The following is a 112,383-nucleotide window of genomic DNA, read 5'->3' on the forward strand; positions in this document are numbered from 1 at the left end:
CCCCACCGTCTCTCCCCCCCGGGGTTCCCACCCGGTGTTGTTTCGTCTACGGGCCGGGCCCGGGCGACCCCGGGCCCCGGCCCGTTCTCACCAGGTCCGGTAGGGGAGGAACTTCCCGTTCAGGGTGATCACGACGCGGTCGCCCTTCGGATCGGTCTCCCGGGCCAGGCCGAGCTCGAAGTCGATGGCGGACACGATCCCGTCGCCGAACTCCTCACGGACGAGTTCGGAGATCGTGCTGCCGTACACCTGCACGACCTCGGTCAACCGGTATACGAGCGGGTCGGTGGTGTCGGCCGCGGCGGCCCCCCGCTCGGGCGGCAGTGTCAGGGCATCGGTCGCGCCGGCGCCGAGCTCCAGCAGCGCGCCCGCCGCCACGGCCTGGTCCGCGGTCAGGGTCTGCTGGCCGAGCAGCGCGGATGTCGTCCACTCCGTGGAACGTCCGATCTCGTCGGCGATCGTTTCCCAGCGCAGTCCGAGGCGCTTCTTCGCGTCGAGGACGGCTCGGCGGCCGTCGAGGCGGGTGGTCACCGCCGTCACCCCTTCGCGCTGTAGGAGTGTGCCGGTACCGGCGAGCCGGCCGCCCTCGACGATCAGGTACTCGTCCCGGATCGGGCTGCCGGCGAAGAAGGACTCGAGGATCTCCCGTGTGCCGGCGGCGTACCGGGCCTGCGCCGAGAGGGTGGAGCCCGAGATGTGCGGGGTCATGCCGTGGTGCGGCATGGTCCGCCAGGGGTGGTCGGCCGGCGCCGGCTGGGGGTACCAGACGTCGCCGGCGTAACCGGCGAGCTGCCCGCTCTCCAGGGCGCGCACGATCGCGTCGCGGTCGACGATCAGCCCGCGCGCTGTGTTGATCAGGTAGGTGCCCCGCCGCATGGTGGCCAGCAGGTCGTCGTCGAACAGGTTGCGGGTCTCGTGGTGCAGCGGCGCGTTGATCGTGACGACGTCGCAGTGCGGGACCATCGCACGGGCGTCGGGGTGGTAGGTCAGGTTGAGTTCCTGCTCGACCTCGGCCGGGAGGCGGTGGCGGTCGGTGTAGTGCAGCCGCACGTCGAACGGGGCCAGGCGGCGGAGCACCGCGAGGCCGATCCGCCCGGCGGCGACGGTGCCGATGTCCATGCCCTCGACGTCGTAGGCGCGCTGGACGCAGTCGGCGATGTTCCAACCACCGTCGAGGACCCATTGGTGGGACGGCAGGTAGTTGCGAACCAGGGAGAGGATCATCATCACCACGTGTTCGGCGACGCTGATCGAGTTGCAGTAGGTGACCTCGGCGACGGTGACGCCGTGCTCGATCGCGGCATCGAGGTCGACGTGGTCGGAGCCGATGCCGGCGGTGAGTGCCAGCTTCAGGTTCGGTGCCTTGGCGAATCGGTCGGCGGTCAGGTAAGCGGGCCAGAACGGCTGGGAGACGACCACGTCGGCCTCGGGCAGGCGGCGCTCGAACTCCGAGTCCGGCCCTTCCTTGTCCGAGGTGACGATCAGGGTGTGGCCCTGGTCCTCCAGGAAGCGGCGGAGCCCGAGCTCGCCGGACACGCTGCCGAGGAGCTCCCCCGGGGTGAAATCGATCGCCGACGGTGTCGGCAGGGTCTGCCCGCCCGGGTAACCCTCCAGGTCGGGCAGCCCGTCACGGGCATAGGACTTCGGGTGGCCGCTGACCGGGTCGTCGTAGAGCACGCAGAGAATGGTGGCCATAGCTCCTCCTCGAGCTGGACTGTGATACCGCATTCACGGTTCTACGGTGCTCTCGTTTCCGCAATTGCGGAGACATGAGTCTCCTGGATCGGCTCATCGACGATGTCGATCGATACCGGGGGTTGCGCGCACCGGTGGCGGGTCGGAGTGTCGGATCGAGCCGGCGCCGTGGCAGGCTCGGAGAGCGCTCCGCATCTGCGGAGTCTGCGCTGACGCGGTGTGCGCAGATGCGGAGAGGAGTGAGAATGATTGCCCTCGAGCAGGCCAGGATCGACGCGCTGCGCGAGTCCGAGAGGAAAGCGGGGGTGTTGTTCGAGACCGCGGCCGGCCGTGGGCTGATCGCGGCCGGGGCCACCGAGCAGGAGGTCTCCGACGGGGTGCGTGACCTCGCGCGCGAGCTGTTCGGGATCGACCGGTTCTGGCACAAGCGCATCGTGCGGACGGGCCGCAACACGCTGTCGCCGTACCGGGAGAACCCGCCCGATCTGACGATCACCGACGACGACATCGTCTTCGTGGACTTCGGGCCGATCTTCGAGGAGTGGGAGGCTGATTTCGGACGCACCTACGTGGTCGGGGACGACCCGGCCAAACACCGACTCGCCGCGGACCTGTCGAGGCTGTGGGAGGACGGGCGCAGGCGGTTCCTCGAGCAGGAGGACGTCACCGGTGAGCAGTTGTACCGGTACGTGCTCGGCCGGATCGCGCAGGCGGGCTGGGAGCACCCGGAGACCCATGCCGGGCACCTCGTCGGTGAGTTCCCCCACGAGCGGATCGAGGGCGACCGACGGGGCAGCTACATCACCGATGGCAACACCGCGCCGTTGCGCCGCACGGCGTCGTCCGGCCGGGTCTGCCGCTGGATCCTGGAGATCCACATCGTGGACCGGGCCGGTGGGTTCGGTGGCTTCGTCGAGCAGCTGCTGGACATCTGAGTCGCCCACCTGGGACGCAGGGGCCGCCGCTCGGCCGACCGACGTGGCAGGGATCACCCGAAGGGCGCAACGGTCGGTGAATGCGGAGCGGGCGACTCGCCGGCCGGCCGGTGAGGTCGGGACCGTCGAGCTGCGCGCCCACCTCACCCGGACCCGGGAGGTCAGGCTCGCCGAGCTGGCCCGCGAGTGATCCTCGGGCGGACGACGGCGGGGCCCGGTCCGACGGACCGGGCCCCGCGTTCGACTGTCGCTACTCAATGATCCAGATGTTCGGGGGCTGCTCTGATGGATCACCCTCCGTTCGTCTCGATCCGGTCGCCGTCCCTGTGGCGTCTACGACTGCCGTCTCTCGATGAATCAGAGATACCGCGCGTCGACCGGTGTGTCAAGCGTCTCGTTATGAGCGCGGGAGAGCGCGCTCCGCGAGCTGTGCGACTGACCATGGTGACCGGCGTCACGCTCGCGGGTCGTCGGTGCTGCCGGCCAGGAACGGGGCGGCCGGCGGATCCGGGGAACGCGCAGCTCGGACACCGGTTCGCCGGGTGTGCCCACCGGGTCGGCGGGCCCGTCCCGCGCTTCGTGCGACATCGTGTCGGATCGCCGGTGCCGGCTGTCGCAGTTGGCGCGGGCCGGATGGGTGTGTAGCGTCGGTGCCGGTCACCGTAGTTCTGAGATTCGTTCTTCTCGAAGCACGCTCGCAGGATGATGATGCGGGCGAATCGCTGTCTTCGGTCGTGCCGGAGTCGGCTGTCGTCTGGGATTCACTTTGACCCGGGCAGCCGCAGGACGTGGTTGTTCCGTCCGACGCACCATCGAAGGAGTACCCCCATGGCACGTGGCACCGTGAAGTGGTTCAACGCCGAGAAGGGCTTCGGCTTCATCGCCCCCGAGGACGGTGGCGCCGACGTGTTCGTGCACTACTCGGCGATCGAGTCCTCCGGCTTCCGTGAGCTGACCGAGAACCAGAAGGTCTCGTACGAGGTCACCCAGGGCGCCAAGGGCCCGCAGGCCTCCAGCGTGGTCATCTGACCCGTTCCCCGTCCGGGGAATCCGATCCGGCGGTGACGCGGGCGAGGCAGCACCTCGCCCATGTCACCGCCGGACTCGTTTCCGGACCTGCCGGCCCCGGTCAGCGCTGGAGCACCTGGCGCACCGTCTCGGACGGCAGGTGGCCGAACCGCGCCCGGTACTGCTGGGCAAAGCGGCTCAGATGGAAGAAGCCCCAGCGCATGGCGATCTCGGTGACCGGCACCTCACCGGCCGACTCGAGCAGTTCGGCGTGCACCCGGTCGAGGCGGACGGCGCGGACGTAGGCCATCGGCGACATGCCGACCGTCTCCTTGAACCCCCGCTGCAGCTGCCGTCCGGTGACCCCGGCCGCGGCGGCGAGATCGGCGAGCGAGAGCTCGGCCGCAGGGTTGCCCTCGATCAGGTCGATCGCGCGGCGGATCCGGCTGCGCTGCGCCGGTCGGCCGGGGGAGTGCAGCAGGCCGGTGAAGGCGTTCGGGACGGCCAGCAGCAGCTGGGTGAGCACGAGCGACTCGAGCTGGTCACGGGCCAGCGGCATCTCGGAGATGCCGCCGGGGCGGGCGAGCTCGACGCGGAGGTAGTTGACCGCCGAGAGCAGCGACTGGCCCACCGGTGAGGTCAGGTCGAAGCCGAGGTCGAAGGCGATCGGGCGCTCGACCGGCCGGTTGATGAGCTTCGAGAGGTGTGCCTCGAGTGCCCGCCGGGGGAGCTTGACCGCGTACTGCACCGCCTCCGGGCTCCACCGGACGGTGAACGGGTCGTCCGGCAGGAACAGCACCCCGCTGCGATGGGCCCGGGTGGAGGCCTGACGCCCCTTCTGCGACACCATCGTCCGGCCGACGAGGGTCAGGTTGAGGTGGTAGCAGTCGCGCATCGGCGGGACGAGCAGCTCCGCGTCGGCGCCGTAGACGAGGTGCCCGACGGTGAAGCGCTCGGAGGCCAGGTAGCGCAGCTTGAAGTCCAGCCGCCTGCCGTCGCGGGTCTGCAGGTCGTGCGGGATGTAGACATCGGTGATGTAGTGCTGCGCCTGCTCGAGATCGTCCGTCACGAGCAGGGGTCGAGGAAGCTCCTCGGCACCGGGGTGCCCACGCATCATCTCCAGCCTCCGCGGGTTTCGACCGCCGTGGTCGGCTCTGCCCGGCCGGTCGGCGTCACCACCGGCGGTCGTCGTCAACCGCCGGTCGTTGTCAACGGTAAGTGACTGTTGTGCAGTGTCACCATCCGTGTCGCGACGCGACTATCCGGAATGCGACGTCCCCGGGTCGTCGGACGCGGTGCAGAGCCGCTCGCTGACCGGACGTGACGACTACTCGTGGTGACCGGGGGGTGGAGCGCTCGACCGACGGCGTCGCGCGGACGAGGGTGTGGCGCTTCGCGGATATCGGCAGCGCGAATGGGCTCCTAGCCTCGACGCCATGAGTGCGCAGACGCCCCAGGCGATGTCCGAGCCGGTCGCGATCGAGGCCGCGCGTATGCGCAGCGTCCTCGGCCACTTCCCCTCCGGTGTAGTCGTCGTGACCGCGGTCGGCCCGGCCGGTCCGGTCGGGTTCACCTGCCAGTCGTTCAGCTCGTTGTCGCTGGACCCGCCGCTGGTCTCGTTCAGCCCGGCCGTCACGTCGTCGTCATGGCCGCGGATCCGCGAGATCGGGACGTTCTGTGTCAACGTTCTCGCCGCCGGTCACGAGGAGCTCAGCGCGGCGTTCGCCCGCTCCGGGACGGACAAGTTCGCCGGGGTGTCCTGGAGCCCGGCCCCGTCCGGTGCGCCGGTGCTCGACGGGGTGGTGGCGTGGATCGACTGCACGATCGAGCACGAGTACCCGGGCGGTGACCACACGATCGTCGTCGGCCGGGTGCATGACCTGGGCGCCGACGAGAGCCGGACGCCGCTGCTCTACCACCGGGGAGCCTACGGCGTTCGTGAGGTGAACCCGGACCTCACCGGCTGAGCCCCGGCCCGGTCGCTCGGACCGGACCGGGGCCGCCGCCGGGGTGCGGTCAGCCGGAGCTCTCCTCGATCGCGATCAGGTGCCCCATCCGCTCCTGCTTGGCGCGCAGGTAGCGCACGTTGTGCGGGCCGGTCGCGCTGGGCAGCCCGACCCGGCCGAGGATCTCCAGCCCGTAACCGTCCAGGCCGCCGTACTTGGCGGGGTTGTTGGTGATCAGCCGCAGCCGGGTGATGCCGAGGTCGGCGAGGATCTGCGCACCGACCCCGTAGGAACGGGAGTCCACCGGCAGCCCCTGGACGGTGTTCGCGTCGACGGTGTCCAGACCGGTCTCCTGCAGCGCGTAGGCCCGGATCTTGTGTGCGAGACCGATCCCGCGTCCCTCGTGGCCGCGCAGGTAGACCACCGCGCCGGCACCTTCGGTGGTGATCGCCCGCATGGCCTGCTCGAGCTGGGCGCCGCAGTCACACCGCAGCGACCCGATGATGTCGCCGGTCAGGCACTCGCTGTGCACCCGCACCAGCGCACCCCTGGCCGAGCGGCTCGCCGCGGCGGCGTCACCGTGCAGCAGTGCGAGGTGCTCGACGCCGTCGACCAGGGAGCGGTAGGCGACCGCCCGGAACTCGCCGAACTCGGTCGGCATGGTCGAGGTGGCCACGTGCTCGACGAACCGCTCGGTGGCCCTCCGGTAGCGGACCAGGTCGGCGATGGCCAGCATCGGCAGGTCGTGCTCGGCGGCGAAGGCACGCAGCACCGCACCCCGGGCCATCGACCCGTCGGGGGCCACGATCTCCCCGATCACGCCCACCGGCTCCGCGCCGGCCATCCGTAGCAGGTCCACCGCGGCCTCGGTGTGTCCGGCCCGCACGACCACGCCGCCGTCGCGGGCGCGCAACGGGAAGACGTGCCCCGGACGGCGCAGGTCCGTGGGCCGGGTCGCCGGATCGGCCAGTGCCCGCAGGGTCCGGGCACGGTCGTCCGCCGAGACGCCGGTGCCGGCGTCGACGTGGTCCACCGTCACGGTGAACGCCGTGCCGTGTGCATCGCCGTTGTCGGTGACCATCTGGGGGAGACCGAGCGCGTCGACCCGCTCGCCCGGCATCGGTGCACAGATGATCCCCGTGCTGTGCCGGACCATGAAGGCGATCTGCTCGGTGGTCGCCGTCGCGGCGGGCAGCACGAGATCACCCTCGTCCTCCCGGTCGGCGTCGTCGGTCACGATCACCATGCGACCGGCCGCCAGCGCGGCCACCGCCTGCTGGACCGCGAGCGTGCCGGGCAGGGAGACCGCGGCCGGCAGGGGCGGGCCGGAGTGCGTCATCGTCAGCTCCAGTGGTTGTCGGGGCGCGCCGGGAGCGTCAGCCGAGGGTGAACGGGTCACGGGTGCCACCGGTGAGCTCCACCCAGACGGACTTGTTCTCGGTGTAGGCGGTGACGGCGTCGACGCCGTTCTCCCGGCCGATCCCGGACAGCCCGTAGCCACCGAAGGGGACGCTGGGCGCCACGACGCGGTAGGCGTTGATCCACACCGTGCCGGCCCGCACCTTGGCCGCGACCCGGTGTGCGCGGTGCACGTCCTTGGTCCACACCGCGCCGGCGAGCCCGAACGGGGTGTCGTTGGCGAGCGCGATCGCCTCGTCCTCGTCGGCGAAGGTGTACGCGGCCGCGACCGGGCCGAAGACCTCCTCGCGGACGATCGTGGAGTCCGGGCCCACCCCGGTGAGCAGCGTGGGCTTGACGAACAGACCGCCGAGATCGGAGTCGGCGGCGCCGCCGTAGGCGACGGTGGCACCCTCGTCCTGCGCGGTCTTCAGGTAGTGCAGCACCTTGTCGTACTGGGGGGCGTTCGCGACCGGCCCCATCTCGGTGGCCGGGTCCAGCGGGTCGCCGAGCTTGATGGTGGCCGCCCGTTCGGCCACCAGCCGCACGAGCTCGTCGTGCACGGACTCGTGCACGATCACCCGGGAGCCGGCCATGCAGGTCTGACCGGTGGCGGCGAAGACACCGGAGATCACGCCGTTGGCCGCCGCGGCGAGATCGGCGTCACCGAACACGATCTGCGGGGACTTCCCGCCGAGTTCGAGGGTCACCGGGTTGAGGTTCTCGGCCGCGGCGTGCGCGACGTGCCGGCCGGTCGAGGTGGCACCGGTGAAGGCGACCTTGTCCACTCCGGGATGCCCGGCCAGCGCGGCACCGACCTCGGGGGACCGGCTGGTGACGACGTTGATCACACCGGGCGGGAAGCCCGCCTCGGCGAACAGCTCGGCCAGCACGGTGGTCGAGGCCGGGGCGTGCTCGGAGGGCTTGACCACCATGGTGCAGCCCGCGGCCAGCGCGGGGGCGAGCTTCCAGGTCAACAGCAGCAGGGGCGAGTTCCACGGGGTGATCGCCGCGACCACCCCGATCGGCTCCCTGCGGGTGTAGACGAGGTAGTTCGGGTTGGGGGACGGGATCTGGCGGCCCTCGAGCTTGTCGGCGATCCCGGCGTAGTAGTGGTACCAGGAGCCCAGGCCGTTGGCCTGGCCGATCATCTCGCGGTAGAGCTTGCCGGAGTCGTTGACCTCCAGGCGGGCCAGCCGCTCGGCGTTCTCCGTGATCAGGTCGCCGAGCCGGCGCAGGAGCTGGGCGCGGACGAAACCGGTCATGGCGCCCCATTCACCGTCGAGCGCCGCGCGGGCCGCGGTGACGGCGGTGTCGACGTCCTCGGGGCTGCCGTCGGCCAGTACCGCCCAGGGGCGGCCGGTGTACGGGTTCTGCGACTCGAAGGTCGCCCCCGAGGCCGCGTCGACGGACCGTCCGCCGATCACCAGCTTGAACCGTTCGAGATCAGCCATCGATCGTCCTCCTCGACGTACGTGTGGAGCCGCACCCGACGCTATGAGCGGGCCCGGGGCCCGGCTATCCGCTGACGGCCGGACGATGTCCGTTGCGCGACCCCGACCGGCCTCGACCACCACGGGAACCCAGGGTGGTGTCCGGGCCGCGTCCGTACCGGGTTCGGTACTCGTCGCGGAAGCGCCGGGTGCTGCCGAACCCCCACCGGCCGGCCACCGCGTCCACCGAGTCGTCCGGCCCGGCCCGCACCAGATCGGCGTGCGCCCTGGCGAGCCGCACCCCGCGCACGTACTGCTCGGCGGTCATGCCCAGCTCGTGCTCGAAGGCGGCCTGCAACGCGGCGGCGGACGTGTCGGCGACGACCGCGAGCTCGGCGATGCCCAGCGCCCGCTCCGGGTAGGACTCGATGTAGTCCAGGACGCCTGCCACGGCGCACCGGCCCGCGGTGGCGCCGCCGCGCAACCGGGCCGTGTCCGCGTGGTCGGTGGCCACCAGCACCTGGGTCAGCAGGTACGACTCGAGCTGGTCGCGGACGAGCTCGGCGACGTCTCCGGCACCGAACTGGACGGCCAGGAACGACGCCGCCCCCAACATCCCTCGGCCGACGTCGGAGGTGAGGCTCACGCCCAGGCCGAACTCCGGTGGCGCGACCGGTTCGTTCAACAGGCTCGACAGATGGGCCTGCAGGGACGCGACCGGGATCTTCACCGCGAACTGCCCGGCGTCCGCCGACCACTCCAGGTTCGCCTCGTGCCGCGGGCCCAACAGCACCCCGCTCACCGCGGCCGCGGTGACCACCAGGGAACCCGCCTGACGGACCCGGGTGCGGCCCCGGACGGTCAGGTTCAGGTGGTAGCACTCGACCATCGGTGGGACGACGAGCTCGACGTCACCGCCGTAGGCCAGATACCCGAAGGTGAGGCGGGGCGAGCTGGTCAGGTTGAGCCGGGCGTCGAGCCGGCCGCTCGCGCGCAACCGGTGCGGCACGTAGGCACGGGACACGGTCTGCTCGGCGGCGTCGGGATCCTCGGTCCGCAGCACCGGCAGACCCGCCAGCGGTTCGGTCGCCCTCGACTCCATACCCACCTCCGGTGGCAGTTCCGCTCGGAGCCGCCTCACGGTAGGAGCCGGTGGACGGCGCCCGCTATCCGCGGAACGACCCGCGCCTCCGTGAACCGCCCCGCCGCCGGCCGGTCCCCGGCCGGTCGCTTTCCGGACAGCGACGGTCGGTGCGCGGATAGTCCGGGTTCCGCGGCGCTACCTACGTTCCTCAGCACAGCGATCGGCCGGCGCCCCAGCACGCCCGGCCTGCGATCCCTGCTCATCGACGACGGAGGACTGCTGTGACCTACACCATGCACGAGGCGGACGGCTTGCTCGGCCACTACAAGTCGGTCAACGACAACCCGGTCTTCAACGACCAGAAGCTGAAGCTCGGCATCTTCGCCGCCAACTGCAGCGGCGGCGTGGTCATGAGCCACGAGCCGACCGGTTTCCGGGTCACCTGGGACCAGCAGCTCGAGATCGCCCGCACCGCGGACCAGCTCGGGATGGAGGCGTTCGTCCCGGTCGGACGCTGGACCGGGTTCGGTGGAGAGACCAACTTCAACGGTGTCTGCTTCGAGACCTACACCTGGGCGGCCGGTCTCGCACAGGCCACCGAGAACATCGGCATCTTCACCACCACGCACGTACCGACCGTCCACCCGATCGTCGCGGCGAAGATGGCCACCACCATCGACCACATCTCGAACGGGCGCTTCGGGATGAACCTGGTGATGGGCTGGTTCACCCCCGAGATGGAGTTGTTCGGTCGCAAGCAGCTCGAACACGACGAGCGCTACGAGTACGGCCAGGAATGGCTCGAGTTCGCGATGAAGCTGTGGAACGAGAAGGGCTCGTTCGACCACGAGGGCAGGTTCTTCCAGTCGAAGGGCGCGCACGCCTACCCCAAGCCGATCCAGGCGCCGCGTCCTGCGCTGCTCAACGCCGGTGCCTCGCCGCGCGGCCAGGAGTTCTCCGCCCGCAACGTCGACATCAACCTGATCGCGCTGCCGACCGAGGAAGCACCGGAGTACATCCGTGGCATCAAGCGTCTGGCGAACGACACCTACCAGCGCGACATCGACGTCTGGACCTACTGCCTGGTGATCTGCCGGGAGACCGAGAAGGAGGCCAAGGCCGCCCAGCAGGCGATCATCGACAACGGCGACTGGGCCGGGGCGAAGAACGTGATGGACGTGCTGGGCATCCAGTCGGGATCGTTCGGCACCCAGATCGAGAAGTACCAGGAGCGGTTCATCGCCGGATGGGGCGGCCCGAACCTGGTCGGCACCCCGGAGCAGGTCGCGGAGCAGTTCGCGGAGCTGTCCGAGGCCGGCATGGGTGGTGCGATCTTCGGGTTCCACGACTACGCACCGGAGCTCAAGGCGTTCGGTGAGGAGGTCATGCCGCTGTTGCGCAAGAACGGTCTGCGGCACTGACGACCGACCGCGCTCGTCGAGGCGGCCTCCGACCGGGGGCCGCCTCGACGGCGTCGGCGGGTCGGGCGCGCCCCGGCCCGAACCAGTACCTTCGCCTGCGAACCGTGCTCGCCACGCCGCCGCGGCGCGACACGGACGGAGCCGCACCCGAAGGAGACCACGATGCCCGACGCCGCGAGTGCGGCCGATCTCGAGTCGCTGCTGCTGTCCCGATCGTTGGACGACCCGGAGCTGGCGGCGGCCACGGAACGGACCCCCGACACCCCTGTGCTGCCTGACGTGTCGGTGATCAAGGTGGGTGGGCAGAGCTTCGTCGATCGCGGTCGGGCAGCGGTGTTCCCGCTGGTGGAGGAGCTGCTGGAGGCCCGGCGGACACACCGGTTGCTGATCGGGACCGGGGGCGGGACGCGGGCCCGGCACGCGTACGCGCTGGCTGCGGAGCTGGGTCTGCCGACCGGTGTGCTCAGCTCGGTGGGTAACGCCGTGGCCGGTCAGAACGCCACGATGCTGGGTTACCTGTTGGCCCGCCACGGCGTGCCGGTGGTCTCCGGTGGCGGGTTCGAGGCGTTGCCGTTGTACCTGTCGGAGTCGCGGGCAGCGGTCTTCGCGGGGATGCCGCCGTACGCGATGTGGCAGCCGTTGCCCGAGGAGGGGGTCATCCCGCCGTACCGCACGGATGCGGGCTGTTACCTGGTCGCCGAGACCTACGGCTGCCGCAACATGATCTTCGTGAAGGACGAGGACGGTCTGTACACGGCGAACCCGAAGACCGACCGGTCGGCAAGGTTGATCCCGGAGATCACGGTCGAGGAGCTGGTGGAGCTGGATCTGCCGGACCTGATCGTCGAGCGTCCGGTGCTGGAGCTGATGCGCCGGGCCCGCCACGTCCGCAGTGTGCAGGTCGTCAACGGGCTCAAGCCGGGCAACCTGACCCGCGCGTTGGCCGGCGAGCACGTCGGCACGATCATCACCGCCGGAGGTGCGCGATGAGCGGTACGTACCCGAAGGACGTCGAGTCGGCCCTGGCCCGTCAGACCCTGCTCGACCGCGACCGGGTCCGTCCGGTCGACCAGCGCCGGCCGGTGGTGCGGATGCTGCCGAGGTTGCGGGTCGTCGTGCTCGGCGGGCGTTCGGTGATCGACCGTGGCCGGGACGTGCTGTTGCCGTTGGTGGCGGAGATCCGCGCGGCCCTCGACGGTGATCCGCTGCTGATCTGCACCGGGGCCGGGGTGCGGGCGCGGCACGTGCTCGGGGTCGGGTTGGACCTGGGCCTGCCGACCGGGGCGTTGGCGGAGCTGGCCGGGCGGGAGGCGGAGCAGAACGGGCATCTGGTGGCGGCGCTGCTGGCCGACCGGGGGGTGGCCTACCTGGGGCACGACACGGTCGCGCACCAGCTGCCGGTGCACCTGGCGGCGTCGAACGCGGTGGTCACCAACGGGTGGCCGCCGTTCGGGGTGCACGAGTTCCCGGCCGGTACCGGGAAGCTCCCGCCGCACCGCACTGACACCGGGGCGCTGTTGCTGGCCGACGCGTGGGGTGCGGCGTCACTGACCTACGTGCGTGCCGGCGAGCGGTCCGGCCCGGGTGGTGCGGTCGGGGCGGCCGAGCTGCTCGGGGGAGCGGCGGCGGAGCTGCCGATCGACCGGGAGGCGTTGGCGACGCTGCAGCGGACCAAGCACGTGCGGTCCGTCCAGGTGATCGACGGCACGGCATCGGGCAATCTCACCGCCGCCCTCGCGGGCCGGCACGTCGGGACCGTCATCTCGGGCTGACGGTGAACGGCCGTCGTGGCGGCGCGCCGTCGGACCCCGCCCGAGGCGCGAGGTGCGCGCGGCCGCCCGGCCCGTCGGTGCGCCGGAGCGGGGGAACCGACCGATCGGCCGACCGATTCGGCCGGGGCCGGGTGCGGCGACACTCGAGGCGTGAGTACCTCCCCGCCCGCCACCGCTGCTCCGAGCGCGACGCCCGACTTCACCGGGCTGCGCGCGATGTACATCAACTGCACCCTCAACCGTTCGCCGGACCGCAGCCACACCCAGGGCGTGACCGACCGCAGCGTGGCGATCATGGAGGCGAACGGCGTCTCGGTGGACCAGATCCGTGCCGTCGACCACGACATCGCCACCGGCGTCCGCCCGGACATGACCGAGTTCGGCTGGGACCGCGACGAGTGGCCCGCGCTGCTGGTCCGCGTCCTCGCCGCCGACATCCTGGTGATCGGCGGGCCGATCTGGCTCGGTGACAACAGCTCGGTGACCCGCCGGGTGATCGAGCGGCTCTACGGCTACTCGGGCGTTCTCAACGAGCACGGCCAGTACGCCTACTACGGGCGCGTAGGCGGATGCCTGCTCACCGGCAACGAGGACGGCCTCAAGCACTGCTCGATGAGCATCCTCTACAGCCTGCAGCACATCGGGTTCACCATCCCGCCGCAGGCCGACGCGGGATGGCTGGGCGAGGTGGGCCCCGGCCCGTCCTACCTCGACGAGGGGTCCGGCGGGCCGGAGAACGACTTCACCAACCGCAACCTCGCGTTCATGACGTACAACCTGCTGCACACCGCGTCGATGATCCGGGCCGCCGGGGGTTTCCCCGCATACGGCCACCAGCGCACCGCGTGGGACGCCGGGACCCATCCGGACGCCGCCAACCCCGAGTACCGCTGACCCGGCGGACGACCCAGAGAGGAGGTCACATGATCGTCGTGACCGACAACCGTTCCGCAAGTCGATTCGAGGCCCACGAGGGCGAGACGCTGGCCGGCTTCGCCCAGTACACACGTACATCGGAGTTGGTGGCCTTCGTGCACACCGAGGTCGATCCCGCCTTCGAGGGGAAGGGGGTGGGCTCGGCGCTCGCCCGCGAAGGGATCGCATCGGTCGAGGCCGACGGGCTCCGGGTGCTCGCCGTCTGCCCGTTCATCGCCGGCTGGCTGGCCCGCCACCCGGAGTTCGCCGGGCTGGAGTACCGGGCGGCGAGCAGGGTCACCGACTGACCACGGCCGGGTTCCCGGTCGCGGTGGCGGGCCACCGGTGCCACCGTGTGTCCGGCGTGCGACGGCCGAGGAGGAGATCGAGTTGAGCGGGTCCGACCTGCGGATGGGGACCTCGCGCGGGCGCTGGGTGCTGTTCACCACCGTGCTCGGGTCCGGTCTGGCGATGCTCGACGCCACCGTGGTGAACGTCGCGCTGGGCCGGATCGGCGCCGAGTTCGACACCGGCTTCTCCGGTCTGCAGTGGACGGTCAACGCCTACACGCTCACGCTGGCGTCGCTGATCCTGCTCGGCGGTTCGCTGGGGGACCGGTTCGGGCGGCGCCGGGTGTTCGTGGTCGGGGTCGTCTGGTTCGCGGTGGCGTCGCTGCTGTGCGGGGTCGCGCAGAACATCGAGATGCTGATCGCGGCGCGGGCGCTGCAGGGTGTCGGCGGGGCGCTGCTGACCCCCGGCAGCCTCGCGATCATCTCGGCCTCGTTCCGCGGAACGGACCGGGCCGCGGCGGTCGGCGCGTGGTCCGGCCTCGGCGGCATCGCGGGCGCGGTGGGCCCGTTCCTCGGTGGCTGGCTCGTCGAGTGGAGCTGGCGGGCGGTGTTCCTGGTGAACCTGCCGGTCGCCGTGGTCATCGTCGTCGTGGCCGCACGGCACGTGCCGGAGTCCCGCGACCCGCAGGCCGCGCCGCGCCTCGACGTCGCCGGCACGGTGCTGGCCGTGACCGGACTGGCCGGGCTGACCTGGGCGCTGACCTCGGCCGGTGAACAGGGCGTGGACGCGGTGGTGACCACGGTCGGCGTGGCCGGTGTGCTGGCCCTGGCCGGGTTCGTGCTGGTCGAGCGACGTTCGACCCATCCGCTCGTCCCGATGGCCCTGTTCCGGAACCCGCAGTTCAGCGCGGCGAACGCGGTGACCCTGATGGTCTACGCCGCGCTCGGAGGACTGTTCGTGCTCCTGGTGCTGCATCTCCAGGTGGTCGTCGGGTTCTCCCCGTTGCAGGCCGGCGCGGCGCTGCTACCGGTGACCCTGCTGATGCTCGTCTTCTCGGCCGGTGCCGGGCGGCTCGGCCAGCGCATCGGGCCGCGGATCCCGATCGCGGGGGAACCCTGCTCGCCGCCGTCGGTCTGCTGCTGATGGCCCGGATCGGGCCGGGCGCGTCCTTCGGCGTGGACGTGGCGGTGCCGGTGGTCGTGTTCGGCTGCGGGTTGACCCTGGTGGTGGCGCCGCTGACGTCGACGGTGCTGGACTCGGCGTCGGACCGGCACGCGGGCGTCGCGTCCGGGGTCAACAACGCGGTCGCGCGGGCGGCCGGTCTGCTGGCGGTCGCCGTGATCCCGGTCGCCGCCGGGATCACCGGGGAGGACTACACCGATCCGGTCGCGTTCGGTGCCGGCTTCCGGACGGCGATGCTGATCAGCGCCGCCCTGATGGTGCTCGCGGCCGTCCTGGCGGTGGTGTTCGTCCGACGTCCCACCGCGGGGCCGGGCCGGACGGAAACGGACACCCGCATCCGGCCCGACTCCTACGCGCAGTGTGCGATCACCGGCCCGCAGATCCACCCCGCCCCGCCGGTCGCCGCGCTGCGCCCCGACCAGGGCGACCGCGGCGGGCCTGCCGGCTGACCGGGCCGGAGCCCCCCGGCGGACTCCGTCCGACGGTGCGCACCGGGTCCGACTTCGGTCGGAGGACGTGGGCCGCCCGGCCGATCCGGAGCACTGGTCGTCGCTCCTACCGTGACGCCCATGTCACCATCCCGCGGCGGGGCCGCGCCGACACCGAACTCGGAACGACTGCTCGCCCCGGACCTCGCGCGGGGGCTGATGCTGCTGCTGATCGCGCTGGCCCACTCCCGGATGCTGCACCCCGGGGGGAACCTGCTGCACAGCCCGGCCGGTGGCAGCGGCCTCGACGTCGCGGTGCAATGGCTGCTGACGTCGTTCGTGGACGGGCGGGCCGCACCGCTGTTCGGGCTGCTGTTCGGTTACGGGCTGGTGCAGATGACCCGTCGTCTCACCGGCCCGGGCACCGACCCGGTGCACGCCCGGCGGTTGATCCGACGGCGTGGCGCCTGGCTGGTCGTGTTCGGCGTCGCGCACCTCGTGCTGCTCTACAGCGGGGACGTCATCGGTGCCTACGGTGCGTTCGCCGTGATGTTCGCCGGGGCGGTGACCTGGCCCGGCCGTCGGCTGTGGATGGTCACCGCGGTCGGCCTCGTGGTCGGTGTGGCCGCCGTCGCCCTCCTCCAGGTGGGGGTCGGTCCCGACGCACCGCTGCCGGTCGGACCCACGCTGCTCGACAGCGCGGCGTTGCGTGCCATGGCGCTGCCGACGCTGCCGATCGCCGCGCTCGCGGTCGCACCGTCGGTGCTGCTCGGGGTGTGGGCAGGCCGGAGGCGACTGCTGGAGGACCCGGACCGGGCACCGCTGCTGCGCCGCGTCGCGCTGATCGGGTTCCCGGTCGCCGTGCTGGGGGCACAGCCGGTCGCGCTCCAGGCGGTCGGTCTGTGGAGCCCGGGCAGCACCGCGACGGGTGTCGCCGCGACCGCGGTGTTCGCCGCGACCGGCATCGCGGGCGGCCTCGCGTACATGGCGGCCTTCACCCTCGTCGCCGCCCGGATCGGGAGCCGGCGCGGTCGGGTGACGACCGCGCTGGTGGCGTGCGGCCGCCGGTCGATGACCTTCTACATCGCCCAGTCGCCGGTGTGGCTGGTCATGACCGAGCCGTCACTGCTCGGCCTCGGCGGCAGGCTCGGGGCTGCCGAGGCCGCCGCGATCGCCGTCGCGACCTGGGTGGTCACCGTCGTCGTCGCCGACCTCCTGGGGCGGGCCGGTCGGCGCGGGCCGGCCGAGGCACTCCTGCGGTACCTCACCTACCGGCCTGCGCTCTCCCCCCGCACCCCCCTGGCATCGGGTTCATGATCCGCGTCCTGGGAGTTCAGATGCACGGAGCAGGCACGCACACTCCCAGGACGTGGACCATGAACGTAGCGCGGCGCGTGCCTAGGCTCGGCGTCATGCAACCGGACCCGGACGGGCGGCGCGCAGCCTGGCGGCGGCGGGCCACCGACCTCGCGCTGATCGCGCTCTCGGCCGCGGGCGGGCTGTACTCCGTGGGCAACCGGCTGGCGGGCCCGGGAGCGGTGCCACCGGCGCTGCTCTACGCGGACGTCGCGATCGGGGTGCTCGGCTGTCTCGGTCTGTGGTGGCGGCGGCGGTACCCGCTGCACGTCGCCGCCGGGTTGATCGTGTCCTGCATGTTCTCCGAGGTGGCGTCGGTCGCGGTCCTGGTCGCGGTGTTCACCGTGGCGAGCCGCTGCTCGGCCCGGACGGCGGCGGCGACGGCCGTGGCGAGCCTGCTGGCGATGGGCGTGTACTTCGTGCTGCGCCCGGAGCCGACGGTGTCGCCGTGGGTGCTGGCCCTGCTGCTGGCCACCGCGCACGCCGCGGTGGTGGGCTGGGGCCTGCTGGTCCGCAGCAGGCGCGAGCTCATCGACTCGCTGCGGGAGCGGGCCGCCGCCGCGGAGGTCGAGGCCGCGCTGCGTTCCGAGCGCGCCCAGCACGCGGCCCGCGAGACGCTCGCCCGGGAGATGCACGACGTCCTGGGGCACCGCCTGTCGCTGCTCAGCGTGCACGCGGGCGCGCTCGCGTTCCACCGGGACGCCTCACCGGAGGAGACGGCCCGGGCGGCGGACGTGATCCGGGAGAACGCCCACCGCGCACTGCAGGACCTACGTGAGGTCATCGGTGTGCTGCGGGCCCCGGTCGGTGAGGTCCCGCTGCCGGACGCGGGTGACATCGGCGAGCTGATCGGGGAGACGGTCCGCGCCGGGACGCCGGTCGAGCTGCACGACGGGCACGGGGTGACGAGCGGAGGGCGACCGGTCCCGGCGACCGCGGGCCGCACCCTCTACCGGTTCGTCCAGGAGGGCCTGACCAACGCCCGCAAGCACGCCCCCGGTGCCGCGGTCGTCGTGCGCATCACGGGTGAACCCGGGGTCCGGCTCGAGGCCGAGGTGGAGAACGCCGCACCGCCGGGGGCTGCACGGCCGGTGCCGGCCGGGGCGGGGGAAGGTCTGCGCGGCCTCGCCGAACGGGCGACGCTCGTCGGCGGCGAGCTCGACCACGGCCCGACCGCGTCGGGCGGCTGGCGGGTCCGGATGCGGCTACCGTGGCCGGCGTGACCGACACGCCCGGCCCGACCGTCGACGTACTCGTCGTCGACGACGACCCGGTGGTCCGCTTCGGACTCACCATGATGCTTCGCGGTGCGCCCGACCTGCGGGTGGTCGCCGAGGCGGGGGACGGTGCCGAGGCGATCGAGCTCGCCGGGCGGCACGCGCCGCACGTGGTGCTGATGGACATCCGGATGCCGGGCACCGACGGGCTCACCGCGACCGAGGCGTTGCGCCGCAGGCCGGGGGCGCCGCAGGTCGTCGTGCTCACCACCTTCGACGCCGACGAGCACGTGCTGCGCGCGCTGCGGGCCGGTGCCGCCGGGTTCCTGCTCAAGGACACCCCGCCGGACGAGCTGGTGCTCGCCGTCCGGCACGCCGCACAGGGCCGCCCCGTGCTCTCCCCCGAGGTGACCCGGCGGCTCATCGACCACGTCGCCGGGTCCACACAGGACAGCACGCGGAACGCCGCCCGGCACCGGCTCGGGCTGCTCGCGGACCGGGAGCGCGCCGTCGCGCTGGAGCTGGGCGCCGGGCGGTCCAACGCCGAGATTGCCGCGCGGCACCACATCAGCGTCGCCACGGTCAAGACGCACGTCTCCGCGATCCTGACCAAGCTGGATCTCAACAACCGGGTGCAGGTGGCGCTGCTCGTGCACGACGCGGGGATCTCCCCACCCGCCTGAACCGCGGGTTCACGCCGGGTCCAGCAACCGCTGGACCCGGTCGGCGACGTCGTCGTGGCCCGCACGGAGCTCCCGCAGCGCGGTGCTCTCGTCGGCGAACCGTCGGCCGCGCGGGCCCAGCACCCGGGAGATGGTGCCGACCACCGAGCGGTCCGCCTCGGACAGCTCGGCGTCCGCCGGCCCGGCCGGCGCACCGCGCTGCAGGAGCAGGCTCAGCTCCGTCCGGACCCGCTGCAGCTGCTCCACGGTGGCGGCGAGCTCGGAGTCGAGGTGCCGCAGCGCCTGCTGCGGATGGTGGTCGTCGTCACCCAGCTCGGCGATCCGGGCCAGCGAGAAGCCGCGGTCGACCATCCGCCTGATCCGCAGCAACCGGATCAGATGGGGGATGCCGTACTGCTTGTAGCCGTTGGGGCCACGCTCGGGCTCGGCGAGCAACCCGACGTGGTGGTAGTGCCGCACCGTCCGCAGGGTGATGCCCGCCAGCTCGGCGACCTCACGAGTGCTCCAGGACATGGGCACCACCCGACACCGTGCCGTAACGGCAGGGTCAAGAGGTTCCGCCCGGGAGGGTCAGCCGGCGAGCCGGCGCACCGGTCCCGTGGTGGCGGGGAGCCCGGGCCGCGACCGCAGGTCGGCGAGGATCCACTCGGCGACGATCGGGAGCCGGCCGTCGCGGCCGGTGACCGCCGGGTCGGACTGCAGCCCGCAGGCCCGCACGCCGCCCACCGGGCGCAGGTAGGTGACGATCCCGCGGCCCTCGGCGGCGAACCGGGCCATCGCCGCGGTGAGCGAGTGACCGCACTCGCAGGAACTCGCCCGCAGCACGTCGCCGCTGAGGCACTCGACGTGCACGTGCACGGGGGTGTCCGCGGTGACGTCCTCGAGCTCCCCGGCCACCAGCGCGACGTGCTCGGCGCCGTCGGTGCCCCGGTAGCCGACGGCCCGGAAGTAACCGTGCTCGGTCGGCAGCGCGGTGGTGACGACCCGCTCGACCTGGGCCTCGGTGCGCAGCCGGTACCGGATGATGTCGTCCACCGACACCAGCACCAGGCCGTGCTCGGCGGCGAAGCGGCCGAGCTCCGCGCCGCGGGCCATCGTGCCGGGGCGTTCGGTCGAGACGATCTCGCAGAGCGCTCCGGCGGGCGGCAGCCCGGCGAGCCGGGCCAGGTCGACGGCGGACTCGGTGTGCCCCGGCCTGGTCAGCACACCCCCGGGGCGGGCCCGCAGCGGCACGACGTGCCCGGGACGGACGAAGTCACGCGGGACCGACGACGGCGCGGCGAGGGCGGCGATCGTCGCGGCCCGCGAGACCGCGGAGATCCCGGTCCCGGTGCCTGCCAGGTCGACGGTGACCCGGTAGGCGGTGCTGAACCGGTCGCCGTCGCGATGGTGCATCGGGGGGAGGTCGAGCCGGTCGCACTCGCCGTCGGGAAGGGCGACGCAGACGAACCCGGAGGTGTGCCGCACCGTGAAGGCGACCAGCGGCGGGGTGGCGAGGGCGGCCGCGAAGATCAGGTCGCCCTCGTCCTCCCGGTCGGCGTCGTCGACCACCACGACCGGCTCACCTGCGGCGATCGCCGCCAGGGCGGCACGCATGCGGGCCCCGGCCGGATCGGCGTCCTGCGGGGCGGCAGGGGAGGGGACGCTGTCGAGCGGCTTCACGGTGGGCTCCGGTGTCAGATCGCGGCCAGGCGCCGGTACCGGCTGCCGTGGAAGACCAGGGGAGGGGTCGCCGGATCGGCCCGGATGCCGTGCACGTTCAGCAGGACGATGTCGTGGTCGCCGCTGGGGACCTCGGCGTGGACGGTGCAGTCCAGCCAGAGCGTCGCGCCGTCGATGAACAGCGCCCCGTCGGGAGCGACCGTGACGCCGGTGCCGGCGAACCGGTCACCGGTCTTGCTGGCCAGCCGTGCACAGGCGTCGTCCTGCCCCTCGGCGAGAACGCTCAGCCCGAGGCGCGGGAGCCCGCGCAGCTTCGGCCAGGTCGTCGAGCTGTGCTGCATGCACACCGACACCAGCGGTGGCTCCATGGACACCGAGGTGAAGGAGCTCGCGGCCAGCCCGACCGGGACGCCGTCGACCTCGGCGCACACCGCCGTCACACCCGACGGGAAACAACCGAAGGCCTGGCGGAGCTGATTGCCGGCGGTCACCGGCTCGATCACGGACATCGCTGCCTCTCCCTCCGACGCAAGCGGCATTGCCTACGCCCCATAACCGAACGCTAGTCCGGAGACCAGCGCTGCAACTGTTCTGAAAACGTACGGTCCGGGACCATTCAACGCCTGGTGACCTGCTCCTACGAAGCGTCTCCGCTGTGACGAGTCTCCCGGAAGCACTGTGACAGGAGGCTTGACTCCCGGGGTCGGGAATGATCGGGAGCCGGGGCCGTGGCCGGCGACGGCCGTCGTCAACCGGCGGCCGTGGCGGCCTTCATCGCGGCGTTGTCCCGGCCCACCCGCGACGCCGCCAGGAACAGGCCGACCGCGGTGACCGCCATCGAGATCGGGACGATGACGGCGAGCGCCTGGCGCAACCCGGTCGCGGCGGCCTCGGCCTCCCCGGCCCCGGCGGCGAGCGCGGCCGCGGCGAACGAGTCCGACAGTGCGCCCGCGATGACCGGGCCGACCGCGCCGCCCAGCAGGTAGAAGGCGGCGAAGAAGACGGCCGTCGCGGTGGATCGCAGCCGAGGAGCGACGACGTCGGCGACCGCCGGGTAGGCCGAGGTGTAGTAGAGGTACTGCAGCAGCCAGCCGAGGCCGAACAGCAGCACGAACGCCCCGGTCGCGTCCGGGCCGAGGGTCAGGGCGGCCCAGGTGAGCGGCACCGACAGCAGGGTCGCCACGGCGCCGACCATGACCCGGGCGCCGGTGGACCGCCCGGCCGCCCGGTCGGACACCCAGCCGCCGGCCAGCAGTCCGACCAGCCCGGTGATCCCGACGACCACCCCGGTCAGCATGGCGGCGGTGGTCAGCGACACGCCGAAGTAGCGTTGGAACAGCGGCACCGTGAAGGTGTTGACGGAGTAGGACGCCAGGTTGGCACCGATCCCGGCGATGATCAGGCACCACATCGTCGGTACGGCGAGGATCCGCCGGAACGGCCGGTCGACCTTCTCCGCGGTGGCCGGCGGGGCGACGGTCTCCGATGCGCCCCGGCGCGGCTCGCGGACCAGGAAGAAGCCGACCGCGATCAGCAGGCCGGGGATCGCCGCCAGTACGAACGGGGCCCGCCACGAGCCGAACGCCTCGGTGATCGCACCGACCGAGAAGTAGGCGAGGATCAGCCCCACCGGCAGGCCCAGCTGGAACAGCCCGAAGGCGCGGGCGCGTCTGCCGGCCGGGTAGAGGTCCGCGATCGTCGAGTTGGCGGCAGGGGCGTAGCTCGCCTCGCCGATGCCCACCCCGACCCGCATCAGCAGCAGCGACACGTAGTTCCAGGCGGCGCCGCTGGCCGCGGTGAGCAGGCTCCAGGCGACGATGCCCCAGCCCATGATCCGTGCCCGGGACCGGTTGTCGGCCAGCCTGCCCAGCGGCAGCCCGAACAGCGCGTAGACGACGGTGAACGCCGCCGCCAGCAGGCCGATCTGCAGGTCGGACAGGCCGAATTCGAGCCGGATCGGTTCGGCGACGATCGCCGGAATGGCCCGGTCGTAGAAGTTGAAGGTGTTCGCGGCGAACAGCAGCAGCAGGAACCGGCCGGCGTTGGACGCCTGCACCCCCTGCCGGTCGTGGTCGGTCGGCAGAAAGTCGTCGCGCGGGCGTCCGCTCGTCATCGAGCCCTCCGGTACCGGTGGCCACATCGTCGTGGTCCTGGCACAGCCTGCCGGACCGGGACGAATCCGTCACCGGTTCCGGACCGGTGATCGGAACGTGACGTAGCCACCGAGCACCGTCAGCAGAGCGATCAGCTCCGCCCGGAACAGGAGCGCCGGCACCCGCACGGCCGTCGCCACCAGGCCGTCGCCGGGACTCGCGGCCCGACTCGTCGAGGTAGCCCATCCACAGCTTCGCCACCGCACCGAGCTGCCCGGTCACCGGACCCTCGGCCTGAACAACTGCTCACGTGGTGAGCGGTTCACGAACCCGGGGCACCCGGGCAGCCGGCGCCGGGATGGGCGGTGATGTCGGCAGGTCGCGCGCGGTGAGGTGGACGCGGGCGGGCGACTCGCTCACCGGGTGAGCGATTCTGAGCCGCACACACCTGCCGCCCGAGCCGGGCCGGCCTGGTCGAACCGGGGGGCGGGCCCCGGTTGTCCGCGGCGGAGCGGTGATCGCCGCGGCGGTACGCGGGACCGCGGACTCCGCGGCCCGGTGCACCACGACGGCGATCATCCGGCAGGGTCCGGGGGGTGGACGAGAAGGAGACGTTGCGCGGCTACCTGCAGACCGGGCGCGAGGTGATGTTGTGGAAGCTCGGCGGGCTCGGCGAGTACGACGTGCGGCGCCCGCTCGTCCCGACCGGGACCAACCTGCTGGGGCTGGTGAAGCATCTGGCGCTGGTCGAGACCGGGTACCTGGGGAGCACGTTCGGCCGTCCGTTCCCGGATGCACCGGCCTGGATGGAGCAGGTCTGGTCGGAGCCGGTGACCGACCTCTTCGCGACAGCCGACGAGTCGCGCGCCGAGGTGGTCGACCTCTACCGCAGAGCGTGGGCGCACTCCGACGCAACCGTCGCCGCGCTCGGGCTGGACGCGGAGGGGACCGTCCCGCACTGGCCCGCCGAGCGGGCCACGGTCACCCTGCACCGGGTGCTGGTGCACCTGGTGGCCGAGACGCACCGGCACGCCGGGCACGCCGACGTCCTGCGCGAGACCCTCGACGGCGCGGTCGGGCACCGGATGGAGAACGACAACCTCGCCCCCGGGGCGAGGTCGGCCGAGCTGTACCAGCGGGCCGAGGCGGCCGCTCGGGCGCACAGGGGGTGAGAACCTCCGGCCGCCCGGACACCGGGCCCGGCGGCTCAGTCAGGGAGCGGATCGCGCAACTCGTCCGCCACCCGCAGGCCGGACGCGATCGCCCCTTCGAGATAGCCGGGATGCTCGGTGGAGGTCTCGCTGCCCGCCCAGTGCACGTTCCCCACCGGTGCGGACGGGACGGGTGGGTATCCGTCGGTGGTGCCGGGCAACGGGTGCGCGAGATACCCGCCGCCCGCGTGCTCGTCGAGGTGCCAGGACTTCTCGTGCCAGTCCGCGGGCTCGCGCACCTGCGGACCGAGCTGCGGGGCGAGCGGTCCGAGCAACCGCTCGCGACGCTCGGCCGGGTCCAGCCCGTCGATCGTCCGCGCCTCGGGACCGGCGACGAGCAGGCACAGGTGCCCCGGCCCGTCCGGCGGTCCGCTGTCGAACACCGCCCGGCCCGGCGGATCCAGGACCAGGAGCTCGGCTCTCGTGTGGTCCCGCCAGAACGGGCGCTCGTAGATCGCGATCGCCTTGTGCACCGTGCCCATGTACATGTCCGTCCCCAGCGCGGCCCGCTGCGGCGGGAGCGGCGGGTCGAGGGCGATCCGGGCGGCCGTCGGCGGTGGGGCGGTGACGACGACCTGCCCGGCCCGTACCTCGCCGCCGGCGGCGGTCCGCACGATGACATCCGACCCGTCGTCGGCGACCGACACGACCTGCTCGCCCAGCCGTACCCGCGGCCCGAGCTCGCCGGCCAGGCCGTCGACCAGCGTGCCGATCCCCTCGACGAGCAGTGAGTCCTGGGCGCCGCCGCGGGTACCCAGGGCGGTCCGCAGCCCGCCCTGGCTGCGGACCATCCGGGCCATCGCGCCGACCGAGAACCGGTCCGGGTCGGCGGTCCACGCGGTGCACAGCGCGACCTCCAGCAGCCGGCGCGCGGTACGACCAGGCACCCGCTCCAGCATCGACCGCACGGTGTGATGGTGGACGCGCCGCGGGACACCGGCACGGCTCAGCAGCTCGATCCCGGCGAGCGCGATCCCGGCGACCAGCATCGGTGGCGCGGTCACCGGGAGCGTTCGGCCGTGGTCGACCACCGCGGGCAGGCCTCCGGTCCGCATCCGGAACGCGGTCGCGCCGAACTCGGCAGCCAGCGCGGTGACGCGGTGGTGGTCGTGTCCGATCCACTGGCCGCCGAGGTCCACCCGGGATCCGAGCTCGGTCGTCACGGACAGCGCACGCCCACCGGCCCGGTCGGCCGCCTCCAGGACGAGCACGTCGGCTCCCCGCCGGTGCAGTTCCCGCGCGGCCACCAGACCGGCCAGCCCGGCACCGATCACCACCACGTCCACGTGCTGCATGAGTCCCCCGGGGTTGAGTCGGTCAACCGACCGAGTCAACCCTACGGTAGCGACCGGGACCCGGCAACCGGGTTCAGGAGGGGGCGGACCCGCCGACCGCACGCGGATCGGCGTACCCGATCAGCATGGTCATCGCGCGGTCGAGGTCCCGGCGGGCCCGCTCGGGGTCGGGCTCGGCCACGTACTGGACGATCAGTCCGTCGAGCACGGCGAGCACGAGTCGGCCCAGGGTGTCGGCGTCGACCGCGCAGCGCTCACCGGCCTCGCGGGCGGCCCGCTCGCACAGCTCACCGAGCAGTGCGGTGTACCGCTGGAACTGGGAGCGGGCCAGGCCGTCCCCGCCCGCGGTGCCGGCCCGTCGCGCCGAGTACATCGCCAGCTCGAACTGCATGATCTGCAGGCCTGTGCGGCCCTCGACCAGTCTGTCCCAGAAGACGCTCACGCCGTGGCGCAGCGCGTGGGCCACCCCGCGGCCCGGTTCCATCCCGACCCGTACGGTCTCCAGCACCTCGTCGGTGGCCGCGGCGACGACGGCCTCCAGCATCCGGTCCTTGGACGGGAACACGTAGTGCAGCGTGCCCAGCGGGATGCCTGCCTCGGCCGCGACGGCACGGGTGGTCGCCCCGGCGACCCCGGCCCGGCTCAGCACCCGGATCGCCGCTGCGACGATCTGCTTCTCCCGCTCCACCGCGGCGACGTGTGCCACCGGCACCTCCAGCGAACTCGGACGCCCGACCGGACTGCAGCGTACGCCGGGACGTCGAGTGGTACGCGTCACATGCGACTTGAGTGTGCCGTGGCGGCCGGGTGTCTCGTCGGCGTGACCCCATGACGACGGAACACAGCGAGGAGGACATCCATGACCCGGCTCACCGAGTCCGACTACGCGCGTGCCGAGCAGATGCTGCTGCCCTACCGGTCGCGGAAGGTGCCGGCGGTGCGGCCGCAGTGGCAGCGCGGCGGGGCCCGCTTCCGCTACCAGATCTCCGACCGGCACGTGCTCGTCGACCCGGCCGAGGGCACCCGTCGCCCCGCGTTCGACCACGAGCGGCTCGCTGCGGCGCTGTCCACCGCGTCCGGTCACCCGGTGGAAGCGGCCGCTCTGCCGCTGCAGCAGGTCGAGTTCGACCTCCCCGGCCGGGACGACGACGTCGTCCGGTTCACCGCGTTCGGCGAACGCTGGGAGTGGTCCGACGGCGCCGGTGCGTGCACCCGGGTCGACGACGACGCCCCGGCCCCCGGTGAGACCGTCTCCCCGGACGGGAGGTGGGTCGCCTTCACCCGGGACGGGAACGTGTACGTACGACCCCGGGACGGCGGCGACGAGATCGCCCTCACCGACGACGCCGAGCCGGGCCACGACTACGGGAGCCTGCCCGACCCGCTGAGCTCGCGGGCGCTGCTGCGGTCGTTCGGGCTGGGGCCGGTCGGGCTGCTGACCTGGTCCCCGGACTCCACCCGGCTGCTCGTGCACCGACTCGACCAGCGTGACCTTCCCGAGCAGGTGCTGGTCGAGTCGTCCCCGCCGGGCGGCGGGCGCCCCGTCGAGCATCGCTACCGCTACCCGATGCCCGGTGACGAGGCCCAGGCGACGATGACCTGGAACGTGATCGACGTGGCTCAGCGCACGATCGTCCGGCAGCAGAGCGAGCCTGCCGTCGTCGTGCACCCGACGGCGCTCGTCTACGCCTGGTGGTCCGGCGAGAAGGGCGATGCCGTGCATTTCCTGCGCCAGCCGCGCGACGCACGCGCGCTGGAGCTGCACCGGCTCGATCCCGCGACCGGTGAGACCGCCGTCCTGGTCCGGGAGACCGGTGCGACCCGGGTCGACCCGACCCCGCAGCTCGGCGAGACGCCGATGGCGCGGGTGCTGGACTCGGGGGAGGTCCTCTGGTGGTCCCAGCGCGACGGCTGGGGGCACCTCTACCTGTACTCGGCCGACGGCACGCAGGTCTCGCAGGTGACCACCGGCCAGTGGCCGGTCCGTTCGGTGCTGTGGGTGGACGAGGAACGCAGGCAGGTGTGGTTCGTCGCCGCCGGGCTCGTCGACGACGACCCCTACGTCCGGCAGATCTGCCGGATCGGCCTGGACGGCACCGGGTTCACCCGGCTCACCGACGACGACCTCGACCACGACGCGGTCAGTCCGCGGGAGGGCGGGTACCTGGTGGACCGGGCGTCGTCGGTGGACCGGGCGCCGCGCGCTCGGGTGCTCGGCGGCGACGGGCAGGTCCTGGTCGAGCTGGAGGAACCCGGCACCGACGGTCTGACCGCGCTCGGCTGGTCGCCGCCGGAGCGGTTCCGGGCGACCGCCGCGGACGGGCGGACCCCGGTGTACGGCCTGCTGTGGCGTCCGCACGGATTCGACCCGGAGCGCCGCTACCCGGTCGTCGAACACATCTACGGTGCGCCGCAGGTGTACCGGGCCGGGCCGGGGTTCGACTCGCCGCACTCCGGGGAGCCGGAGGCGCTCGCCGCGCTCGGGTTCGCCGTCGTCGCCCTGGACGGGCGCGGCACCGCGGGGCGCAGCAAGGCGTTCCACGACCACTCCTACGGCGACCTCGGCGACGGCGCGCTGGACGACCACATCGCCGCGATCCGCGAGCTCGGGCACCGGTACCCATGGCTGGACACCGGCCGGGTCGGGATCACCGGGCACTCCGGCGGCGGGTACGCCACCGCCCGGGCGCTGCTCGCGCACCCGGAGTTCTTCTCGGTCGGGGTGTCCGTGGCCGGCAACCACGATCCGGGCTTCTACCTGCCGATGTGGGCCGAGCAGTACCACGGCGAGATGGACGACGAGGCCCGGCGGGCGATCTCCACCCCGGCGATCGCGGCGGGGTTGACCGGCAAGCTGCTGCTGATCCACGGCGAGCTCGACGACAACGTGCACCCCTACCAGACGCTGCGGCTGGTGAACGCGCTGATCGAGGCGGACCGCGACGTCGACATGCTGATCGTCCCCGGCGGCGAGCACTCGCTGTTGCTGAAGATGCACCACGTCCAGCGCCGGATCTGGGACTACCTGGTGCGGCACCTGCACGGGACCGAGCCGCCCGCGTACCGGCTGGCGCCGATGCCGCTGCCGCCCGGCAGCTCGCTGGGGCCGGCTGCACCGTGAACGGCGGACGGCTGCGGCCGATGCGGCGCCACGAGGTCCTGCACCGGTTCCTCTAGGAGATCGAACATCCCGGACCGGACGGCCGTCCGGCGACCTGGACCGTCGAGTTCGACACCGCCGCCGGCTGGGACGCCCGGCTCTACCTGGACGGACGGCGGGTGGCGACCACGGACCTGCCGGGGTGCCTCCCGGTCCCGGGCGGACGGATCGACGTCGACGCCGGCCTGTACGGGACGACCCGGATACACCTGGTCCCCGACTCCGGGCCCGAGCGCCGGCTCGGCCCGGTGCCCGGGACCCTGGAGCACCGGCGCGCCCGGCTGGCCGGACGCCGGCCCGGGGTGAGCCGGGCGATCGCGGTGACGGCGGTGCTGGTGCTCGCCGTCAACCTGGTACTGGCGGCGCCGCACGCGCTGGAGCTCGTGACGTCGCAGCCGCGGGTCGCCGAGCTCGTCGGCACCTTCACCTCGCCGGTGTCGCTGCCGGGCTGGCTGAACACCGCCCTGCTCGTCGCCGGGGCACTGGCCGCGGTGGAACGAGTGCTCACCCTGCGGCGCAACCGGGTGCTCGACGCCGAGACGATGTGGACGAGCCTCTGACCACCCCGATCGGGGTGCGCGGGTTGACCGTGCCGCTGCGGCATGGTGTCGACTGGGTTCCTGGCCGCATCGGGCGGCCCCAGGAGGCGGAGGACATGCGGGACGACACGCTGATCGTCGAGGACACGCTGCTGCTGATGCTCGACGACGAGTCGGGCACCCCGGCCGGGGCGGGCACCCTGCCCTACGTGCTGGGCGGCGGCATGCTGGTCGAGCTCGCGCTGCTGGGCCGGGTCGAGGCCGACGAGAGCCGCGCCGGGCTCGGCGGACCGATGATCGTCGCGGTCGGCGAGGACCCCCTCCCGGACCCCCTGTTGCAGAACGCCCATGATGTCGTCGCCCGGCGGCCGCGCCGCGTGCAGAGCCTCCTGGGGGAGCTCGGCGACCTGTGGAAGCCGCTGATCGAGCGGCTCCTGGAACGGGGCTTCATCCGACGCGAGCGCAAGCGCGTGCTCGGGTTGATCCCGACGACCCGGCTGCCCTCGACCGCATCACAGCACGAGACCGCGCTGCGGCAGCGGGTCGTCGACGTGCTGGAGGGCGGTGCCGAGCCCGACCCGCACACCGCCGCCGTCATCGCGCTGGTCTCGGCGAGCGGGACGTTGCCGTCGCTGCACCCCCGTCCGAAGTGGTCGGGCGCGGTGATCCAGCGCGCCAAGGAGCTGGAGGAGGGCAACTGGGGTGCCGGTGCGGTGGGTGACGCGGTGACCCGCACGGCGGTCGCCATCGCCGCGGCGAGCGCAGCCGTGGTGGTCACCACGGCCACCCACTGACGAGGGTCTCGGGGCGGCCGGACGGCCCCCGGCTTGCCACCGTCTCCGCCGCGGCGCCATGCTGGTGGGGTGAGCGAGAAGTCTGTCGCACTGGACCTCGACGACGCCGGACTGGCACGGGCCCTGCCCCGCCCGCCACACGGCCACGACGAGATCCAGGACGTGCCTTTCCGCCCGGTGGGATTCCGGGACGACGATCTGCCCACGGCCCTGGAGCGCTCGGCGCACTGGCTGCGGGAGGTCCAGGAGTGGTTGGGGGAGCCGGTCGACGTGATCGGCGTCCATCTCGACTACGACGACAGTCCGGACGGCATCTACTACGAGGTCAAGCTGCTCTGCAACGACGAGGACCTGGCCGGGGTCCCGATCGCGCTGCGCAACCGCAACCGCAACGGTGCCGCAGGGCAGGCCGATCCCGCCTCCTGACACTCCGTCCTCACCCGCCCGCCGGGTCGCGTTCGGCCGATCGCGATCCGGCGGGCGGCCGCATTCGGCGGGGGACGCCGTCGCGGCGCCCTCAGCGGTCGTAGGTGCACCGATGCCCGTCGCGGGCCCGGATCAGCTCGGCCTCTGTCGAGGGCAGGACCTCGGTGAGCTGGCAGACTGTTCCGATGACCGAACCCGTCCCGACCGTCGTCACCGCCGAGCGCGTCGTCGCCGCACCCGCGGCGCAGCTGTTCGAGCTGATCGCCGACCCGGCCCGCCAGCCGGAGTGGGACGGCAACGACAACCTCGCCGAGGCCGCACCCGGACAGCGGGTCCGCGGCGTGGGGGAGGTGTTCTCGACGTTGCTCACTCAGGGCGGCGTCCGGGAGAACCACGTCGTCGAGTTCACCGAGGGCCGCCGGATCGCCTGGCGGCCCTCGGAGCCCGGCACGCCGCCGCCCGGGCATCTCTGGCGCTGGGAGCTCGACCCGGTCGACGACTCGCACACCCTGGTCCGGCACACCTACGACTGGACGGACCTGACCGACGAGAAGCGGCTCGTCCGCGCCCGCGCCACCACGGAGGCGAAGCTCCGCGCGTCGGTCGACCGCCTGGCTGCACTCGCCGAGGGTTGATCCCCGCCGAGAGGCACACGAGCGTCGTCCCGCGGCCCGTCGACGACGCTCTCGTCCTTCTCTGCGCGATCAGACCGCGTGGCCCCGGAAGCGGCGCAGACGCAGGCTGTTGGCCACCACACAGGCCGAGCTGAACGCCATCGCCGCACCGGCGATCATCGGGTTCAGCAGGCCCATCGCGGCCAGCGGGATCGCCGCGGTGTTGTAGGCGAACGCCCAGAACAGGTTGCCCTTGATCGTCCCAAGGGTCCGCCGGGACAGCCGTACCGCGTCCGCGGCGGCCCGCAGGTCCCCGCGGACCAGGGTGATGTCGGACGCCTCGATCGCCACGTCGGTGCCGGTGCCCATGGCCAGGCCGAGGTCGGCGCGGGCGAGCGCGGCGGCGTCGTTGACGCCGTCGCCGACCATCGCGACGACCTTGCCGCCGGCCTGCAGCCGCTCGACGACGGCCAGCTTCTCCTCCGGCAGCACGTCGGCGACCACCACCTCCGGGTCGATCCCCACCTGCGCCGCGACGGACGCGGCGACGGCGTGGTTGTCACCGGTCAGCAGCACCGGCACCAGGCCGAGCCTGCGGAACTCGGCGATCGCCTCGGCGGAGGTCGGCTTGATCGTGTCGGAGACGACGAGAACCGCGCGGACCTGTCCGTCCCAGGCGACGGCGACCGCCGTCCGGCCCTGGGCCGTCTCGGTCTCGACGGCCTCGGCCAGCGCACCGGTCAGCGGCATCGACCACTGCTCCAGCAGCCGCGGCCTGCCGACGAGCACCGCGTGCCCGTCGACGGTGCCCTGCACGCCGAGACCCTCGTGGTTGGTGAAATCGGTGACCTCGGGCAGCTCACCGGCGCGCTGCGCGGCGGCCGTCGCGATCGCGGCGGCGATCGGGTGCTCGGATGCCCGCTCCAGCGCGCCCGCCAACCGCAGTGCGCTCTGCTCGTCGACGTCGGCGACGGTGTGCACCCCCGCCAGCGACATCCGGCCGGTGGTGACGGTGCCGGTCTTGTCGAGCACGACGGTGTCGACCCGGCGGGTCGACTCCAGCACCTCCGGGCCCTTGATCAGGATGCCCAGCTGGGCACCGCGGCCGGTGCCGACCAGCAGCGCGGTCGGCGTGGCGAGCCCGAGCGCGCAGGGACAGGCGATGATCAGCACGGCGACGGCGGCGGTGAACGCCGCCGCCGTGCCCGCCCCGGCACCCAGCCAGAACCCCAGGGTGACCGCGGCCACCACGATCACGATCGGGACGAACACCCCGGAGATCCGGTCGGCCAGTCGCTGCACGGCGGCCTTGCCGTTCTGCGCGTCCTCGACCAGCCTCGCCATCTGGGCGAGCTGGGTGTCCGATCCGACCCGGGTGGCCTCGACCACGAGCCGGCCGCCCGCGTTCACGGTCGCACCGACCACGGCGTCGCCGACGGTCGCCTCGACCGGCACCGACTCGCCGGTCAGCATCGAGGCGTCCACCGCGGAGCGGCCCTCGACGACCCGGCCGTCGGTGGCGATCTTCTCGCCGGGCTTGACCACGAACCGCTCGCCGACGGTGAGCTGCGAGACCGGGATCTGCACCTCGGCACCGTCCCGCAACACCAGCACGTCCTTCGCGCCGAGCTGCAGCAGCGCCCGCAGCGCAGCGCCGGCACGGCGCTTGGACCGCATCTCGAACCAGCGCCCGGCCAGCAGGAACGTGGTGACCCCGGCGACCACCTCCAGGTAGATGTTCCCGGCGCCGTCGGTGCGCGAGATCGACAGCTCGAACGGGTGCACCATGCCCGGGGTCCCGGCCGTCCCGAAGAACAACGCGTAGACCGACCAGGCCATGGCGGCGGTCGTGCCCAGCGAGACCAGGGTGTCCATCGTGGCGGCGCCGTGCCGCAGGTTCGTCCACGCGGCCCGGTGGAACGGCGCCCCCGCCCACGCCCACACCGGTGCGGCGAGCACCAGCGACAGCCACTGCCAGTTCACGAACTGCAACGGCGGCGCCATCGCGAGCACGACCACCGGCAGCGAGAGCAGCGCGGACACGACGAACCGGTGCCGCAGCTCGCGCAGCGCGGTGGTCTCCTCCTCGCTGCCCGGGTCCTCAGCCGGGGCGCCGGCTGCGGTGTGGTCCTGCGGCGCACGGACCGGTGTCGCGCTGTACCCGGCGGACTCGACGGTCGCGACCAGACGCCCGGTGTCGACCCCGTCGGGCGCGGTGACCTTGGCCCGCTCGGTGGCGTAGTTGACGGTGGCGCTGACGCCGTCGAGCTTGTTGAGCTTGCGCTCCACCCGATTGGCGCAGGACGCGCAGGTCATGCCGCCGATGGCGAGCTCGATCTCCTGGACCGGCGTACCGGTGGGGGGCAGCGTCGCGGTCATCGGGGGCCCCCCTGCGGCTGCTCTCCACCGTGCGGATGTCCGCCGTGGTCCGGCGTGACCCCGGCGGTCGGGAGCTGTGGAGGCGGCGCGCCGGGCGACACGTCGACCGTTCGGTCGGGCGCCGGGGAGTGCTCGGCGGGCAGCCGCGGGTGCTCGGTGGGCGCACCGGCGGAGCTGCCGGCGGCGTACCCGGCGAGGGTGAGCAGGGCGACGGCCGCTCCGTAGACGGCAAGCCGAACTGCTGTGTTCATGGGTCGGTCCCTCGGTGGACCCGATGCGGGTGGTCGGCTCCTGCCGTGACCCGCACCGGGTGGTGGTGGGCCCGGTCAGGCCCCTGTGGTGACCTCGTAACCCGCTTCGCGGACGGCCTCGCGGACGGCGTCGGCCGGGATCTCGCCGTCGGCGGTGACGGTGACGGCGCCGGTCGGGAGGTCCACGGCCACGCCGGTCACACCGGCGATCTCCTCGATCTCCTCGGTGACCGAGCTGACGCAGTGCTGGCAGGTCATGCCGGTGACGGTGTAGGTGGCGGTGCTCATGGGGCTCTCCTCTCGTGCGTGCCCGCGGGGAGCGGGGTGTTCAGGAGCGGACCAGGCGCGCGATGGCGGCGCTGGCCTCCTCGATCTTCTCGTCGGCGAGCTCTCCACCGCCGGCGACGGCGTCGGCGACGCAGTGCTTGAGATGCTCGTCGAGCAGGCCGAGCGCGACGGCCTCCAGCGCCTTGTTGACGGCTGCGACCTGGGTCAGGACGTCGATGCAGTACTTGTCCGACTCGATCATCTTGCCGATCCCCCGGACCTGGCCCTCGATCCGGCGCATACGCTTGATGTGCGCGTCCTTGTTGTCGGCATAACCGTGCATCGGGTACCTCCTCCGTCCGCACAGCCGACCATACCCCCCGGGGGTACTAGCGTCGAACCGGGGTGGTTCGTTGTGTGTGGGAACCGGCAGGGCGGGTATCCGGACAGCACGCCGGTCGACGGGCCCGGGCACGCCGACCGGTTCAGGTCCTGCCGGTTCAGACGGTGAAGCTGGCGGGGCCGCTCCACACCCCGTGGGCGCTCGGCCGTCCGGTCGAGAGCACGCCGCGGGTGTGGACACCGACCGCGGGGACCGCCCCGACCACGATCCCGCCCCACGTGGCGGCGTCCCCGCGCACGACCGATCGGCGCGCCGTCGGCGACATCACTCGAACGGAGTGCCCAAGTTGGTGGCCTGGTGCGAGCAGCACCACCAGCGGCCCTCGGTGTCGCGCCGCCAGGTGCCGGTGAACCGGCTGTCCTGCACGGCTCGGAAGCCGTTGGTCATCGTCCCGACCGAGGTGTAGCGGCCGTGCGCCACGGCGACGTCGGAGGTGACGTGGTGGGCGTCGAACGCGACCAGCTCGGTGCTGTGACCCGTACCGACCAGCTCGCCGATGATCCGCAGGTAGTCCGTCCGGTCGTGGAGGTGGCCGGTGAAGTCCACGTAGACCCACGACGGGTCGAGCAGTCCGGCGATGAGCGCTGTGTCGCGGGACGCGATGGCCGCCAGCCACGCCTCGAAGAGTTCACGCAGCTCGGCGGCGGTGGTGGAGCCGGGGTGCTCGTCCTGTCCCATCGCCCGACCCTACGGCCGTGCTGCGGCCGATCTCATCGGCCACGGTGCCGCCCCGCGGTCGGTCGGCATTGTGCACCGTGCCTCAGGGGTGCGACGGGGCCGAGCTCGCCTTCGCGGCGGCGACGAAGGCGGTGACGCGGGCGTGGTCCTTCACCCCACGGGCGGACTCGACACCGCTGGACACGTCGACCCCCCACGGGCGTACCCGACGGACCGCGGCGCCGACGTTGTCCGGATCGAGCCCGCCGGCCAGCAACCAGTGGCCGGCCGGTCGGGACTCCAGGGCCTCGACGTCCCAGGTCTCACCGGACCCGGCCCGCGGGGAGTCGAGCAGCAGGGCCTCCTCGCCGAACGCGCCGACGCGTAGATCGGGATCGTCGGCGAGCGAGGTGGCCCGCCACAGCCGGACCTGCTCCGCCCGCGCGACCGCGAAGTCGTCGGCGGTGTAGCGCCCGTGCAGCTGGAGGACGTCCGCGCCGATCTCCCGGGTCATCCGGGCGGCGTCGGCGGCGTCGTGCACGGCGACGACCACCACCGTGAGCACCGGATCCGGCACCGCGGCGGCCAGCGTCCTGGCCGACTCGACCGTCACATGACGGGGGCTGGCCGGGTGCAGGACGAGACCGACGGCGTCGGCGCCCGCCGCGCAGGCCACCCGTACGTCCTCGACGGTACGCAGGCCGCAGACCTTCACGAACACGCCGCCGAGCCTACGTGCACCGCTGTTCCGGATCGGAACACCGCCGACGGTGCGACGCCGGTCACAGTCTGGGTGCAGACCGAGACGAAGGAGTACCGGATGAGCGACTCGCCGTCCTCCGGGGCCGAGATCCTGCGGAGCCTGTACGCGGACTGGTCCGCCGTCATGGCAGACCGCCCGGACCTCGACGTCCGGTTGCTGCGCAGCCTGTTCGACGAGTGGCACCAGGCGACCGCCGAACCCACCGAGGTGACCTACGCCGACGACGTCGTCGGCGGGGTGCCCGGGATCTGGGCCCTTCCGGTGGGGGCGGACCGCGGACGGGTCGTGCTGTACACCCATGGCGGCGGGTTCGCCGTCGGCTCCGCCGCGAGCCACCGCAAACTCGCCGGGCACCTCGCGAAGGCGCTCGGCGCGACCGCGTTCGTGCTCGACTACCGCCGGGCACCCGAGCAGTGCCATCCGGCACAGGTCGAGGACGGGGTGGCCGCCTTCGACGGCCTGATGCAGCGGGGGATCGCCGCCGCGGACGTCGTCACGGCGGGTGACTCCGCGGGCGGGAACCTCGCGATCGCGGTCCCGCTCGCACTGCGGGAGCGCGGCGGGCCGTTGCCCGGGGCGGTGATCGCGTTCTCACCGTGGCTGGACATGCAGAACACCGGGGCGACCCTGGAGTCGAACGCCGCCACCGATGCGCTGGTCAGCGTGCCGCTGCTGGCCGGGATGATCGCCGGGGTGCTGGGCGACACGGGGGAGGGTCCGGCGGTGGACCCGGCCAACCCGCTCGCGAACCCGCTGCACGCCGACCTGGGTGGCTTCCCGCCGGTGTTCGTGAACGCCGGCGGCGCCGAGGCGCTCCTCGACGACGCCGTCCGTTTCACCGAGCGTGCCCGCCTCGCCGGGGTGGACGTGACGCTCTCGGTCGTCGAGGGGATGCAGCACGTGTTCCCGTTCGCCGCCGGTCGCGGCGGCGAGGCCGACGCCGAGCTCGCGGCCGTCGCGCAGTGGTACCGGTCGCGCCGCGCCGGGGTGGCGGCATGACCGCCGCGGGGCGTCCCGACCTGGATGCCGTCGTGATCGGCGCCGGGTTCGGCGGGCTCTACATGCTCAAGAAGCTGCGCGACGACCTCGGGTTGTCGGTGCTGTGCGTGGACCGCGCCGGTGGGATCGGCGGAACCTGGTACTGGAACAGGTATCCCGGCGCGATGTCGGACACCGAGAGCTACGTCTACCGCTACTCGTTCGACGAGCAGCTGCTGCAGGAGTGGGACTTCTCCAGCCGCTACCTCGACCAGCCCGACATCCTGCGCTACCTGCGGGCGGTCGTGGACAAGCACGACCTGGCGCGCGACATCCGGCTGGACACCGGGATCGAGGCGATGCACTTCGACGACGCGACCGGTCTGTGGACACTGCGAACCGACGGTGGCGCGTCGATCGTGGCCCGCTACGTGGTCACCGCACTCGGGCTGCTGTCCCGGGTCAACGTTCCGGACCTGCCCGGCCTCGACTCGTTCGAGGGGGTCGTGGCACACACCGGTGCCTGGCCGGAGGACCTCCGGATCGACGGTCGCCGGGTCGGCGTGATCGGCACCGGTTCGACCGGCACCCAGTTCATCTGCGCTGCCGCGCCACGGGCCGAACACCTGACCGTGTTCCAGCGCACGCCGCAGTACAGCGTGCCCTCCGGCAACGGCCCGGTCGACGAGCAGTACCTGGCCGACGTACGAGCCCGCTACGACGAGATCTGGGAGCAGGTCCGCGGCTCGGTCGTGGCGTTCGGGTTCGAGGAGAGCACGGTGCCGGCGATGAGCGTGTCCGCGGCCGAGCGCGAGCGGGTGTTCCAGGAGAACTGGGACATCGGCAACGGCTTCCGGTTCATGTTCGGCACGTTCTGCGACATCGCCACCGACGCGCAGGCGAACGAGGAGGCGGCCCGGTTCATCCGGCGCAAGATCGCCGAGATCGTCCGGGACCCGGAGACGGCCCGGTTGTTGACCCCGACCGACCTGTACGCCAAACGGCCGCTGTGCAACAGCGGCTACTACGAGACGTTCAACCGGGACGACGTGACGCTGGTCAGCGTCGCGGAGAATCCGATCGTGGCGGTGGAGCCGACCGGCGTGCGGCTGGCCGACGGCTCGTTGCAGAAGTTGGAGGTACTCGTGCTGGCGACCGGGTTCGACGCCGTCGACGGCAACTACGTCCGGATGGACATCCGGGGCCGCGGCGGGCGCACCATCTCCGAGCACTGGGCCGAGGCGCCGGGCAGCTACCTCGGTGTGACCACCACCGGGTTCCCGAACATGTTCATGATCCTCGGTCCGAACGGCCCGTTCACCAACCTGCCGCCGAGCATCGAGTCCCAGGTGGAGTGGATCGCCGCGCTCGTCGCGGAGTCCCGCGAGCGCGGCGCACCGATCATCGAGGCGACCGCCGAGGCGGAGCAGCGCTGGAACCGGACCTGCCGGGAGATCGCCGACGCGACGCTGTTCCCGAAGGCCGACTCGTGGATCTTCGGTGCGAACATCCCGGGTAAACGGCAGGCGGTGATGTTCTACATGGCGGGGATCGGTGCCTACCGCGGCGAGCTGGCGAACGAGCGGGCCCAGGGGTACCCGGGCTTCACGCTGACCGAGGGGTGACCGGCCGGCGGCGGGTGCCGGGTCCCCGCCGCCGGACCTTCTCATGACGGGTGCCGGTGCGGCACCGTGGGACGACGACCCCACATCATGGCCGGAGCGCCCGAACCGGGCACGGACGACGGAGCGACGATGCTTCGACAGGACACCTGCCGGGAACCGTCGATGACCACGGCGGACCGCGAGCGCACCCGGCGTACCCGGGACACGATCGTCGACGGCGGACTCCTCCAGGTGCCGCCCGGGGGTGCCGGCGTGCCCCAGCTGATCGAGCGGAGCTGGCGCCGGTGCGTGGGCGACGCGGTCCCGGTCGCACCGGACATCACGCGCTACGAGGACCCGGCCGACCTCGCGCCGGTCCTGTGCCGGGCCGCCGAGCCGGTACTCGCGCGCCTGCGGGACAGCCTGGCCGACGTGCCGGTGGCGATCGTGCTCGCCGACCCGGCCGGGCGGATCGTGGTGCGCCATGCCGATGTCCGCCGCCAGCGGTCGCTGATGGACCGGGCGAACGCCGCCGAGGGGTTCGACTTCTCCGAACGGTCGATCGGTACGAACGGTCTCGGCACGGTCCTCGTCGAGCGCCGCGCGATGCTGGTCCGCGGTCCCGAGCACTACAACCCGCTGCTGGAGAACCTGACGTGCGCCGGCACACCGATCGTCGAACCCGGGACCGGCCGGATTCTGGGCTCCTTCGCGCTCGCCTGCTCGGCGCACGACGTGCACCCGCTGATGGCGGTCCTGGCCGGTGACATCGGACGGCAGATCGAGGCGCGGATCGCCGAGGAGGGCGGCGAGCGGCGCCGCCTGCTCGTCGACGCGTACCTGAGGGTGGACCGGACCGGCGCCGGGGCCCTGGTGGTCGACCAGGACACGGTGCTGGCGAACAGCGCCGGACTGGCCCACACCGGCCCGGAGTTGCACGCCGTGCTCTGGCAGTTCCTGGTCGAGCACGGTGGGGCCGGGACCCGGCGGATGCGGGTGCCGCTGGTGGACGGCCCGCACGACGCCGTCGTCGAGCAGGTCGGTCACGGCGCCCGCACCGCCTACAGCGTCCGGCTGCTCCCCGGCAAGCGCCACCGCTCCGCCCCGATCATGGCCGAACCGGCCGCAGCGACCCCGCCGCTGCACGTCGACCCGGACGTCGACCGTGCGCTCTCCACCGCGCTCGGGTTCGGCGAGCGGGTGGCGATCGCCGGGGGCCCGGGCAGCGGGAAGGCGCACACCGCCCGGCGGGTGCTCGCCCGGCTCGGCGCGGTCGACCCGCTGGTGATCGACGCCGTCGACGACCCTCCCTGGGACGACTGCCGTGCGGCGCTGCGGAGCGGGCGGGGGGTGCTGCTCCGGCGGGTGCAGCAGCTGCCGGCCCCTTCGTCGTGGCAGGTACGTCGGCTCGCCGAGACGGGCGGACCGCTGGTGGTCACTCTCGACCCGGGTGCCGCTCCCACGTCGATCACAGGGTTGGTCGGACAGGTCGCGACGACCGTTGCGCTGCCGGGGCTGGCCCGTAGCCGCGAGCACGTCCCGGCGCTGGTCCGGGAGGTGCTCGCCGGGCTCGGTGGACCCGAGGCGGCGACCACGTTCTCACCGTCCACCTGGGAGGCACTGGTCGCCTGGCACTGGCCCGGCGACGTCGCGGAGCTCCGCACCACGGTCGTCGCCCTCGCCCACCGGGCCCGTGGCGGCACGGTTACACCTGGTGACCTTCCCGCGGAGCTGCGCCGGTCCCGCTCGCCGGCCGGGCTGCTGGCCAGCGCCGAGCGGGATGCGGTCGCCGACGCCTTGCGCTCCGCGGGCGGCAACCGCAGCCGTGCCGCGCAGGCACTCGGGATCGGCCGGACCACCCTCTACCGCAAGATCCGCGAGTTCGGCCTGGACTGACCTTGCTCAGCGGTCCAGCACCAGACCCCCGTCCTCCAGCACCTCGAGCACCGACCGGGCCGGCGGCGTCGAGGATCCTGGCCGGATCGAGCAGGCCGGTCTCGTCCTGGGTCGGGAACCGGAGTGGATCACCGCAGATGGTGCGGGAGAACAGCTTGCGACCGATCTCGGCGGCGTAGGCGGTGACGTGCCACTGGTCACGGGGACGGTGCTCACGACGACGTCTGTCGTGTGCCGGTTCGGCACGACCGAGGATGCGGCGGGTGCCGACCCGGGCGAAACGCACTTCCGCCGAATGGAAGGTTCGTCAGTCGGTCAGCGCCCGGCCGATCCCGCGGGCGGTGGTCCGCACCAGCGGAGCGAGCGCCCGCGGGGCGGCGCCGCCGTGTCGGACGACCAGCGAGACGGCGGCGACCACCCGGCCGTGGGCGTCCTGGACGGGGGCGCCGACGGACAGCGCGTCCTCGGTGACCTGGCGGTCGCTGACCGAGAAGCCGTCCCGGCGGACGTCGGCGAGCATCCGCCGCAACCGGGCCGGGTCGGTCACGGTGAACGGGGTGTAGCGCTCCATGTGCCCGGCCAGCACCTCCTCCTGGAGTTCGGGCGGTGCGTGCGCGAGAAGCACCAGCCCGACCCCGGTCGCGGTGAGCCCGAACCGGCCACCCACCCGGGTGTGCACGGGTACCGCCCCGGGCCCGGCGAGCCGTTCGACGAACACCAGCTCGGTGCCCTCCCGGACGGCGAGCTGCACGTTCTCCCGGGTGACGTGCGAGAGGTCCTCCAGGAACGGCAGCGCGGCCTCGCGCAGCGCCTGGCCCCTCGGGGCGAGCGCGCCGAGCTCCCACATCCGCAGACCGATCCGGTAGCGGCCGGTCTCGTCGCGCTCCAGGGCTCCCCAGTCGCTGAGGTCCCCGACCAGGCGGTGTGCGGTGGACAGCGGGATGCCGGCGTACCGGGCCAGCTCGCTCAGGGTGAGTGCCGGCCGGTCGGGGCCGAACGCGTCGAGCACGCCGAGCGCCCGCGCGACGACCGAGCCGGTCGCCCCGGCCGGGCGGCCGCGGCCCGTCCCGGTGGCCCGGCCCGTCCCGGCAGCCCGTCCCGGTGAGGTCACCGGGGCGGGTCCGGCCCCTCCGGGGTGACCGGGTCCGGCGTCACGGGGCCCGGTGTCGTGAGGTCCGGGGCCGCCGGCCCGGACCCGGGGTCGGGGCCCTCGTCGAGCAACGCCGCGATCTCGTCGTCGAGCGCACGGGTGGTCCGCCCACCGGCCCGGTTCGCCCGGGCCTGCCACACCGCCGCCCGCCGCCGCTCCGTCACAGCTCGAACCCTGTCCCACCGGGGCGGCCGGTGGCAACCCCGTGTCGAGCGTGGCGAGTGGGCTGCCGGCCGTCATCGCGCCTGCCTGGTGCGGTGCGAAGCGGTCGCGCCGGAGGCCGGTGCGCCCGCCGAACGCGGCTGCCGGGACGCCTGGTGTCCCGGCGCTGCGCTCGCCGACCGGTCGATCGCAGAGATGCCAGAGGTGCTGGGCGCCGCTGCTCGCCGAGCGGCGCCGGGTCACGCCCGGTCGGCCGGAGCCGGGACGATCCCGGTGAAGGCGGCGTTCACGACGTCCTCGGGCAGGGTCGCGCTGCCGGCCCGGTCCGGGCGGTACCACTCGACGATCGAGTTGACCAGGCCGGACAGCAGCCGCGCGGCCAGCGCCGGATCGACGTCGGCGCGGACCTCACCCGCTTCGACCGCCTCCCGGACCAATCGGGTCATCGTGGCGTCGAAGGCGCGTCGCCGATCCAGGGCCCACCGCTCGGTCTCGGTGTTTCCCCGCACGCGCAGCAGCAGCGTCACGTAGGGCAGTTCACGCATCAGTAACCGCACCTGCTCGGCGACGATCGCGCGCAACCGCTCGGCGGGGCCGCCGGTCTGCGTGACGGGCAGCGACAACACCCCGAACAGGCCGTCCACCGCGCGCTCCAGCGCGGCCCGCAGCAGTGCCTCCTTGCCGGTGAAGTGGTGGTAGAACGACGACTTCGTGATCCCGGCGGCCCGCGACAGGTCCTCCATCGAGGTCGCGTCGTAACCGCGGGCGATGAACTCGCCGACCGCGGTCTCGAGCAGCTGGTCGCGCCCGCCGCTGGGCCGGCGGGCCCGCCGGACCGCCGAGCTCATCGCCCCTCGAAGGTGGGGGTCTTCTTCGCCAGGAAGTCCGCGACCGCGCGCTGGTGGTCGGTGGTGGCGGCGAGCCGGACCTGTGCGTCGGCCTCGTGCTCCAGCACCGCGGGCAGCTCGTTGACGGCGCCGAACCGGATCGCGGCCTTCACCTCGGCGTAGGCCCGGGTCGGCCCGGCGGCCAGCCGCCGCGCCAGCCCGAGCGCGGCGGGCAGCACGTCCTCGGCGGGCACCACGTCGCGCACCAGGCCCCAGTTGCGCGCGTCCTCGGCGGTGAACTTCTCGCCGAGCAGCAGCAGCTCGGTGGCCCGGGAGACGCCGACGGCGTGTGCGAGGCCGGCCGAGAGCCCGGAGTCCGCGGTCAGCCCGATCCCGGTGAAGGCGGTGGCGAAGCTCAGGCCCTCGGCGGCGATCCGTAGGTCGGCGGCCAGCGCCAGGCCGAGACCGGCGCCGACGCAGGCACCGTTGATCGCGGCGATCACCGGTTTCGCGGTCCCGGTGACGGCCAGGATCAGCGGGTTGTAGTGCTCCCGCACGGTGTCGAACGCGGTGGACGGGTCGGTCTCCAGGGCCGTCGCGTGCTCGCCCAGGTCCTGCCCGACGCAGAACGCCTTCCCGGAACCGGTGATCACGACGGCACGCACCGACTCGTCGCCGGCGACCTCGGCGACGGCGGTGAGCAGCGCCTCCTTCAGCTCGACGGTGAGCGCGTTGTACTTCGCCGGCCGGTTCAGGGTGACCACCGCGACGGCGGGATCGGTGTCGTCACGGGCGAGCAGGACGGCGGGCTGCGCGGGGTCGGCCATGGGAGCACCCTAGCCGCCGACCGAACGATCGGTCCCGGTCCGTGACCCGTCGAACGGCTCCCCAAGCGGCCCGAGGAGTGCTAGCGTCCCGTGCCGAACGAACGGTCGGTTCAGCGCCGGCCGAACGACGGACAGTTCCGGAGGCGTCGCCGATGACCTTGCTCCGCAGCCACCTCGCGGGCTCCTGGCAGACCGGGACCGGTGACGGCCGACCGCTGCACGACGCGGTGACCGGCGAGGAGGTCGCCCGGATCTCCGCCGACGGCCTCGATCTCGCCGCCGCGCTGGAGTACGGCCGCCGGACCGGTGGCCCGGCTCTGCGTGAGCTCACCTTCCACCAGCGTGCGGGGCTGCTCAAGGCACTGGCCGGGCACCTGCGCGAGCACCGCGAGGAGCTGTACGCGGTCTCCGCCCGCACCGGCGCGACGCCCGGGGACTCGAGGTTCGACGTCGACGGCGGCATCGGCGTGCTGCTCGCCTACGCCTCGAAGGCCAAGCGGGAGCTGCCCAACGACACCGTCGTCGTCGAGGGGGCCGTCGAGCCGCTGGGCCGCGGCGGTACCTTCCTCGGCCAGCACGTGCTCACCCCGCGCCACGGGGTCGCGGTGCAGGTCAACGCGTTCAACTTCCCGGTCTGGGGGCCGCTGGAGAAGCTCGCACCGGCCTTCCTGGCCGGCGTCCCGACGCTGATCAAGCCGGCCTCGCCGACCGCGTTCCTGACCGCGGAGCTGGTCGAGCTGATCGTCGGCTCGGGCCTGCTGCCCGACGGTGCCGTGCAGTTCGTCGCCGGGTCGCTCGGCGACTGCTTCGACCATCTCACCGGTCAGGACCTGGTGTCGTTCACCGGCTCGGCCTCGACCGCGCAGATCCTGCGCAGCCACCCGGTGATCGTGCGCAACGCGGTCCGGTTCTCGGCCGAGGCCGACTCGCTGAACCTGGCCGCGCTCGGCCCGGACGCCGGTCCCGGCAGCACCGAGTTCGACCTGTTCGTGACGGCACTGACCACCGAGATGACGGTCAAGGCCGGCCAGAAGTGCACCGCGATCCGGCGCGCCTTCGTGCCCCGTGAGCACGTCGACGCCGTCGTCGAGGCGGTGTCGGCGCGGCTGGCCTCGGTGGTGGTCGGGGCACCCGGGAGCGACGGTGTTGGGATGGGGGCGCTGGCGAGCCTGGACCAGCGCGAGGAGGTCCGGCGCAGCGTGAAGGCGCTGCGCGACGCCGGCCGGCTGGTGTTCGGCGATCCCGATCGCGTCGAGGTGGTCGGGGCCGACGCCGACCGGGGCGCGTTCGTCTCCCCGATGCTGCTCCTCGGTGACCCGGACCGGGCCGAGCCGCACGAGATCGAGGCGTTCGGCCCGGTCGCGACGGTGTTGCCCTACGACTCGGCCGACCGGCTCGTCGAGTACGCCGCCCGCGGCCAGGGCTCGCTGGCCGGCTCGGTGGTGAGCGCCGACCCGGGGTTCGTCCGCGAGGTGGTGCTCGGTATCGCCCCGTTCCACGGCCGGGTGCACGTGCTCAACGCCCGGGACGCGACGGAGTCCACCGGGCACGGCTCACCGCTGCCGCAGCTGGTGCACGGCGGGCCCGGCCGGGCCGGTGGCGGGGAGGAGCTGGGCGGCATCCGCGGGGTGCTGCACCACATGCAGCGCACCGCCGTCCAGGCCGATCCCGACTCGCTCGTCGCGGTCACCGGCCGCTGGGTCACCGGTGCACAGCGCCACGACGACGGCGTGCACCCGTTCCGCAAGCACCTCGAGGAACTCCGCCCCGGTGACTGCCTGGTCGCCGGGCCGCGCCGGGTCACCCAGGCCGATGTCGAGCACTTCGCCGAGTTCACCGGGGACACCTTCTACGCGCACATGGACGAGGCCGCCGCGGCCGCGAACCCGCTGTTCGGGCAACGGGTGGCCCACGGCTACCTGGTCGTCTCGCTCGCCGCGGGCCTGTTCGTCGATCCCGACCCGGGCCCGGTACTGGCGAACTTCGGTGTCGACGGGCTGCGGTTCCTCACCCCGGTCCGGTTCGACGACGAGCTGACCGTGACGCTGACCTGCAAGCAGGTCACCCCGCGCGACTCCGCGGGTTACGGCGAGGTCCGCTGGGACGCCGACGTGACCCGCCAGGACGGCGAGTCCGTCGCCCGTTACGACGTGCTCACCCTCGTCGCGAAGAAGGAGGGGGCGTGACCGCCACCGCCCGTCGCCTCGGTGACGCCCCGCCACCGGAGCTGCTCGATCCCGAGGAGCGGATCTCGGTCGACGAGCTGCGCGCGCTGCAGCTGCGGCGGCTGCAGTGGTCGCTGCGGCACGCCTACGACAACGTGCCGCACTACCGGGCGACGTTCGACGCACACGGTGTGCACCCCGACGACTGCCGCGAGCTGTCCGACATCGCGCGGTTCCCGATGACCACCAAGGCCGATCTGCGCGAGACCTACCCGTTCGGGATGTTCGCGGTGCCGCGTGAGCGGATCGCGCGGATCCACGCGTCGTCGGGTACGACGGGCCGGCCGACCGTGGTCGGCTACACCGCGACCGACATCGACAACTGGGCGACGCTGATGGCCCGCTCGATCCGGGCCGCGGGCGGGCGGCCCGGCCACCGGGTGCACAACGCCTACGGCTACGGCCTGTTCACCGGCGGGCTCGGCGCGCACTACGGCATCGAGAAGCTCGGCGCGACGGCGATCCCGGTGTCCGGCGGGATGACGCCGCGCCAGGTGCAGCTGATCGGGGACTTCCGGCCCGAGGTCATCATGCTGACGCCGTCCTACATGCTGACCCTGCTCGACGAGTTCGAGCGCCAGGGTGTCGACCCCAGGTCGACGAGCCTGCAGGTCGGGATCTTCGGCGCCGAGCCGTGGACCGAGCGGATGCGGGTCGAGATCGAGGACCGGACGGACATGCACGCCGTCGACATCTACGGCCTGTCCGAGGTGATGGGGCCGGGCGTGTCGCAGGAGTGCGTGGAGACCAAGGACGGCCTGCACATCTGGGAGGACCACTTCCTGCCCGAGGTCGTCGACCCGCTGGACGGGACACCGCTGCCCGACGGCGAGGAGGGCGAGCTGTTGTTCACCTCGCTGACCAAGGAGGGCCTGCCGATCATCCGGTACCGCACCCGGGATCTCACGACGCTGCTGCCGGGTACCGCGCGGCCGGCGATGCGGCGGATGGCCAAGATCACCGGCCGGTCCGACGACATGATCATCCTGCGTGGGGTGAACGTCTTCCCGACCCAGATCGAGGAGGTCGTGCTGCGCACCCCCGGGCTGGCGCCGCACTTCCAGCTGGTGCTCACCACCGAGGGCCGGATGGACGCGCTCGCCGTGCGGGTCGAGGCCCGCCACGACGCCCCGGCCGACCGGCGCGAACCCGCCGCGGCCGAGCTGGTCCGGGCGGTCAAGGAGACCGTCGGGGTGACGGTCGCCTGCGAGGTCGTCGACCCGGACACCCTGGAGCGGTCGGTCGGGAAGCTGCAGCGGCTGCAGGACAAGCGCACGCGGTGATTCCCGGCCGGGAATCACCTGTCCCGGTCGCGGCGTTCACCCGGACGTGAAGGTGGAGATCTGGTCGGACGTCGTGTGCCCGTGGTGCGCGATCGGCAAGCGGCGCTTCGAGACCGCACTGGCGGGTTTCGCGCACCGGGACGATGTCGAGGTGCGCTGGCGCAGCTTCCAGCTCGACCCGCAGGCGCCCCGGGAGAGCGCGGGTGGCCCCGGGCCGCTGGCCGCCAAGCTCGGCGTGAGCATCGAGCGGGCCCGTGAGATGCAGGAGGCGGTGACCGCGACCGCCGCGCAGGACGGGCTGGAGTTCCGGTTCGACCTCGCCCGCCACGGCAACACCCTGGACGCGCACCGGCTGCTGCACCTGGCCCGGGAACTGGGCGGTGCGGCGCTGCAGGGCGCGTTGAAGGACCGGTTGCTGCGCGCGTCGTTCACCGAGGGCGAGCCGATCGGCGACCCGGACACCCTGGTCCGGCTGGCCGCCTCGGCCGGCGTGCCCGAGGATGAGGCCCGCGCGGTACTCGACTCCGACCGGTACCTCGACGCCGTCCGCGGCGACCAGGATCTGGCCCGCCGCTACGGGATCTCCGGCGTCCCCTTCTTCGTGATCGACGACAGGTTCGGCATCTCCGGCGCGCAACCGGTGGAGGCGTTCGGGCAGGCCCTCGACCGGGCCTGGGCGCAGGCGCACCCGCTCACCCCGGTCGGTGGCGACGGCGACGCCTGCGACGACGGCAGCTGCCCGGTCTGACCGGCTGCTACCCTCGTCGACGTGCGTGGGCGGATCATTATCCGGCGCGCCGGCTGAACCCAGGTCGCCGGCGCGCGTGCCGTCGTGCCGCCACCGGACCTGGCCGGATCCTCCGTACCGCCGAACCGGGAGATCCGTGATGACCGCAATGCCCACCGCCGGCTCCGTCGAGACCGCGCCCGGCGCCGCGCCGCCCGCCGGCCGGACCGGCCGCGACGCCCATCCGTTCAGCCTGCTCGTCGCCGATGGCGGCGACGGGCTGACCAAGGTGCTGGTGACCCTGCGCTCGCGCCGCTACGTGCTCCGCGAGCTGCACGTCGACCTGAGCGGTGAGTTCGGCCGGGTCGAGGGCAGTGTCGAGCCGGACGGGCGGGACCCGGAACTGCTGCTGGAGCAGCTGCGCCGGGTGGTCGCGGTCGTGCGGGCCGAGCACGGCTGACGTACCCGCCCCCGCCGCGGCCCTGGGCACTGCCGCGTCCGGCGGCCCTGGGCACTGCCGCGTCCGGCGGCCCTGGGTACTGCCGCGTCCGGCGGCCCTGGGTACTGCCGCGGCTGTGCAGGTCAGCGGCGCAACCCGGCCAGCGCCGCGGTGACGATCGCGTCGTAGCTCCGGTAGGTGCCCTCGGGCAGCGCGGCCAGGCGTGCCCGCAGGCTCGCCGGTGCTCCCCAGGCGGTGGCGTGGGTGAGGATCTGCCAGCGCTGTGCGGGCAGGGGCAGCCCGGCGAGCACGTGGCGCAGCGCGTACCGGAGGTGGTCGGCGTCGTCGGAACCGGGGGAGCGCGGAGCGGCCGTCATCGGAACCTCCGGCAGTGGGGGCGGGAGCGGAGCGAGGCACCGGCATCGTCGACGGTGGGATCATCGATGTGATCTGCACCACGATGACAGATGCAGGCTTGGGCCGTCAAAGTGTTCGGTGATCGAAACATCGTTGAGGAAGGCTCCCGCCATGCCGGACGAGTCCGAACAGGCCCGCGCCGTGCTCGCCGGAGTGCACGCGTTCGCCCACGGCATCGATCGCTACCGGCTCGCCGTCGGCGCCCGGCTCGGGCTCGGGGTCCCGGAGGTCGTCACGCTCGCGCACCTCGCCGTGGCCGGTCCGGTCCGGGCGGGTGCGGTGGCCGAGCGCACCGGCCTGAGCCAGGGCAGCGTGACGGCGCTGGTCGACCGGATGGAGCGGCGCGGGCTGGTCGTGCGGGTACGACCGCCGGAGAACCGGCGGGTCGTGCTCGTCGAGCTGACCGATGCCGGGCGCGGGGTCACCGACGAGCTGCTCGCGACGATGTTGCCGAGCATGGCGGCGACGGCGGCCGAACCGGACCTGCCGGCGCCGGCGGACCTCGCGCACGGCCTGCACCGGGTCGCCGACATGCTCGTCGCGCTGGCGGAGCGGGAACCGGCCCGGGTCACTCCCGCGGGGTGAGCCGGGCGTTCGGCAGCTCGGGCGCCGGCAGCGTCGAGTCCCACGCCTGCGGGAAGGCGCCGAACCGGCCCGTCGCGGATCCGCCTGCGGCGCGTTCGCGCTGCCACTGCTCGCGGAAGGCGGCGATCTCGTCGTGCGAGGAGCCGACGAAGTTCCACCACATCACGATCTGCTCGCCGAGCGGCTCCCCGCCGAGCAGCAGCACGCGGGTCTCGCCGTCGCTGACGGCCCGGATCTCGATCTCGGACGCGCCCGGCGGCAGGTAGACCAGCTCGCCGGACTCGGCCGCGGTGTCGCGCACGTCCACCGAACCGGTGTCGACGAGCACCCCGTGCTCGAACGACGACGTCACCGGGACCGAGAACCGGCCGCCCGCCGGGAGAACGACCTCCGCACCCAGCAGCGGCGAGAACGTCTCCACCGGTGAGGTCTGCCCGGCCAGCGAGCCGAGGAACACCCGCAGCGTCGCGTCATCGTGCCGGACCGGTGACGGCGCGTGGTGCCGGAACGCCGGAGCGGTCTCCCGGTGCGCCACCGGCAGCGCCAGCCACAGCTGCACCCCGTGCAGGGTGCGGGTGCCGGGGGTGGAGAACTCCGAGTGCGCGATGCCCGATCCGGCCGTCATCAGGTTGAGCTCGCCCGGGCGCACGAGCGCGTGCGCCCCGGTGGTGTCACGGTGCTCGATCTCGCCCTCGAACAGCCACGACACCGTCTGCAGCCCGGTGTGCGGGTGGCCGGGCACCGCCATCCCGCCGGTCGCGGACACCTGGTCGGGCCCGTAGTGGTCGATGAAGCACCAGGCTCCGATCAGCGAACGGGCCCGGCGGGGGAGGGTCCGGCGGACCGTCATCGCCCGGGGTCCGCCGAGCGGGACCGCGCGCGGCGTGACCAGTTCCGCCCGGGCGGAGTCGCCGCCGCAGACGACCTCCTGGGGGGCGGCCTCGACGTTGCTCATCGCTGCGCTCCCGCCGCCGTGGTCCTGCCCTGCGCGTCCCGCTCGGGCACCGTGTGACGGGAGAGTATCGAGACCCGGTTGAACGCGTTGATCGTGATCGACGCCCAGACGAGCACCGCGGTCTCGTCGTCGTCGAGACCGGCCCGGGCCTTGGCGTACGCCTCGTCGTCGAGGTGCGCTCCCGCGGTGCGGGTGACCGCCTCGGCGATCTCCAGCGCGGCGCGCTCGCGGTCGTCGTAGAGCCGGCTGTCCCGCCACGCGGGCAGCAGTGCGAGCCGCTGCGGGGTGACCCCGGCCGCGACCGCGGCCCGCCAGTGCACGTCCAGGCAGAACTCGCAGCCGTTGATCTGGGAGACCCGCACGTTGAGCAGCTCCAGCAGCGCCCGGTCGATCCCGGCCGCCTCGGCGGCGTCGCGCACGGTGCGCACGACCTGCTTCATGGCCGCGAACACCTCGGGGGACTGCTTGTCGATCAGGACCCGGCCGGTCACCGCAGGGCCTGCTCGACGGTCCGGATCGCGGCCGGTGTGACCGGGTCGAGCACGTCGGCGAAGCCCTCGTGCGACCCCACCCAGCGCCGCACGTACGGGCACATCGGGACGATCCGTTTCCCGGCGGCGCGGGTGTCGGTGAGCGCCTTGCGGACCAGCGTCCCGGCCAGGCCGCGGCCGCCGTAGGCGTCGTCGACCTCGGTGTGGTGGAAGATCCGCCGGTCGCCGTCCTCCACGTAGGCCGTGAGGCCCACCCGGACGCCGTCGAGGGTGATCACGTAGCGGTGCTCGGCCGGTTCGTTCGTGACGACCGGGTCCTGGTTCTCCGACATGCCCTCGTCAACCCCGCGGGACGCCCCGGTGTTCCGCCGGGGACCTCAGGCGGCCGTCCGGCGCTGTGCCAGCGTGCCCTGGACCCGGTACCCGACGTAGGCCAGCGCCACCAGCACGACGACCGCCGCGATGCTCTCCAGCGGGGTCGCGGGTGCCTGCAACCCGGCCAGGAACGCCGGCCCGGCCGAGATCGCACCGCGCACGATCAGTGCGGCGCCGCCGAGTGCCGTGGCGATCCGCAGCACGACGTCCCGGGCCCGCACCATCGCGAGCCCGGCGACCAGCACCGCCGCCGCGACCACGACGAGGGTGAGCACCCGGGACAGCCCTCCGCCCGAGGGCAGCGCCGCCAGTAGCCCCAGCACGGCGGCCCCACCGGCGAGCCCGCCGACGACGAACACCGCCGCCCCGGCCGCGAACCGCACCAGCGCGATCGCCCCGGCCGCGCCCGCGACGCCGACGAACACCGTGACCAGGACCGATCCACCGAGCGCCGAGGCCAGACCACCGGCCAGACCGAACCCGGCGGCACCCGCGGCGAGCAGGATCGAGCGGGCGCCGCCGAAGCACAGCACGAGCCCGGCGAGGAGCAGCAGCAGACCGCCCCCGGAGCCGCCGGGTGCGAGATCGGCGGGCGGGACGGTGAGCGCGGGCAGCGATGCGTTCACGGTGCTCACCCGCCCAGCAGCCGGGACTTCTGGGCGGTGAACTCCTCGTCGGTCAGCAGACCGGCGGTGCGCAGCTCGCCGAGCTTGAGCAGCTGGGCGTGCAGCTCGTCGACCGACGGAGCGGCCGCGGTCACCGGCGCGGGCGGTGCCTGCTGCCGAACGGCGGCCTGCGGAGGAGCTGCCTGCTGGACGGCCGCCTGCTGGGCTGCGGCCTGCTGGACGGCGGCTTGCTGGAGGGCGGCTTGCTGGACCGCCTGCGTGGTGGCTTCCTGCTGGGCCACCCGGCGGTCGTGCTGGGCCTCGGCGACCCGGCCGGACACCGCGGACGCCGTACCGGCGACGACCGCGGTCCGGGCCACCGTGCCGAGCAGCCCCGGGCCGCGGCGGCCCCGTCCCCGTGCGAACCTCATCGTGGCGCTCCTGCCGTGTCCAGCGCGGCCAGCGCCCGCGCCACCCGCTCGGCCGGGATCCGGTCGTGGGCGATCAGCCGTCCGGACGCGGTGCGCACGGCGCCGGCGAACCGGGCCGCCCACAGGCTCTCCCAGACCAGCACCAGCGTGGTGCTGCCCGGCGTGAGCTCTGCGGCGACGCCGTCCAGGTCGTCGTCGGAGAGCAGCTCCAGGACGTCGCCGTCGACCTGGTCGAAGTCGAGGCCCTCCTCGGTCAGCTCCGCAGAGCGGACCAGGCCTGCCGCGTCCTTGTGCACGACGGCGGCGTCCAGCAGCCGCACGGTCCCGGCGTCGACGAGCTCCGCCAGCGGCGCCACGACGCCGGGGGCCAGCCGGTCGCCGTCGAACTCGACGGCGACCCACTCGACGGGCCCCGACGGGACCGTCGGCGGATCGCCGGGGACCGGTGTCGTCATGAGACGTGCTCCTCCTCCTGCACGCAGTGATCCACTGCGGCGCTCGCCGCGACGCTAGTGCGGGCGGGGAGCGGGCGGACAGAGCTGAACGGCCCTAACGCAAGGAGGGCCGGGCGGCGCGCAGTACCCTCCGCCGATGACGGTCCGGGACCGGGCACCACGCCTGCTGCGGCGCGACGGGGACTCCGAGGTCGCACCCATCGAGCTGTTCTTCGACCTCGTCTACGTGTTCGCGATCATCCAGGTCTCGCACACGCTGCTCTACCACCTCACCCCGCGCGGGGTGGTCGAGACGGCCCTGCTGTTCGCCGCGGTGTGGTGGCTGTGGAACTACTCGGCCTGGGCGATGAACTACCTCGATCCGGCGCGGACGTCGGTGCGGCTGCTGAACGCGCTGCTGATGCTGGCCGCGCTGGGGATGGCGCTGGCCCTGCCGACCGCGTTCGGTGACGGCGGCCTGCTCTTCGCCGTCTGTTATGCGACGGCCCAGATCGGGCGTCCGCTGTTCATGTGGATCGCGATGCGCGGCCACGTGCTCTCCCGCAACTACCGCAACCTGCTGGTGTGGAGCTCGGTGGCGGGCGCGTTGTTCCTGCTCGGTGCGTTGCTGCCGCCGACCGCCCGGCTGGTCGTCTGGGGGCTGGCGGTAGCGGTCGACCTCGCCGGACCGCGTCTGGAGTTCCGGGTGCCCGGGCTCGGCGCGGCCCCGATGCGGAGCTGGCCGGTCGACATCGAGCACCTCGCGGAGCGCAACCGGCTCGTCTTCATCATCGCTCTCGGCGAGTCCATCCTGATCATGGGCTTCACGCTGTCGGAGCTGGAACCGATCACCCCGTTCGCGGTGCTGGTCGCCGGGCTCGGGTTCACCGGCCTGGTCGCGCTGTGGTGGTCGTACTTCGCGCTGGCCGGTCACGACTCACCGGCCGGCCACGGCGACGGCAGCACCCGCGCGGCCCGGTCGGCGTTCGCCTACGCGCACGGCCTGATGGTCGGCGGTGCGGTGCTCTTCGCGGTGGCGATCGACCTGCACCTCACGCACCCGGAGAACGGGCCTGCGCTGGTGCTCGCCTCGGTCGGCGGACCACTGCTCTACCTGGTGGGAAACACGATCTACCTGCGCAGCCGGACGGGCACGGCGGGGCGCAGCCGCTACCTCGCGGCCGGGGTCCTGGTCGTTGCGGCGGCGTTGGCGCTGCTGCTCGGGGCAGCACTCCCGGCGATCGTGATCGGGCTCGTGGTGCTGGCCGTGCTGGTCGGGCTGGCCGCGGTCACCCAGCTCTCGTCGCGACCGGCGCCGGCCTACTGAACGTCCCGCAGGGCGTTCTCCACGACCTCGGACAGCGCCGGGTGGATCCAGTACTGCACGTCGGCGAGCCGCTGCGCGGTGACGCCCAGCGCCATCGCCTGGACCAGCTGCTGGACCAGCACGGACGCCTGCGGGCCGAGTACGTGCGCCCCGAGCAGCCTCCCGTCCGGCGCAGTGATCACCTTGCAGAAGCCGCGCCGCTCCTCCATCGCCCAGCCGTAGGCGACCTCGCTGTACTCGTGGAACCCGGTCCGGTGGGCCAGGCCGTCGGCGCGGCACTGCTGGGCGGTCAGCCCGACGGTGCCGACCTGCGGGTTCGCGAACACGGCCGCGGGCACCCGCTCGTGGTCGACGGCGCGCAGGTCGTCCGGGTGCGCGAGATTGTGCGCGACGACCCGTGCCTCGTGGTTCGCGACGTGCTTGAGCGGGTGCGCGGTGCTGATGTCGCCGAGCGCCCAGACCCCCTCGGCGGTGGTGCGGCCGTACCGGTCGACGCGGACCCGGCCGTCGTCGTGGGTGGCGACGTCGCCCGCGGGAAGATCCATCCGGTCGCCGTTGGGGGTGCGTCCCGCCGCGACCAGGAGCCGGTCGGCGCGGACCTGCGTGCCGTCGTCGAGGAGCAACCGGATCTCTCCGGCGCCGCCGGTCACGCGCTGCACCGCGACCCCGGTGCGGACGTCGAACCGCTCCCGGACGGCCCCGGTGAACCGCTGCGCCACGGTCTCGTCCATCCCGGCCAGCAGGGTGTCCGCGACCTCGACGATCGTGACCTCGCAGCCGAGACCGCCGAACACGTGGGCGAGCTCGGCCGCGATGTAACCGCCGCCGAGTACCGCGAGCCGCCGGGGCAGCTCCTCGATCCGCATGATCGTGTCGGAGGTGTCGAACGGGACCCCCGAGTCGGCGACCACCGGCGGCACCGTGGGCCGGCCACCGGTCGCGAGCACGACGCGGTCGGCGGTGAACGCCGTCGTGCCGCCGTCGGCGAGGTCGACGGTCAGCGCGCGCGGCCCGGTGAACCGGGCGTGCCCGATGTGCACCGTGCCGTGCGCGGCGCGCTTCTCGCGGCCCCGGTCACCGATCGGGTCGAGCCTGCCGTACACGCGATCGACGATGTCGCGCCAGCGGACCCGGTCGATCGTGGCGTCCACCCCGAAGCGGGCGGCCGTGCGCGCCGACCGGGCGAGGTCCGCGGTGTGGGCGAGCATCTTCGTCGGGATGCAGCCGACGTTGAGACAGGTGCCGCCGAACCGGGTGGCCTCGACGTGCACCACGTCGAGCCCGGTGAACCGCTCGTCGACGATCGTGTTCCCGGAACCGGTGCCGACGACGGCGAGATCGTGATGGGTCACGGACGGAGCGTAGGAACCGGTGCCGGATCCCGCCCGCCGATCGCGGCCACGACCGCGACCGGAGGGCGCACAGGCTGATCTCCGATCTGCGTCGATCTCGCAGTAGCAATGTCGCTGATGCGTACCTATCATCCTCGCGATACCGCAGCTCCGGATACGGAACCTACCGCTGCGGACATGTCGTCGAGCACCGGGAGAGCCCACGTGAAGAGCAGATCCGTTCCCCGCGGCGTCGGTGCCGCACTGGCCGCGTCCGTGCTGGCCGTGCTGGCCGGGTGCGGTGGCGGTGACACCGGGGGCGACCAGGCTCAGCCGGGCGAGCAGCCCCAGGGCGGCACGCTGACCGTGTTCGCGGCGGCGTCGCTCACCGGCACCTTCGAGGAACTGGAGCAGGGCTTCGAGGCGGCGAACCCCGGCACCGACGTCGTCTTCAACTTCGCCGGGTCGTCCGCTCTGGCGCAGCAGATCAACCAGGGTGCCCCGGCCGACGTCTTCGCCTCGGCCGACCAGAACAACATGACCAAGGTGACCGACGCGGGCAACGCCGCGGGCGAGCCCGTGGTCTTCGCGACGAACACGCTGCAGATCGCGGTCGCACCGGACAACCCGAGGTCGGTCTCCTCGCTGGAGGACCTGGTGAACCCGGACCTGCGCACGGTGGTCTGCGCACCGCAGGTGCCGTGCGGTTCGGCCACCGAGCGGGTCGAGCAGGCCGCCGGCGTCGACATCCCCGCGGTCTCCGAGGAGCAGGACGTCAAGTCGGTGCTGCAGAAGGTCACCACCGGCAACGCCGACGCCGGACTGGTCTACCGGACCGACGTCGCCGCGTCGAACGGGCAGGCCGAGGGCGTCGACTTCGACCAGGCGGCGCAGGCGGTGAACGAGTACCCGATCACGGTGCTGCGGAACACGCAGAACCAGGAGCTCGCCCAGCAGTGGGTGGACTACGTGACCGGTGACGAGGGCAGGCAGGTGCTGGAGGCGGCCGGGTTCGGCGCGCCCTGAGCCCTGCTCAGGGCCGCCAGCGGCGGACCAGGTCGGTCGCGGTGACGATCCCGCGGATCCGACCGCCGGTCTCGACGAGCACGGCGTCCCGGCCGCGGTCCGTCATCAGCCGGGCGGCCTCGGAGAGCCGGGCCGTGCCGGGCAGCAACAGCGCCGGTCCGTGCACATCGGCCACCCGCAGCACGGTCCAGCCGAGCGGGCTGCGCTGCGCGGCGATGCCGCGCAGCAGGTCCGCCTCGGTGGCCATGCCGCGGCAGTGGTGCCCGTCGAGCACCGGAAGGTGGTGGACGTCCTGGGCGAGCATCGCCTCCAGCGCCGTCCGCACCGGGGTTGCGGGGGTGACCGCCAGCAGCCGGTCCGACATGACCTGGCGCAGCAGCGGGTCGGGCCGGTCGTCGAGGGTCTCCGGTGGGGCGGCGAACCGCACCGGCTTCTCCGCGCCGGTCACGACACACCCCCGGTGACCTCGGCGGGGACGCCGTAGTCCTGCCGGGTCAATCGCCTGCGGAACACCCAGAACGTCCACGCCTGGTAGCCGAGCACCACCGGTGTGACGATCCCCGCCACCCAGGTCATGATCGTGAGCGTGTACGGCGTGGACGCGGCGTTGTCCACGGTCAGCGAGAACGCCGGATCGGTGGTCGAGGGAAGGACGTCGGGGTACAGCGAGCCGAACAGGGTCACCGCGACGGCCACGATCGCGACCGTCGTCGCGGTGAACGACCAACCCTCCCGGCCACGGGCCACCAGCACGGTCGCCAGCAGCAGGCCGAGTGCGGCGACCATGACCGGGGCCAGCGCCCACGGCTGGGCGCCGTCGATCAGCGTCCACACCAGGAAGGCCCCACCGACCGGGACGGCGAGCATTCCGGCCGACACCGCGACGGCGGCGGACCGTTCACGAACCGGCCCGTCGGTCTTCAGCGCCAGGAACACAGCGCCGTGCAGCGCGAACACCGCCACCAGCGTCACCCCGCCGAGCAGTGCGTAGGGGTTGAGCAGGGTGAGCAGGGTGCCGGTGAACTCGTGGTCGGCGTCCAGCGGGACGCCGCGCACGATGTTCGACAGTGCGACGCCGACCAGCAGCGCCGCCGCCAGCGACGAGCCGGTGAGAACCCGGTCGAGCACCGGCGCCCAGCGGGGTTCCTTGGGCCGGTACTCCAGCGCGATCCCGCGCAGGATCAACGCCACGAGCAGGAGCAGGAACGCCAGGTAGAACCCGGAGAACAGGCTCGCGTACCACTCGGGGAACGCCGCGAACGTCGCACCGCCCGCGACCAGCAGCCACACCTCGTTGCCGTCCCAGACCGGCCCGATCGTGCCGAGCGCGACCTGCCGGTCGTGCTCGTCGCGGGCCACCGCGGGCAGCAGCATCCCGACGCCGAAGTCGAATCCCTCCAGGCACAGGTAGCCGGTCCACAGGACCGCGATCAGGATGAACCACACGTCGACGAGTTCCACGCCGTCCTCCTCAGTAGCTAGTAGCTCGGTGCCGGATCGGCGACCGGCGCCGGCCCGCCGCTGGTCAGTGCCTCACCCGGGGCCGGGCCGGCCTTCACCGCCCGGATCAGCAGCACCACCTCGGCCACCGCGAGCACGCCGTAGAGCAGGGTGAACACGATCAGCGAGGTCAGCACCGACGCCCAGCCGACCGACGGCGACACCCCGTCCGCGGTCTGCAGCACGCCGTAGACCACCCACGGTTGGCGGCCCATCTCGGTGAAGATCCAGCCCGCCGAGTTCGCGGCGAACGGGGTGACGAGCCCGAGCAGTGCCACGGTGCCGAACCAGGCCGGGAAGCGGCCCGCCCGGCGCCGGGTCAGCCACAGGCCGATCACCGCGACGAGCGCGGCCAGCAGCCCGAAACCGATCATCAACCGGAACATCCAGTACGTCGTCGCGACATCCGGCACGTAGAGCCCCGGACCGAAGGCCGCGACCGCCTGCGCCTGCAGCTGGTTGATGCCCTCGACCTCCCCGTCCCAGGTGCCGGTCGCCAGGAACGAGAGCAACCGCGGGACCCGCAGGCTCCACAGCTCCTGGGTCCCGTCCGCGCTGCCGATCGTGACGATCGAGAACGACGCCGGCGCCACGGTGTCCCAGAGCGCCTCGGCCGCGGCCATCTTCATCGGCTGCTGCTGGGTCATCAGGCGGGCCTGGATGTCACCGGTAAGCACCACGCCGAGGCTCGCCACCAGCACCGTCCACAGACCCAGCCGGATCGAGGGCCGGAAGACCTCCGGGAAGCGGCTCCTGGCCAGGTTCCAGGCGCTGATCGCCACCAGGAACATGCCCGCGGTGACGAAGCAGGCGGTGATCGTGTGACCGAACGCGGCGACCGCCGTCGAGTTGGTGAGCAGAGCGGCGAAGTCGTTCAGCTCCGCCCGGCCGGTGGCCTCGTTGACCGTGAATCCGACCGGATGCTGCATCCAGGAGTTCGCGGCGAGGATGAAGTACGCCGAGAGGATCGTGCCGATCGCGGCCAGCCAGATGCAGGCCAGGTGCACCGGCCGGGACAGCCGGTCCCAGCCGAAGATCCACAGACCGAGGAAGGTCGACTCGAGGAAGAACGCCAGCAGGCCCTCGATCGCCAGCGGCGCCCCGAACACGTCGCCGACGAACCGGCTGTAGTCGCTCCAGTTCATCCCGAACTGGAACTCCTGCACGATCCCGGTGACCACACCCATCGCGAAGTTGATCAGGAACAGCTTGCCCCAGAACTTCGTCATCCGCAGCCAGCGCTGGTCACCGGTCGCGAACCACACCGTCTGCATGCTCGCGACGAGCACCGACAGCCCGATCGTGAGCGGGACGAACAGGAAGTGGTACACGGTGGTGACGGCGAACTGCCACCGGGCCAGGTCGAGGTTCATCCGATCTCAGCGCTCCTCCGGACCGACGGGTGGCCCGGTCGTCCGGGCCGTCGGAGCAGAGCCTCGCCGCTACGCCGCCGGGGCGGACCGGGCAGAGGACCGGTGGCGGGACGCCGGTGGTCCGGCGGCCGCCGGGCCGTTCGGCCCGCCCGGTCCGGGACCCGTCGCAGGTCCGGTCCGGGCCCACCCCACACGGCCCGGACCGGGGATCAGGCGGGGTCGACGACCTTCTCGGGCGCCCGCCGGGGAGTCGCCGGGACCGGTACCCCGCTCCCGATCCGTAGCACGACCTGCGGTGGACGGGTCCCGCCGAGCAGCCGCCTGGCCTGCTCGCGGATCTCGGGGACCTCGACGAGCTGGGACAGGAACGACGCGGACAACCCGGCCACGGTCGCCGTCAGCAGCACCCGCTGCATCGCCTCACCGGCCCGCAGCTCCTCGCGCGGCCCGTCGGTGTGCACGCTCAGCACCGCGATCAGCGGGTCGGACTCGAAGGCCGCCGGGGCCGGGCGCGGGTAGGCGTCGCCGCCGAACTCGCGCACCACCCACGGCTGGTTCGGCGGCGGGCACGGGCCGCCCGCCGAGGCGGGGACGCCGTCGTCGCGGGAACCGGACCGCCCGGTCCACGCGGCCAGCTCGGCGGTGAACCGGGCGTCCGCCTGCTGCACCAGGTGCGCCTCGCGGGCCAGCCTGCCCAGCTCGGCCAGTTGCGTCGGGTCGGTGACCAGATGCAGCCAGGTGCCCTCCTCGAACGCGGCGCGGCGCAGCGCGGAGCGGGCCGGATCGGGCACGGTGATGTCCCGGAACGGCCGCCGGTTGGTACGCCGGCGCGGCACCGCCTCCAGCAGCCTGCGCTGCTCGGGGGTGGCGCGCACGATGCCGCCGTGCCGCACCACCGCGACCAGGTCCGGGTCCCCGGGCTGCGGATACCGGCTGACCAGTGGGCGGACCCCGGCATCGATCAACGCCAGCCGCAGCGTGAACAGTGCGGCGCCGCAGCCGATCCGCAGCTCGCGGCCGGTCGGGTCGGCGACCGGTAGCTGCCGCTGCGGGTCGGCGCGCAGCTCGATCCGGTCGGGCAGCAACCGGAACCGCCACGGCTGGCTGTTGTGCAGCGACGGCGCCCGGGTGGCGAACCGGAGCACGGTGGCGGTGGTCTCCTCGTCCAGCCCGAGCGCGCCGGTGACCGTCCCGGGGTGAAAGGTCGCGTCCATGCGGTCCCCCTTGTGCGGACGGTGCCTCGGCCCGCCCGTTCGACTGGTCGATCCTGGCGCGGCCCGCCCCGCGCGGGTCAGGTGCGAAGGTCCCGCCGCCGCCGGGACCACGGGCCCGTCGCGGTGGTGGGTAACCACCGGGAACGCTTGTGCGAGAGCACCTGGGGGTGTCAGGTTCACTGAGAACCGTGGAGAGGATGAGTGGCATGGGGGAGCCGGCGACGGGTGAGCTCGCCCGGATGCTGTCCGGGTTGCGGCTCGATCAGCTCATCGGTGAGGTGCAGGACCGGCTCGGTCAGATCGCGACCGCCCGCTGGCGGATGCAGAAGCTGCTGGACGCGGTGCTGGGTGTCGCGGCCGGGCTGGAGCTGGACGCGACCCTGGAGCGGATCGTGCAGTCCGCCGTCGACCTGGTCGACGCCCGCTACGGTGCGCTCGGTGTACTCGCCCCGGACGGCTCGATCGCCCGCTTCATCGATGTCGGCCTGGACGCGGAGACCCGCGCCGCGCTGGGCAGGCCGCCGGAGGGCAAGGGCCTGCTCGGCCAGCTGATCGAGGACCCGCGCCCGCTGCGCCTCGCCGATCTGTCGACGCACCCGGCCTCGGTCGGCTTCCCACCGAACCACCCGCCGATGCGCAGCTTCCTCGGTGTCCCGATCCGGGTCCGGGACGCCGTCTACGGCAACATCTACCTCACCGAGAAGGTCGGTGCCGCCGAGTTCACCGCGGACGACGAGCTGATCCTGCAGGCGCTCGCCGCGGCAGCCGGCATCGCGGTGCAGAACGCCGACCTGTTCGAGCAGGGACTACTGCGTCAGCAGTGGCTCGAGGCATCGGCGGAGATCCGGGGCGAGGTGCTCGCCGGGACCGGTGACGCGGACTCGCTCGCCCTGGTCGCCCGCCGCTGCCTGGAACTGTCCCGGGCCAGCGGGACGCTGATCGCGCTCGGGCCCGACGAAGCCGGGGGCTTCCGGGAGGGCGCCACCGCGGGCCGGCCGTGGCCCTCGGGCGGCCTCGGCGGGACGTTGCTGCGTGATGTCGTCGAGGGCCTGCAACCGGTGCTGGCGCAGAGCCCACGTGCCATCCTCAATGCTCCCGAGGACGACGGACAGGTGGGCGGCGGGCCGACCGTCGCCGTCCCGATGCGGGCGGTCGAGCGGGTGATCGGCGTCCTGATCGCCCAGCGGGAACCGGGTGATCCGCCGTTCCGGCCGTCCGAGGTGCCGCTGCTGGTGTCGTTCGCCGACCAGGCCGCGCTGGCCCTGGAGCTGGGGGAGAAGAACCGCGCCCATCAGCAGCTGGCGGTGCTCGCCGATCGGGACCGGATCGCCCGCGACCTGCACGACCACGTGATCCAGCGGCTCTTCGCGGTCGGGCTGAAGCTGCAGGGGACGCTGCGCCGCACCGCGGACGCCGAGGTGCGCGACCGTGTCGAGCAGGCCGTGGACGAGCTGGACCGGACCGTCCGCGAGATCCGGACGACGATCTTCGACCTGCACACCGCCGACCACGGCGGAGGCGGGTTGCGCCGGGAGCTGCTCGACACCGTCGCCGAGGTCACCGCGGAGTCCGGGATCGCGACCTCGGTGCACACCACCGGACCGGTGGACACGCTCGTCCCACCTGCGGTCGCGGCCCATCTGCTGGCGGTCGTCCGGGAGGCCGCGACGAACGCGGTGCGGCACTCCGGGGCGAGCACGCTGTCGGTCACCGTCGCGGCGGATCGGGACCTGACCGCGGAGATCGCCGACGACGGCTGCGGGATCGGCGACACGCAGCGGCGCAGCGGCCTGCGCAACCTCGCCGACCGTGCCGCCCAGCTGGGCGGGGAGTGCACGCTGGACTCCCCGGCCGTCGGGACCCGGGTGCTCTGGACCGTCCCGCTGCGGTGACGCCCGGGTCTCAGCGCCGCGCGCGGCGTCGTTCGACGGCGTAGACCGCGGCCTCGGTGCGCCGCGAGTAGCCGAGCTTGTGCAGTACCGAGGACACGTAGTTCTTGACGGTCTTCTCCGCCAGGTGCAGCTCGTCGCCGATCCGGCGGTTGGTCAGGCCGTCCGCGATCAGCTCGAGGATGCGCTGTTCCTGCGGGCTCAGCGCGTCGTAACGGGGGTCGGCGTCGGCGTCGGCCCCGCGGCGCAACCGGTCCAGCACCGCGGCGGTCGCCTTCGGGTCGAGCAGCGAACCGCCCGCGGCGACCGTGCGGACCGCTCCGACCAGGTCCACCCCGGCGACCTGCTTGAGCAGGTAACCCGAGGCACCGGCCATGATCGCGCCGAACAGCGCCTCGTCGTCGGCGTGGGAGGTCAGCATCAGGCACGCCGGAGGCGGGGTGACCGCGGAGCGGACGTCCCGGCACACGCTGACACCGTCACCGTCGGGCAGCCGGACGTCGAGGATCGCGACGTCCGGCCGGAGCGCCGGCAGCCGGGCCGTGGCCTGTGCCGCGGTCGCCGCCTCGCCGACGATCTCGATGTCGTCCTCCAGTTCGAGCAGCTGGGCGAGCCCCCGCCGGACGATCTCGTGGTCGTCGAGCAGGAACACCGAGATGGTCACGAGTGCCTCCGGGTCGGGGTGGGTACCGCCGACGGTAGCGCCACTCGATCGCCGGGTGCAGCAGCCGATGGCCCCGGGCGGGTGGGCCGATGGTCCCGGCGCGCCCTAGTCGCCGCGCAGCAGCACGTCCCGGAGCCGGCGCCGTGGGGTGGCGGGCAGCTCCCGGTCGTCGGGGGCCCGGCCGACCCGCACGAGCAGCTGCGGGTGCTCGGCCGTGCGCAGTACCCGGGCGGCCAGCGCCGACCGGGTGCGGACGGTCTCCAGGATCCGCGACAGCGGGCAGGTGGCGAGCCCGGCCCTGGTCGCGGTGAGCAGCACGACCCCGAGGGCCTCCCCGGCGGCGAGCCGGGCCGGGTCGTCGTCGGCCGGGGTGCTCAGCGCGAGGATCGTCGCCAGGTCCGTCGTCGATGCCGGTACCGGCAGGGAACCTGCCGGGAAACGGACCCCGAGGCCGGCCTCGCGCGGCCCGGGGGTGCCCACCGGGACCGATCCGGTGCGCACGCCGTCGCGGGAGTCCGCGTAGCGGTGGGTCCACACCAGCAGTTCGGCGGCGTGCCCGGGCCGCGCCCGCAGCTCGCGGGCGGCGTCCAGCTCCAGCTCGACGAGGTGGTGGCGGGCGACCGGGTCGGTGACCGCGTGCAGGGTGACGCCGTACCGCGCGGCCCGTGCCGTCAGGGCGGCGCGGGTGTGGTCGGCGATGCCACCGTCGCGGTAGGGCCTGCGGTCGGTCCGGCGGCGCCGGATCGCCGGGGCGAGCAGCGCGTCGGTGCGGTCCGCGGCGGTCGGCGGCCGCCCGGTGAACCGGACGGTCGCCAGATGGTCCCGGTCACCGCCGGGGTACCGCTCGACCCGGTGCCCGATCCCGGAGGCGGCCAGTGCCACGTGCAGGGTGGCCAGCGCCGCGCCGCAGCTGACGAGATGGTCGCGCCGGTCCGGGTCGGTGAAGGGCAGCCGCCGGTCCGGGTCGGCGTGCAGTTCGACGCGGTCCGGCCCGATCCGCCAGCGCCACGGTTGCGCGTTGTGCACCGAGGGCGCTTCCAGCGCGGTCGCGACGGCGTGCCGGACGGTGTCCGGGTGCGGCAGCGCCGCCCTCCCGGTGCTCACCGCGCCACCGTCGGCCGGGCCGGCGGACGGTGACCACCGGGCGAGGGTCCGTGCCGCACCCCGGTGACGGACCGCGGGGTGCGGTGAGAGTCGTCGGTGGGCGCCGACAGCGCGTCCGGCGCAGCCGCCGCGTCCGGCGCAGGCAGCGCAGCTGGCACGGACAGCACAGCCGGCACAGACAGCACGGACAGCACGGCCGGCACAGACAGCACGGACAGCACGGTGTCGTGCTGCGGGATCCGGTCGGGCATGGGGGCCTCCCGTCGATGGACCCTTCGAGCGTGCGCCCTCCCGGGCGGGACCGGCAGGGTCCTCGGTCACCCGGTGGGCCGGACGGAGGGCCCGGTGGTGCGCCCGGCCCGGCCCGGCGGACGGGCCGGTCGTAGGCTTCCGCGGTGGCCCACGAGGACGAACGCATCGCACTGCTGCTCGACTACGAGAACCTCGCGATCGGTGCGCGCGACGGTCTCGGCGTGGTTCCGTTCGATTTCGGGCCGGTCGCCGACGCCCTCGCCGAACGCGGCCGGGTGGTGGTGCGCCGCGCCTACGCCGACTGGTCGGCGTTCGACGAGGACCGGCGGCTGATGGCCCGTGCCCAGGTCGAGCTGATCGAGATCCCGCAGCGGATCGGTGGTTCCCGCAAGAACGCCGCCGACATCAAGCTCGCGGTCGACGCCATCGAGCTCGCCTACGAGCGGGAGTTCGTGACGACCTTCGCCATCGCGACCGGCGACTCCGATTTCACGCCGCTGATGCACAAGCTGCGCGAGCTGGACAAGCGGGTGATCGGGATCGGCGTGCAGTCGTCCACCTCGGCGCTGCTTCCCCCGGCGTGCGACGAGTTCCTGTTCTACGACCGGCTGCCGGGCCTCGAGCCGACCCGCGAGCCCGTCCCGCCGCGCCGCCGCCGCGGATCCCGCCCGCCGGTGCCGAGCACGCCGACCACACCGGCCACGACGCCCGTGCCTGCTCTGCCCGCGGAGCCGGCGCCGGAGCCGACCCCGTTCGACCTGACGTTCCGGGCGGCGCCCGACGCGCCCGACGCGGAGGAGACCGCGACCAGCGGTGCCGAGGAGCGCGACGTCGCCGGGCTCGTGGTGAGCACGCTGGCCGGTCTGTCCCGGCAGGCCGACGGCCCGGTGCTGGCGTCCCGGCTGAAGCGGGCGGTGCTGCGCAAGGACCCCACGTTCGACGAGGCCGATCACGGCTTCCGCGGGTTCGGTGAGCTCCTGCGGCACCTGGAGGGCCAGGGCGCCGTCGCTCTGGCCCCCGGTTCCGCACAGGGTGACCCGGAGGTCACCGTCCCGGACGACCCGGACGCCGACCAGGACGCGTTCGCCCTGCTCGTGGACGTGGTGCGCGACCTGACGGCGGCCGGCGGCCCCCCGCAGCTGTCCGGTCTGAAGGACCAGCTCCGCAAGCGGGTTCCGGAGTTCTCCGAGAAGCGTTACGGCTTCGGCAGCTTCCTGTCGTTCGCGAAGGCCGCCCGGGCCAGGGACCTGGTCGGGATGTCGTGGCAGGACGAGACGGGTGACTACGTGCTGAGCCCGCGGCCCTGATCCACGACGAGGGCCCCGCCGTGGCGGGGCCCTCGTGGCTTCGGCGAGCGGTCGCTCAGCGGCCGGTGGCCTTGCGGGTGCCGCGCTGGAACAGCGTCCCGGCCCGGGAGACCACGACGCCGGACACGCCGAACGCGGTCGCGACCGCTCCGGCGGCGACCCGGCTGCCGAACCGGATCGGGTTGAGCGGCCGGTAGACCCGGGCGGCGAGCTCGTCGAGCCGGGTCGCCACCCGCTCGCCACCCTCGTAGAGCCGGTGGGCCAGCTTCGCGCCGGTGTCGTCGAGATCGTCGGAGACCGTCTTGCCGACCCGGGCGGCCCGGTCCGCGGTGCGCACCGCGGAGTCGGCGCCGCGGTCGGCGGCGGCCTGCACGGTCGCGGCGGAGCGCTCCGCGGACGCCCCGACCTCGCCGGCGACCTGACGGCCGGTGCGCGAGGCGTTGTCGGCCAGCTGCTTGCCGGTGCTGCGTGCGGCGTCGGCGGCGGCCTTGCCGGCGTCGGCGGGGGACGTGCCGTTGTCGGAGACCTTGCGGGCCTCCTGCGCGACCTCCTCGGCCCCCGACCGTGCGGTGTCGGCCGCCTTCGAGGCGGCACTGCGGGTGTGACCGGCGACCTTCTTCCCGGTCGTGCGGGTGTCGGAGGCGACGTCGTCCGCGGTCCGCGCGGTGGCGGCCGCCGCCTTCGACGCGGTGTCGCGCGCTGCGGTGGCCGTGGCGCCCGCGGTGGCCCTGGCGGCGGTGCCGCTGGTGTTGCCGCTGGTGTTGCCGCGGGCGGTGCCGCTGGTGTTGCTGCCGCCGCTGGTGTCGCCGGTGCCGGCCGCGACCGACCGGCGCTCACGGACCGACCCGTCGGTGCCGTACACGACGAGTTCGCCACCGCCGTCGTTCGCGATGATCTCCACCGCGCGGGTGATCGCCTCGGCCTGGGTGCCGGTCCTGGCGCTGGGACGCTGGGCGCCCTGCTTCTCGACGGTCCAGCCGTCGTCGGCCGGCTTCACATGGCGGTCGGCCATGGCGGTGTCCTCCCTGTACGTGATGCACGTGGATCTCGGTGGCGCCGGACGTGCGGCGCTGGTGCTACCACGAGGATTCCCGGGCCGTCGGGGAGGTAAACGGTGGTCAGCGCACGGTGCGCAAGGTCGGCGAGCACGAAGAAGAGGCCGAGCAGGATCTGCAGCACCCACGGCGTCCGGTGGGCGCCGGGGAATACACCACCGGGAACCGGGATCGCGACCGCGGTCGCGATGCCCGGTGTCCCGATGGTGCCCGGCACCGACAGGGGCTCCCGGTTCTGCAGGTGCCGGTCGCCCGGTTCAACGCACGAGGACGCCGGGAGTTGTGGTGGGAGTGGCGTCGGTCTCGGATCCGACCGCGAGCGGCGTCGTCCCCGCGACGGGCGGTGAATCGGTTCCGTTCACGCCGTTGCGCGACGCACGGTCACGGCCGTCGGTATCAGACAGGCGACGGGCGGGGTGACCTACGCCATAATGGACTCCATGCGCGATGAACGCTGGCGGGTCGAGGTCGGTCCGGAGCACGCGACCTGGCTGTCGACCGAGTGCCGCACCGCCCTGCTGGCCCGGGAGTACCGCCCGGTCGACGTCGGTGGCGGTGTCGTCGAGTTCAACCGGCTCGCGATGGGGGCGATCCGGGAGCTGGGGGAGGAGGAGGACGGCTACGTCACCGACGACGGCGAGGGGCTCCGGCTCTGGATCGGTGACGAGGCCTTCGAGCTGGAACGGGTGGAGTGACGGACGGGGCCCGGCCGTGCGGCCGGGCCCCGTCCGTGCTGTGCGGCGGATCAGGCGATCTGACGGTCGGTCGGGTTGATCGGGCGGGGGAGCACGGTCCGCCCGGTCAGGTAGGCGTCCACCCCGGCGGCCGCTGCGCGACCCTCGGCGATCGCCCACACGATCAGCGACTGCCCGCGGCCGATGTCACCGGCCACGAACACCCCGTCCACCGACGACATGTAGCTGTCGTCGCGGGCGACGTTGCCGCGCTCGTCGAGCTCGACCTCCAGGTCGTTGAGCAGCCGGCCCTTCTCCGGGCCGACGAAGCCCATGGCCAGCAGCACCAGCTGGGCGGGCAGCTCCCGTTCGGTGCCCTCGACGGTCTCGAACCCGTCCGGGCCCCGCTTGACCTCGCAGATCCGGATACCGGCGAGCTTGCCGTCCTCGTCGGCCACGAAGGCGGTGGTGTTGACCGAGAACAGCCGCTCGCCACCCTCCTCGTGCGCCGAGGAGACGCGGTAGACCGTCGGGTAGGTCGGCCACGGCATGTTCTCGGTGCGGTGCTCCGGCGGGGTCGGCATGATCTCCAGCTGGGTCACCGAACGCGCGCCCTGGCGGTGCGAGGTGCCCAGGCAGTCAGCGCCGGTGTCACCTCCGCCGATGATCACGACGTCCTTGCCCTCGGCCGAGATCGGCGGGGCGTCGATGTCGCCCTGCTGCACGTGGTTGGCCCACGGCAGGAACTCCATGGCCTGGTAGACGCCCTCGATGTCGCGGCCTTCGACCGGGAGGTCGCGCCAGGCCGTCGCACCGCCGGCGAGCACGACCGCGTCGTAGTCGGCGCGCAACTGCTCGACGGTGATGTCGGTCCCGACGTCGACCGAGGCCCGGAAGTGGGTGCCCTCGGCGACCATCTGCTCCAGACGACGGTCGAGGCGGGACTTCTCCATCTTGAACTCGGGGATGCCGTAGCGCAGCAGCCCGCCGATCCGGTCGGCCCGCTCGAACACGACGACGTCGTGCCCGACCCGGGTGAGCTGCTGGGCCGCGGCCAGCCCGGCCGGCCCGGAGCCGACCACGGCGACCTTCTTGCCGGTCTTCGTCACGGGAGCCTGCGGGCTGACCCAGCCCTCGTCCCAGGCGCGGTCGATGATCTCGACCTCGACCTGCTTGATGGTGACGGCGTCGTCGTTGATCGCCAGCACGCAGGCCGCCTCGCAGGGCGCGGGGCACAGCGTCCCGGTGAACTCCGGGAAGTTGTTCGTGGCGTGCAGCCGCTCGATCGCCTCCCGCCAGTCCTTGCGGTAGACCAGGTCGTTCCACTCGGGGATCAGGTTGCCGAGCGGACAGCCCTGGTGACAGAACGGGATGCCGCAGTTCATGCAGCGGCCCGCCTGCGACTCCAGGGTCTTGCGCGGGAAGTCCTCGTAGACCTCGCGCCAGTCCATCAGCCGCAGGTCCACCGGGCGCCGCGCGGGCGTCCGGCGGGGGGTGGTCATGAAGCCCTTCGGGTCACCCATGAGCAGCCTCCATGATCGCTTCGTTCACGTCGCGCCCCTCGCGCTCGGCGTTCTCCGTCGCGAGCAGCACGCGCTTGTAGTCCTTGGGCATGACCTTGCCGAACCGCTCGACCGCGGTGTCCCAGTCGGCGAGCAGGGCCCGCGCGACCTCGGAGCCGGTCTCGGCGTGGTGGCGTTCGACGCGGTCCCGCAGGATCGCGCGGTCGTCGTCGCCCAGCGGGTCCAGGTCGACCATCTCCGGGTTGACCCGGTTGCGGTCGATGTCGAGCACGTAGGCGACGCCACCGGACATGCCGGCGGCGAAGTTCCGGCCGGTCCGTCCCAGCACGACCACCTGACCACCGGTCATGTACTCGCAGCCGTGGTCACCGACACCCTCGACGACGGCCACCGCCCCCGAGTTGCGGACGCAGAACCGCTCGCCGACGACTCCCCGGACGTACATCTCACCCGAGGTGGCGCCGTAGCCGATCACGTTGCCGGCGATCACGTTCTCCTCGGCGGTGAACGGCGCCGACGGGTCCGGCCGCAGGGTGAGCCGGCCGCCGGAGAGACCCTTGCCGAAGTAGTCGTTGGTGTCGCCGACCAGCCGCAACGTGATCCCCTTCGGCACGAACGCACCGAAGCTCTGCCCGGCCGAGCCGGTGAACGTGATGTCGATCGTGTCGTCGGGCAGGCCCTTGCCGCCGTGGATCCGGGTCAGCTCGGAGCCGAGCATGGTCCCGACGGTGCGGTTCACGTTGCGCACCGGCAGGTCCAGCCGGACCTGGTCGCCGTTGCGCAGGGCACCCTCGGCGAGCTGGATCAGGGTGTTGTCCAGCGCCTTGTCCAGGCCGTGGTCCTGCTCGCGGGTCCGCTTGCGCGGGACGTCGTCGCCGTACTCGCCGACCTGGAAGATCGGCGACAGGTCGAGATGGCGGGTCTTCCAGTGCTGCGCGGCGGCGTCGACGTCGAGCACGTCGGCCCGGCCGATCGCCTCGTCGATCGAGCGGAAGCCCAGCTGTGCCAGGTACTCCCGCACCTCCTCGGCCACGAAGCGCATGAAGTTGACGACGTACTCGGCCTTGCCGTCGAACTTCTTGCGCAGCTCCGGGTTCTGGGTCGCGACGCCGACCGGACAGGTGTCGAGGTGACACACGCGCATCATGACGCAGCCCGAGACGACCAGCGGAGCGGTCGCGAAACCGAACTCCTCGGCGCCCAGCAGCGCGGCGATCACCACGTCGCGACCGGTCTTGAGCTGGCCGTCGGCCTGCACGACGATCCGGTCGCGCAGGTTGTTCGCGACCAGCGTCTGCTGGGTCTCGGCCAGGCCGAGCTCCCAGGGGCCGCCCGCATGCTTGATCGACGACAGCGGCGACGCACCGGTACCGCCGTCGTGCCCGGAGATCAGCACGACGTCGGAGTGCGCCTTGGACACGCCCGCCGCCACGGTCCCGACCCCGACCTGGGAGACCAACTTGACGTGGATGCGGGCCCGCGGGTTGGCGTTCTTCAGGTCGTGGATGAGCTGCTTGATGTCCTCGATCGAGTAGATGTCGTGGTGCGGCGGCGGCGAGATGAGGCCGACGCCCGGCGTGGAGTAGCGGGTGGTCGCGATCCACGGGTAGACCTTGCCGCCGGGCAGCTGACCGCCTTCACCGGGCTTGGCGCCCTGAGCGATCTTGATCTGGATGTCGTCGGCGTTGACCAGGTACTCCGAGGTGACGCCGAACCGGCCGGACGCCACCTGCTTGACCGCGCTGCGCCGGGAGTCGCCGCCGGGGTCCGGGGTGAACCGGTCCGGGTCCTCGCCGCCCTCGCCGGTGTTCGAGCGCCCACCGATCCGGTTCATCGCGATCGCCAGCGTCTCGTGCATCTCCTGGGAGATGGAGCCGTAGGAGATCGCCCCGGTGGCGAACCGGGTCAGGATGGACTCCACCGGCTCCACCTCGGAGAGCGGCACCGGCGGCCGCAGGCCCTCCTTGAAGCGGAACAGCCCGCGCAGCGTCATCAGCCGCTTGGCCTGGTCGTCGACGGCCCGGGTGTACTCCTTGAACACCTCGTAGCGCCCGGAGCGGGTGGAGTGCTGCAGCTTGAAGACGGTCTGCGGGTTGAACAGGTGCAGTTCGCCCTCGCGGCGCCACTGGTACTCGCCGCCGACGGCGAGAGCCCGGTGCGAGGCGCGCACGTCGTCGGCGGGGTAGGCGCGGCGGTGGTGGGCCAGCACCTCCTCGGCGAGGACGTCGAAGCCGACACCGCCGAGCCGGGACGTAGTGCCGGTGAAAGCGGAGTCGATGACCTCCTGCCCCAGCCCGACGGCCTCGAAGATCTGCGCGCCGGTGTAGGAGGCGACCGTGGAGACACCCATCTTCGACATGGTCTTGCGGACACCCTTGCCGAGTGCCTTGACCAGGTTCTTCGCTGCGGTGCGCCCGTCGACGCCGGGGACGTCGCAGCGCTCGGCGAGGTCCTCGACGGTGGCCATCGCCAGGTACGGGTTCACCGCGGAGGCGCCGTAGCCGAGCAGCAGCGCGATGTGGTGCACCTCGCGGGCGTCGGCCGACTCGACGATCAGCCCGACCCTGGTCCGGGACCGCTCCCGGACCAGGTGGTGGTGCACCGCGCCGGTGAGCAGCAGCGACGGGATCGCAGCGTGCCCGGCGTCGACGCCGCGCTGGGACAGCACGATCAGCCGGGCCCCGCCCTCGATCGCGCGCGACACCTCCTGCTTGATCTCCGCGAGCCGCGACAGCATGCCCTTTCCGCCGTCGCGGGCCTGGAAGATCCCGGAGACGACGTGCGAGGCGAACCCGGGGAACTCCTTGTCGTCGTTGATGTGGACGATCTTCGCCAGGTCGTCGTTGGTGAGCACCGGGAACGGCACGACGATCGTCCGGCAGTGCGCCGGGGTGGCGGCGAGCAGGTTCTGCTCGGGGCCCAGCTGGCTGAACAGCGAGGTGACGAGCTCCTCGCGGATCGCGTCCAGCGGCGGGTTGGTCACCTGCGCGAACAGCTGGGTGAAGTAGTCGTAGAGCTGGCGGGGCCGCTCGGAGATCACCGCGAGCGGCGCGTCGTTGCCCATCGAACCGATCGGCTCGGCGCCGGTGACGGCCATCGGGCGGAGCAGGAGATTCAGCTCCTCCTCGGTGTAGCCGGCGGCCTGCTGGCGCAGGGTCAGCGCCTCGTGCGAGGGGACCTCGCGCTTGCGGGCGGGCAGCTCGTCGAGCCGGATCAGGCCGGCGTGCAGCCACTCCGCGTACGGGTGCTCGGCCGCCAGCTCGCCCTTGATCTCGTCGTCGTCGACGATCTTGCCCCGCTCGGTGTCGATGAGGAACATGCGACCCGGCTCGAGGCGGCCCTTGCGGACCACCTTGTCCGGCTCGACGTCGAGCACGCCGACCTCGGAGGCCAGCACGACCAGCCCGTCCTCGGTGACCCAGTAGCGGGCCGGGCGCAGGCCGTTGCGGTCCAGGACGGCGCCGATCCGGGTGCCGTCGGTGAAGGCGACCAGCGCAGGCCCGTCCCACGGCTCCATCAGGGTGGAGTGGTACTCGTAGAACGCCCGCCGCTCGGGCGACATCTCGGTGTTGTGCTCCCAGGCCTCCGGGATCATCATCAGCACCGCGTGCGGGAGGCTGCGCCCACCCAGGTGGAGCAGCTCGAGCACCTCGTCGAAGGTGGCCGAGTCCGACGCGTCCGGGGTGACGATCGGGGTCAGCCGGGACAGGTCGCCGGGCAGGTTCGCGGACTCCAGCAGCGCCTCGCGGGCCGCCATCCAGTTCCGGTTCCCGCGCAGTGTGTTGATCTCACCGTTGTGTGCGACGTAGCGGAACGGGTGCGCCAGCGGCCAGGCCGGGAACGTGTTCGTCGAGAACCGCGAGTGCACGATCGCCAGCGCGGAGGTGACGCGTTCGTCGGTCAGGTCGGGGTAGAACGCCGCGACCTGGGGCTCAGTGAGCATGCCCTTGTAGATGATGGTGCGCGGCGACAGCGACGCGAAGTACGTGTCGTGACCGTGCTCGACCCGCTTGCGCAGGCAGAAGGCCCGCCGCTCCAGGTCGATGCCGGTGGGCGCCGTCGCGGCGGTCTCGTCGGAGGTCAGCTCCGCGCCACCGACGAACAGCTGCTTGAACGTGGGCATCGCGGCGAGCGCGGTCGGGCCCAGGTCGGCGGCCTCGGGGTCGGTGGGCAGCTCGCGCCAGCCCAGGACCGTCAGGTTCTCCTCCGCCGCCAGCGCGTCGATCGCCCGCACGGCCTCCTCGGCGCGCTCGGGGTCCTGGGGGAGCATCGCGATACCGACGGCGTAGGCCCCGTCGGGAGGCAGGTCGAAGTCGGTGACCTCGCGGTAGAACGCGTCGGGGACCTGGATCAGGATCCCCGCGCCGTCGCCGGTGTTGTGTTCGGAACCGCGCGCTCCACGGTGTTCCAGGCGCAGGAGTGCCTCGATGGCCTTCTGCACGATGGCGTGGTCGCGCTTGCCGGTGACGTCGGCCAACATGGCCACACCGCAGGCGTCGTGCTCGTGATCGGCGGCATACAGACCACCGGGCGAGGGGCGACGCGTCTGGTCACTGATCGCGGCCAACTGCTCCTCCTGTCGTCTCGGTGCACCTCTGCCACCCGCATCGGACGACCCGGGAACCGGCAGCTCGCTGCGGTCCGAAAAGGGTTTCCAGAGTACAGCGGGCACCCGGGAGGGGGGCGTACGATGCAGGCCGTTCGGGTGCGCCGTGCGGTCGGGCACGTGACCTCGGAGGTTCCTCCTTCGGGCACGCCTAGCGGCCGGGCGCTGACTTCCAGTACCCGGCCAACTCCCTGCGGCACGGTTAGACCGCACACCCCGGCGAGTGCGGTCTGGCGAGTGCACAGAGTCGCACGCCGCTACCCGGGTGCGCTACTGATGATCGGGCGTCGGGCCCGTGATGTGGATCGCTGGCCATTCGAGCAGGCAGATGTTGCCGTCCCGTATCCGGACGGTGAGCGAGGCGTGACCATCGGCCGGGAGCTGCCTCTCGCCCGGTGATATCGCCGAGGGTGGCCGAGTCGTTACAGGGCCGCCGCGAGCCGGTCGCGGTGGCGGAGGACTCCGGCGACACTGGTGCCGATGCAGCCGTCCCACCCGACAGAGGCCCGGCCCGTCCCGCCGGACGCGACCGCCGACGTCCTCGCCGACGTCGCGCGGATCGGTCCGTGGTTCGCCCTCGCGGCCCCGGCGGCCCCGGGCCGGCGAGGCTGGGACGAGCTCTACGCCCCGCCCGGTTCCGGCGCCGATCCGCTGACGGCCCGGATCGAGGAGGTGGCGACGGCGCTGGGCACCGGGCGGCGGGTTGCCGCCTCGATCGCGGTGCAGGGACTGGCGGCCCGGCTGGTGTCGGCGCCGTTCGCCGCCGTCGCGCTGCACGCGACCCTGCCCCGGCTCGCCGGCCTGCGCCGGGATCCCGACGGCCCGGACCCCTGGGCCCCCGTGCTGCCGGAGCTCGCCGCGGTCCGGACGCCGGATCCGCGCCGTGATCCCGCCGGTGCCGCCGACCTGCTGGCCCGGGAGCTCGCCGGGGCGCACCTGGAGCCGCTCTACGAGGCCGTGACCGCCCGGGTGGCGGTGTCCGGGCGGGTGCTGCGGGGCAACGTCGTGTCCGCCGTCGCGGGGGCGGCCCGGTTGACGGACCAGGCCCGGCCGGACGGAAGGTCCGCGTTCCTCGCCCTGCTGGAGGCGCTCGTCGACCACCCGGCGCTGCGGGGGCCGCTGCCCCCCGGTGCCACCGGGGTGGTGCGGCGCGATCCCGCGGCCGGGACGGGCCTGCCCGGCGGGTGGGCCTTCCGTCGCCGCTCCTGCTGTCTCTACGTGCACGTCCCCGGTGGCGGGGCCTGCGGGGACTGCGTGCTCCGCTAGTCGGGGAGGGCGATCTCGGCGATCGTGACGCGCACCCGCGGGACCAGCCCGGTCGTCGCAGTGATCTCCTCGGCCACCTCGGCACGGACCCGGGCGGCCAGGGAGGCGCACTCGGCCCCGAACCGGACCGCCACCGTCACCCGGACCTCGGCCCGCGTGCCGTGCACCGTCGCCACGACGCCACGGGTGCGCAGCTCCGCCGGCACCGGCTCGCGAGGGAGCCAGTCGGCAGCCAGCCCGAGCAGCGTCTGGGCCACGTCGCCGACCAGCATCACCACCCCGGGCACCGCACGGGCCCGGTGCGCGGCGACCCGCGCGAGTGCGAGGTCGGAGACCCGCAGCCTGGTCGTCATCGCCCGGCTCCCAACGCGTCGTCCCACAGGTCCTCCACATGGATGTCGACCCCGGCGATCGGGATGCCGATCGTCCGCTCCCCGGCCGAGACGACCATCTGCCGGACACGGGCGGTGACCGAGGCCAGGTCGACCCCGAACCGGGCCGTCACCGTCATCCGGACCCAGACCGGTGCCGGGCCGTCCTCGGAGTGCCTGCGCTGCTCGATCCGGCAGTGCCGCGCGCGCAACCCGCCCATCGAGTCGACGACATGGCGCAGCGCGGCCTCCGCGGTCGGCCTGCCCAGCCAGGCGTCCGGACCGAGGACCAGCAGCTCGTGCGGGCGCAGGTCGGCGACGACCGCGCCGATCACCTGCTCCAGCACCGACGGCGGGGGCCGCAGCTGCTCCGCCGCCATCCGGGTCACCAGCCCGCCGAGCCGGTCGTGGTCGGCCTGCGCCGACCGGCAGTGCGGGCAGCTCAGCTCGTGCTCGTCCAGCGTGCCCGCCTCGGCGTGCTCCCAGACGTCGGCGGCATCCCGGCCGCAGGCCAGTGGCTCCACCTGCTCTACCGCCATGCCCGCATCCTCTCCGCCAGGGCCGTCCGTGCCCGGTGCAGCCGGCCCCGCACCGCCGTCTCCGAGGCCCCGGTGATGTGCGAGATCTCCGCGTAGCCCAGGCCCTCCAGTTCGCGCAGCACCCAGCAGGTGCGCTGGTCGCCCGGCAGGTCGGCGAGCGCCCGGGACAGCGCGGCCAGCTCCGCGTCCACCTCGGCGGCCCGTTCCGGCGAACCGGAACCCGCGACGAGGGTCGCACCGGGTGCGTCGTCGTCGGGGAGCGGGACCGTCGGGCGGTTCCGCCGCATCACCGCGGTGCAGCGGTTGGTCACGATCCGGTACATCCAGGTGGAGAACGCCGCGTCGCCCCGGAAGGTCCCGATCTTGCGCCAGGCGTCGATCAGGGCGTCCTGCAGGGCGTCCTCGGCGTCCGCGCGCTGTCCGAGCACCCGTACCGCCACCCGGAACAGTGCGTCCTGGTGGCGGCGGGCGAGTTCGGCGAACGAATGGACGTCGCCGTCCTGGGCCCTGGCCACGAGGGTCTGCTCGTCGAGCTCGGCACGGGCCGGGGCGAGCCGGCCCGGCCCGGGCCCCGGGTGCGCCCGGTATGCCGGGTCGGTGGCCTGCACGTCGGCGCGTCGCTCCTCGATGTGTGGGCGGCGGGGCGGTCGGGTACCCGGCCGGGACAGCGACGGTAGCGAGGGCGCCGCCCGCGCGCCCGTCGGACACGCACTCAGCGAGGGGGAATCGATCATGGGACTCGGCGACAAGATCAGCAACAAGACCGAGGAGCTGAGCGGGAAGGCCAAGGAGGCCGCCGGCGAGGCCACCGACGACAAGGACCTGAAGGCCGAGGGCAAGACCGACCAGGCCAGCGGCAACCTGAAGCAGGCCGGCGAGAAGATCAAGGATGCCTTCACGAAGGACTGATCCGCCGGCCGTTCGACCACCGCCCCCGGAGGCCTCCGGGGGCGGTGTCGTCTGCGGAGGGCGTGGCGTGTGCGGAGGTGGCGCTGCCGGGCCCGGCGAGGTGCTCGCTAGGGTGCCCGGATGACCGAGCGGACGGGCCCGGAGCCCGAGGACGTGGCAGCGGCCGTCCTGGAGCACCCTGCCGTGCTGCGGCTCGACGGGGGGCCGTTCGGGACGATCGCCTCCTACCTGCCGGGATCGCGGGTCTACGGCGTGCGGCTGGGCGACCCGGTGGAGATCGCGGTGGTCGTCGCACTCGGCAGGCCGTTCGGTGAGATCGCCGACGAGGTCGCCGCCCGGGTCCGCGCCGTCCTCGGTGACGACACCCTCGAGGTGGAGGTCACGGTGGCCGACGTCGGGGCCGTCGCCACGTGACGCACGCCCTCCCCCGACGCGCCGTGACCGGGCTCGCCTAGACTCGCGCGGGCGCCCCGCCGCCATCCGAGCACGTCCGACGTGCCGGCACCCGGCCAGGAACGGCCCCCGAGGTCGTCCGCCGTACCGGCAGGTGGGCCACAGCACAGACCGGGGGCCGCTGCACGCGGCCCGTTCGCACAGCCGTACCGCCCAAGGAGTTCCACCGTGAAGAGCACCGTCGAGCACCTCAGCCCGACGCGCGTCCGGATCAACGTCGAGGTGCCGTTCGACGAGCTCAAGCCCGATTTCGACCGCGCGTACAAGAAGATCGCCGAGCAGGTCCGCATCCCCGGCTTCCGCCCGGGCAAGGCGCCGGCCCGCATCCTGGAGGCCCGGATCGGTCGTGGCCCGGTCCTCGACGAGGTCGTGAACAACGCGATCCCGGCGAAGTACCAGGAGGCCGTGGTGTCCTCCGAGGAGGTCACCCCGATCGGCCGCCCGGAGATCGAGGTCACCGAGATCGCCGACGGCGAGCGCCTGGCGTTCACCGCCGAGGTCGACGTCCGCCCGGAGATCGAGCTGCCCGACCTGGACGGACTGACCGTCGAGGTCGACGAGACCGAGGTCGCCGAGGACGAGGTGACCGCCCAGCTCGACCAGCTGCGCGCGCGCTTCGGCACCCTGGCCGGGGTCGAGCGGCCCGCGCAGGACGGCGACTACGTCCAGATCGACCTCTCCGCGTCCGTCGACGGCAAGGAGATCGAGGAGGCCACCACCACCGGCTTCTCCTACGAGGTCGGGCAGGGTGGCCTGATCGACGGCATCGACGAGGCGTTGCGGGGCATGTCGGCCGGTGAGGAGAAGACCTTCACCTCCACGCTGGTCGCCGGCGAGTACGCCGACCGCGAGGCCGAGATCACCGTCAAGGTCACCGCGGTCAAGGAGCGGCACCTGCCCGACGCCGACGACGAGTTCGCCCAGCTCGCGTCGGAGTTCGACACGCTCGACGAGCTGACCGAGGACCTGCGCGAGCGGCTCGGCCGGTCGAAGCGGATGGAGCAGGCCGCGCAGGCCCGCGACCGGCTGCTCGACAAGCTGGTCGAGGGTGCCCGGGTCGGTGGGGAGCCGGTTCCGCTGCCGGAGAGCGTCGTCCAGGCCGAGGTGGACACCCGCGCGCACGACGCGGTGCACGCCTTCGACCACGACGAGGACCGCTTCGCCGAGTTCCTGTCCTCGCAGGACAAGACCCGGGAGCAGTTCGACGCCGAGAACCGCGAGGAGGCCGAGAAGGCCGTCCGGTACCGCCTGGTGCTCGACGCGCTGGCGGACTCCGAGCAGATCTCGGTCGGCGACCAGGAGCTCACCGAGCGGATCGTCTACCAGGCCCAGCAGTACGGGATGCCGCCCGAGCAGTTCGTCCAGCAGATCCAACAGGCCGGCCAGCTCGGCGTGATCTACCAGGACGTCCGCCGCTCGAAGGCGCTGATCACCGCGGTGCGGTCGGCCTCGGTGACCCTGCCCGACGGCACCGCCGTCGACCTGTCCGACCTGCTCGGGCCGGACGACGAGGAGACCGTCGAGGAGGTCCCGGGCGAGGTCGTGGAAGCCGGCGAGGAGACCGCCGGGGACTCCACCGGACCGGCGGGTGACGCCCCGGTCGCCGACACCGACGCCCCGGCGGGTGACGCCCCGGTCGTCGACACCGACGGCGCGGCGGCGGACAAGGCCGACGCGAAGGCCTGACGTGGCCCTCCGGCCGTGCCGGGGTGCCGACCGGCGGGTCCGGCCGGCACCCCGTCCGGGCGGCCGGTGCGCTCTCGGCGAACATCGGGCGTCGCTCCCCGCGTGGGCCCCGGGGTCCGCGTAGGGTCGGATCCGAACCGGTCACCACGAGGGCCGGAGCGGGTTCGCAAGACCCGGACACCGGAGAACGAGAGCGATCCAGAGGAAGACTTTCTCCGATCCGGCGGGCGCCTCGCGCCGGCCGGGCGAGACTTCGGAAAGCAGGGTGAAGTGAGCCAGCAGGACACCGGCCCGCTCCAGGGCCGCGGTACCGGGCCGCAGATGCGGTCCGCTCTCAGCGCGATGTCGCTGTCCGACTCGGTCTACGAGCGGCTGCTGCAGCAGCGGATCATCGTGCTCGGCCAGCAGGTCGACGCGGAGATCTCGAACCGGATCGCGGCGCAGATGCTGCTGCTCGCGGCCGAGGACCCCGAGAAGGACATCGAGCTGTACATCAACTCGCCGGGCGGTTCGGTCACCGACGGCATGGCCGTCTACGACACGATGAACCTGGTCCCGTGCGACGTGTCGACCACGGTGATGGGCATGGCCGCGTCGATGGGGCAGTTCCTGCTCTCCGCGGGCACCCGCGGCAAGCGCTTCGCGCTGCCGCACGCGCGGATCATGATGCACCAGCCCTCGGCGGGCGTCGGCGGCACCGAAGCCGACATCACCATCCAGGCCGAGCAGTTCCGCCGCACCAAGCGGGAGATGGCGGAGCTGATCGCCGAGCACACCGGTCAGACCGTCGAGACCATCGAGCGCGACTCCGACCGGGACCGCTGGTTCTCGGCGCAGGAAGCCCTCGAGTACGGCTTCGTCGATCACGTCGTGACCCACGCCGGCCGGGCGCCGGGCGCGGGCTCGCAGAACGGGAGCGCCTGATGAGCACCTTCGACCCGCGCCACCCCGAGTCGATGGCCGACCTGCGCGGCCCCGGCGGCTACGCGCCGGACCCGGCCCGGGCCCGGTACGTGCTCCCGTCCTACGTGGAGCGCACCAGCTACGGGGTCAAGGAGTCGAACCCGTACAACAAGCTCTTCGAGGAGCGCATCATCTTCCTCGGTGAGCAGATCAACGACACCTCGGCGAACGACACCATGGCCCAGCTGCTGGTGCTCGAGTCGCTGGACCCGGACCGCGAGATCTCGCTGTACATCAACTCGCCGGGCGGGTCCTTCACGTCGCTGATGGCGATCTACGACACGATGCAGTTCATCCGCCCCGACATCCAGACGGTCTGCCTCGGGCAGGCCGCCTCGGCCGCGGCCGTACTGCTCTGCGCGGGCACCCCCGGCCGCCGGATGGCGGTGGAGAACGCCCGCATCCTGATCCACCAGCCGGCCACCCAGGGCGTCTACGGCCAGGTGTCGGACCTGGAGATCCAGGCGGCCGAGATCTCCCGCATCCGCAAGCGGATGGAGGAGGTCATCGCCCGGCACTCCAACCGGACCGCCGAGCAGGTGCGCGACGACATCGACCGGGACAAGATCCTCACGGCCGAGGAGGCCAAGGAGTACGGCCTGGTCGACGAGATCGTGCAGAGCAGGAAGCTGTCCGCGACCAGCGGCAGGTAAGCGACATCCGGTCATCGGTACCCCTCGGGTGCCGGTGACCGCCCGCCGACCCGCCGCCGAATCGGATTCCTCGGGAGTCCCCGGCGGCGGGTCCGGGCAGGTACCGTCTCCTCCGGAGGCCTCGACGTGGCTTCGGGGCCTGCGGGCAGCCGCGGAGAAGTCGGAGCCACGCCGCGTCGGCCGGGCTCGGGCTCGGCGGACGGGTAGCAGCGAGAACGCCGGACCAGGACTGGGGATCGACACCTATGGCACGCATCGGCGACGGCGGGGACCTGCTGAAGTGCTCGTTCTGCGGGAAGAGCCAGAAGCAGGTCAAGAAGCTCATCGCCGGCCCCGGCGTCTACATCTGCGACGAGTGCATCGATCTCTGCAACGAGATCATCGAGGAAGAGCTGGCCGAGGCCGGTGAGGTGAAGCTCGACGAGCTCCCCAAGCCCGCCGAGATCCACGAGTTCCTGGACCAGTACGTCGTCGGCCAGTCCGTCACCAAGCGCACGCTGTCGGTGGCGGTCTACAACCACTACAAGCGGATCCAGGCCGGTGAGCGGAACCGCGCCGCCGGCGGTGACGGCAGCGACCACATCGAGATCGCCAAGTCGAACATCCTGATGCTCGGTCCCACGGGCTGCGGCAAGACCTACCTGGCACAGACCCTGGCCAAGCTCCTGAACGTCCCGTTCGCCATCGCCGACGCGACGGCGCTGACCGAGGCCGGCTATGTCGGTGAGGACGTCGAGAACATCCTGCTGAAGCTCATCCAGGCCGCGGACTACGACGTGAAGCGCGCCGAGACCGGGATCATCTACATCGACGAGGTCGACAAGATCGCCCGCAAGTCGGAGAACCCGTCGATCACCAGGGACGTCTCCGGCGAGGGCGTTCAGCAGGCTCTGCTGAAGATCCTGGAGGGGACCACCGCCAGCGTCCCGCCGCAGGGCGGCCGCAAGCACCCGCACCAGGAGTTCATCCAGATCGACACGACGAACGTGCTGTTCATCGTGGCGGGCGCGTTCGCCGGGCTGGAGCGGATCATCGGCGAGCGGGTCGGGAAGTCGGGCATCGGCTTCGGCGCCGACATCCGCTCGAAGAAGGACATGGACCCGGCGGAGAGCTTCGCCGAGACCCTGCCCGAGGATCTGATCAAGTTCGGGCTGATCCCGGAGTTCATCGGCCGGCTGCCGATCGTGGCGTCGGTGACCTCGCTGGACAAGGACGCGCTGGTCAAGATCCTGACCGAGCCGCGCAACGCGCTGGTGAAGCAGTACCGGAAGCTCTTCGAGATGGACGGCGTGGAGCTGGACTTCGCCGAGGAGGCCCTCGACGCCGTCGCCGACCAGGCGATCCTGCGCGGTACCGGCGCTCGTGGCCTGCGCGCCATCATGGAGGAGGTCCTCCTCCCGGTGATGTACGACATCCCCAGCCGCGACGACGTCGCCAAGGTGGTGGTCACCGCGGAGACGGTCAAGGAGAACGTCAATCCCACCATCGTCCCGCGGACGCAGCCCCCGCGCCGGGAGCGCCGCGACCGCTCCGCCTGAGCACACCCCCGGCCCCGACGACGCCGGTCCCACCCCTGTGGTGGGGCCGGCGTCGTCGTGTGTGCACCGTGGTGGCCGGCCGGTGGCTACTCCGGTTGCCGTACTCCGAACGGTTACTTAGCGTTGCGCTATCAGCGAGCTTGAGGAGGGCCGATGACGGCCGGGTTTCTGACGAGGGAGCGCATCGTCGCGCCGCCGGGGTGGAGCCGCTGGCTCGTCCCGCCGGCCGCGCTGTCGATCCATCTGGCGATCGGCCAGGCGTACGCATGGAGTGCGTTCAAGGCTCCGCTGGAGAGCGGGCTGGACATCTCGGGTGTCGCGAGCGCGCTGCCGTTCACGCTGGCGATCATCATGCTGGGACTGTCGTCCGCGTTGTTCGGCACCAAGGTCGACGCCAACGGCCCGCGCTGGGCGATGGTCGTCGCGACGGCCTGTTTCGTCTCCGGGTTCCTGATCTCGGGGATCGGTCTGCACCTGGGATGGTTCTGGCTGGTCGTGCTGGGTTACGGCTTCGTCGGCGGGATCGGGCTCGGGGTCGGCTACATCTCGCCGGTGTCCACCCTCATCAAGTGGTTCCCGGACCGGCCGGGCCTCGCCACCGGCCTGGCCATCATGGGTTTCGGCGGTGGCGCGCTCATCGCATCGCCGCTGACCGCGTCGTTGCTCTCGGCGTTCGGCGCGACCGGTGACTCGCCGTCGGTGCCCGGGATCGGGAACACGTTCCTGGCGATGGGCGCCATCTATCTGGTGTTCATGTCGCTGGGGTGGCTGCTCATCCGGGTGCCGGCGCAGGGCTGGGCTCCGCCGGGATGGACGCCGGACCGGGCGAAGAAGTCGGGGATGATCTCGACCGGTCAGGTGTCGGCGCGCAACGCGCTGCGGACACCGCAGTTCTGGCTGCTCTGGGTGGTCCTCTGCTTCAACGTGACGGCCGGTATCGGCATCCTGGAGCGGGCCAACCCGATCTTCCAGGACTTCTTCGCCGAGTCCGGAACGGCGGAGACACTGGCGGCCGCGGCGGTCGGGTTCGTGTCGATCCTGTCGCTGGCGAACTCGTTGGGCCGGATCGCCTGGTCGTCGCTGTCCGACGTGCTCGGCCGCAAGAACATGTACCGCATCTACCTGGGCGTCGGCGCGCTGCTGTACCTGCTGATCACGCTCGTGCCGAACCAGAGCAGGGCGTTGTTCCTGATCGCGTCGGTGCTGATCCTCTCGTTCTACGGCGCCGGGTTCGCCACCGTCCCGGCGTACCTGCGTGACCTGTTCGGCACCTACCAGGTGGGGGCGATCCACGGCCGGCTGCTGACGGCCTGGTCCACCGCGGGCGTGCTGGGGCCGCTGATCGTCAACGCGATCGCCGACGCCCGGATCGAGGCCGGCGTCGAGGGCCCGGGCCGCTACACCACGGCCTTCGCGATCATGATCGCGCTGCTCGTGATCGCCTTCGTCTGCAATGAGCTGATCAGGCCGGTGGACCCGAAGCACCACGAGCCGGAGCAGGACGTGCCCGCCGACCGTGAAGCCACCGAGAGCGTCGAGGCCGTCGAGGCCGCTGAATCGAGGGGAGCGCAGTCGTGAGCACTCCGGAGGTCACCGGGGCCACCACGTGGGGGCCGTTGCAGTGGATCGGCGCCGTGCTGGCGTGGGTCTGGGTCGGGGTGCCGTTCGCCTACGGCCTCTACGAGCTGGTGCTGAAGATCCCGGCGCTGTTCGGCTGAGGGGGCCGAGCCGTGCACCGGGACCGGCTCCCCGGCACTGCCCGCCCCCGGGCACGACAACGTCCTGCCCGGGGAGCAACGGCTGCCGCCACTGGACCGGTCCGCCGGCGCATCGCGGGACGGCGTGTGAACGGCGGCCGCCCGGCCGGGGCTCGACCGGCCCGGTCGCAGGCGACGGCCACGACCTGATGTGGCTGCCTGCCCGGTCGAGGCCCCCGGAGCTGCTGTGCACGGCCCCGCCGAGCAGCGTGCAGATCGTGGCGGTGCCCGGACTGGGGCTCTCGGTCCAGGGCTGGGCGCCCACCCTGAGCCGGCTGGGGCCCGGCCGGGGCACCGCCGCGGTCGCGCTGCCGGCGTTCGGCGCCCCGGCGCGGCGCGGTACCGCCCTCGACCCGGCCACGTCCGCGGAGCGGCTGCTCGGCCACCTCGACGACCTCGGCACCGGTCCGGTCGCCCTGCTCGGACACTCGGCGAGCTGCCAGGTCGTCGTCGAGGCCGCACGGTCCGCACCCGACCGGGTCACCGCGCTGGTGCTGGTCGGACCGACCACCGACCCGGCGGCCCGGTCCTGGGCGTCCATGGTCCGGCGTTGGGTCCGCACGGTCCGTGGCGAACCGCTCCACCAGGTACCCCAGCTCCTGCGTGACTACGCCCACAGTGGCCTGGCCGGCTTCGTCCGGGCCCTCGACCGGTCCCGCAGGCACCGGATCGAGCAGATGCTGCCCGCGCTGGAGCACCCGGTGCTGCTGGTCCGCGGAGACCGCGACCGGCTCTGCCCGCGCGGCTGGCTCGACCGCCTCGCCGAACGACCCGCCCCCACGAGCATTCGCACGGTTCCCGGTGCCGCCCATATGGCGCCCCTGACCCATCCCGACGAACTCGCCGCGATCCTGCGTCCCTTCCTCTCGGCATGAACGAACCGGACGACCGCGGGTACACCGGCCCGGCAGGTGCGCACGACGGGACGTCGTCGGTGACCGGCGCCCGACGCCGACGACATCGCCGATGCCGGGCACGACGCCCGTCGTGCCCGCACCTCGACCCGGCCGAGCTCCCGATCGAGGACGACGACGCGCTGTCGGTCCCGGACGCGACCTCGACGCACCGGGTCCGGCATCCCCGCGTGACCGGGTGATCAGGGCGGCCGGGAGCCACCCATGGGTACGCAGAGTTCATTCGTCCGTAGCCCGGACGTCGGTACCCGATGACGCGAACGGGTGATCATCGGTGCCCGTGCCAGCCGAACGACAGCTCCTGAACCGACGCGCCCTGCTCCGTACCGCCGCCGGGGGCGGTCTCGCCGTGGCCGCCGGCCTGGCGCTGCCCGCCACCGCGCCGGCGACACCGGCGCTGGTCCGCTCCGGTCGCCCGGTCCTGAGCCACGGGGTCCAGGCCGGTGACGTCCGGCCCGGCTCCGGCCTGGTGTGGACCCGCGCCGACCGCCCGTCCCGGATGGTGGTCGAGATCGCGGACAACCCGGAGTTCCGGCGGGCCCGCCGCCTGACCGGGCCGTCGCTGACCCCGGACAGCGACCTCACCGGGAAGCTGCGGGTGCCCACGGGCACCGGACGGGTGCACTACCGGGTCACCGCCGAGTCCCTCGACGACGGCCTGGCAAGCGAACCGACGACCGGTGTGTTCTGTGCCGGCCCCGGACCGGGTGAGCCGGTGCGGATCCAGTGGTCGGGTGACGTCGTCGGGCAGGGCTGGGGCATCGACCGGGCCCACGGCGGGATGCAGATCTTCTCCGCGATGGCCGATCGTGAACCGGACCTGTTCCTGCACTGCGGCGACACCGTCTACGCCGACGGACCGCTGAGCGAGACCGTCGCGCTCCCGGACGGCCGGGTGTGGCGCAACGAGATGACACCGGAGAAGGCCAAGGTCGCCGAGACCCTCCGCGAGTTCCGCGGGCAGTACGCCTACAACCTGCTCGACGAGCACCTGCGCCGGTACGCGGCGACGGTGGGGCAGATCGTGCAGTGGGACGACCACGAGGTCACCAACAACTGGTATCCCGGGGAGATCCTGGACGGTGAGGTGGGGGAGCGCTACACCGAGAAGCGGGTGGACGTGCTCGCCGCGCGCGGGTTCCGGGCGTTCCACGAATGGCAGCCCCTCGACCCGCGCACGGCCGTCGACGGCCGGATCTATCGGAACCTGAGGTTCGGGCCGCATGCCGAGGTCTTCGTGCTCGACATGCGTTCCTACCGGGGCCCCAACACCACCAACGACGGCCGGGCCGAGCCGATCCTGGGCGAGGCGCAGGCCCGCTGGTTGGTGGACGCGCTGGCGTCGTCCCGGGCGACCTGGAAGATCATCCAGTCGGACATGCCGCTGGGCGTGCTGGTGCCGGACGGTGACACCGCCTGGGAGGCCGTCGCGAACGGCGTCCCCGGACCGCCGCGCGGACGTGAGTCGGAGATCGCCGGGGTGCTCGCGGCGCTGCAGCGCAGGCGGGTGCGCAACGTCGTGTGGGTGACCGCGGACGTGCACTACACGGCGGCCCACCACTACTCCCCGGACCGGGCGGCGTTCGACGACTTCGACCCCTTCTGGGAGTTCGTGTCCGGGCCGCTGCATGCCGGGGCGTTCGGGCCGAACGAGCTGGACCCGACCTTCGGTCCGCGGGCGGAGTTCGTGCGCGGGCCGGACCGGGCCGGCGCCTCCCCGCTGGAGGGGTTCCAGCACTTCGGCGAGCTGGACGTGGCCGGGGACGGCTCCGCCCTGACCGTGCACCTGCGCGACCAGACCGGTGGCTCGCTCTGGAGCCGGACGCTGACCCCGTCGTAGGGGGCGCGCTCTGCTTCCGCCCTCACGTGCAGCCCGGGTGCGACGGGGCGGGCCGAGGGCTCAGGCGGTGGCGTCGAGCGAGGCGATGACCTTCGTCGGCCGGACCCGGACGACGAGCTCACCGGGCACCCCGTTGCGCCTGCCGAACTCCTCGGCCCGGTCCGCGCCCATGTAGCGGCCACCGAGCGCGGTCGCGGTGCGCAGCAGCTCGTCGGGATCGTCACTGGTCCCGGCGATTCCCTGGACCTGCACGAACGCGTAGGGCGGCGCCGGGAGGTCCGCGGTGAGCACCACCCGGGGGTCACGCGTGATCGCCCGGCCCTTCGCTGTGCCGGCCCCGGTGTTGAACATGAGCCCGCCCTCCTCGGCCAGGAACCAGACCGGCGCGACGAGCGGGCGGCCGTCCCGGCCGGTCCAGCCGAGCATGCCGGTGCGGGTGCCGTGGTTCAGGAACGCGACGATCTCGGGGGTCAGGGTGGTCTCACTCATCGTGCGAGGCTAGACCCGCGAGCGTGGCCGCCCGGGTGAGCAACTCCTCGTAGATCGCCGGACGGTCGGAGTCGACCACGGGGTGCCCGACGCCGAAACCGCCGTTGCACCAGCGTGCCTCGATGCCGGGGTTGGCGCTGTTGGTGCCGTCGTGCAGGAACAGGTGCGGGCTGCACAGCACCCGGCCGTCGCGGGCTGCGTCGTACTGACCCATCACGGCGGCCCGCGCGGTGCCGGCGTCGAGTGCCAGTGCCAGCGCCGGGACGTCCACCACCCCGGTCTCGGCCGCGACGTCGAGCACCACGTGCCGCATCGAGATGCACCGCCCGTACCGCCAGAACGCCCGGCGCAGCGCTCGGTCCAGCTGCTCGCTGGCCGCCCAGCACTGGGCCTTGGCCGCGTGCACCGCCTCCAGCGCGGGCAGTGTGGTGACCGGGTAGGTCCAGTCGGGGCCCTGCCGGAGCTGCCAGCCGGCGCCCGGCTCGACGGCGCCCAGCACCGAGGTCTCCGAGTCCACCCCGGGCCGGGAGTTGACCTCGCGGTTGAACAGCTCCAGCGGGAACGCACGGATGTCGAACGTGACCACCCCGTCCAGCTGCAACCGGGTCCGGGTGGTGTGCGGCCGGTGCACCGCGACGTGCGCGAACGAGCAGTTCAGGTCGGCGAACATGGTGACGGTGCCGGGATCCGCGGACAACCGCGGGTCACCGGGCGGGGGAGGGGGCACCGATCCGGTCACCGGCGACCCGCCACCCGGTGGAGGAGGCGGGTGCCCTGGGCGAACGTGGCCACCGTCCGGCCGCGCGAGGCCACCGTGCCCTGCCAGCTGTAGCTCTGCCCGGTTCCGTCGCGGCCGGGCAGCGCCATCCGGCCGAACCGGACCGAGATCAGGTCGCCCGCCCGCACCGGGATCGGATCGGTGATCGGCAGGTAGCAGTGCTTCCAGCTGTCCGAGGTGGCACGCCTCTCGATGTCGTCACCGGAGATGTCCAGGCCGACCGCCGGGGACAGCTGCGCGGCGAACCAGCCCTTGAACCCGGTGAGTGTGCCGGCGCGGGTCGCCCGGTACCCGAGCGCCACCGAGTACTCCGGTGCGGTCCGGGCGGTCTCGAGGTCGTGACGCCGTACGACCTGCGGGGCGGACAGCTGGCAGCTCCGCGGCACGATCGTGTCGTAGTAGAGGTCGAACGGGCTCAGCACGCCGGTCGCGGTGAGGGCCTCGGTGAACCGGGACCGTGACACCGCGTCCGCGGGGGCGGATCGGCCGACCTGGTGGTGGGCGTTCCCGGCGTCGACCGGGACCAGGTGGGTGTCCGAGTGCAGGGGCATCATCCGGCCGCCGGGCGCGAGGAACCGGTGACGGGCGTCGGCGAGGATCGCGACGCAGTTCTCGTTGTCGGTCAGGTTCCCGAGGATCTCCGAGACGATGACGTCCACCCGGCGGGGGAGCTCGACGTCGAACGAGGTCCCGGGCACCGGCACGAAGCGGTCCGGGCCGAACCCGGCACGGGCCAGCCGCCGGGCGGCGTCGGTCAGCACCTGCCGGTCCCGCTCGATGCCGTACACGGTGGCCGCACCCGCCTCCAGTGCCCAGCGGGCCAGGATCCCGGTCCCGGTGCCCAGGTCGAGCACGGTGTCCCCGGCGCGGACCGTGTCGAGGACGGCCGCCCGGAAGGCGGTCACCCGCAGCACGTCACCGAGGAGGAGGTCGTGGAACTCGGGGCCCCACTCCAGCAGCCGTTCGGATGCGGGCAGCCACACCTGCTCGGCCCGGTACTCCTGACCGGGTACCCCGGTCCGATGGATGGTGAGGCGCCGGGTCCCGGGACCGGCGACCGGGCAGCCGGTGGTGAGGTCGAACGTCGTCCGGTGCAACGGGCAGGTCAGCCGCAGGGCCCGGGGGTTCAGATGGCCGTGCACCAGCCTGCCCAGCCGGTGCGGGCACAACGCGTCGATGACGATCTCCCGACCGTCCACCCGGATCCGCAACCGGTCACCGGGCAGTTCCTCGATGGAGGGCTCCGGGATCACGACAGCGTCCGTGCCCGGTCGACGGCGGCCTCGAAGGCGTCGTCGAGCAGGCCGGAGAGCAACCGGGCGCCCACCCACAGCCGGGTGGCGTCGAGCCCGTCCACCTTCTCGACCTCGCGGATCGCGACCTGGAGCTCTTCGGTGTGGAAGGTGTCGATGTGCAGGTGCTCGGTGTAGTAGCGGCCCCCGGCGATCCGCAGCCGCTCGCAGGCCCTGGCCTGGACCCGGAAGGCGTTCGGGATGCTCGACTCGAGGTAGGCCAGGGCGCCGAGGAAGTACTCGATCCGGGGCGCCCGCAGGGCGAGCCAGTAGAACGAGTTCAGGAACCGGTAGGTCTCGTCCTCGGTGGACGCGATGTAGTCGTCGACCGAGCAGGGGAGCCCGAGCTCGGTGAGCAGGTCGGCGTAGAGCATCGAGTGGGCCTGCATGATGTTGCCGCAGCCGAACTCGTCGATCAGCACGCGCATGATGGCCATCTGGGCCCGGATCGGCAGCCGCGGCACGGCGGGGAAGAAGTTCTGCGCCTCGGTCAGCCCGTCCAGCGCGAACTCCCGCACGACGTGCGTGAACTGGGCCCGGGTCGACTGTTCCGCGAGGTAGCGCCCGGCATCGCTGCCCGAGCGCTCCTCGTCGAGCAGGGCGTGCAGCAGGTCGAGCCACTCGCGACGCGAACGTACCGGGCTGGTGGCCCTGGTCAGCCGCTCGACGTGGGGCACGATCCACTGCGCCTCGATGCGCTCGATCGCCGTGAGGTTCGCCGCCGTGGGGAGGGAACGGTTCAGCTCGAAGAGGATCTGCTGTGGCCGTTGCGGCGGCGCCGCCGTGACAGCCATGGGTTCGGACAGTGCACTCATGGACGATTCCCCTCCACCGGGGTCGCGATGGCCGCTCCACCGGCCGCGGAGACGAGCACTCCGCGTCGATGGAGCTCGGTCTTGAGGTGACGGACGAAGTCGGGGCCGTCGAGCCCGTACCGAGCGCGGGCCGCCGTCAGGCGGCCGGTGAGCACCGGGCAGGTCGGGTCCCTGGCGAGCGCGGCACACAGTTCGGGCTCGACGTTGGCGAGCGCGAGCACGTAACCGTCCACGCCGGCGACCCTGCCCACCAAGTGCTCGAGCCCCTGGAACACCCGGACGCCGGGGCGGGACTCGACGAGCCTGCGGGTGAACTCCGGGTCGCCCGCGGAGTCCTTGATCCCGACGACCGCCGGGATCCGGCAGATCCGGTGCACGAGGTCCAGGTCGAGTGTGGTCGGGGACAACACCGGCTCCAGGTACACGACCACCGGCAGCTGTGCCCTGGCGAGCTGGGCGAAGTGCAGGTAGGTGGCCTCCGGGGAGACGCGCGCCTCGGGCGGGACCGTGACCGCGACCGCCCTGGCCCCGGCCCGGCGGGCCGCGCGGGCCCGGCCGAGCGCGATCTCGGTGCTGGGGGCGAGCACGCCTGCGACCACCGGAAGGTCCCCGGCGTACCGGACGGTCGCCGCGACCATGTCCCGCCACTGCCGCCGGCCGAGCAGTGCGCCCTCCCCGCTGCTCAGGGTCGGCAGCACCGCGTCGACGTGCGGCTTGAGCGACGCCATCAGTCGGCCGACCGAGTCGTCGGAGACGGTGCCGCGCCCGGTGAGCGGCGTGACGAGCGCGGCCACGACGCCGGTCAGCCACCGTGGCGGGCCGGGGTGGTTCACAGGACCTCCCGGGGCAGCCGGACGACGAGCGACTCCTGGTAGAGCTGCTCGAGCGGTGTCGGGAAGCACGGCTCCGGACCGGTGACCGGGTCCGGCGGGTGCACCGGGAGGCAGGCCCGACGATGCCGCACCAGCCGGGGGCTGGCCGAGGTCAACCGGCCCTCACGCCGCATGACCATGCCGAGGAGCAACCGCTCGTGCGTGGGGAACCGCCGGCAGAGCGGGTTGGACAGGCCTCGCCGGACGTCTGCCTCGTCGTAGGCGGGGCGGTGGATGTCCACCATGGTGTGCAGGTTGTCCATGAACGGGTAGTAGGCGTCCTGCAGGGCGCGGTCGAGGCCCCAGATCGTGTCGTCGCAGCGGCCGATCTGTTCCATGCTCATGACCAGCCGGGCGTCCACCCGGGCGGTGAAGAACGACTTGCACGCGATCCGCAGCCGGTCGTCGGTGCTGTGCATGCCGAGGAAGAGTGCGGCGTCGACGTAGTCCGGAGCTGTCACGGCCGTGGGTCGTCCCGGTCGATCAGTTCGCGCATCCGGGCCATCGCGCTGGCGAACGTCTCCGGCTCCCGGGCGAGCGCGAGCCGGATGTGCGACTCGCCCCGGGTGGGATCGCTCCAGTGGAAGTGCCGGCCGGGGAGGACGTGGACATCGGCGAGGGCGAGCCGTCGCTGCAGCTCGGTCGCGGTCAGTTCGGGGTGCGTGATCCTCGCCCACGCGACGCTGATGTTCGCCACCGGTTCGGTCAGTTCGATGAACGACCCGTCGAGCGCCTTCCGGGCTTCGTCCCGGTTGGTGTCGAGAACGCGTCGGACCGAAAGGAGCCGGTCTGCCGCGGAGTCCTCGATGTAGCGGGTGAGTATCCGTAGCGCGAATGGTGACACATTTAACAGGACGCTCGTGTTGATGTTGTAGATCTCGGCCTGGATGTCACGGCTCGCAGTGATCAGTGCAGCTTTCACGTCCTGTGTCGGCCAGATCTTCCCGGTGTCCTCGATCGCGATGTAGCGGACCCCGGAGCGCTCCAGCAGTTCGTAGACGTCGAACCGGTCGAGAATCGGGTCGAACAGGGTGAAGGCGGCGAAGCAGAAGTCCACCACGAGCAGCATGTCGTGGTCCCGGCAGAACCGCACGACCTCCTCGAATCCACGCGTGCCGTGGGCGAGCAGGCTGGAGCCGGTGGGGTTGTTGGGGTCCACCAGGAACAGGGCGTCGGTCCGCACCCGCCGGCGCAACGACTTGTAGATGTGGTCGGGGTCGTGCAGCGCGGCCTCGTCGAGCGGGTGCAGCGGGACACCCTGGTCGGTCAGCACGTCGTGCAGGTTGTCGAAGCACGGCTCGATCAGCGCGACCGTGAGCCGGTGCCTGCGCAGGTAGGTGCCGACGACCACGGTGGCCACAGAGGCGGCGTAGGACAGCATCGATCTCTGCATCCACCGGGCCCGGTGCTGGCCGTGCAGCCGGAAGAAGGCGTCGACGAAGTCGTTCTCACAGGTGGCCTGGAAGGCGGACTCGGCCTCGTGCCAGATCTGCGGGAGATCGGCGACGATCCGCTCCTGGCCGGGGGACTGCCCCTGGTGGGTGTGCGCGTCCGCCAGGTTGAAGCGGGTGCGCAGGGCGGCGATCTCGTGCTGGGTGAGATCAACCGGAAGTCCGTCGGGTTCCGCGATCCCCGGGGGATCGGCTGGTGACGTCCGGTTCGCGTGCATGGCAGCTCCGTCGATATCGGTGACCGGCCGTGACCGGTCACGGGCCCGGTGTCGTACCCGGGCCGCGACCGGTCGGCCGTGGAGAGATGAGGTGAGGGCGTCGACGGGACGCGTCGTGGAAGAGATGGGACCGGTCGGCCGGTGGGGCCGGGTACAGGACGGCCAGAATTCGTCGAGCGGACTGCAGCCCGACGAAGGAATACGACCCGTGAATGGGCGATGGCGCCCGCAGTGCATTCCCTCCCCCCGAAACGGACCGGAGTCCGCGCGTTCGAGCGTGCCATAGGGGTCAGGAGCAAGCAAGTGATCAATTCAGTAGGCATGTCATCGGCCACGGGGCGGACGAATGCGGGGCGACCGAACGTCGGAGTGAATATCCGGGAACTTGCGAAACCGTTGCACGAATCCGTCGACGTTCGACGGAGGTGTCGGCGATTCCCGGGCGGGCGTGGTGCGCGCACGGTGTCGGCGCCCACTCGTGCCGACCGTCGCCGGTTCCGATCGTGTGCACCCCGTCCGGCCCGTCCGGCCCGTTCGCTCGGGGCGAGGTTCGTGTCCGGCTGCCGAGCTCGCCCGGGTCCGCTCGTGAGGCGGCGGGCATTCACGACGGTGCGCGCCGCTCGACGGTGGTGGCGAACCCGGCGGGGGAGCCGGTCGCCGGCCCGGAGGCCCGACCCGCTCACCGGGTGCGCCCGGGACCGTGCGCGGCGGCCCCGCTCCGCCCGCGGCTCGACGGGCCTCCGGGAGCACGCGGCGCGCGCCGGGTGCCGATCGGGCTAGTCCCCGGGCTCGGTCGGCAGGCCGGCGTCGATCCAGTCGTCCTTGCCCTCGTCGTAGTCGAGGATGTTGGTGTATCCCATGGCGCTCAACCGGCGCGCGACCGTGGCGGAGTTCCGGCATGCGGAGTTCGCGCAGTAGACGATGATCTCGGCGGACCGGTTCGGCAGGAGCGTGCGGGCCAGGCTGTCGACCTCGTCGACCGGGATGTTCAGTGCCCCGGGCAGGTGCCCCTTGCGGAAGTACTCCGGGGGAAGCGCCTCGACCACGATCGTCCGCCCCGCGTCGATCCTGGTTCTGACCTCGTCCCGACGAACCATACGGATCATCTGCCGACCTCCCCGATCGTATGTGCGGACGCACGCACTCTATGGACGCGTGCGCACGCACGCAAGGGGCTAGGGTTGCCGCATGGCCGATGAGGCGGGGGTTGCGGCGTGGCGGGCCGTGCTGCTCGCGCACAGTGCCGCGGTGCGGGCGATCGAGCGTGACGTCCTGCGTCGCGGGCAGGTCTCGCTCAGCTGGTACGACGTGCTGCTCGAGCTGCGTCACGCCGAGGGCGGGCTGCGGATGCAGGATCTGGCCGAGCGGGTGGTGCTCAGCCGGACCAGGGTGAGCCGGCTGGTCGACGAGATGGTCCAGGAGGGCCTGATCCTGCGCAGGCCGGATCCCGACGATCGGCGGGTGAGCTGGGCCGTCATCACCGAGGCGGGCAGGTCGGCCCTGCGCGCGACGGCACCGGTCTATCTCGAGAGCATCCACACCCACTTCGTCTCGCACCTGGAGGACGGGGAGGCCGACGTGCTCCGCCGGGCCCTGATGCGGGTGGCCGGACGGCCCGCCGACGAGCCGCTGCCGGGCCGGGCGTCCCGGTGAGCGTCGGGGAGCGAGGGCCGGCGTACCGGGCGGGCGGGTTGCGGCCGGGAACGGTGCTCGGCCGCCAGGTGGACGGTGTGTCGTGCGGGCCGTCGGTGCTGGTGGTGACGGCCGCGCTCACCGGTGCCGGCTGGCCCGGCGCGGTCGGCGCCCGGTTCCCGGCGGCGCAGCGGCTGGCGCACCGGCAGGCGAACCGGTTCTGGCCGCGGGCGCTCGGCACGACGCCGTGGGGGATGCGGGCCTGGCTGCACCGCCACGCGCCGTCCGCGGGGCGGTTCCGGGTCCGCCCGGCCACCCGCGCGGCGCTCGGCCGGGTGGCCGCCGCCGGGCGCCCGGTTCCGGTGCTGGTCGGTTCACGACGGCTGCCCCGGCACTGGGTGCTGGTGCTCGATGCCGGTACGGACGGCCGATGGCGGCTCTACGAGCCGTCGTCGGGACAGATCAGGACGATCGACCCGGACTCGTTCCGGGACGGTTCGGCGGCGCGCTCGACCGGGTGGCCGAGGGCCTGGGCGGTCCTCCTGCCGGCGTGGAGCGACCCGCGGGGCGAGTGACCGCGGTGGTCCCCGGCTGCGGCGGTTCCCGGCCGCCGCGATCCCCGACCGCTGCGACCCGCGGCACCTCGTGGTGCCCCGCCGGCACCCGAACCCGGGCCGGAATACTGTCGGTGGCGGCTCGTAGACTTGACATGTGACCGAGACCCTGCAAGCGCGTACTGCCGAACTGCCCGCCAAGTGGACCCCCGGCGAGGTAGAGGGCGAGATGTACCGCCGCTGGGTCGAGCGCGGCTACTTCCGGGCCGATCCGGCGTCGGGCAAGCCGCCGTTCAGCATCGTCATCCCGCCGCCGAACGTCACGGGCAGCCTGCACCTGGGCCACGCGATGGACCACACGCTGATCGACGTGCTGACCCGTCGCCGCCGGATGCAGGGTTTCGACGCGCTGTGGCTGCCCGGGATGGACCATGCCGGCATCGCGACCCAGTCCGTCGTCGAGCGGCGGATGGCGGCCGCCGGCGAGCCGGACCGGCACGCGATCGGCCGGGAGGCCTTCGTGGAGAAGGTCTGGGAGTGGAAGGCCGAGTCGGGCGGGGCGATCCTCGGTCAGATGGAGCGCCTGGGCGACGGCGTCGACTGGTCCCGTGAGCGCTTCACGCTCGACGAGGGACTGTCCCGCGCGGTCGCCACCGTGTTCAAGAAGATGTTCGACGACGGGCTGATCTACCGGGCCGAGCGCCTGGTCAACTGGTCGCCGGCCCTGCGGTCGGCGATCTCGGACATCGAGGTCGACCACGCCGAGGTCGAGGGCGAGCTGGTCTCCATGCGCTACGGCGACGGCGACGCGTCGGTCGTCGTGGCCACCACCCGGGTCGAGACGATGCTGGGTGACACCGCGATCGCCGTCCACCCCGATGACGAGCGCTACCGGCACCTGGTCGGCACCGAGATCGAGATGCCGATCACCGGCCGGCGGATCCCGGTGGTCGCCGACGACTACGTCGACCCCGAGTTCGGCTCCGGCGCCGTCAAGATCACCCCGGCGCACGACCCGAACGACTTCGAGATCGGCCGCCGGCACGGCCTGCCGATGCCGACGATCATGGACGAGACCGGCACGATCGCCGGGTCGGGCACCCGGTTCGACGGCATGGACCGGTTCGAGGCCCGGCGCGCGATCCGCGCCGAACTCGCCGCCGAGGGGCGGATCGTCGCCGAGAAGCGGCCCTACCTGCACTCGGTCGGACACTGCTCGCGTACCGGGGTGCCGATCGAACCGCGGCTGAGCCTGCAGTGGTTCGTGAAGGTCGAGCCGCTGGCCAAGGCCGCGGGCGACGCGGTGCGCAGCGGAGCGACCACCCTGCACCCCAAGGAGCAGGAGCGCCGCTTCTTCGACTGGGTCGACAACATGCACGACTGGACGATCAGCCGTCAGCTGTGGTGGGGCCACCGGATCCCGGTCTGGTACGGCCCGGCGGGCGAGGTCGTCTGCGTCGGGCCGGACGAGCAGCCCCCGTCCGGGGAGGGCTGGCGGCAGGACTCCGACGTCCTGGACACCTGGTTCTCCTCCGGGCTCTGGCCGTTCTCCACGCTCGGCTGGCCGGACGACACCCCGGACCTGGCGGCGTACTACCCGAACTCGGTGCTGGTCACCGGCTACGACATCCTGTTCTTCTGGGTCGTCCGGATGATGATGTTCGGGACGTACGCGATGGGCGAGACCCCGTTCCGGGACGTGTACCTGCACGGGCTCATCCGTGACGAGCACGGCAAGAAGATGTCGAAGTCCAAGGGCAACGTGATCGACCCGCTGGAGCTCATCGACTCCTACGGCGCCGACGCGCTGCGGTTCACCATCGCCCGAGGCTCCAACCCGGGCACCGACATGTCGCTGTCGGAGGAGTGGGTCGCCGGGTCCCGCAACTTCACCACGAAGCTGTGGAACATCACCCGGTTCGCGTTGTCGAAGGGCGCGAACCCGGACCTGCCGCTGCCCACGGAGCGGGCCCGCACCGACGCCGACCGCTGGATCCTCGGCCGCCTCGCCGAGGTCCGGGAACAGACCGACGAGCTGCTCGACGCCTACCAGTTCGCGAAGGCCACCGAGGGGCTCTACCACTTCGCCTGGGACGAGCTGGCCGACTGGTACGTGGAGCTGTGCAAGACCCAGCTCGACGACGAGGCCACCGCCGAGGGGACCCGCGCGGTGCTCGGCCACGTGCTGGACGCGCTCCTGCGGATGCTGCATCCGATCGTGCCGTTCGTCACCGAGTCGCTGTGGACGGCGCTCACCGGCCGGGAGACGGTCGTGACAGCGGCCTGGCCGACCGCGGCGGACACCGGGGCGCCGGTGGACCGGGCCGCCAACGACCGGATCGCCGACATCCAGAAGGTGATCACCGAGATCCGGCGGTTCCGGACCGAGCAGGGATTGCCGGACCGCCGGTCGGTCGCGGCTCGGTTGGTCGGGTTGTCCGGTGCGGGGCTGACCGCGCACGAGCGGGCGGTCCGCTTCCTGAACCGGCTCGACGAGGCCGGGCCGGAGTTCTCCGCGACGGCGGCGTTCGAGGTCGTGACCACCGGTGGCCCGGTCACCGTGGAGCTGGACACCTCGGGCGCGATCGACGTCGCGGCGGAGCGGTCCCGGCTCGGCAAGGACCTGGCCGCCGCCGAGAAGGAACGCGACCAGGCGGAGAAGAAGCTGAACAACCCGAAGTTCACCGAGAAGGCCCCGGCCGAGGTGGTCGACGGGATCCGTGCGCGGCACGCCACCGCGCTGGCGGACATCGAGCGGATCGCAGCGCGGCTGGCCGCGCTGCCGGAGGCCTGAGCGCGTGACACCCCGCGACGACCGGTACACCTACGACCAGTTCGACGAGGAGGACTCGCCGACCTACGGCGGGGACCGCTGGGCCGAGGGCGGTTTCGGCCGGGAGGAGGCCGATCCTGAGCCGGCCTCCGCCGACCCGGACGAGGGCGACGCCGGTACCGGCGGTGACACCGGAACCGGGAGCGGCAGGGACACGGGCAGCAGGGACACGGCCGACTGGGACACGGGTGGCGACACGGAACGCGCCGGCGCCGGGGCGACGCCCGCCGGGGGCGGCGACCGGCCCGATGCCGCGGCCCGCGCGGAGCCCGCCGACGCGCCGGAGAAGGACGCCCAGGAGGCCGTGATCGCGGCGGTGCTGGACCAGATCCGCGGCGGCGAGGACCCGGACGTGGTGCCCGCGCAGTCCACCGTCGCCGGCTACGCGGAGTTCCTCGCGGTCGACGCGGCGCTGGACCGGCGCTGGCCCGAGTCGGTCATGGAACCCTCCCTGGACCGGATGCAGGCGCTGTGCGACGCGCTCGGCGAGCCGCAGCGCGGATACCCGGTGGTGCACCTGACCGGTACGAACGGCAAGACCTCCACGTCGCGGATGATCGACGCGCTGCTCACCGAGGTCGGCCTGCGCACCGGCCGCTACACCAGCCCGCACCTGCAGCGGGCCACCGAGCGGATCAACCTGGACAACCGGCCGGTCAGCCCGGAACGCTACGTCGCCGCCTACCGCGAGGTGGAGCCGGTGGTCGAGCTGCTCGACGCGAAGCGGGGCGCCAACCCGCAGCTGAGCAAGTTCGAGGTGCTCACCGCGATGGCGTTCGCGACGTTCTCCGACGCGCCGGTCGAAGCCGCGGTGATCGAGGTCGGCCTCGGCGGCCGCTGGGACGCCACCAACGTGGCCGACGCGCACGTCGCCGTCGTCCTGCCGGTGGGGGTCGACCACGCCGAGTACCTCGGCGACGACGTCGTGGCGATCGCCCGGGAGAAGGCGGGGATCATCAAGGCCGGTTCGGTCGCGGTCCTCGCAGCACAGGACAAGCGGGTCGCCGAGGTGCTGATCGAGCGCTGCGCCGAGGTCGGCGCGCAGGTCGCGCGGGAGGGCGCCGAGTTCGGCGTCCGCGAGCGGGAGATCGCCGTCGGCGGTCAGCGCCTCGAACTGCAGGGCCTGTCCGGCCGTTACGACGACGTCTTCCTCCCGTTGCACGGTGAGCACCAGGCGTCGAACGCGGCGATCGCACTCGCCGCCGCCGAGGCACTCGTGGGAGCGGGTACCGCGCAACCCCTGGACTCGGACGCGGTCCGCGCGGCGTTCGCCTCGGTACGCTCCCCGGGGCGGCTGGAGCCGGTGCAGGGCGGCCCCGACGTGCCGACCGTGCTGCTCGACGCCGCGCACAACCCGGCCGGGGCCGCGGCCCTCGCCACCGCGCTGACCTCGGAGTTCCGGTTCACCCGGCTGGTCGGGGTGATCGGCGTGCTGCAGGGCAAGGACGCGCGGGGCATCCTGCAGGGCCTCGAACCGGTGCTGCACGAGGTCGTGGTCACCGCGAACGCATCGCCCCGTGCGATGGACGCGGACGAGCTGGGGGCGCTGGCCGCGGAGGTGTTCGGCGCCGACCGGGTCAGTGTGGAGCCCTCCCTGCAGCTGGCGATCGACCAGGCCGGTGAGCTGGCCGAGGAGGCCGGTGGATCGGGTGTCGGTGTCGTCGTGACCGGTTCGGTGGTGACGGCCGGCGAGGCCCGCGCCCTGTTCGGCAAGGAGCCGGAATGAGCGACATCCCGGGCGTCCCCGAGGGCGTGCGACCGCCGCCGACCGATCCGATGAAGGGCGCGCGCGGAGTGTTCGCGGCGACGCTGATCCTCGAGGCGATCGTGGTGCTGCTGGCGCTGCTGGTGCTGCCCCGCTTCGGCAGCGGATCCACCGCGCTCGGCGTCGGCGTGATCATCGGTCTGGCGGTGGCGATGATCGTCGCCTCGGGGTTGCAGCGCCGGCCGTGGGGTCTGAACGCGGCGCTGGTGCTGCAGGTCCTGCTGGTGGTCGCGGCGTTCGTGTTCCTGCCGTCGCTGGCGATCGTCGCGTTCGCGTTCGTGGTGGTCTGGGCGATCCTGGTGTGGATGCGCCGCGAGGTGGCCAGGCGGATGGCAGCCGGGATGCTCCCGTCGCAGCAGCAGGAGTAGCCCGCGGCACCCGGTCCGGCGCCGTCACCGGCCGTGGTTACCCTGGCGCACGTGACTGAACGCACTCTCGTCCTGGTCAAGCCCGACGGGGTCCGGCGCAAGCTCGTCGGGGAGATCGTCTCCCGCATCGAACGCAAGGGTCTCGACCTCGTCGCACTCGACCTGCGCGCCGTCGACCGCGAGCTGGCCACCCAGCACTACGCCGAGCACGACGGCAAGCCCTTCTTCGAGGAGCTCATCTCCTTCATCACCTCCGGCCCGGTGCTCGCCGCGGTCGTGGAGGGCCCGCGGGCGATCGCCGCCTGGCGTCAGGTGGCCGGTGGCACCGACCCGGTCGAGAAGGCGGCCCCGGGCAGCATCCGGGGTGATCTGGCCCTGGAGACCGGATCGAACCTGGTGCACGGCTCGGATTCCCCCGAGTCGGCCGGCCGGGAGATCAAGCTCTGGTTCCCGAACCTGTGAGCGTGCAGGTCGGCGTCCCGCGCAGGATCGTCGACCCGCCCGCTGACGCCGCCCGTGGGCTCGGTGAGCTCTGGATCGCCGTCACCGAGGCCGGTGGCGCGGTCGACTTCGTGCCGGGCTCCGATCCGGCCGAGATCCGGGAACTGGCCGCGGCCACGATCGACCGGGTCCGGGCCGGGGTCCTGTGGATGATCGTGCTCGGCGACGGCTCCGCCCCCGACGGCACCGTCTTCCTGGCCCGGGGCACCGGGATCGCCGCGCACCGGGCGGACGTGCAGCGCCTCATGGTGCGGCCGGGCCTGCAGGGCCGAGGGCTCGGCACCGTCCTGCTGGAGGCGGCCGCCGAGCACGCGCGGGAGATGGGTGTCGAGATGCTCACGCTCGGCGCCCGCGGCGGGACCCCGCTGCCCGCGTTCTACGCCGCTCGCGGGTTCGCCGAGTACGGGCTGCTGCCGCGCGGCGTGCGGCTCTCCGCCGGCGACGTCCGCGACGTCCACCTCTTCGTGCGGTCGCTGACCGCCTGACCACCTGATGATCGTGTGACGCCCGTTGGCCGGATGGCAGACCGGCCGGCGGGGGTTCACCATGTGCGGATGACGGTGCTCACCCCCCGCCCGACCACCGCGGACCTCGTCCGGGGTGTGGTCGTGGCGGCACTGGCGATCGTGCAGGTGCTGGTCTCCGCGTTCGGTGGATCCGGAGTCGGGGAGGTCGCCAGGGCCTACGACACCCCGTTGCTCGCGGCGGGCTGGGCGTTCTCCATCTGGGGTCTGATCTACCTGGGGTTCCTCGCCTACGCGGGGTACGCGCTGCTGCCGACCCAGCGTGGGCGCGCGGTGCACCGCCGGGTGGGCTGGTGGCTCGCCGCGTCGGCGGTGCTGAACCCGCTGTGGATCCTGGCCTTCTCCAACGGCTGGGTGGTCACCGCCCAGCTCGTGCTGATCGCGCTGGTCGTGGTGCTCGGGGTGACCTATGCGCGGCTGTCCCGGGAGACCGCGCAGGGCTGGACGGAGCGGCTCGCCTTCCGGTTGCCGGTCGCGCTGTACCTGGGCTGGGCGTCGTGTGCGCTGCTGCTCGGGCTGATGGCGGCCGGGGTCGCGGTCGGGCTGCCGGGTGCTGGTGCCCTCGCGCAGACGGCGGCGGTGCTGCTGCTGGTGCTGCTGACCGCGGTGGCGCTGTCGGTGATCGGGACGACGGCCGGGTTCGCCGGGTTCGCCGCCGCCGTGGTCTGGGCGCTCGCCGGGATCGCGGCGAACGACCGCCCGATCGCGGTCGTGCTGGTCGCCGCGATCGCCGCCGTGCTGGTCGTGCTGCAGGCCGCACGCCGCATCGGCCGCTCGGTCGAGCCCGCCCGGCTCGCGTTCGGCTGAACCGTCCGGCCCCCGTTACCCGCTGGAATCCTCCCTGGTACTTGCTACCGTCGGGCCGCTACGGCAGAGGTACAGGAGGCTCGCCCATGATCACCGGAAGCATCGTCGCGATCGTGACCCCCATGCACGACGACGGCGAGGTGGACCACTCCGCGCTCGGTGAGCTCGTCGAACGGCAGATCGACGCCGGTACGTCCGCGATCGTCTCGGTCGGCACGACCGGTGAGTCGTCGACGCTCTCGGTCCTCGAACACACCGAGGTGATGCGGCGCACGATCGACGTCGCGAACCGCCGGGTGCCGGTCATCGCCGGGACCGGCGCCAACTCCACCGAGGAGGCGATCCATCTCACCCGGGCGGCCCGCGCAGCGGGTGCCGACGGTGCGCTGCTGGTCACGCCGTACTACAACAAGCCCCCGCAGGAGGGTCTCTACCAGCACTTCAAGCGGATCGCCGAGACCGTCTCGATCCCGCAGTACCTCTACAACGTGCCCGGCCGGACGGCCTGCGACATGCTCCCCTCCACCGTGGCGCGACTCGCCGAGATCCCGAACATCGTCGGGCTCAAGGAGGCCAAGGGTGATCTGGACCGGGTGCGCGAGCTGGTCGCGCTCGGGCTCGACGACTTCGCCCTCTACTCCGGCGACGACGGCACCGCCCGGGCTTCGATGCTCGCCGGTTTCCACGGCGACATCTCGGTGACGGCGAACGTCGCCCCGGAGCCGATGGCCCGGATGTGCAAGGCGGCCGTCGCCGGGGACGCCGAGACCGCGTCGGCCCTCGACGCCGATCTCGCGGGACTGCACGCCGCGCTGTTCTCCGAGCCGAACCCGATCCCGGTGAAGTGGGCGCTCGCCGAACTGGGCCTGATGCCCGGCGGTATCCGGCTGCCGCTGGTCCCGCTGGACGAGTGGCACCACGAGGACGTCCGGGCCGCCCTGCGGACGGCCGGCCTGCTGTCCTGATCCCGGTCCTGACACCGGCCCGCCGGATGCCGGACGCCGGGACGTGTCCCGCCGTCGACGCGGCGGACACCGGGCGCTCCTAGCGTCGCCGCCCGTGCGTGCCCGTCGAGTCCTCACCGTCCTGCTCCCCGCGATGCTCGCGATCACCCTCGCCGGACCGGTGCCGGTCGCCCTGGCCAGGTCCGACGCGGTGGAACCGGCTGCGGCATCGGCGGGCGGTCGGGAGCCGGTCGATCTCCAGGCCCACCGCGGAGGGGCGACGCTCGCGGTGGAGAGCTCCCGGCTGTCCTTCGGGACGGCGCTGGAGCTCGGTGTCGACACCCTGGAGCTGGACGTCCAGATCACCCGGGACGGTCGCGCCGTCGTCACCCATGACCGGCAGGTCAGCGACGAGGTGTGCACCGATACCGGCCCCGCGGTGCCGGGTGATCCACAGTTCCCCTACGTCGGGAAGTACGTGAAGGACCTGACGTTCGCCCAGCTGCGGACGATGGACTGCGGCTCGGTGCGCCGGCCCGCCCACCCGGCGCAGCAGCTGTCGCCGGGCGCGCGGATGATGGAGCTGTCCGAGGTGTTCGCGCTGGCACGCGAGTACGGCGCCGACGACGTCCGGTTCAACGTGGAGACCAAGGTCGAGGCGGCGGCACCGGAGGAGACGGCGCCCCGCGAGGAGTTCGTTCAGGTCGTCGCCGCGCAGGTGCGCAGCGCAGGGGTGGCCGACCGGACCACCATCCAGAGTTTCGACCTGGCCGCGCTGGCCCGGATGCGGGAGGTCGCACCGGAACTGGAGCGGATCTTCCTGATGAACGAGAGTTTCCTGCAGCTCGGCGAGCCGGGTGCGTCGCCGTGGCTGAACGGTCTGGACGCCGACGATCTCGGTCCGGACCCGGCGACCGCCCTGGTCGCGGCGGCGCGCACCGTCGACGCGGCGGCGATCTCCCCGGTGCACGGCACCCCGCAGTCGGCGGCGGTCACCGCACCCGACTACACGCCGTTCACCACGGCCGAGATGGTGCGGGCCGCGCACGACGCCGGATTGGCCGTGATCCCCTGGACGCCGAACGACGTGCCGACCATGGACGCGCTGCTCGATCTCGGTGTCGACGGGATCATCACCGACGCCCCCGACCGGGCGCGGTGGCTGTTCGAGCGGCGCGGGCTGCCCCTGCCCGCCCCGCGGCCGGCCCCGGGGTCGTGATCGAGGGTCGTCAGTCCCGGGTTCCGGGCGGCCCGGCGTCGGGTTCGGGCGCCGCCGGGTCGTCCTCGGGCGGCCGGGTCGGCCCGGCACTGGTGGTGCGGACGTTGCGGACGATGTCGCGACCGAAGGTGACGTCCACCCGCTCGGCGACGGCCAGCTCCAGCACGGCGATCATGACCTCACCGGAGATCCGGCGCAGCCGCTCGATCGTCTCGTAGACCCGGGGCCACTGGTCGTCCGGACGCCCGGACGCGTCGAAGGGCTGCCAGATCTCGCCGAGGAACAGGTCCACGTAGAGCTTCGCGACGGCATCGGCGTGCTTGCGGACCTGCTCGACGACGTCGAGCGAGCGGTTGATCGGGATACCCAGGCCGGTGAGCTCGGCCGCGGCGGTCATGAGCCGCGGACTGATCTCCTCGTAGGTGTCCTCGCCGACCTCGCGCAGCAGGCCCATCTTGACCCCGCGCTTGGCGAGGCCGGTGTCGGTCGCCTGGTACCGCTCCGCCAGCTCGGCCAGGTGGACCATCTGCCGGGGCTCGGGGGCGAACAGCTCCCGGACGGTCCGGATGAACTGCACCACCTGCTCGGTGGAGCCGCCGGTGGTGTCGAGCAGCTTCTTGATGGTGTCGAGCTTGACGCCCTCGTCCTGCAGGTCCTTGATCAGCTCGAGCCGGGCGGCGTGGCCCGGCCCGTAGTAGCCGGTGCGGGCCCGCACCTCGGGCGGTGGGAGCAGGCCGCGGGACTGGTATGCGCGGATGTTGCGCACCGTGACTCCGCTGGCGCGGGCCAGCTCGTCGATGGTGCGCCAACCCTGCAGGTCGGCGTCCTCGTCCACCATGACACAGACCGTAGCAGTACCCGATGTGACACAAGCGATCGACCGTTGCGTCTTGCTATGTGACATCAAGTTGTGCAGAGTTGATGTCATGTTTCGTTCCGCTGCTACGGCACCCGGCCGGCCCCGGCGCCTGCTGGCCGCCGCGAGCGCGCTCACCTCGCCGCTGCTGCCCGAGGACTTCCTGACCCTGTTCGACCCGCTGTGGTCGACGACGTCGCTGCGCGGCCGGGTCGTGGCGCGGCGCAGGGAGACCGGCCGCGCCGTGTCGGTCACGATCGAACCCGGCCGGGCGTGGGCCGGGCACCGGGCGGGCCAGTACGTCGGGATCGGGATCGACGTCGACGGGGTGCGGCACCGCCGCACCTACTCGCTCTCCTCGCCGGAGGGTGCCGGGTACCTCACCCTCACCGTGCAGGAGGTGCCGGGCGGGGTGGTCTCCGGCACGCTCGTCCGCGACCTGCCGATCGGCACCGTCGTCGAGCTGGAGCAGGCGGCCGGGACCTTCACCCTGCCTGATCCGCTCCCGCCGAAGCTGCTGTTCGTGACCGCGGGCAGCGGGATCACCCCGGTGATGAGCATGCTCCGCACCCTCGACGCGGGCGCCGGCCCGATGCCCGACACGGTGCTCGTGCACAGCGCCCGCACACCGGCGGACACGATCTTCGCCGCCGAGCTCACCGGGCTCGCCGCCCGGCACCCGTGGCTACGGGTGGTACTGCGGCACAGCGGGGTCACCGGCCGGCTCGATCCGGCGAGCCTGGACGCCGCGGTCCCCGACCGGGCCGCGCGCACCGTGTACGCCTGCGGCCCGGACGGGCTGCTCGACGCCCTCACCGAGGCCTGGGACGACGTCGTCGTCGAGCGGTTCACCCCGCCCGCGCGGGCGAGCGAGGGGACCGGCGGCATCGTCGAGCTCGGCGACGGCACCGTCGAGGTGGCGCCGGGCCAGAGCCTGCTGGAGGCGGGCGAGTCCGCCGGGAAGATCATGCCCAGCGGCTGCCGGATGGGCATCTGCTTCGGCTGCGTGCTGCCGCTGCGCGAGGGCCGGGTCCGCGACCTGCGGACCGGGCAGGCGCACGGCGAGCCCGGCGACCTGGTCCAGACCTGCATCAACTCCGCCTGTGGCCCGGCCCGCCTCGACCTGGGCTGAGGCGCGGACCGCACCCGCCGCCGCGTGCGGCAGACCGGTCCCGCCCGCGGCCGGCCCACCGGCCCGCACCACCGATCGTCACCGGAGCCCGGACCGTCCGGCCCGGCATCCCAACGACCCGAGGAGGTCCGCCATGACCGCCACGCTCGACACCCCCGTCACCGGCCCCGAGCCCGGCCCGGAGGAGACCGGCCTGGTCCGGCAGCCCCAGCGGCCGGTCCTGGAGCTCGTCCCCTCCAGCAGGCGCGAGGACGTGGTGGCCACCACCCGGCTGACCGCCGAGCAGATCGAGGAGCTGGGCCGCCGGCTCGACGCCATCCGGGACCGCGTCCTCGCCGAGCGCGGCGCGTCCGACGCCGCCTACATCCGCGACGTCATCCGCAAGCAACGCGCGCTGGAGATCGGCGGTCGCGCGCTGCTGTTCGCCGGCGTCCTGCCCCCGGCCTGGATCGCCGGCACCGCCATGCTCTCGATCGCCAAGATCCTGGAGAACATGGAGATCGGGCACAACGTCATGCACGGCCAGTGGGACTGGATGCGCGATCCGAAGATCCACTCGTCGAACTGGGAGTGGGACAACGTCTCGTCCTCGGCGGAGTGGAAACACTCGCACAACTACCTGCACCACACCTACACCAACGTCGTCGGCAAGGACCGCGACGTGGGCTACGGGATCCTGCGACTGTCCGAGGAGCAGCGCTGGACGCCCTACCACCTGGGCAACCCGCTCTACAACTTCCTGCTGAGCCTGTTCTTCGAGTACGGGGTCGCGCTGCACGACCTGGAGGTCGAGAAGGTCGTCGCGGGGGAGAAGCCCTGGTCGCGGGTGTGGCAGCAGGTCAAGTCGATCGGCCGCAAGGCCGGTCGGCAGATCTTCAAGGACTACCTGGCGTTCCCGGCGCTGGCCGGCCCGTTCTTCCTGCCGGTGCTGGCCGGGAACCTGACCGCGAACGTCGTGCGCAACGTCTGGTCGCACGCGGTGATCTTCTGCGGGCACTTCCCGGCCGGTGCGGTGCAGTTCGACGAGGAACAGCTGGCGGACGAGAGCCGCGGCGAGTGGTACGTCCGGCAGCTGCTCGGTTCGGCGAACCTCGACGGCGGCAGGTTCTTCCACCTGATGACCGGCCAGCTCAGCTTCCAGATCGAGCACCACCTGTTCCCGGACCTGCCCAGCAACCGCTACGCCGAGATCGCACCCGAGGTCCGGTCGCTCTGCGAGGAGTACGGGCTGGAGTACACGAGCGGGCCGCTGTGGAAGCAGTACCTCCAGGTTCTGGGGACGATCAACCGGCTGGCGCTGCCGAACGGGAAGCGCTGAGCCGGCCGGACCCACTCAGTGTGCCGGGACCCGGTCGAGGAAGCTGTCGACGCCGTCGTGACCGGTGACGTCGGCGAGCGGGTCGACGTATCGGCAGTCCGGCGTGAACAGCTCGGTGACCAGGGTCTTACGGGCGGCCGGGTCGGTCTCGTCGAAGGGGTGCCCCGCACGACGTCACCCTCGCCGAGCTGGCGCTGGAGACCTTCCTGCCCGCCGACGACGTGACCCGCTCCGCGCTGCAGACGATGTCGGGGAACGTGTGGTGAACGCACCGGCCGGCCGGCCGCCGCCCCGCCGGGTCGTCCCGTTCGGACGGGGCTACCCTGGTGCAGCGTGGCACCCACCTCCGTCTTCCCCGCCCTCGAGTCGATCCTGCCCCGAGTCTCGAAGCCGGTGCAGTATGTCGGCGGTGAGGGGAACTCGCAGGTCAAGCCGTGGGACTCGGTCCCGGTCCGGTGGGCGCTGCTGTACCCGGACGCCTACGAGGTCGGTCTGCCCAACCAAGGCGTGCAGATCCTCTACGAGGTGCTCAACGAGCGGGAGGACGCGCTCGCCGAGCGCTGCTACGCGGTCTGGTCGGACCTCGAGGAGCTGATGCGCTCGTCCGGTGTGCCGGCGTTCACCGTCGACGCGCACCATCCGGTCGGTGACTTCGATCTGCTCGGTGTGTCGTTCTCCACCGAGCTGGGCTACACGAACCTGCTGACCACCCTCGATCTCGCCGGCATGCCGCTGCACGCGACCGAGCGGGACGAGACCCACCCGGTCGTCGTCGCGGGCGGTCACGCCGCGTTCAACCCGGAGCCGGTGGCCGACTTCATCGACGTCGCCGCCCTCGGTGACGGTGAGGAGGTGGTCGGCGACATCACCGACGTCGTGCGGGACTGGAAGGCCGATGGCCGCCCCGGTGGCCGGCGCGAGCTGCTGTTGCGGCTCGCCGGGACCCCGGGCTGCTACGTGCCCTCGCTCTACGAGGTCCGTTACGGCGACGACGGAGCGATCGCCTCGGTCACCCCGGTCGACGAGCGCGTCCCGGCCACCGTCCAGAAGCGCACCACCGTCGAGCTGGACCAGTGGCCGTACCCGAAGCGCCCGCTCGTGCCGCTCGCCGAGACGGTGCACGAGCGGGCCTCGGTCGAGATCTTCCGCGGCTGCACCCGCGGTTGCCGCTTCTGCCAGGCCGGGATGATCACCCGGCCGGTGCGGGAGCGCTCCCTGCAGGGGATCGGCGAGATGGTCGACGCCGCCGTGCGCGCGTCCGGGTTCGACGAGGTCGGCCTGCTGTCGCTGTCGAGCGCCGACCACTCCGAGATCGCCGAGGTGACCAAGGGCCTGGCCGATCGCTACGAGGGCACCAACACCTCGCTGTCGCTGCCCTCCACCCGGGTGGACGCGTTCAACATCGACCTGGCGAACGAGATCTCGCGCAACGGCCGCCGGTCCGGTCTCACCTTCGCCCCGGAAGGCGGTTCCGAGCGGATCCGCCGGGTGATCAACAAGATGGTCTCCGAGGAGGACCTGATCCGGACCTGCTCGGAGGCGTTCGCCCAGGGATGGCGGCAGGTGAAGCTGTACTTCATGTGCGGGCTGCCCACCGAGACCGACGACGACGTCCTGGAGATCGCCGGGATGGCGCAGCGGGTGATCGCTGCGGGCCGCAAGGCGTCGGGCCGCAACGACGTCCGGTGCACGATCTCGATCGGCGGGTTCGTCCCGAAGCCGCACACACCGTTCCAGTGGGCGCCCCAGACCAGTCCCGAGGTCGTCGACGCCCGGCTGCGCAAGCTGCGCGAGGCGGTGAACGCCGACCGCAGCACCAAGCGCAACGTCGGGATGCGCTACCACGACGGGGAGCCGTCGCTGATCGAGGGGCTCCTCGCCCGGGGCGACCGCCGGGTCGGCGCGGTGATCGAGCGGGTCTGGCGCGACGGCGGCCGCTTCGACGGGTGGTCCGAGCACTTCTCCTACCGGCGCTGGCTCGACTGCGCGGCGGCGGCGCTGGAGCCGCTGGGCGTCGACCTGGACTGGTTCACCACCCGCGAGCGGGGGCGGGAGGAGATCCTGCCCTGGGACCACCTGGACTCCGGGCTGGAACGGGACTGGCTCTGGGAGGACTGGCAGGAGGCGCTGGAGGGCCGCGAGCAGGACGACTGCCGCTGGACGCCGTGCTTCGACTGCGGTGTCTGCCCGTCGACGGGCACCGACATCGAGGTGGGCCCGAGCGGGACCACGCTGTTGCCGTTGACCGTCGTGAACCCGACGGTGTCGCCCGCGGCCGACCCGGCGGGGGACGCGCCCGGTGCCGGGGCTCGGCGGGGATCGGGTGGCTGAGACGGCCGGAGCGGCGAACGGGCTGTCCTCCGTCCCCGGCCCGGACGCGGCGGGCCCCGGTGGTTCGGAATGGGAGTACGGCGGTCGGCAGCTGCGGGTGCGGGTCGCCGACGAACGCGACGTCACCGCGCTCGCCCGGCTGCGGCGGCAGTGGCTGGAGGAGCGGGCCGGCCGCCCGGTCGCCGATCCCGGGTTCGAGGAGGCGTTCGCCGCCTGGTGGCGGGTGGAGCAGCCACGCCGGGCGTTCTGGATCGCCGAGGCCGGCAGTGAACGCGCCGGTTTCACCCCGATCGGGTCGATCAACCTGCTGGAGACCGTGCAGATGCCACGGCCCGGCTCCCGCGGCGCCCGGACCGGGCAGCTCGGCAACGCCTTCGTGCTGCGGGCCTTCACCGAGGCAGGGGTGGCACGGGCGCTGCTGACGGCGGTCGTCGCGCACTCCCGCGACCGGGGCCACCGGCGGCTCATGCTGGCCCCGACCGCGGGCAGCGCGTCGTTCTACCGGCGGGCCGGGTTCCGGCCCGCCGGCGAGGGACTGCTGGTCCTCGATCCCCGGGGATGAAGATTTCCTCACCCTGACGGGTTCGTCCGGCCGGTACCGTTCCACCCGTCATGACCAGCACGGACACCCGGCGGGTCACGCGCGCCTCCACCCGCGACCGGCGGCCCGCCGTGACGTCCGCACCGACGACGCGTCGCCTCGTCGTGCCTGCACGCCTGCGGATCGTGGGCTGGTTCCTGCTGCTCCTGGTCATCGTGCAGTTCAGCGTCGGGCTCGCGGTGCGCAACCTGATGCAGGCCGACGCGCTGGAACGGGCTCGCGACGGCCTGGAGCAGGAGACCACGGAGTTCCTGCGGGTCGCCGACTCCGGCCGTGACCCGATCACCGGCGAGCCCACCGTCGACGCGGTGCAACTGCTCGACGGGCACCTGCGTCGCCAGCACGCCGACCGGGGCGAGGTGATGCTCGCGATCACCGCGGACGGGCGGACGCTCACCCAGCCGGAGCGGCCGATGACGGCGCAGGACCGGACGGCCCGCCTCGACCCGATCCTGGCCACCGGGCAGGACGCCGGGCGGCTCGACCTGCCGGGCGGGCCGGTGATGTGGTCGTCGGTGCGGGTCCTGGGGGCCGGTGACGAGCCGGTGGCGACGTTCCTCGTGATCGCCGAGCTGGCGCCGTTCTGGGAGCGGGCGGACGCGGTGACCCGGACGGTGCTGGTGGTCAGCGGGGCCGGGCTGGCGCTCGCGGCGTTCGCCTCGTGGGTGGTGGCGGGGCAGATCCTGCGCCCGGTCAACGAGATCCGGCGGGCTGCGGCGCGGATCACCCACGAGGATCTGACCCGGCGGATCGAGGTCGCCGGGCACGACGACATCGCGGCCCTGGCCGCCCAGTTCAACGCCATGCTCGACCGGCTCGACAGCGCGTTCCGGACCCAGCGGGAGTTCCTCGACGACGCCAGCCACGAGCTGCGCACGCCCATCACGATCGTCCGCGGGAACCTGGAGTTCCTGGAGGACGACGACCCGGCCGAGCGCGCCGAGGTCGTCCGATTGTGCAACGGCGAGCTGGACCGGATGAGCCGGATCGTCGAGGACCTGCTGCTGCTCGCGAAGGCGGAGCAACCCGACTTCGTGGTGCGCGAGCGGACCGACCTGCTGGAGCTGACGACCGACGTGGCGGCCAAGCTGCAGCGGCTCGGCGACCGGGTCTGGCGGATCGACGCGCTGCCCGAGGGCGAGGCCGACATCGACCCGCAGCGGATCACCCAGGCCCTGGTGCAGCTCGCCCAGAACGCGGTCCAGCACACCGGGCCGGGCGACCGGATCTCGCTGGGGGTCACCACGTCGGCCACGGGGGTCGCGTTCCGGGTCACCGACACCGGGAGCGGCATCACCCCCGAGGACGCCGAGGCGATCTTCGGCCGGTTCTCCCGGGGAGCGGCGTCCGGCGGCAGCCGCGGCGAACACACCGGGGCCGGCCTGGGGCTGGCGATCGTGACCGCGATCGCCGAGGCACACGGCGGTCATGTGGAGCTGGAGTCGTCACCGGGACACGGATCGACCTTCACCATCCGCGTGCCCGCGACCGTGGTCGCACCGGAGGGGGCCGACACGTGGACCACATCCTGATCGCCGAGGACGAGGAGCACATCGCCCGCTTCGTCGGGAAGGGGCTGCGCGCGCACCACTTCCACACCACCGTGGTGCGCGACGGGCGGGAGGCGGTCGCCTACGCCATGTCCGGCCGCTACGCGCTGCTGGTCCTCGACCTCGGGCTGCCCGGATACGACGGTTACGCCGTGCTGCGTCATCTGCGCGAGGCCCGCAACCCGATCCCGATCGTCATCCTCACCGCGCGGGACGGCGTGCGGGACACCGTCGCCGGGCTGGAGGGCGGTGCCGACGACTACATGACGAAACCGTTCCGGTTCGAGGAGCTGCTGGCCAGGGTGCGGCTGCGGCTGCGGTCCTCCGCCGGTGCCCAGGGCGACGCCTCGGTACTCGCCGTCGACGGGCTCTCACTGGACCTGCGCACCCGCCGGGCCGCCGTCGGTGACCGCGAGGTCGACCTGTCGGCGCGGGAGTTCGCCCTGCTGGAGCTGATGATGCGGCACCCGGGGCAGGTGCTGTCCCGCGAGCAGATCCTCGACCGGGTGTGGGGGTTCGACTTCGATCCCGGATCCAACGTCGTCGACGTGTACGTCCGGCAGCTGCGCCGCAAGATCGGCGCCGACCGGATCAGCACGGTCCGCGGGGTCGGTTACCGCTGTGGATGAGAACTTCCTCATGCAGCATTCATCCGACCGGCCTGCGGGTGCCCCATGATGTCCTGGTGACCGATTCCTCGACCGCGCGCCGACGCGCGCTCGCGGTCGTCGTCGTGGCCTTCCCGGTTCTGGTGAGCGTCGCGACCTGCGGTTACGCCGTCTCGTGGTCCGACACCGCGGATGCCCGACTGCAGGTCGTCGGGCCGCAGGTGGCCCCGCCCGATCCTGCCGCCGGTACCGGTGACACTGCGGCGGGGCCCGCTGCCCCGCCGCCCGCCGCTCCGGGCCCGGGCCCCGGGGAACCGGGCGACCCCGGCCCCGACGACGACTCGGACGACGACCCAGCCGACGACCCAGCCGACGACTCGGACGACGACTTCGATGACGACGACGACTCGGATGACGACTTCGATGGTGACGACGACTTCGATGACGATGACGACTTCGACTCGGATGACGACGACTCCGATGACGATGACTGACGGACGACGGCTGACGAACGACGGCTGACGAACAACGGCTGGCGGACGAGGGCCGACGAACGAGAGCTGGCGGACGAGGGTCGGCGGACGACGGCTGACGGACGACGGCTGACGGACGAGAGCTGACGGACGAGAGCTGGCGAACGACGCCTGGCGGACGACGCCTGGCGGACGACGCCTGACGGACGAGAGCTGACGACGACGCCTGACGAACGACGCCTGACGGACGAGAGCTGACGACGGACGCCGGTGAGCGACGCGCCGCGGTGACCGACGGACGCCGGTGGTGGCGAACGACTGATGCCGGTGGTGAGGAACGACCGACCAGGGCTCAGCGACGACGGGCCCGACCGACGGGCGCCCGGAGGATGCCGGAACCGGTCGGCCGGAACCGGCCGTCCGTGAACGAGGGTCCGCAGCTGACGGTCCGTGGACGAGGTCCGTAGATGAAAAGGCCCTCACCGACCGCTCAGCCCGGCTTCATCTTCCGGTCCGACGCTGGTCACCATGGACGAACGACGGCCCGCGCGGATCGCGCTCTACGGCCACGACACGATGGGGCTGGGTCACCTCCGGCGCAATCTGGTTCTCGCCGCGGCGCTCCGGTCGGGCCTTCGATCACCGCAGATCCTGCTGATCTCCGGTGCGGCCGAGGCCGGCCGGTTCCCGCTGCCCGACGGCGTCGACCTGCTGGTCCTCCCCTCGGTGGCCAAGGACGCCGACGGGTCCTACCGCTCCGGTCGCTGGGCCCTCCCGCTCGCCGACGTCATCCGGTTGCGCAGCCAGGTGCTCGCCGCCGGGCTGACCGCGTTCGCTCCGGACCTGCTCGTCGTCGACAAGGTCGCGCGCGGTTTCGCCGGTGAGCTCGAACCGGCGCTGGCCGGACTGCACACCATCGGGACCCGGCTGGTGCTGGGCCTGCGCGACATCCTCGACGGGCCTGCCGCCGCGGCCGCCGAGTGGCGTCGCGGCCGCACCACCGAAGCCCTGCGCGAGCACTACGACGAG

General features: G+C 72.7%; 112 protein-coding genes (1 of these 112 only partly in view). 62 read left to right on the forward strand and 50 right to left on the reverse strand.

The window, feature by feature from the left end:
* Positions 1-87: 87 nt before the first annotated feature.
* Positions 88-1,695 carry an NAD-dependent formate dehydrogenase gene (locus tag AB0J24_RS07045; protein ID WP_358676696.1) on the reverse strand — a complete coding sequence of 536 codons (1,608 nt, stop codon included), beginning with the start codon at positions 1,693-1,695 and terminating at the stop codon, positions 88-90.
* Positions 1,696-1,940: 245 nt separating this feature from the next.
* On the opposite strand from AB0J24_RS07045, the gene AB0J24_RS07050 reads away from it, so the two are divergent.
* Together AB0J24_RS07050 and AB0J24_RS07055 are read left to right on the forward strand one after the other, a co-directional pair.
* Positions 1,941-2,630, forward strand: a complete 690-nt coding sequence (locus tag AB0J24_RS07050) for a M24 family metallopeptidase (RefSeq protein ID WP_358676698.1) — start codon at positions 1,941-1,943, stop codon at positions 2,628-2,630.
* Between the two features lie 828 nt (positions 2,631-3,458).
* The gene (locus tag AB0J24_RS07055; protein ID WP_358676700.1) at positions 3,459-3,659 is read left to right on the forward strand and encodes a cold-shock protein; all 201 of its coding nucleotides are present in this window, start codon (positions 3,459-3,461) and stop codon (positions 3,657-3,659) included.
* A 100-nt stretch (positions 3,660-3,759) separates the two neighbouring features.
* On the opposite strand, the gene AB0J24_RS07060 is transcribed toward AB0J24_RS07055, so the two are convergent.
* The gene (locus AB0J24_RS07060) at positions 3,760-4,707 is read right to left on the reverse strand and encodes an AraC family transcriptional regulator (RefSeq protein WP_358676702.1); all 948 of its coding nucleotides are present in this window, start codon (positions 4,705-4,707) and stop codon (positions 3,760-3,762) included.
* 367 nt (positions 4,708-5,074) lie between these two features.
* Between AB0J24_RS07060 and AB0J24_RS07065 the strand changes: the two genes are divergently transcribed.
* Positions 5,075-5,605, forward strand: a complete 531-nt coding sequence (locus tag AB0J24_RS07065) for a flavin reductase family protein (RefSeq protein WP_358676704.1) — start codon at positions 5,075-5,077, stop codon at positions 5,603-5,605.
* Between the two features lie 49 nt (positions 5,606-5,654).
* Here AB0J24_RS07065 and AB0J24_RS07070 read toward each other — a convergent pair whose 3' ends face one another.
* From AB0J24_RS07070 to AB0J24_RS07080, 3 genes are all read right to left on the reverse strand, one after another.
* Positions 5,655-6,923, reverse strand: coding sequence for a bifunctional 3,4-dihydroxy-2-butanone-4-phosphate synthase/GTP cyclohydrolase II (locus AB0J24_RS07070; protein ID WP_358676707.1), 1,269 nt, complete (start codon positions 6,921-6,923; stop codon positions 5,655-5,657).
* Positions 6,924-6,960: 37 nt separating this feature from the next.
* Positions 6,961-8,436 carry an aldehyde dehydrogenase gene (locus tag AB0J24_RS07075; protein WP_358676710.1) on the reverse strand — a complete coding sequence of 492 codons (1,476 nt, stop codon included), beginning with the start codon at positions 8,434-8,436 and terminating at the stop codon, positions 6,961-6,963.
* A gap of 64 nt (positions 8,437-8,500) precedes the next feature.
* Positions 8,501-9,517, reverse strand: a complete 1,017-nt coding sequence (locus tag AB0J24_RS07080; RefSeq protein WP_358676713.1) for an AraC family transcriptional regulator — start codon at positions 9,515-9,517, stop codon at positions 8,501-8,503.
* 263 nt (positions 9,518-9,780) lie between these two features.
* Here AB0J24_RS07080 and AB0J24_RS07085 point away from each other — a divergent pair, with 263 nt between their 5' ends.
* The 10 genes from AB0J24_RS07085 (at position 9,781) to AB0J24_RS07130 (ending at position 18,764) form a co-directional block, all read left to right on the forward strand.
* A complete protein-coding gene (locus AB0J24_RS07085) occupies positions 9,781-10,920 on the forward strand; it encodes an LLM class flavin-dependent oxidoreductase (protein WP_358676716.1) in 1,140 nt (379 codons plus the stop codon).
* Between the two features lie 162 nt (positions 10,921-11,082).
* Positions 11,083-11,910 (forward strand): uridine kinase, encoded by an 828-nt coding sequence (locus AB0J24_RS07090; protein WP_358676719.1) that lies wholly within the window; start codon positions 11,083-11,085, stop codon positions 11,908-11,910.
* Complete coding sequence (locus AB0J24_RS07095) at positions 11,907-12,692, forward strand: molybdenum storage protein subunit alpha (RefSeq protein WP_358676722.1); 786 nt, start codon at positions 11,907-11,909, stop codon at positions 12,690-12,692. The genes AB0J24_RS07090 and AB0J24_RS07095 overlap by 4 nt, the downstream gene beginning before the upstream one ends.
* 216 nt (positions 12,693-12,908) lie before the next feature.
* Positions 12,909-13,586 carry a flavodoxin family protein gene (locus tag AB0J24_RS07100; RefSeq protein ID WP_358677366.1) on the forward strand — a complete coding sequence of 226 codons (678 nt, stop codon included), beginning with the start codon at positions 12,909-12,911 and terminating at the stop codon, positions 13,584-13,586.
* Positions 13,587-13,615: 29 nt separating this feature from the next.
* Positions 13,616-13,915, forward strand: coding sequence for a GNAT family N-acetyltransferase (locus tag AB0J24_RS07105; protein ID WP_358676724.1), 300 nt, complete (start codon positions 13,616-13,618; stop codon positions 13,913-13,915).
* A gap of 82 nt (positions 13,916-13,997) precedes the next feature.
* A complete protein-coding gene (locus AB0J24_RS07110; protein WP_358676727.1) occupies positions 13,998-15,041 on the forward strand; it encodes a DHA2 family efflux MFS transporter permease subunit in 1,044 nt (347 codons plus the stop codon).
* A complete protein-coding gene (locus AB0J24_RS07115; RefSeq protein WP_358676729.1) occupies positions 15,041-15,529 on the forward strand; it encodes a hypothetical protein in 489 nt (162 codons plus the stop codon). The genes AB0J24_RS07110 and AB0J24_RS07115 overlap by 1 nt, the downstream gene beginning before the upstream one ends.
* 120 nt (positions 15,530-15,649) lie before the next feature.
* Entirely contained in the window at positions 15,650-16,825 is a 1,176-nt protein-coding gene (locus AB0J24_RS07120; RefSeq protein WP_358676732.1) for a DUF418 domain-containing protein, read from the forward strand.
* Positions 16,826-16,920: 95 nt separating this feature from the next.
* Complete coding sequence (locus AB0J24_RS07125) at positions 16,921-18,087, forward strand: histidine kinase (protein WP_358676735.1); 1,167 nt, start codon at positions 16,921-16,923, stop codon at positions 18,085-18,087.
* Complete coding sequence (locus AB0J24_RS07130; RefSeq protein ID WP_358676738.1) at positions 18,075-18,764, forward strand: response regulator transcription factor; 690 nt, start codon at positions 18,075-18,077, stop codon at positions 18,762-18,764. The genes AB0J24_RS07125 and AB0J24_RS07130 overlap by 13 nt, the downstream gene beginning before the upstream one ends.
* A 9-nt stretch (positions 18,765-18,773) precedes the next feature.
* Here the strand turns inward: AB0J24_RS07130 and AB0J24_RS07135 are convergent, their stop codons facing one another.
* From AB0J24_RS07135 to AB0J24_RS07150, 4 genes are all read right to left on the reverse strand, one after another.
* On the reverse strand, positions 18,774-19,277 hold the full coding sequence (locus AB0J24_RS07135; RefSeq protein ID WP_358676741.1) for a MerR family transcriptional regulator: 504 nt from the start codon (positions 19,275-19,277) through the stop codon (positions 18,774-18,776).
* Positions 19,278-19,334: 57 nt separating this feature from the next.
* A complete protein-coding gene (ribB, locus tag AB0J24_RS07140) occupies positions 19,335-20,360 on the reverse strand; it encodes a 3,4-dihydroxy-2-butanone-4-phosphate synthase (protein WP_358677369.1) in 1,026 nt (341 codons plus the stop codon).
* 80 nt (positions 20,361-20,440) lie between these two features.
* Positions 20,441-20,935, reverse strand: a complete 495-nt coding sequence (locus AB0J24_RS07145) for a flavin reductase family protein (protein WP_358676744.1) — start codon at positions 20,933-20,935, stop codon at positions 20,441-20,443.
* A 239-nt stretch (positions 20,936-21,174) separates the two neighbouring features.
* The gene (locus AB0J24_RS07150) at positions 21,175-22,539 is read right to left on the reverse strand and encodes an MFS transporter (RefSeq protein ID WP_358676746.1); all 1,365 of its coding nucleotides are present in this window, start codon (positions 22,537-22,539) and stop codon (positions 21,175-21,177) included.
* A gap of 576 nt (positions 22,540-23,115) precedes the next feature.
* Between AB0J24_RS07150 and AB0J24_RS07155 the strand changes: the two genes are divergently transcribed.
* Positions 23,116-23,691 carry a DinB family protein gene (locus AB0J24_RS07155; RefSeq protein WP_358676748.1) on the forward strand — a complete coding sequence of 192 codons (576 nt, stop codon included), beginning with the start codon at positions 23,116-23,118 and terminating at the stop codon, positions 23,689-23,691.
* A gap of 35 nt (positions 23,692-23,726) precedes the next feature.
* Here AB0J24_RS07155 and AB0J24_RS07160 read toward each other — a convergent pair whose 3' ends face one another.
* Positions 23,727-25,025, reverse strand: a complete 1,299-nt coding sequence (locus AB0J24_RS07160; RefSeq protein ID WP_358676750.1) for an NAD(P)/FAD-dependent oxidoreductase — start codon at positions 25,023-25,025, stop codon at positions 23,727-23,729.
* A gap of 73 nt (positions 25,026-25,098) precedes the next feature.
* A complete protein-coding gene (locus AB0J24_RS07165; protein ID WP_358676753.1) occupies positions 25,099-25,731 on the reverse strand; it encodes a TetR/AcrR family transcriptional regulator in 633 nt (210 codons plus the stop codon).
* A 153-nt stretch (positions 25,732-25,884) separates the two neighbouring features.
* On the opposite strand from AB0J24_RS07165, the gene AB0J24_RS07170 reads away from it, so the two are divergent.
* The 5 genes from AB0J24_RS07170 to AB0J24_RS07190 all read left to right on the forward strand — a co-directional run bounded on the left by AB0J24_RS07170 (position 25,885) and on the right by AB0J24_RS07190 (position 30,579).
* A complete protein-coding gene (locus AB0J24_RS07170) occupies positions 25,885-28,146 on the forward strand; it encodes a DPP IV N-terminal domain-containing protein (protein WP_358676755.1) in 2,262 nt (753 codons plus the stop codon).
* Positions 28,147-28,304: 158 nt separating this feature from the next.
* Positions 28,305-28,745: a hypothetical protein gene (locus AB0J24_RS07175; RefSeq protein ID WP_358676758.1), complete on the forward strand. Its 441-nt coding sequence runs from the start codon at positions 28,305-28,307 to the stop codon at positions 28,743-28,745.
* Positions 28,730-29,518 carry a GPP34 family phosphoprotein gene (locus AB0J24_RS07180; protein ID WP_358676761.1) on the forward strand — a complete coding sequence of 263 codons (789 nt, stop codon included), beginning with the start codon at positions 28,730-28,732 and terminating at the stop codon, positions 29,516-29,518. Before AB0J24_RS07175 ends, AB0J24_RS07180 begins: the two co-directional genes overlap by 16 nt.
* 69 nt (positions 29,519-29,587) lie before the next feature.
* Complete coding sequence (locus AB0J24_RS07185) at positions 29,588-29,944, forward strand: hypothetical protein (protein WP_358676764.1); 357 nt, start codon at positions 29,588-29,590, stop codon at positions 29,942-29,944.
* Between the two features lie 185 nt (positions 29,945-30,129).
* Positions 30,130-30,579, forward strand: a complete 450-nt coding sequence (locus AB0J24_RS07190) for an SRPBCC family protein (protein ID WP_358676767.1) — start codon at positions 30,130-30,132, stop codon at positions 30,577-30,579.
* A gap of 69 nt (positions 30,580-30,648) precedes the next feature.
* Here AB0J24_RS07190 and AB0J24_RS07195 read toward each other — a convergent pair whose 3' ends face one another.
* The 6 genes from AB0J24_RS07195 to AB0J24_RS07220 all read right to left on the reverse strand — a co-directional run bounded on the left by AB0J24_RS07195 (position 30,649) and on the right by AB0J24_RS07220 (position 35,236).
* Positions 30,649-32,937: a heavy metal translocating P-type ATPase gene (locus AB0J24_RS07195; RefSeq protein ID WP_358676770.1), complete on the reverse strand. Its 2,289-nt coding sequence runs from the start codon at positions 32,935-32,937 to the stop codon at positions 30,649-30,651.
* Positions 32,934-33,188, reverse strand: coding sequence for a hypothetical protein (locus AB0J24_RS07200; protein WP_358676773.1), 255 nt, complete (start codon positions 33,186-33,188; stop codon positions 32,934-32,936). Before AB0J24_RS07200 ends, AB0J24_RS07195 begins: the two co-directional genes overlap by 4 nt.
* Before the next feature lie 75 nt (positions 33,189-33,263).
* Positions 33,264-33,476: a heavy-metal-associated domain-containing protein gene (locus tag AB0J24_RS07205; protein ID WP_358676776.1), complete on the reverse strand. Its 213-nt coding sequence runs from the start codon at positions 33,474-33,476 to the stop codon at positions 33,264-33,266.
* 40 nt (positions 33,477-33,516) lie between these two features.
* Positions 33,517-33,798 (reverse strand): metal-sensitive transcriptional regulator, encoded by a 282-nt coding sequence (locus tag AB0J24_RS07210; RefSeq protein ID WP_358676779.1) that lies wholly within the window; start codon positions 33,796-33,798, stop codon positions 33,517-33,519.
* 324 nt (positions 33,799-34,122) lie between these two features.
* Entirely contained in the window at positions 34,123-34,536 is a 414-nt protein-coding gene (locus AB0J24_RS07215) for a nuclear transport factor 2 family protein (RefSeq protein WP_358676782.1), read from the reverse strand.
* Positions 34,537-34,618: 82 nt separating this feature from the next.
* Entirely contained in the window at positions 34,619-35,236 is a 618-nt protein-coding gene (locus tag AB0J24_RS07220; protein ID WP_358676784.1) for a phosphoribosylanthranilate isomerase, read from the reverse strand.
* A gap of 99 nt (positions 35,237-35,335) precedes the next feature.
* Here AB0J24_RS07220 and AB0J24_RS07225 point away from each other — a divergent pair, with 99 nt between their 5' ends.
* From AB0J24_RS07225 to AB0J24_RS07235, 3 genes are all read left to right on the forward strand, one after another.
* Entirely contained in the window at positions 35,336-36,277 is a 942-nt protein-coding gene (locus AB0J24_RS07225) for an alpha/beta hydrolase (protein ID WP_358676787.1), read from the forward strand.
* Complete coding sequence (locus tag AB0J24_RS07230) at positions 36,274-37,881, forward strand: NAD(P)/FAD-dependent oxidoreductase (RefSeq protein ID WP_358676790.1); 1,608 nt, start codon at positions 36,274-36,276, stop codon at positions 37,879-37,881. The genes AB0J24_RS07225 and AB0J24_RS07230 overlap by 4 nt, the downstream gene beginning before the upstream one ends.
* Before the next feature lie 129 nt (positions 37,882-38,010).
* Positions 38,011-39,756, forward strand: a complete 1,746-nt coding sequence (locus tag AB0J24_RS07235; protein ID WP_358676793.1) for a helix-turn-helix domain-containing protein — start codon at positions 38,011-38,013, stop codon at positions 39,754-39,756.
* 307 nt (positions 39,757-40,063) lie between these two features.
* Here AB0J24_RS07235 and AB0J24_RS07240 read toward each other — a convergent pair whose 3' ends face one another.
* From AB0J24_RS07240 to AB0J24_RS07255, 4 genes are all read right to left on the reverse strand, one after another.
* Positions 40,064-40,867 carry an IclR family transcriptional regulator gene (locus AB0J24_RS07240; protein ID WP_358676795.1) on the reverse strand — a complete coding sequence of 268 codons (804 nt, stop codon included), beginning with the start codon at positions 40,865-40,867 and terminating at the stop codon, positions 40,064-40,066.
* Positions 40,864-41,070 carry a hypothetical protein gene (locus tag AB0J24_RS07245; protein ID WP_358676798.1) on the reverse strand — a complete coding sequence of 69 codons (207 nt, stop codon included), beginning with the start codon at positions 41,068-41,070 and terminating at the stop codon, positions 40,864-40,866. Before AB0J24_RS07245 ends, AB0J24_RS07240 begins: the two co-directional genes overlap by 4 nt.
* Positions 41,071-41,307: 237 nt before the next feature.
* Positions 41,308-41,916, reverse strand: coding sequence for a TetR/AcrR family transcriptional regulator (locus AB0J24_RS07250; protein WP_358676801.1), 609 nt, complete (start codon positions 41,914-41,916; stop codon positions 41,308-41,310).
* The gene (locus AB0J24_RS07255) at positions 41,913-42,722 is read right to left on the reverse strand and encodes an enoyl-CoA hydratase-related protein (RefSeq protein ID WP_358676804.1); all 810 of its coding nucleotides are present in this window, start codon (positions 42,720-42,722) and stop codon (positions 41,913-41,915) included. Before AB0J24_RS07255 ends, AB0J24_RS07250 begins: the two co-directional genes overlap by 4 nt.
* A gap of 152 nt (positions 42,723-42,874) precedes the next feature.
* On the opposite strand from AB0J24_RS07255, the gene paaZ reads away from it, so the two are divergent.
* The 4 genes from paaZ to AB0J24_RS07275 all read left to right on the forward strand — a co-directional run bounded on the left by paaZ (position 42,875) and on the right by AB0J24_RS07275 (position 47,417).
* Positions 42,875-44,908 (forward strand): phenylacetic acid degradation bifunctional protein PaaZ, encoded by a 2,034-nt coding sequence (gene paaZ, locus AB0J24_RS07260; RefSeq protein ID WP_358676808.1) that lies wholly within the window; start codon positions 42,875-42,877, stop codon positions 44,906-44,908.
* Entirely contained in the window at positions 44,905-46,230 is a 1,326-nt protein-coding gene (paaK, locus tag AB0J24_RS07265) for a phenylacetate--CoA ligase PaaK (protein WP_358676811.1), read from the forward strand. The genes paaZ and paaK overlap by 4 nt, the downstream gene beginning before the upstream one ends.
* Before the next feature lie 46 nt (positions 46,231-46,276).
* Positions 46,277-46,978, forward strand: coding sequence for a DsbA family oxidoreductase (locus tag AB0J24_RS07270; protein ID WP_358676814.1), 702 nt, complete (start codon positions 46,277-46,279; stop codon positions 46,976-46,978).
* 139 nt (positions 46,979-47,117) lie between these two features.
* Positions 47,118-47,417 (forward strand): hypothetical protein, encoded by a 300-nt coding sequence (locus AB0J24_RS07275; RefSeq protein WP_358676818.1) that lies wholly within the window; start codon positions 47,118-47,120, stop codon positions 47,415-47,417.
* Between the two features lie 122 nt (positions 47,418-47,539).
* Here AB0J24_RS07275 and AB0J24_RS07280 read toward each other — a convergent pair whose 3' ends face one another.
* Entirely contained in the window at positions 47,540-47,773 is a 234-nt protein-coding gene (locus AB0J24_RS07280; protein ID WP_358676821.1) for a DUF2795 domain-containing protein, read from the reverse strand.
* A 151-nt stretch (positions 47,774-47,924) separates the two neighbouring features.
* Here AB0J24_RS07280 and AB0J24_RS07285 point away from each other — a divergent pair, with 151 nt between their 5' ends.
* Positions 47,925-48,398, forward strand: coding sequence for a MarR family transcriptional regulator (locus AB0J24_RS07285; protein ID WP_358676824.1), 474 nt, complete (start codon positions 47,925-47,927; stop codon positions 48,396-48,398).
* Here the strand turns inward: AB0J24_RS07285 and AB0J24_RS07290 are convergent.
* Genes AB0J24_RS07290 through AB0J24_RS07315 form a run of 6 tightly spaced genes read right to left on the reverse strand, consistent with a single transcriptional unit; the run spans position 48,382 to position 51,710 of the window.
* On the reverse strand, positions 48,382-49,353 hold the full coding sequence (locus AB0J24_RS07290) for a pirin family protein (RefSeq protein WP_358676827.1): 972 nt from the start codon (positions 49,351-49,353) through the stop codon (positions 48,382-48,384). The two genes, AB0J24_RS07285 and AB0J24_RS07290, sit on opposite strands and share 17 nt — an antisense overlap.
* Positions 49,350-49,844 carry a carboxymuconolactone decarboxylase family protein gene (locus AB0J24_RS07295; protein ID WP_358676830.1) on the reverse strand — a complete coding sequence of 165 codons (495 nt, stop codon included), beginning with the start codon at positions 49,842-49,844 and terminating at the stop codon, positions 49,350-49,352. The genes AB0J24_RS07290 and AB0J24_RS07295 overlap by 4 nt, the downstream gene beginning before the upstream one ends.
* Positions 49,841-50,176: a GNAT family N-acetyltransferase gene (locus AB0J24_RS07300; protein ID WP_358676833.1), complete on the reverse strand. Its 336-nt coding sequence runs from the start codon at positions 50,174-50,176 to the stop codon at positions 49,841-49,843. Before AB0J24_RS07300 ends, AB0J24_RS07295 begins: the two co-directional genes overlap by 4 nt.
* A 45-nt stretch (positions 50,177-50,221) precedes the next feature.
* Positions 50,222-50,854, reverse strand: a complete 633-nt coding sequence (locus tag AB0J24_RS07305; protein WP_358676836.1) for a hypothetical protein — start codon at positions 50,852-50,854, stop codon at positions 50,222-50,224.
* A complete protein-coding gene (locus tag AB0J24_RS07310) occupies positions 50,851-51,255 on the reverse strand; it encodes an SHOCT domain-containing protein (RefSeq protein ID WP_358676838.1) in 405 nt (134 codons plus the stop codon). The genes AB0J24_RS07305 and AB0J24_RS07310 overlap by 4 nt, the downstream gene beginning before the upstream one ends.
* A complete protein-coding gene (locus AB0J24_RS07315; protein WP_358676840.1) occupies positions 51,252-51,710 on the reverse strand; it encodes a DUF6325 family protein in 459 nt (152 codons plus the stop codon). The genes AB0J24_RS07310 and AB0J24_RS07315 overlap by 4 nt, the downstream gene beginning before the upstream one ends.
* A gap of 136 nt (positions 51,711-51,846) precedes the next feature.
* On the opposite strand from AB0J24_RS07315, the gene AB0J24_RS07320 reads away from it, so the two are divergent.
* Positions 51,847-53,016: a low temperature requirement protein A gene (locus tag AB0J24_RS07320; RefSeq protein WP_358676843.1), complete on the forward strand. Its 1,170-nt coding sequence runs from the start codon at positions 51,847-51,849 to the stop codon at positions 53,014-53,016.
* Here the strand turns inward: AB0J24_RS07320 and AB0J24_RS07325 are convergent.
* Positions 53,010-54,368, reverse strand: a complete 1,359-nt coding sequence (locus tag AB0J24_RS07325) for a mycothione reductase (RefSeq protein ID WP_358676846.1) — start codon at positions 54,366-54,368, stop codon at positions 53,010-53,012. The two genes, AB0J24_RS07320 and AB0J24_RS07325, sit on opposite strands and share 7 nt — an antisense overlap.
* A gap of 204 nt (positions 54,369-54,572) precedes the next feature.
* Here AB0J24_RS07325 and modA point away from each other — a divergent pair, with 204 nt between their 5' ends.
* Positions 54,573-55,373 carry a molybdate ABC transporter substrate-binding protein gene (modA, locus tag AB0J24_RS07330; protein WP_358676848.1) on the forward strand — a complete coding sequence of 267 codons (801 nt, stop codon included), beginning with the start codon at positions 54,573-54,575 and terminating at the stop codon, positions 55,371-55,373.
* Positions 55,374-55,380: 7 nt separating this feature from the next.
* On the opposite strand, the gene AB0J24_RS07335 is transcribed toward modA, so the two are convergent.
* The 4 genes from AB0J24_RS07335 to AB0J24_RS07350 form a co-directional block, all read right to left on the reverse strand.
* Positions 55,381-55,821, reverse strand: coding sequence for a CBS domain-containing protein (locus AB0J24_RS07335; protein WP_358676851.1), 441 nt, complete (start codon positions 55,819-55,821; stop codon positions 55,381-55,383).
* On the reverse strand, positions 55,818-56,834 hold the full coding sequence (cydB, locus tag AB0J24_RS07340) for a cytochrome d ubiquinol oxidase subunit II (protein ID WP_358676853.1): 1,017 nt from the start codon (positions 56,832-56,834) through the stop codon (positions 55,818-55,820). Before cydB ends, AB0J24_RS07335 begins: the two co-directional genes overlap by 4 nt.
* Before the next feature lie 17 nt (positions 56,835-56,851).
* Positions 56,852-58,246: a cytochrome ubiquinol oxidase subunit I gene (locus tag AB0J24_RS07345; RefSeq protein WP_358676856.1), complete on the reverse strand. Its 1,395-nt coding sequence runs from the start codon at positions 58,244-58,246 to the stop codon at positions 56,852-56,854.
* A gap of 209 nt (positions 58,247-58,455) precedes the next feature.
* Positions 58,456-59,460, reverse strand: coding sequence for a nitroreductase (locus AB0J24_RS07350; RefSeq protein WP_358676859.1), 1,005 nt, complete (start codon positions 59,458-59,460; stop codon positions 58,456-58,458).
* Between the two features lie 206 nt (positions 59,461-59,666).
* Between AB0J24_RS07350 and AB0J24_RS07355 the strand changes: the two genes are divergently transcribed.
* A complete protein-coding gene (locus tag AB0J24_RS07355) occupies positions 59,667-61,352 on the forward strand; it encodes a GAF domain-containing protein (protein ID WP_358676862.1) in 1,686 nt (561 codons plus the stop codon).
* Positions 61,353-61,362: 10 nt separating this feature from the next.
* On the opposite strand, the gene AB0J24_RS07360 is transcribed toward AB0J24_RS07355, so the two are convergent.
* A complete protein-coding gene (locus AB0J24_RS07360) occupies positions 61,363-62,013 on the reverse strand; it encodes a response regulator transcription factor (RefSeq protein ID WP_358676865.1) in 651 nt (216 codons plus the stop codon).
* A 105-nt stretch (positions 62,014-62,118) separates the two neighbouring features.
* The gene (locus AB0J24_RS07365) at positions 62,119-63,117 is read right to left on the reverse strand and encodes an NAD(P)H nitroreductase (protein ID WP_358676868.1); all 999 of its coding nucleotides are present in this window, start codon (positions 63,115-63,117) and stop codon (positions 62,119-62,121) included.
* A 395-nt stretch (positions 63,118-63,512) separates the two neighbouring features.
* On the opposite strand from AB0J24_RS07365, the gene AB0J24_RS07370 reads away from it, so the two are divergent.
* Complete coding sequence (locus tag AB0J24_RS07370) at positions 63,513-64,676, forward strand: PIN domain-containing protein (protein WP_358676871.1); 1,164 nt, start codon at positions 63,513-63,515, stop codon at positions 64,674-64,676.
* A gap of 55 nt (positions 64,677-64,731) precedes the next feature.
* Here AB0J24_RS07370 and AB0J24_RS07375 read toward each other — a convergent pair whose 3' ends face one another.
* Positions 64,732-65,688, reverse strand: a complete 957-nt coding sequence (locus AB0J24_RS07375) for a DUF2188 domain-containing protein (protein ID WP_358676874.1) — start codon at positions 65,686-65,688, stop codon at positions 64,732-64,734.
* A 483-nt stretch (positions 65,689-66,171) separates the two neighbouring features.
* Here AB0J24_RS07375 and AB0J24_RS07380 point away from each other — a divergent pair, with 483 nt between their 5' ends.
* Positions 66,172-66,426, forward strand: a complete 255-nt coding sequence (locus AB0J24_RS07380; RefSeq protein ID WP_358676877.1) for a hypothetical protein — start codon at positions 66,172-66,174, stop codon at positions 66,424-66,426.
* A 50-nt stretch (positions 66,427-66,476) separates the two neighbouring features.
* Here the strand turns inward: AB0J24_RS07380 and AB0J24_RS07385 are convergent, their stop codons facing one another.
* Positions 66,477-67,928, reverse strand: coding sequence for a glutamate synthase subunit beta (locus AB0J24_RS07385; RefSeq protein ID WP_358676879.1), 1,452 nt, complete (start codon positions 67,926-67,928; stop codon positions 66,477-66,479).
* On the reverse strand, positions 67,921-72,495 hold the full coding sequence (gltB, locus tag AB0J24_RS07390) for a glutamate synthase large subunit (RefSeq protein ID WP_358676882.1): 4,575 nt from the start codon (positions 72,493-72,495) through the stop codon (positions 67,921-67,923). The genes AB0J24_RS07385 and gltB overlap by 8 nt, the downstream gene beginning before the upstream one ends.
* Before the next feature lie 519 nt (positions 72,496-73,014).
* On the opposite strand from gltB, the gene AB0J24_RS07395 reads away from it, so the two are divergent.
* Entirely contained in the window at positions 73,015-73,800 is a 786-nt protein-coding gene (locus AB0J24_RS07395; RefSeq protein ID WP_358676885.1) for a (2Fe-2S)-binding protein, read from the forward strand.
* Here AB0J24_RS07395 and AB0J24_RS07400 read toward each other — a convergent pair.
* Genes AB0J24_RS07400 through AB0J24_RS07410 form a run of 3 tightly spaced genes read right to left on the reverse strand, consistent with a single transcriptional unit; the run spans position 73,797 to position 75,318 of the window.
* Entirely contained in the window at positions 73,797-74,153 is a 357-nt protein-coding gene (locus AB0J24_RS07400; RefSeq protein WP_358676888.1) for an Asp23/Gls24 family envelope stress response protein, read from the reverse strand. The two genes, AB0J24_RS07395 and AB0J24_RS07400, sit on opposite strands and share 4 nt — an antisense overlap.
* Positions 74,150-74,710: an Asp23/Gls24 family envelope stress response protein gene (locus tag AB0J24_RS07405; protein WP_358676891.1), complete on the reverse strand. Its 561-nt coding sequence runs from the start codon at positions 74,708-74,710 to the stop codon at positions 74,150-74,152. The genes AB0J24_RS07400 and AB0J24_RS07405 overlap by 4 nt, the downstream gene beginning before the upstream one ends.
* Positions 74,701-75,318 (reverse strand): sigma-70 family RNA polymerase sigma factor, encoded by a 618-nt coding sequence (locus AB0J24_RS07410; RefSeq protein ID WP_358676894.1) that lies wholly within the window; start codon positions 75,316-75,318, stop codon positions 74,701-74,703. The genes AB0J24_RS07405 and AB0J24_RS07410 overlap by 10 nt, the downstream gene beginning before the upstream one ends.
* Positions 75,319-75,442: 124 nt before the next feature.
* Here AB0J24_RS07410 and AB0J24_RS07415 point away from each other — a divergent pair, with 124 nt between their 5' ends.
* The 11 genes from AB0J24_RS07415 (at position 75,443) to AB0J24_RS07465 (ending at position 85,423) form a co-directional block, all read left to right on the forward strand.
* A complete protein-coding gene (locus AB0J24_RS07415) occupies positions 75,443-75,619 on the forward strand; it encodes a CsbD family protein (RefSeq protein ID WP_358676897.1) in 177 nt (58 codons plus the stop codon).
* A gap of 120 nt (positions 75,620-75,739) precedes the next feature.
* Positions 75,740-76,033: a hypothetical protein gene (locus tag AB0J24_RS07420; protein WP_358676900.1), complete on the forward strand. Its 294-nt coding sequence runs from the start codon at positions 75,740-75,742 to the stop codon at positions 76,031-76,033.
* Between the two features lie 207 nt (positions 76,034-76,240).
* A complete protein-coding gene (gene tig, locus AB0J24_RS07425) occupies positions 76,241-77,758 on the forward strand; it encodes a trigger factor (protein ID WP_358676903.1) in 1,518 nt (505 codons plus the stop codon).
* A gap of 321 nt (positions 77,759-78,079) precedes the next feature.
* A complete protein-coding gene (locus AB0J24_RS07430) occupies positions 78,080-78,682 on the forward strand; it encodes an ATP-dependent Clp protease proteolytic subunit (RefSeq protein ID WP_358677371.1) in 603 nt (200 codons plus the stop codon).
* A gap of 32 nt (positions 78,683-78,714) precedes the next feature.
* Positions 78,715-79,374: an ATP-dependent Clp protease proteolytic subunit gene (locus AB0J24_RS07435; protein ID WP_358677374.1), complete on the forward strand. Its 660-nt coding sequence runs from the start codon at positions 78,715-78,717 to the stop codon at positions 79,372-79,374.
* A gap of 245 nt (positions 79,375-79,619) precedes the next feature.
* A complete protein-coding gene (gene clpX, locus AB0J24_RS07440) occupies positions 79,620-80,912 on the forward strand; it encodes an ATP-dependent Clp protease ATP-binding subunit ClpX (RefSeq protein ID WP_358676905.1) in 1,293 nt (430 codons plus the stop codon).
* Positions 80,913-81,065: 153 nt separating this feature from the next.
* On the forward strand, positions 81,066-82,490 hold the full coding sequence (locus AB0J24_RS07445) for an OFA family MFS transporter (protein ID WP_358676907.1): 1,425 nt from the start codon (positions 81,066-81,068) through the stop codon (positions 82,488-82,490).
* A complete protein-coding gene (locus tag AB0J24_RS07450) occupies positions 82,487-82,630 on the forward strand; it encodes a hypothetical protein (protein WP_358677389.1) in 144 nt (47 codons plus the stop codon). Before AB0J24_RS07445 ends, AB0J24_RS07450 begins: the two co-directional genes overlap by 4 nt.
* A 257-nt stretch (positions 82,631-82,887) precedes the next feature.
* Entirely contained in the window at positions 82,888-83,544 is a 657-nt protein-coding gene (locus AB0J24_RS07455) for an alpha/beta hydrolase (RefSeq protein ID WP_358676910.1), read from the forward strand.
* On the forward strand, positions 83,541-83,765 hold the full coding sequence (locus tag AB0J24_RS07460) for a hypothetical protein (protein WP_358676912.1): 225 nt from the start codon (positions 83,541-83,543) through the stop codon (positions 83,763-83,765). The genes AB0J24_RS07455 and AB0J24_RS07460 overlap by 4 nt, the downstream gene beginning before the upstream one ends.
* A gap of 98 nt (positions 83,766-83,863) precedes the next feature.
* On the forward strand, positions 83,864-85,423 hold the full coding sequence (locus AB0J24_RS07465; protein WP_358676914.1) for an alkaline phosphatase D family protein: 1,560 nt from the start codon (positions 83,864-83,866) through the stop codon (positions 85,421-85,423).
* 60 nt (positions 85,424-85,483) lie between these two features.
* Here the strand turns inward: AB0J24_RS07465 and AB0J24_RS07470 are convergent, their stop codons facing one another.
* From AB0J24_RS07470 to AB0J24_RS07505, 8 genes are all read right to left on the reverse strand, one after another.
* Entirely contained in the window at positions 85,484-85,912 is a 429-nt protein-coding gene (locus tag AB0J24_RS07470; protein WP_358676917.1) for a PPOX class F420-dependent oxidoreductase, read from the reverse strand.
* Complete coding sequence (locus AB0J24_RS07475) at positions 85,905-86,651, reverse strand: DsbA family protein (RefSeq protein ID WP_358676920.1); 747 nt, start codon at positions 86,649-86,651, stop codon at positions 85,905-85,907. The genes AB0J24_RS07470 and AB0J24_RS07475 overlap by 8 nt, the downstream gene beginning before the upstream one ends.
* On the reverse strand, positions 86,648-87,943 hold the full coding sequence (locus tag AB0J24_RS07480; RefSeq protein WP_358676923.1) for a methyltransferase domain-containing protein: 1,296 nt from the start codon (positions 87,941-87,943) through the stop codon (positions 86,648-86,650). Before AB0J24_RS07480 ends, AB0J24_RS07475 begins: the two co-directional genes overlap by 4 nt.
* Entirely contained in the window at positions 87,940-88,797 is an 858-nt protein-coding gene (locus AB0J24_RS07485) for an iron-containing redox enzyme family protein (RefSeq protein ID WP_358676926.1), read from the reverse strand. Before AB0J24_RS07485 ends, AB0J24_RS07480 begins: the two co-directional genes overlap by 4 nt.
* A complete protein-coding gene (locus AB0J24_RS07490; RefSeq protein WP_358676929.1) occupies positions 88,794-89,630 on the reverse strand; it encodes a dihydrodipicolinate synthase family protein in 837 nt (278 codons plus the stop codon). The genes AB0J24_RS07485 and AB0J24_RS07490 overlap by 4 nt, the downstream gene beginning before the upstream one ends.
* On the reverse strand, positions 89,627-90,130 hold the full coding sequence (locus AB0J24_RS07495; protein WP_358676932.1) for a DUF6190 family protein: 504 nt from the start codon (positions 90,128-90,130) through the stop codon (positions 89,627-89,629). The genes AB0J24_RS07490 and AB0J24_RS07495 overlap by 4 nt, the downstream gene beginning before the upstream one ends.
* Positions 90,127-91,338, reverse strand: coding sequence for an aminotransferase class I/II-fold pyridoxal phosphate-dependent enzyme (locus tag AB0J24_RS07500; protein ID WP_358676934.1), 1,212 nt, complete (start codon positions 91,336-91,338; stop codon positions 90,127-90,129). The genes AB0J24_RS07495 and AB0J24_RS07500 overlap by 4 nt, the downstream gene beginning before the upstream one ends.
* 776 nt (positions 91,339-92,114) lie before the next feature.
* Positions 92,115-92,444: a rhodanese-like domain-containing protein gene (locus AB0J24_RS07505; RefSeq protein ID WP_358676937.1), complete on the reverse strand. Its 330-nt coding sequence runs from the start codon at positions 92,442-92,444 to the stop codon at positions 92,115-92,117.
* Positions 92,445-92,526: 82 nt separating this feature from the next.
* Here AB0J24_RS07505 and AB0J24_RS07510 point away from each other — a divergent pair, with 82 nt between their 5' ends.
* From AB0J24_RS07510 to AB0J24_RS07555, 10 genes are all read left to right on the forward strand, one after another.
* Positions 92,527-92,991, forward strand: coding sequence for a MarR family transcriptional regulator (locus AB0J24_RS07510; protein ID WP_358676940.1), 465 nt, complete (start codon positions 92,527-92,529; stop codon positions 92,989-92,991).
* Positions 92,988-93,545, forward strand: coding sequence for a hypothetical protein (locus AB0J24_RS07515; protein ID WP_358676943.1), 558 nt, complete (start codon positions 92,988-92,990; stop codon positions 93,543-93,545). Before AB0J24_RS07510 ends, AB0J24_RS07515 begins: the two co-directional genes overlap by 4 nt.
* 136 nt (positions 93,546-93,681) lie before the next feature.
* Positions 93,682-96,318 carry a valine--tRNA ligase gene (locus AB0J24_RS07520; protein WP_358676946.1) on the forward strand — a complete coding sequence of 879 codons (2,637 nt, stop codon included), beginning with the start codon at positions 93,682-93,684 and terminating at the stop codon, positions 96,316-96,318.
* 4 nt (positions 96,319-96,322) lie between these two features.
* Entirely contained in the window at positions 96,323-98,083 is a 1,761-nt protein-coding gene (locus AB0J24_RS07525; RefSeq protein ID WP_358676949.1) for a folylpolyglutamate synthase/dihydrofolate synthase family protein, read from the forward strand.
* A complete protein-coding gene (locus tag AB0J24_RS07530; protein WP_358676952.1) occupies positions 98,080-98,490 on the forward strand; it encodes a DUF4233 domain-containing protein in 411 nt (136 codons plus the stop codon). The genes AB0J24_RS07525 and AB0J24_RS07530 overlap by 4 nt, the downstream gene beginning before the upstream one ends.
* Before the next feature lie 51 nt (positions 98,491-98,541).
* The gene (gene ndk, locus AB0J24_RS07535) at positions 98,542-98,952 is read left to right on the forward strand and encodes a nucleoside-diphosphate kinase (RefSeq protein WP_358676955.1); all 411 of its coding nucleotides are present in this window, start codon (positions 98,542-98,544) and stop codon (positions 98,950-98,952) included.
* On the forward strand, positions 98,949-99,476 hold the full coding sequence (locus AB0J24_RS07540; RefSeq protein WP_358676958.1) for a GNAT family N-acetyltransferase: 528 nt from the start codon (positions 98,949-98,951) through the stop codon (positions 99,474-99,476). Before ndk ends, AB0J24_RS07540 begins: the two co-directional genes overlap by 4 nt.
* Positions 99,477-99,545: 69 nt before the next feature.
* Positions 99,546-100,322 carry a hypothetical protein gene (locus AB0J24_RS07545; protein WP_358676961.1) on the forward strand — a complete coding sequence of 259 codons (777 nt, stop codon included), beginning with the start codon at positions 99,546-99,548 and terminating at the stop codon, positions 100,320-100,322.
* Positions 100,323-100,408: 86 nt separating this feature from the next.
* Positions 100,409-101,287 carry a 4-hydroxy-tetrahydrodipicolinate synthase gene (dapA, locus tag AB0J24_RS07550; protein WP_358676964.1) on the forward strand — a complete coding sequence of 293 codons (879 nt, stop codon included), beginning with the start codon at positions 100,409-100,411 and terminating at the stop codon, positions 101,285-101,287.
* Positions 101,288-101,381: 94 nt separating this feature from the next.
* Complete coding sequence (locus AB0J24_RS07555; RefSeq protein ID WP_358676967.1) at positions 101,382-102,485, forward strand: glycerophosphodiester phosphodiesterase family protein; 1,104 nt, start codon at positions 101,382-101,384, stop codon at positions 102,483-102,485.
* A gap of 10 nt (positions 102,486-102,495) precedes the next feature.
* On the opposite strand, the gene AB0J24_RS07560 is transcribed toward AB0J24_RS07555, so the two are convergent.
* A complete protein-coding gene (locus tag AB0J24_RS07560) occupies positions 102,496-103,323 on the reverse strand; it encodes a MerR family transcriptional regulator (RefSeq protein ID WP_358676969.1) in 828 nt (275 codons plus the stop codon).
* Between the two features lie 88 nt (positions 103,324-103,411).
* On the opposite strand from AB0J24_RS07560, the gene AB0J24_RS07565 reads away from it, so the two are divergent.
* From AB0J24_RS07565 to AB0J24_RS07600, 8 genes are all read left to right on the forward strand, one after another.
* Positions 103,412-104,473 carry a ferredoxin reductase gene (locus AB0J24_RS07565; protein ID WP_358676972.1) on the forward strand — a complete coding sequence of 354 codons (1,062 nt, stop codon included), beginning with the start codon at positions 103,412-103,414 and terminating at the stop codon, positions 104,471-104,473.
* Between the two features lie 133 nt (positions 104,474-104,606).
* Positions 104,607-105,791 carry an acyl-CoA desaturase gene (locus AB0J24_RS07570; protein ID WP_358676975.1) on the forward strand — a complete coding sequence of 395 codons (1,185 nt, stop codon included), beginning with the start codon at positions 104,607-104,609 and terminating at the stop codon, positions 105,789-105,791.
* Between the two features lie 333 nt (positions 105,792-106,124).
* Positions 106,125-108,122, forward strand: a complete 1,998-nt coding sequence (locus AB0J24_RS07575) for a TIGR03960 family B12-binding radical SAM protein (protein WP_358676978.1) — start codon at positions 106,125-106,127, stop codon at positions 108,120-108,122.
* Positions 108,115-108,684 (forward strand): GNAT family N-acetyltransferase, encoded by a 570-nt coding sequence (locus tag AB0J24_RS07580; protein ID WP_358676981.1) that lies wholly within the window; start codon positions 108,115-108,117, stop codon positions 108,682-108,684. The genes AB0J24_RS07575 and AB0J24_RS07580 overlap by 8 nt, the downstream gene beginning before the upstream one ends.
* 50 nt (positions 108,685-108,734) lie before the next feature.
* Positions 108,735-110,255 (forward strand): HAMP domain-containing sensor histidine kinase, encoded by a 1,521-nt coding sequence (locus tag AB0J24_RS07585; RefSeq protein ID WP_358676984.1) that lies wholly within the window; start codon positions 108,735-108,737, stop codon positions 110,253-110,255.
* Positions 110,240-110,902 carry a response regulator transcription factor gene (locus AB0J24_RS07590; RefSeq protein ID WP_358676987.1) on the forward strand — a complete coding sequence of 221 codons (663 nt, stop codon included), beginning with the start codon at positions 110,240-110,242 and terminating at the stop codon, positions 110,900-110,902. The genes AB0J24_RS07585 and AB0J24_RS07590 overlap by 16 nt, the downstream gene beginning before the upstream one ends.
* 56 nt (positions 110,903-110,958) lie before the next feature.
* Complete coding sequence (locus AB0J24_RS07595) at positions 110,959-111,375, forward strand: hypothetical protein (protein WP_358676990.1); 417 nt, start codon at positions 110,959-110,961, stop codon at positions 111,373-111,375.
* 507 nt (positions 111,376-111,882) lie between these two features.
* Positions 111,883-112,383 carry the start of a glycosyltransferase gene (locus AB0J24_RS07600; protein ID WP_358676993.1) on the forward strand. 651 nt of this gene lie beyond the right edge of the window, so the window shows 501 of its 1,152 coding nt (coding positions 1-501); it begins with the start codon at positions 111,883-111,885; its stop codon lies off the right edge, out of view.

Source organism: Pseudonocardia sp. NPDC049635 (genome assembly GCF_040659795.1).
Taxonomy (GTDB): Bacteria; Actinomycetota; Actinomycetes; order Mycobacteriales; family Pseudonocardiaceae; genus Pseudonocardia.

What these genes read in the sequence shown, in the direction of transcription:
- AB0J24_RS07500 (WP_358676934.1), bottom strand. Translation starts at nt 91,338, where the DNA reads ATGCACGCGAACCGGACGTCACCAGCCGATCCCCCGGGGATCGCGGAA.
- AB0J24_RS07375 (WP_358676874.1), bottom strand. Translation starts at nt 65,688, where the DNA reads ATGGCCGACCGCCATGTGAAGCCGGCCGACGACGGCTGGACCGTCGAG.
- AB0J24_RS07230 (WP_358676790.1), top strand. Translation starts at nt 36,274, where the DNA reads ATGACCGCCGCGGGGCGTCCCGACCTGGATGCCGTCGTGATCGGCGCC.
- AB0J24_RS07470 (WP_358676917.1), bottom strand. Translation starts at nt 85,912, where the DNA reads ATGAGTGAGACCACCCTGACCCCCGAGATCGTCGCGTTCCTGAACCAC.
- dapA (WP_358676964.1), top strand. Translation starts at nt 100,409, where the DNA reads ATGATCACCGGAAGCATCGTCGCGATCGTGACCCCCATGCACGACGAC.
- AB0J24_RS07225 (WP_358676787.1), top strand. Translation starts at nt 35,336, where the DNA reads ATGAGCGACTCGCCGTCCTCCGGGGCCGAGATCCTGCGGAGCCTGTAC.
- AB0J24_RS07300 (WP_358676833.1), bottom strand. Translation starts at nt 50,176, where the DNA reads ATGTCGGAGAACCAGGACCCGGTCGTCACGAACGAACCGGCCGAGCAC.
- AB0J24_RS07235 (WP_358676793.1), top strand. Translation starts at nt 38,011, where the DNA reads ATGCTTCGACAGGACACCTGCCGGGAACCGTCGATGACCACGGCGGAC.
- AB0J24_RS07090 (WP_358676719.1), top strand. Translation starts at nt 11,083, where the DNA reads ATGCCCGACGCCGCGAGTGCGGCCGATCTCGAGTCGCTGCTGCTGTCC.
- AB0J24_RS07415 (WP_358676897.1), top strand. Translation starts at nt 75,443, where the DNA reads ATGGGACTCGGCGACAAGATCAGCAACAAGACCGAGGAGCTGAGCGGG.
- AB0J24_RS07395 (WP_358676885.1), top strand. Translation starts at nt 73,015, where the DNA reads ATGCAGCCGTCCCACCCGACAGAGGCCCGGCCCGTCCCGCCGGACGCG.
- AB0J24_RS07200 (WP_358676773.1), bottom strand. Translation starts at nt 33,188, where the DNA reads ATGAACACAGCAGTTCGGCTTGCCGTCTACGGAGCGGCCGTCGCCCTG.
- clpX (WP_358676905.1), top strand. Translation starts at nt 79,620, where the DNA reads ATGGCACGCATCGGCGACGGCGGGGACCTGCTGAAGTGCTCGTTCTGC.
- AB0J24_RS07250 (WP_358676801.1), bottom strand. Translation starts at nt 41,916, where the DNA reads ATGAGCTCGGCGGTCCGGCGGGCCCGCCGGCCCAGCGGCGGGCGCGAC.
- AB0J24_RS07435 (WP_358677374.1), top strand. Translation starts at nt 78,715, where the DNA reads ATGGCCGACCTGCGCGGCCCCGGCGGCTACGCGCCGGACCCGGCCCGG.
- AB0J24_RS07320 (WP_358676843.1), top strand. Translation starts at nt 51,847, where the DNA reads ATGACGGTCCGGGACCGGGCACCACGCCTGCTGCGGCGCGACGGGGAC.
- AB0J24_RS07105 (WP_358676724.1), top strand. Translation starts at nt 13,616, where the DNA reads ATGATCGTCGTGACCGACAACCGTTCCGCAAGTCGATTCGAGGCCCAC.
- AB0J24_RS07280 (WP_358676821.1), bottom strand. Translation starts at nt 47,773, where the DNA reads ATGACGGCCGCTCCGCGCTCCCCCGGTTCCGACGACGCCGACCACCTC.
- AB0J24_RS07215 (WP_358676782.1), bottom strand. Translation starts at nt 34,536, where the DNA reads ATGGGACAGGACGAGCACCCCGGCTCCACCACCGCCGCCGAGCTGCGT.
- AB0J24_RS07350 (WP_358676859.1), bottom strand. Translation starts at nt 59,460, where the DNA reads ATGGACGCGACCTTTCACCCCGGGACGGTCACCGGCGCGCTCGGGCTG.
- AB0J24_RS07345 (WP_358676856.1), bottom strand. Translation starts at nt 58,246, where the DNA reads ATGAACCTCGACCTGGCCCGGTGGCAGTTCGCCGTCACCACCGTGTAC.
- AB0J24_RS07380 (WP_358676877.1), top strand. Translation starts at nt 66,172, where the DNA reads ATGCGCGATGAACGCTGGCGGGTCGAGGTCGGTCCGGAGCACGCGACC.
- AB0J24_RS07355 (WP_358676862.1), top strand. Translation starts at nt 59,667, where the DNA reads ATGGGGGAGCCGGCGACGGGTGAGCTCGCCCGGATGCTGTCCGGGTTG.
- AB0J24_RS07070 (WP_358676707.1), bottom strand. Translation starts at nt 6,923, where the DNA reads ATGACGCACTCCGGCCCGCCCCTGCCGGCCGCGGTCTCCCTGCCCGGC.
- AB0J24_RS07170 (WP_358676755.1), top strand. Translation starts at nt 25,885, where the DNA reads ATGACCCGGCTCACCGAGTCCGACTACGCGCGTGCCGAGCAGATGCTG.
- AB0J24_RS07560 (WP_358676969.1), bottom strand. Translation starts at nt 103,323, where the DNA reads ATGGTGGACGAGGACGCCGACCTGCAGGGTTGGCGCACCATCGACGAG.
- AB0J24_RS07075 (WP_358676710.1), bottom strand. Translation starts at nt 8,436, where the DNA reads ATGGCTGATCTCGAACGGTTCAAGCTGGTGATCGGCGGACGGTCCGTC.
- AB0J24_RS07205 (WP_358676776.1), bottom strand. Translation starts at nt 33,476, where the DNA reads ATGAGCACCGCCACCTACACCGTCACCGGCATGACCTGCCAGCACTGC.
- AB0J24_RS07045 (WP_358676696.1), bottom strand. Translation starts at nt 1,695, where the DNA reads ATGGCCACCATTCTCTGCGTGCTCTACGACGACCCGGTCAGCGGCCAC.
- AB0J24_RS07510 (WP_358676940.1), top strand. Translation starts at nt 92,527, where the DNA reads ATGGCCGATGAGGCGGGGGTTGCGGCGTGGCGGGCCGTGCTGCTCGCG.
- AB0J24_RS07570 (WP_358676975.1), top strand. Translation starts at nt 104,607, where the DNA reads ATGACCGCCACGCTCGACACCCCCGTCACCGGCCCCGAGCCCGGCCCG.
- AB0J24_RS07135 (WP_358676741.1), bottom strand. Translation starts at nt 19,277, where the DNA reads ATGTCCTGGAGCACTCGTGAGGTCGCCGAGCTGGCGGGCATCACCCTG.
- AB0J24_RS07505 (WP_358676937.1), bottom strand. Translation starts at nt 92,444, where the DNA reads ATGATCCGTATGGTTCGTCGGGACGAGGTCAGAACCAGGATCGACGCG.
- AB0J24_RS07160 (WP_358676750.1), bottom strand. Translation starts at nt 25,025, where the DNA reads ATGCAGCACGTGGACGTGGTGGTGATCGGTGCCGGGCTGGCCGGTCTG.
- AB0J24_RS07210 (WP_358676779.1), bottom strand. Translation starts at nt 33,798, where the DNA reads ATGCACGGTTATGCCGACAACAAGGACGCGCACATCAAGCGTATGCGC.
- AB0J24_RS07400 (WP_358676888.1), bottom strand. Translation starts at nt 74,153, where the DNA reads ATGACGACCAGGCTGCGGGTCTCCGACCTCGCACTCGCGCGGGTCGCC.
- AB0J24_RS07150 (WP_358676746.1), bottom strand. Translation starts at nt 22,539, where the DNA reads ATGACGAGCGGACGCCCGCGCGACGACTTTCTGCCGACCGACCACGAC.
- AB0J24_RS07545 (WP_358676961.1), top strand. Translation starts at nt 99,546, where the DNA reads ATGACGGTGCTCACCCCCCGCCCGACCACCGCGGACCTCGTCCGGGGT.
- AB0J24_RS07485 (WP_358676926.1), bottom strand. Translation starts at nt 88,797, where the DNA reads ATGAGTGCACTGTCCGAACCCATGGCTGTCACGGCGGCGCCGCCGCAA.
- AB0J24_RS07585 (WP_358676984.1), top strand. Translation starts at nt 108,735, where the DNA reads ATGACCAGCACGGACACCCGGCGGGTCACGCGCGCCTCCACCCGCGAC.
- AB0J24_RS07055 (WP_358676700.1), top strand. Translation starts at nt 3,459, where the DNA reads ATGGCACGTGGCACCGTGAAGTGGTTCAACGCCGAGAAGGGCTTCGGC.
- AB0J24_RS07445 (WP_358676907.1), top strand. Translation starts at nt 81,066, where the DNA reads ATGACGGCCGGGTTTCTGACGAGGGAGCGCATCGTCGCGCCGCCGGGG.
- AB0J24_RS07120 (WP_358676732.1), top strand. Translation starts at nt 15,650, where the DNA reads ATGTCACCATCCCGCGGCGGGGCCGCGCCGACACCGAACTCGGAACGA.
- AB0J24_RS07290 (WP_358676827.1), bottom strand. Translation starts at nt 49,353, where the DNA reads ATGAGCAACGTCGAGGCCGCCCCCCAGGAGGTCGTCTGCGGCGGCGAC.
- AB0J24_RS07190 (WP_358676767.1), top strand. Translation starts at nt 30,130, where the DNA reads ATGACCGAACCCGTCCCGACCGTCGTCACCGCCGAGCGCGTCGTCGCC.
- AB0J24_RS07385 (WP_358676879.1), bottom strand. Translation starts at nt 67,928, where the DNA reads ATGGGTGACCCGAAGGGCTTCATGACCACCCCCCGCCGGACGCCCGCG.
- AB0J24_RS07255 (WP_358676804.1), bottom strand. Translation starts at nt 42,722, where the DNA reads ATGGCCGACCCCGCGCAGCCCGCCGTCCTGCTCGCCCGTGACGACACC.
- AB0J24_RS07310 (WP_358676838.1), bottom strand. Translation starts at nt 51,255, where the DNA reads ATGAGGTTCGCACGGGGACGGGGCCGCCGCGGCCCGGGGCTGCTCGGC.
- AB0J24_RS07565 (WP_358676972.1), top strand. Translation starts at nt 103,412, where the DNA reads ATGTTTCGTTCCGCTGCTACGGCACCCGGCCGGCCCCGGCGCCTGCTG.
- AB0J24_RS07420 (WP_358676900.1), top strand. Translation starts at nt 75,740, where the DNA reads ATGACCGAGCGGACGGGCCCGGAGCCCGAGGACGTGGCAGCGGCCGTC.
- AB0J24_RS07115 (WP_358676729.1), top strand. Translation starts at nt 15,041, where the DNA reads ATGGCCCGGATCGGGCCGGGCGCGTCCTTCGGCGTGGACGTGGCGGTG.
- AB0J24_RS07430 (WP_358677371.1), top strand. Translation starts at nt 78,080, where the DNA reads ATGCGGTCCGCTCTCAGCGCGATGTCGCTGTCCGACTCGGTCTACGAG.
- AB0J24_RS07145 (WP_358676744.1), bottom strand. Translation starts at nt 20,935, where the DNA reads ATGTCCGTGATCGAGCCGGTGACCGCCGGCAATCAGCTCCGCCAGGCC.
- AB0J24_RS07065 (WP_358676704.1), top strand. Translation starts at nt 5,075, where the DNA reads ATGAGTGCGCAGACGCCCCAGGCGATGTCCGAGCCGGTCGCGATCGAG.
- paaZ (WP_358676808.1), top strand. Translation starts at nt 42,875, where the DNA reads ATGACCTTGCTCCGCAGCCACCTCGCGGGCTCCTGGCAGACCGGGACC.
- ribB (WP_358677369.1), bottom strand. Translation starts at nt 20,360, where the DNA reads ATGCGTGCCGCCCTGGCGGCGATCGCCGCAGGTGAGCCGGTCGTGGTG.
- AB0J24_RS07530 (WP_358676952.1), top strand. Translation starts at nt 98,080, where the DNA reads ATGAGCGACATCCCGGGCGTCCCCGAGGGCGTGCGACCGCCGCCGACC.
- AB0J24_RS07275 (WP_358676818.1), top strand. Translation starts at nt 47,118, where the DNA reads ATGACCGCAATGCCCACCGCCGGCTCCGTCGAGACCGCGCCCGGCGCC.
- AB0J24_RS07100 (WP_358677366.1), top strand. Translation starts at nt 12,909, where the DNA reads ATGTACATCAACTGCACCCTCAACCGTTCGCCGGACCGCAGCCACACC.
- AB0J24_RS07285 (WP_358676824.1), top strand. Translation starts at nt 47,925, where the DNA reads ATGCCGGACGAGTCCGAACAGGCCCGCGCCGTGCTCGCCGGAGTGCAC.
- AB0J24_RS07125 (WP_358676735.1), top strand. Translation starts at nt 16,921, where the DNA reads ATGCAACCGGACCCGGACGGGCGGCGCGCAGCCTGGCGGCGGCGGGCC.
- AB0J24_RS07080 (WP_358676713.1), bottom strand. Translation starts at nt 9,517, where the DNA reads ATGGAGTCGAGGGCGACCGAACCGCTGGCGGGTCTGCCGGTGCTGCGG.
- AB0J24_RS07460 (WP_358676912.1), top strand. Translation starts at nt 83,541, where the DNA reads ATGAACGAACCGGACGACCGCGGGTACACCGGCCCGGCAGGTGCGCAC.
- AB0J24_RS07095 (WP_358676722.1), top strand. Translation starts at nt 11,907, where the DNA reads ATGAGCGGTACGTACCCGAAGGACGTCGAGTCGGCCCTGGCCCGTCAG.
- AB0J24_RS07050 (WP_358676698.1), top strand. Translation starts at nt 1,941, where the DNA reads ATGATTGCCCTCGAGCAGGCCAGGATCGACGCGCTGCGCGAGTCCGAG.
- AB0J24_RS07405 (WP_358676891.1), bottom strand. Translation starts at nt 74,710, where the DNA reads ATGGCGGTAGAGCAGGTGGAGCCACTGGCCTGCGGCCGGGATGCCGCC.
- AB0J24_RS07195 (WP_358676770.1), bottom strand. Translation starts at nt 32,937, where the DNA reads ATGACCGCGACGCTGCCCCCCACCGGTACGCCGGTCCAGGAGATCGAG.
- AB0J24_RS07315 (WP_358676840.1), bottom strand. Translation starts at nt 51,710, where the DNA reads ATGACGACACCGGTCCCCGGCGATCCGCCGACGGTCCCGTCGGGGCCC.